Here is a 114220-nt window from a genome sequence, read left to right as displayed (position 1 = left end):
GCAGACCGAACAGGCCTGGCGGGCCGCGCGGATCGCGCTCGTCGCGCTCAAGACATCGACGCTCACCAACGCGGTAACCAGCTTCAAGGCGCTGGGCGGCGGATGGAATCCTGACCCAAGCAGCGGGAGCTGAAATCGTGCGCCATTATCTGATATATCTGGCCATGCCAGCCTTGCTCGCCGGGTGCTCCAAAAGTGATGAGGGGGATCAGGAGACCGCCCGCGCCGCATCCGCGCCACGCGCGGTGAGCACCGCCCCTGTCACGCTGAGATCGATGAGCAACGAACTGGCGCTTTCGGGCATATTGGTCTCGCGCGAGGAAGCCGCGGTGGCAAGCCAGCTTTCCGGTTATCCGGTCTCGCGCGTATTCGTGGATCAGGATGATCAGGTGAAAGCGGGGCAGCCGCTGGCGCAACTCGATGACACGTTGCTGCGCGCCGATATTGCGCAGCAGCAAGCCGTGTTGATGCAGCAGCGCATTGCCGCCGAAAAGGCGCGGACCGAGGCGGGGCGCGTCGCCGGATTGGAAAATAGCGGGGTCTTGTCTGCAGAGGCGATCGCCGAGCGTCGTCTGGCAGCGCGCACCGCCGACGCCACCGTGGCGCAGGCGCAGGCGGCGCTGCGATCCTTGCTGGTCAAGCAGGGGCTCATGACCATCCGTGCGCCGGTGGCAGGCCGCATATTGTCACGCGCGGTGCGTCCGGGCGATATTGCCGCACCGGGAACCATCATGTTCCGCATCGAACGCGACAATCTGGTCGAGGTCGATGCCGAGGTGCCCGAACAGTCGATCAACCTGGTCAGGGCGGGTCAACAGGCAAAAGTCATCCTGCCTTCCGGGGCGGAGATGAGCGGCACGGTGCGGCTGGTGAGCGCGGAGATCGATGCGCAGACCAAACTCGGGCGCGCGCGCGTTTTGATGGCGCCCAATCGGGATCTGCGTCCCGGCGGATTTGCCACTGTGCGGCTTTCGGTGTCGCTGCGTGATGCGTTGGCCGTGCCTGAATCGGCGGTGCGCAATGACGCATCGGGGAGCAGCGTGATGGCGCTCGACAAAGCCAATCGCATCCGCGTTACACCCGTGAAGACCGGCGCGCGCGCCGGCGGATGGGTGGTGCTGGCGAGCGGCCCGCCTGCGGGCACGCGTGTTCTGACCGGAGGTCAGGGATTCGTGCTGGATGGTGACACGGTCAAGCCGCAGGTGGCGCGATGACCATTCGGGTCTCTGCCTGGGCGATCCGGACGCCGACGCCGGTCGTGCTCCTTGTGATCGCGCTGACGCTGGCCGGCCTGATTTCCTATATCAATCTGCCGGTCAAGCAGCTCCCCAATGTTGAATTTCCGATCGTGGTCGTGTCGGTCACGCAAAGCGGCGCTGCGCCGTCCGAAGTGGAATCGCAGATCACGCGTCCGGTCGAAGATGCGCTCGCGGGGATTGCCGGATTGCGGCATGTGTCGTCCACGGTCTCCCTCGGATCATCGAACACGACGGCCGAATTCGAACTCGGCAGCGATATGCAGAAGGCCACGGACGATGTCCGTACCGCCGTGGAGCAGGCGCGGGTTCTCCTGCCGCAGGGGATCGACCCGCCCTCGACGCGCCGCGTGGATATCGCCAGTCTTCCGATCATCACTTATGCGGTCGCGGCACCAAAGATGTCGCCCGCCGAATTGTCGTGGTTCGTGGACAATACGATCGCCCGCACGCTCCAGGCTCAATCCGGCGTGTCGCAGGTGGCGCGGGTGGGCGGCGTCAGCCGCGAGATCAACATCACGCTCGATCCGGAGCGACTTGCGGCCTTCGGGGTCACGGCGGCGCAGGTGAATGCGGCGCTGTTCGCCACGAATCTCAATGAAACCGGCGGCCGCGCCAATCTTACCGGCGCGGAACAGACCGTGCGTGTTCTGGGCGAAGCCAGGGATGTCGCGGCGATCGGCGCGACCACGATCCCACTGGCCTCGGGTGCCTATATCCGGCTGAACGATATTGCGTTGGTGGATGACGGGGCAGGGGAACAGCGCGCTTTCGCCCGGCTTGATGGCCGGCCGGTGGTCGCCTTCCAGGTTAGCAAGACCAAGGAAGCGAGCGATGTCAGCACCGAAGACAAGGTGAAGGCTGCGATCGCCGGGCTTGAAAAGGCGAACCCGGGCGTTTCCTTCACTCAGGTGGTATCCACGGTGGACAACACCCGCCGCAGTTTCACCGCCACGATGCACGTATTGATCGAGGGCATGGTGCTCGCCGCTCTGGTCGTGTTCCTGTTCCTGCGAAGCTGGCGCGCCACCGTGATCGCGGCGCTCGCCATGCCGCTGTCGCTTATCCCCACCTTTGCGGTGATGGCCATCTGGGGGTTCAGCCTCAACAGCATCAGTCTGCTCGGCCTGACGCTTGTGATCGGCATTTTGGTCGACGATGCGATCGTTGAGATCGAAAATATCGAAAAGCGGATCGAAGCGGGTGCCACGCCGTATCGTGCGGCCTTGCTCGGTGCCGACGCCATCGGCCTTGCGGTTATCGCGACCACCGCCACCATCGTCGCTGTGTTCGCGCCGGTATCCTTCATGGGGGGGCAGGTCGGGCAATTCTTTCGCGAGTTCGGATTGACCGTCTCCGTTGCGGTCGTCTTCTCGCTGCTGATCGCACGGTTTTTCACCCCGGTGCTTGCCGCCTATTTCCTCAAGCCCAAGGCGGCCCAACCGCATCGTCCATTGCCGGCATTTTACGCCAAGGCGCTCGAATGGAATTTCGTCCATCCCTGGCTCGCGCTGGCGAGCGGTACGATTTTGCTGATCGGCTCCCTCGCGCTGGCCTCCACGCTGCCCACCGGCTTCAATCCCGTCCCTGATACGGGCATTGCCTATCTCTCGATCGAGGGACCGCAGGGTGCCACGCTCGCGCTGATGGAAGAGGCCGTTGAAGGGGTGAGCCACGCGATCCAGGAGATGCCGGACGTGGAGCGCGTCTTTGCCCAGGTCGGCGGTGAAGGGTCACTGAATTCAGGGCATATGACGGTGGTGCTCAAACGGCATCGCACGATGAAGACCGATGCGTTTCAGCGCTCGCTCACGGGCATCTTGCGCGATGTCCCCGATGTGCGCATCGCCACGGAAAGCGGTTTTGGCCAGGCGGGATTGGAAGTGGTTCTCACCGGCGACGACAGCGTGGTGCTTGAACGGGCGCAGATGGAATTGCTGCGCCAGATGCGCTCGCTGCCGGAGATACTGGAGCCCCGGCCCGCGCCGCCGCCAGCCGCGCCGGAATTGGTGATCCGGCCCAAGACTGATGAAGCCGCACGGCTGCAGGTGTCGTCGCGAACAATCGCGCAAGCGGTCCGCGTCGCCACGATCGGCGACATCGATGCCAATGTTTCCAAATTTTCGACGCAGGAGCGGCGGATACCGATCCGCGTTCGCCTGTCGCAGCCTGATCGCCAGAGCCTGGACGTCATTTCCAATCTGCGCCTGCCCACCCTGGCCGGCAAGACCACCACGCTGGGGAGCGTCGCCGATCTGTCGCTTGACGAAGGGCCGGGGCAGATCATCCGCTACGATCGCGCGCGCCGCGTTTCGGTCAAGGCGGATCTGAACGACGTCACGCTCGGCCAGGCGCTGGAGAAGATCAATGCGCTCCCGATCATGCGCAATCTGCCGCCCGGCGTGAAATTGGCGCAGACCGGCGACACCGAAGCCATGACCGATCTTTTCGGCAGTATCGTGATCGCCATGCTCGCGGGGATCGGCTTGATCTATGCGGTGCTGGTTTTGCTGTTCCACAGTTTTTTCAAGCCCGTGACGATCATCTCCGCATTGCCGCTCACGTTGATCGGCGCGTTCGTTGCGCTCAAGATCGCCGGACTGGCCATCACACTGCCGGTGCTGATCGGCATGTTGATGCTGCTGGGGCTGGCGGCCAAAAATTCGATCCTGCTGGTGGAATTCGCGATCGAGGATGAAGATGCGGGGCAATCCCAGCGCGAGGCGATCCTCAATGCCTGTCGCGAGCGCGCGCGCCCGATCATCATGACCTCAGTGGCGATGGCGGCCGGCATGGTGCCTACGGCGCTGGGTCTGGGCGAGGGGGCGAGTTTCAGGCAGCCGATGGCGGTCGCCGTGATCGGCGGATTGATCAGCTCGACCATCCTCGCGCTGCTTCTCGTGCCCGTGGTCTACGAACTGGTCGAGCGGATCGAGTGGCGGCTTCGTCCTCATTTCGGGCGGTTCATTACGCCCAAGACGCCCGGCGATGATGATCCGATTGACGAGCCGGCCCGGCCGGTGAAAATGCAGCCGAGGAATGCGCCGCAATAAAAAAGCCGGCGGCTTGGCGATCAGGGTGGCGTCATCGGCGCTGGAAAGAGGATGATATGCGCGACCTATCCCGCAGGCTGGCGATCACGGGCGGGCTGGCCGCGCTGATCGGCGGTGCGCCGTCGCTGCGCGCCGCGAAGCCGTTTTTTGCGCAGGGTACCATGCCCCTGGGCCTTAATCTCTACGTTCTCGCGGCGATGTTCCGCCAGGATCCGGGCCAGACGCTACGCGCCGTGGCGGATATCGGCTATCGCGAGGTGGAAGCCACGTTGGAAACGCATTCCGCCGAAACGCTCCGGCCGCTGCTGGCGAATGCGGGGCTTCGCTGCGCCAGCCTCAATATCTTGCCCCGTCCGCTGCGCGGCGGCGTGAGCCTGTTGACCGACAGCCATATCATCGCCGCCGGCGCGCGTCTGATGCAGGCCGCGTATGTCACGCTCACGCTTTTCCCGTTTCCGGAAGGCGGCACCGCCCGGATCGCCGAGGGCCTGAGCGTCGATGGCTGGCACCGCACCGCGGATCAGCTCAACGCCAAGGGCCGCGAGTTCAAGCGCCATGGATTGCGCTTCGCCTATCACAATCACAATGTGGAGCTTGCGCCGCGCGGAGAGACCAACGGGCTTGCGATCCTTCTGGAAAATACCGATCCGGCATTGGTGCATTTTCATATGGATGCGGGCTGGGTGGTCGCCGCCGGGCATGATCCCGTCACCTTCCTCAAGGCCTATCCCGGCCGCTTTCGCCTAATGCACGTCAAGGATATCCGCGCGAGCCACCAGGTGAATACTGCGCTCAAGGCGGACACGACCGAGATTGGGTCTGGCATCATAGACTGGCGGCGCGTGCTCGATGCCGCGCGGCGGGCGGGCGTGCGCCATTTCGCGGTTGAGCAGGAGCCGCCCTATGCCGGGGCGCCAATCGATTCCGCCCGCAAGAGCTTCATGTATCTTTCAAACCTCAGCCGGTGATACTCAGCGTTTCCGGCGTTTGCGCACCGCTTTGACCGCTGGCAATCCCAGGGCAGTGCGCAATTCGGGTTTCAGCGCGAGAACGTAAAAACCGCTCTGGCCGCAGCTCAGCCAGATATGGCCGGTCTTCGCCACATAGCGGACATGGCCGCCACAGGCATCGCCCGGCTTGAAATAGGCCACCTCGGTCGGCTTGGCGGGATCCTTGAGATCGGCGATCCGCAGCCCGGCCCATAGGAAGTTGAACAGGCCCAGCCGCGTATCGGTCGCGCTATCCACATCGTTATAATGCAGTGTCGCCGCGCCCAGATCGGGGACCATTCCCCCGGTGGCTTTTTCGGTCGGCCCCATCGACGTGCAATTTTCGCTGTAATTCATGGCAAGCCGGAATTCGCCCGCGATGAACGGCTTTTTCTCGTCGGCGATATTGCTGATCCGGGGCCAGGTGCCTGGGCACGCCGTCAGTTCGGATCCGGCGACGAGATAAGGCACGCCGTTGATGTTCGCCGGCATCACGGAATGCCAGCCGCCATGCGGCACCGTGCCGATCAGGCGAAGTTTCGGATCGGCGCGGCCGTCGACGATATCGCTATTGTCGAAAATATAGATGCCGCCGCCCTCGGTGCCCAGTTGATCGCGGCTTGGCGGCATCAGGGGCTTGCCCACATTCAGATCGCCGCCTGTCGATGCGATCACGCCCGCATAGATGCGCCGCTCATCGGCGCTGAAGGAAATCTCGTGCGAGGCGAATTCGAAGCTCGTCCCGTCCGGCCGGGTCGCCGTGAATTTTCCGATGAAGCGCGGATGCTTCATATCGGAAATATCCATCACCTGAAGGCCTCCTTTGCCCGTGAAGGGTGAAATCACGGTGCCATAGACGCGGCGTCCATTGGGCGAGATGCGCACGCTATGCGCATTTTGCGGCCATTTCACTTCGGCCGTCAGCTTAGGATTGGCGCAATCCGAGGCATCGTAAATATCGAGCCAGGCCGGTTTGTCATTGGGCTGCGCGCCGCCTTGGCCATTGCCATAGGCACCCGCGGCGAGCACTTTGCGGCCTGGCGCCGAGATGGCGTGCATCGTTTCGAGCGCGGCGATGGAGCCTTGGTCGCGCAGCAATTTCACGGTCTTGGGATGTGCGGGATCGCTGACGTCGATCACCGCGACGCCGGTGAGCAGAGGATCGCCCTTGGCAGTGCCCAGAAGCGGAAACGGGCCGCCGGTGCTCGAGACATAGGCGCAATGATCGACCCAGCTCAATTGCACGTTGGAATCACGGCCGCGGATGCCATCGTGACCTATGACGTGCACGCCTTTGGAATAAGGCTGGGCCAGAATACTGCCCGGCTTGTCCTGCGGTAGGGATTGACCCTGCAGCCCGGTTTCCAGACGGTCCTCCTGCGTCGTTTGCGCGACCGCAGCGCTTGTGGAGATGGCCAGCAGCAGCGCCGCCGCCGTCCTGGGTGCGCGCGATTTCAGGCCTGCGTTCACGATGCGTGCGGATATGGAGATCATTCGCATTCCTGATTCCTATGATTCACGACGAATACTCTGCGTCAGACGAGTGCTTCAGGGCACGGCACCGACGCATGGGCTGTAAGAATCCGGCGGCCATCCTCGATGACGAACCGCCGGCCAATCGTTACTTCTTGGGGAGCTTGTTCAGCTCCGTCTGGATATCCGTCAGCGCCTTGTCGGTGAAAGTGTCGGGGGCATATTGCTGGAGCATCTTGAGCGTCATGGAACGTGCCATGGCCACCTGATCATTGCCGCTGAAGCCCGGAAGATATTTGTCGAGCACGGCCTTTGCGGCGGGATCGTCGATCAGCGTGCCGACATCGGTTTCCTCGACGCTGTAGCCGCCCGCCACAGCCGCAACGGCAGCCGGCGCAGCCTGCGCCAATGCCAGAGAGGGGAGTGTGGAGATGGCGATGGTCGCCGCCAGGATAAGAATGCGCATGGATGTGCCTTTCAGTTGGATTCTCTCGGACTGTATTCATTGCCTGCGGTTGGCGCAGTGCGGATCAGTTTTGCGGATCGGCCGATCAGATGGCCGCGGCCACGGGTTTGGTTTGGGACAGAGCACTGCCGAAGCTGTGTAGCCCCAATGCGTGGAGACCGCCAAGCCCGCCGCATACGAACAGGATCATGTCCTTCGGCTCGGGCGTGCAATAGATGCGCCCGTCGCTGCGCACACGGCCCTGCGCCTCGAGCTGGCCGAGATGATGCTTTTCGAGCCAGTCGGCGGGAACACTGGAGAATTTCCACACCGCTTCCTGAACATCTTCGATGCGGGGCAGTTCTGCCGCGATGATCTCTGCGCAGATCGGGTTCAGCCCGATCATCATCTCACTATATTCCATCGACGGCGAAAAGCAGTTAGCACCAGGATAGGCGACCGATTTGCCGATCATCTCGAGAAACGCCATCGCGCCCTGCGATGTCGTGTCGAGGATGTTCATCGTGCCCATCGTGCCGAACGATGTGATGGCATTGCCGGCGATGCCGGCGCGGCGCTCGGCGAGCGGCGCCCAGGGTGATTTCTCCTCCCATTCGCCGATCAACAGGCCGGCGAGGCGACCTGGCGAACCGAAAGTGGTCTGCGTGGTGACCCCGGCAACCTGGCCGGCGACATTGCGCATGATCAGCCGGATCGCGCGGCCGATCGCCACCGCCTGGGTCGCGACCCCGCCGGTGCAGCCATAGCTATAGGGGATGTTGAGCGCGTCGCGGATCGGGCCATTGACCACAAATGCGGGATAGACTGATGCGGTCGTTGCATTGACGCCATACAGTTCGAAATCGGGCTCGGTGATCGACTGGATCGCTGCGATGATCAGTTCCAGCGATTCCGGTGCCGCGCCGGCCATGACCGCATTGATGACGATCTTTTCGACGGTGCATTCGGACTGATCGGGCATGTGCGCGATCAATTCATCGGGATAGCGGTCATTTTCCGAAAGGAACGCCCGCACGCGCGCGTCGGTTGGTGGAATGAGCGGCAGTCCGTCGCCCCAGCCCAGTTCCAACGAGGCCTGAGTGAAGGCTTCGATGCTGTCTTCCGTTTCGACACGCTTGCTGGTGAGCCAATCGATCTCGCAGCCTGACGGGCCGCAATCACGGCTGACGAGCGGCTTGGGCACGGGATTGCGGCGGCTGGAGGGCTTGATCGTGTGAATCGTCATGCCGCTTTCTCCTGCGCGGTCAGGCTGGCGCCCATCGCCGCCAGCGCGCCTTCGAAATAGGCTTCGCCGATCGCTTCCACCTCGTCGCGTTTCAATTCATTGAGCGGGTAGGGCAGGACATGCACCCGCAGCCCCGAACGGCCGCCGCGCGCGGCGAGTTCATGCGCGAAATCCTCGAAATTCTTGGTGGCGATCGCGGTGGTCGGCACGCCGGCATTGGCGGACGCAATTGCATCGCGAATGGTCCAGCCGGTGCAGGAGCCGCAATTGGCGAGGCCGACGACCGATACGTCGATCGTCTTCAGGAAATCCTGATATTCCGCGTTCATCCGCTCGCCCTCGTCACCCGAACGGCCCGCCGAGCGCCAGAACACCACTTCGGCACCAGCCTCGCGAAACTTGGCGGCCCAGACTTCGCTGATCCAATCCCACGAACGCCAGATCTGGTCGAGCCGGAAGCCGACGCGCTTGCCCACAAGCGAACCTGCATCGGGGCCGGCGCTGGCGTTATCGTCAGCGCGTCGCGCGGTTGGATCGAGAACCTTGATCAATGCCATCGCTTCCACTCCTGTCTTATGCCGGCGCGCGTTTATCGCGAAAACCGTTCATGCTTGTCATGGATGAAATTGACAGAGCAAGGGGGCTGCGTCAAATTCATAGAATTGCCTATTTTAATGAGGTTCGCGCATCATGATTGAAATGCGAAGTCTGCGATATCTGCTCGCTTTGTCCGAACGCCTGCATTTTGCGCGGGCTGCCGAGGATCTGGGCATCTCGCAATCTGCGCTGAGCCGGTCGTTGCAAGCGCTTGAAAAGCAGCTCGGCATGAGGCTTTTCGATCGCGATCGTGCGGGCGTCAGCGTGACGCCACAGGGACGACGGGTCATCGAACGCGCGAGTCACCTGATTGCGGAGGTCAGCGATCTCGAGCGCCATTTCGTCCTGAGCGCCAAGGGGGAGGCCGGTCATATCTGCTTCGGCATGGGCCCGATGCCCAGCCGCGCGCTGCTTTCAGGTGTGCTGTCGGAGCGGCTGAAAACCGCGCCGGAGGTGACGAACGAAGTCGTGGTGCGCGATGTGGAGGCGCTCTGGTCGCTGCTTTTGGCCAATGAGATAGAGTTTTTCGTCAGCCAGGATGGACTGCTGCCGGATGCGTCTCAGGCACGGGTTGAGTTGCTCGGGAATTTCCCGCTGAGCCTGATCGTGCGCGAGGATCATCCGCTGCTGCGCGGCCCGTGCGAAGGCCAGACATTTCCGATCGTGCGTTCGAGCTGGGCCGGGCTTCCGCTTCCGCCTGAAATCGAGCGTTATGCCCGTGGGCCGTCGCACGTTATCGAAGATTACGGCTCTCTTGCGGCGATCACCAAGTCGACCGACGCGATCTGGTTCTCATCGCGCTATGCGGTCACTGACGAACTGTGGGCGGGAAGCCTGCGGGAATTGCCGCGCGCCAGCGATACCGTGCAACGCGAAATCCGCATGGTTGTCTATTCGCTGGCGAGAAGGTCGCAGTCGCCGCTGGCGCGTGCGCTGAAACAGGCGCTGCGGCAAAGGGTGACCGCACTGACGTCGTTCGCCTAGTCTTTGCAGTCACCCGGCGACGATCAGACTGCCAGCATCATCAGGTGCGCGGTCAGCGCCTGCTGGTCCTGCGGTGAGGCTGTCCAACTGGCGGCGAATACGCCGTCTGTTCCAAAAAGTGCGGCGACGATGCCTTCAAGGCCATGGCGCGCCCACAAACCCGCAAGCTCGCCCGCCATGGGATCATCCACCGGGCGGGCGTCGCCGCGGATATGCAGCAACCAGGCCGCCAGCGCCGTGAATGTCGCGGAGCAATCGCGTCCGCAATTCCGGTTGATGACCAGCGGCTGTAGCCAGCGCTGGGGAATCTTCTGCGATCCGTCCATCGCGATCTGGATCAGGCGATGGGGCAATGCACTGTTGGAGAAGCGGGCGAACAGGGCGTCGGCATAGGCATTGGTGTCCATGTCCGCCAATGGATCAAGCGTCGCGGCCGCTTCCTGGCGCATCAGCGTTTCGATCAGCGGGCGGATGGTGGAATCGGCGACCGCTTGATGCACATAGTCATGACCGGCGCGCAGCCCCAGATAGGCGATGGCGGAATGCGCGCCATTCAGCATCCTGAGCTTTGCGATCTCGTAAGGCCGCACGTCAGCAACGATCTGGGCGCCTACATTTTCCCAAAGCGGGCGCGGGCCGGCGAATTTATCCTCGATCACCCATTGGCGAAAGGCTTCGGTCAGGACCAGCGCCTCATCGCGCAGCCCGATCTCTGCGGTCAGCGTATCGCGGTCTCCTGGCGTGGTGGCCGGCACGATGCGATCGACCATGGTGGACGGACAGGTGCAGTGCATCCGAAACCATGATGCGGATTCGGGATCTGCGCGATCCAGAAAATCGCCAAGCAGACCAGCCAGGATTTCGCCGTTTTCCGCCAGATTGTCGCAGGTAAGCAAGGTCAGGCCGGGCAGGCCGTTGGCACGGCGCTGGACAAAGGCCTTGGCCAGAAAGCCATAGATGGTGCGCGGTGCGCCTGCGCCGGACAGATCATGCGCCACATCCGCCGCCGCGATATCCAGCCCGCCATCGGCGCGGCGCCAATATCCTTTCTCTGTGATGGTGAAGCTGACGATATGCGTATCGGCAGACCCCAATGCGTCGATCACCGCCTGAGGCGTTTCGGGCGCGACCAAAACCGCGGTCACCGCGCCGATCAGGCGGAGCGCACTGCCCGCCGAACTGCGCTCGACGATCGTATAGAGGCCGTCCTGCGGCATCATCTGGTCCCGGATCGAGCCCGAGCGGAGCGACACCCCGGTAATCGCCCAGTCGCGCTCGCCCGCAGCCATAGCGTCGTCGGTATAGGCCGCCTGGTGCGCGCGGTGAAACGCCCCGATCCCGAAATGGACGATGCCCACGCGCTGCGCTGCGCGGTCATAGCCGGGCAGGGCGACATGCGGCGACAGCGCGGACAGGTTCGCCTCTGAAAGTCTCATGATCAGTTTGTATCCCAAGCTTGAATGGAGGCGGCGCACGCCTTTCGACAGGCACCCTATGAAGCATGGGCAAGAGCGTGTTGCCCGGCGCGCTTTTTGCCAGGCGCCCTATCCATGAATTTATAATGCCACGAAAGCCTGCCGGATTTCTGGCGGACGTGTCAACTTGGAAAGCGGGCGCTATCAAGAGCGTCGGGATGCGGATACGCGTTTGAAATAGGACGCGACGGGTGCCGGATTGAAAACAGGTAGCGACGGAGATTTATCGGTGCGCATCAAGGGGATTTACAAGGCTTCGGATTATCCTGTCGGGGCGGATGGGCTGCCGCCTGCGGATGGCGTGGCATTGTTCGCGCATCTCTTTCCGGGGGTGGAGAATGCCGCGATTGACGATAGTCATGCCGGAACGGCCATCCTCGCGCACAATCCGAAGCTGGCGCTGCATTTCGCCCAGCTAAGCCGCTTCATGGCGCTGGATCTCGGCTGGAGCGCGCGGGCGGATTTGCGGGAACTGGCCTTCGCCGCGCTCAATCTGAAGCTGAAATCCGCTTATTCGTTCGAATCCCGGCTGGCGGCGGCCAAGGCGTGCGGGATCGGTCCGGAATTGCTGGCGGCGCTGCCCTATTGGGAAAAGACCACGCTGTTCGATGATGAGCAGCGGCTGGTGGTGGAATATACCAACGCCGTGGTCTCGGGCGATGTGCCCGCGGCATTGTTCGCCCGCGTGGTCGCGCAATATGGAGACAAGGGCGCGGTGGAATTCACAGCGATCATCGGCTTTTGGTCGTGCTGGGCGATGATCCTGAACGCCATCCGTCCCTAGCCCGATCCTCTTCCAAGGCTCACTTTCCGGATCGCCGAGGGGATATCCTCATTCCGCACTTCCCGGCCCCAGCAGGCGCACCGGACCGATCAGGCCGGAGGGACTGAGCTGCGCGTCCGGCCTGTAGGATGGGAGCGAGGTGTAGGTGATCTTCGCCGCGCCCGGTTGGGCATCGCCGATCAGGCGATTGACCCACAGGTTCGCGACGCGGATATCGATCCGGTTGCGGCCGGGCCTGACGGCGGTGCCGATGTCGAGGCGGTAGGGCGCGTGCCATGTTGCGCCGACATCATTGCCATTGACCGACACCTCCGCCAGCTCGTGCACTGTGCCGAGATCGATCCAGAGCGGCTGTCCCGCCTTCCAGCCGGCCGGCGTGTTGAAAGTGTTGGTATAAGTGGTGATGCCGGAGAAATATTTGATCCCCGGATCGCTGCTTTCGTTCAGCGGGGAGAGGCTGGCCATGGTGGCCGTGGCAGGCGCGCCGCGTCCCGGCTGAAATCGCAACGTCCACGCGCCCTCGATCCGGCCGCGCTCGACGGGCGCGAACTTCCTGATATCCAGCGCATCGGCCTGGGCGGGTGAGCGGAACACCACATGGAGCGACTCCTCGGGCGCCAGGGTGAGCGGCACGATGGTCTCGCCATCTTCGATCCGATAGCTCACCCGTTCCGAGGTTCCGGTTTCCGCGCGCCACAGCGCGGGCGCTTTGCCGGTAACGCGGAAATGCGCCTCCACTGTTTCGGCGCGATCCTTGCGGTTGACGAGGAAATAGCTGTCGCCATCGGCCAGCTTGCGATGGACAAAGGGAATTTCGCTGTCGCTCTGCCCGCCGGTAAAGCGGAAGTCCGGTGCGCTTCCGATGGTGCGCAACGCCGCTTCCACATCTGTGGAGGCGATGACGCGGCCCTTGCCAACAGCGGTTTCTGCCTGGCCGGACCACAGCCGCCTGACGAGCGCGGCATAAAGCGCTGGATCGTCGGCAAGGCTGGGATTGCTCTCGGGCGCCATGCCGACCACGGTCGCGCCGCCTTCGGCCAGCGCAGCGATGCGCTTGAGTGTCGTCAGCGTCATCATGTGGGATGATCCGCCGAGATACAGCAGCCGGTAGCGCGCGCCGCCGGGCGCAACCAGCTCTGTCCCGTCATTCTTCAGCGCCGCGGTCAATACGTCTGCATTGACGAAATCATAGGCGCTGGTGCGCGGCGCATCGCCGACGACCTTATCGCCATACAGGGCGGTGAGCGGTGCTTCCTCGCCATAGAAATAGGCGACGTCGGCGACGTTGCGGCCCTGCTGGAGCATCAGGCTGTTGCGCGCAAGATAGTCCACCCAGGGCTTTGCCATCTCGCCCCAGGTCTCATGCCGATTGAAATATTGGCCGAAGATGAAAAGCGACACGCCCGGCACCTTGTCATCCACCGGCTGGTGGACGCTGGTGTGGATCACCGGGCGGTTGACCCCGGTGACGAACTCGAGATCGATCACCGGCTTGAGGCTGGACGGCGCATGTCGCCAATAGCTGAGCGAGGAGGTCAGCGATTCCGCCGCGACCAGATTTTGCCCATAGATGTGTGCGACCGACGCCGCACCCTTGATATCGGCCAGATAGGTGAGCTTTGGCCCGTCCTTTTTGGCGTAGGTCCACATCGCCGCCATCGGCACGTCGGCATGGCGGCGCATGGCCATATCGTCGCCCAGCGAGGGGCGATGATCCTCCAGCGCTTCGCCATAGACCTTGAGGCCGCTTTCATGGGCTACGGTCGCTACGGTGCCATAATGCTCCGAGGCCATCAGATCGGCCAGCGTGCGGCGATAATCGTAGAGGAAGCGGTCGCTTTCCGCGCGTGATCCGATCACCACGCCGGTCAGCGCGGGCATCCAAGGCGTGGCATCATAGCCGCGCAGCCGCTTGAATTGGTCGATCATGCGCGGCGTCCAATTGGCCGCGCCCACCTCGATGCTGTCGGTCAGGATCGCCTGCACGCCCTTGGCACCCACCATGTCCTGGCCTGCCGCATCGCGGTACATGCCGAGATAATGATCGAGATAGCGGCGCACGGCGCTGCCGTCGAACTTGTCCACCTCGAGGCCGGTCGCTTCCGGCGGGGCAGGGTGGTTCTCGGTGCCGAGCAGCGAATAGCCCAGCCGCAGCACGCGCCAGCGGCCCTTGGGCACCACCCAGTCCAGCGTACCGTCCGGCCGCACCTTCGCGGTCAGGTCGATCACCTTGGACGGGGCCACGCCCGCTGCTTCCGGCACGTCCGTGCTGAGGGCATAATAATCCTGCTCGATATGATTGCCCGCCTTGGCTTCATAGCGGTCGATGCGCACCTCGGGGGACAGACGGAGATCGCCGATCTTCAACGCTGAGGATCCGGCCGCCCCCATGCCCTTGGCCATCGCCGCGGTGTCTATGCCGACGGAGGAATCGAAAAAGGATGCCAATGGCCCCGGTCCGGCCGGGGCAAACAGCACACGGAAATGTTGCGCAGTGACGGGTGCAAAGCTGATCGTGGTTGGCACCATGGTCGCAGGCATGTCCGCAATGGCGCGCCACGCCTTGCCATCATCGCTCGCCTCGAGACGGGGGTTAACATTGGCACCGAAAAACAGCATCGCCGCGCCGGGCATGAACAGGCTGGCCGAGCGCATCGTCTGCGGCTTGCCATAATCAAGCGTGACTGCAGCGGGATGTTCACTCGTGCCCTTGTTGATCTCCACGGCGCTCGACAGATCGCCATCGGTGAGCAGTCCCATGTCCAGCGCATGGCCATCCTGCGACATTGCTCTGGCTTGCGGTGGCGCAGACGTGGTGTCGATCGGATAGGCCAGAACGGCGACATCGGCATAATGGCCAGGTACCGGTTTGGGCGTGCCACCGTCGCTCATCATGCCGGCGATCCCCGCCGCCTTGGCGATGGACTGGAATGGGCCGGTGACGGCCGGCGGCGCGGCGAGTTTTCCGCCAAAGCGTTTCCCGCCCATCACCTCGGTTTCGCTCCATACCAGTTTTTTCAGGCCGTCCTCTGCAGGCACCCATGGGCCGCCGGTTTCCGACCAGCCGGGAGAAGCCGCGATGGCGAGTTCAAGTCCCTGCCGGTCCGCCTCCGTAGCGGCGAAGCGAAAGGCGTCCTTCCACTCCGGCGTCATATAGACGAGCCGCTTGTCGACCACTGTCGGCGTAGTGAGATTGGCGTCGAAATTCTGCAGGCCGGCGATGCCCACGCGCTTCATCCACGCCATGTCCTTGGCGATGCCATCCTTGGTGATATTGCCGTTCATCCAGTGCCACCAGACGCGCGGGCGGGCGCTGGCAGGGGGATCGCGAAACTGATCCTCAAGTGTGGGAGCCGGTGCGGAGGCCTTTGGCGCGTCTTCGGCAAGCACGGGAACGGCGACAAGCGCGGTTCCCGCGATGAGCATGGCGCGCAAAATCTGTCCAACCATTCCTATCTCCCAATCTGGCATCATTATAATTATGAATTGAAACGCCGCCCCGGCCCGGCGCGCGCGCCGAATTGACTTACGCCAGGCTCCGGCGCTTTCGAAAGCGCCGGCATTCTAACCCTTCCTGAATTGCATCATGTATCCGCTTCCGGCGCAAGCGCCGGTCACGGATCAGAAGCGATTGATCAGATTTTCCAGCATTTCCTGCCGGCCGGAGCGCGCTTTCGGCGTGAACGCTTTGGCAATGGCGTAATCGGCTGCGGATTCCAGCGTCGCCGCCGGGCCGGCGACGGACTGCCCCACGGGGCCATTCCATCCCGCATAGCGGTCCGCGACGAACGCATCCAGGCGTCCGTCCTCGATGATCGCCGCCGCCCGCAGCAAGCCGCGCGCCACCACATCGATCGCGCCGACATGACCGTGAAACAGATCGATCGGCTCCATGCTCTGGCGGCGGACCTTGGCGTCGAAATTGAAACCGCCCGTCGTAAAGCCGCCGGCGCGCAGGATCTCGATCATGGCCAGCGTCAATTCCTCGACCGAATTGGGGAATTGATCGGTATCCCAGCCATTTTGCGGATCACCGCGATTGGCATCGATCGATCCGAACACGCCAAGCGCGCGCGACATCGCGATCTCATGCTCGAACGTATGGCCCGATAGCGTGGCGTGGTTGGCCTCGATATTGACGCGCACCTCGTCTTCCAGGCCATAACGCTTCAGGAAACCATAGACGGTGGCCGTATCGAAATCATATTGATGCTTGGTCGGCTCATGCGGCTTGGGTTCGATCAGGATCGCGCCGGTGAAGCCGATCTTATGCTTGTGTTCGACCACCATGGACAGAAACCGACCGAAATGATCGAGTTCCTGGCCAAGATCGGTGTTGAGGATCGTGTCATAGCCTTCGCGCCCGCCCCACAATACATAATTGGCACCGCCCAGCCGGTGCGTGGCCTCGATCGCGTCGCGCACCTGCATCGCGGCCCAGGCGAACACTTCGGGATCGGGGCTGGTGGCGGCACCCGCGGCGTAGCGCGGATGGCTGAACAGATTGGCGGTTCCCCACAGGAGCTTGCGGCCATGGGCGGACTGCAGGCGTTCGAGATCGTCTACGGCCTCCGCAAACAGACGCCGGTGGTCCGCCACGTCATTGGCCTCGGCCATCACGTCGATATCGTGGAAGGTATAGAAGGGCACATCGAGCTTTTCGAACAGGCTGAACGCCGCCGCCCGCTTGGCCGCCGCCGCCGCACTGTCATTCGCGCCCGCGTGCCAGGGGCGGTTGAATGTTCCGCCGCCAAAGACGTCGCTGCCGGGCCAGCAGAAGCTGTGCCAAAAGCATATGGCGAAGCGCAGATGATCCTCCATCCGCTTGCCGAGCACCATCCGGTTCTTGTCATAATAGCGATAGGCCAGTTCGTCCGTGGCGTCCGTGCCCTGAAACTGGATGGTGGGAATGTCTGCAAAAAAGTCGGCGCTCATGTGATGTTGTCCTTGTTGATGATCCGTCCGTAAGCATCGCGGAAACGCTGTTGCTTGCCGGCGAGGCGATCGGTGATGTCGGCTTCGGGTTCGATGACGTGCGATATCGGCGGCGGCACGCAGAGCGCCGCGGCGTCGGTGCCGAGAAAGGCGGCGCGCGCGAGCTGCGCCGCACCCAGCGCCGGGCCGACCTCGCCGCCGTCGAGATAGACCAGCGGCACGGCGAGCGTGGAGGCGATGATCCGCCCCCAATAAGCAGACCGCGCGCCGCCTCCGATCACCGAGAGCTTTTCGATGCGCGTGCCCGCCGCCTGCAACGCCGTCATCCCGTCCACAAGCGCGAAGGCGACGCCCTCGATCACGGCCTGGGCGATGCGCCCGGCGTCGGTTTCATTGTCGAGCTGGAGAAACGCACCCCGCACATGCGGATCATTGTGCGGCGTGCGCTCTCCCGAGAGATAAGGAAGGAAGAGTTCGGGGCCGGCACCAATGCCGCTCGCTTCCGCCCGCGTGAATATCTCGGCTGGATCGGCCGCCCCCGTGATTCGGCACGCCCAGTCGATGCAGGATGCGGCGCTCAGATGCACCGACATCTGATGCCACATCCCCGGCAGGCAATGGCAGAAGGCGTGAACCGCGCCGGCCGGATTGGGCCGGAACTGATCGGTCGCGGCGAAGATCACGCCGGAAGTGCCCAGCGACAACAAGGCGTCACCATCGCGCACGACCCCGACGCCGGCAGCGCCTGCCGCATTGTCACCGCCGCCGGCAACGACCGCGACTTCGCCCATGCCCCAAAGCTGCGCAATTTCTCGTCGCAATTGTCCCGTGATCTGAGTGCCTTCGAACAGCGCCGGCATGTGATCCGCATCAAGCCCGCACGCGTTCAGTATCGCGTCGCTCCAGCGCCGGGCTGCGACATCGAGCCAGAGCGTCCCGGCGCTGTCCGACATGTCCGACGCGAAGTCGCCAGTCATGCGCAGACGGACATAATCCTTGGGCAACAGCACATGGCGGACCCGATCGAATATCTCCGGCTCATGCTCGCGGACCCACAGCAGCTTCGGCGCGGTGAAGCCGGGCATGGCGAGGTTTCCCGTGATGCCGTGCAGGGCGGGGACGGCGCGCTCCAGCGCCTCGCATTCGGCAAAGCTGCGGCCGTCATTCCACAGGATCGCCGGACGCAGGGGCGTGTCATCCTCGCCCAGCAACGTCGCCCCGTGCATCTGCCCTGCAAGGCCGATGGACCGGACGGACGCGCGCACATCGGCATCGATCGCCTGGACGGCCGTGCAGGTGGCGCTCCACCAATCCTCGGGATTCTGTTCGGACCAGAGCTGCGTGGGCCGCGAAACGGACAGCGGCGCGGTACCCTGTCCGACGACCACGCCGTCATCGTCCAGGACGATCGCCTTCACGCTGGAGGTGCCGATGTCGATGCCGAGAAACATGGTCAGCCGCGCATCGAAGTCAGTCGGGGGGCGGTGCGACGAGCAATGATCATCCTTCATCTCTCCTGCAAACGGCTGGTGCGTTTGACGGTAGCGCTACCATAAATCGCGCCAGAGGCAAGTGGGCTGTTGTTCGGTGGCCTCGCGCGGCCTAAGTCTCCGCGCACGGCTTTGGGAGGGAGCAGCCATTGAAACTGACGACTTCGCGCAGATCTGGCGCGGCCCCGACGCTCAGCGATGTCGCCCGGGCCGCCGGCGTTTCGCCGATGACGGTATCGCGCGTCATCAACAGGGATGGCAATGTCCGCGCTGCAACGCAGCACAAGGTCGAGGCAGCCATCGCGGCTTTGAAATATGCCCCGAACACCGCTGCGCGCTCTCTCGCCAGCGGCGCGCAGACGCGGATCGCGCTTATCTATGGCAATCCCAGCAGCGCCTATCTGAGCGAGGTGCTGGTGGGCTGCCTGACCGAGGCGAGCCGCAGCGATGTCCAATTGGTGCTGGAGCGATGCGATACCAGCCAGGATCATGCCGACATCATCCGCCGCATCGTCGAATGGAAAGTGGATGGCGTGATCCTGCCTCCGCCTTTTTGCGATGCCGGAGATATCGTTGCCGCCTTGCTGCAGGCGGATATGCCGACGGCCGTGCTGGCGACGGGCGTGCCGGCACCCGGAACCTTTGCACTCAGCATCGACGACAGCGCCGCGGCCAGGGCGATGACGGACTATCTGATTGCCCTTGGACACAAACGGATCGGATTCATCGTGGGCCATCCCAATCAAACCGCAAGCGCAAAGCGTCTTGCGGGCTATCGCCAGGCGATCGCGGCTGCCGGCTTGCCCGACGATCCGATGCTGATCGCGGCGGGCGATTTCAGCTATCGATCAGGCCTGGCCGCGGCTGACCGCCTGCTGGCCTTGCCCGAACGACCATCGGCCATATTCGCCAGCAATGATGATATGGCCGCGGCCGTGATCGCCGCCGCGCACAGGCTTCATCTCGATATTCCCGCGCAGCTCACAGTATGCGGCTTTGACGATACGGCGCTTGCGACCACCATCTCCCCCGAACTGACAACGGTCCGCCAGCCGATCGCTCAGATGGCGCAGGCGGCTGTCGCCATGCTGGCCGACTTCGCGCGTGCGCGCCGTGCCGGGCGAGATGTTCGCCCCGAAACGCGGCTGTTCGACCATCAGGTCATCCGGCGAGAGACCGATGCCAAGCCTACCGGCGTCAGTCGCGCTTGACTTCCGGTATCGACGATTGATGGATGCGCTCACAATATAATTTAAGGGAACACAATGGAGCTGGAAAAACCGCGGACACGGACTGATCTGGGGTTCATCGCGGCGATCGTGGCCGTCGCCAGCATTGGCGGGTTCATGTTCGGCTATGATTCGGGCGTGATCAACGGCACGCAAAAGGGATTGGAGGCCGCATTCGATCTCGGGCGACTGGGAATCGGCATCAATGTCGGCGCAATCCTCCTCGGTTCCGCGGTCGGCGCTTTCGGCGCTGGACGTCTCTCCGATCTGTTCGGTCGGCGCGGCGTCATGATGATGGCCGCCATCCTGTTCCTGATCAGCGCAGTGCTGGCGGGCGCGGCGGACGGATCGGCGGTCTTCATCGTGGCGCGGATCATCGGCGGTCTCGGCGTCGGCGCGGCCAGCGTCATTTCCCCGGTCTATATTTCGGAAGTCGCGCCGGCAGAGGTGCGCGGGAGACTTTCCAGCGTGCAGCAGGTGATGATCATAACCGGCCTGACGGGTGCGTTCGTCGCCAATTTCCTGATCGCCCATTATGCCGGTGGTTCAACGGCGTCCTGGTGGTTCGATCTCCCGGCGTGGCGCTGGATGTTCTGGCTGCAGGCGCTGCCCGCGGCCATTTACTTCGCGGCCTTGCTCGTCATTCCTGAATCGCCGCGCTATCTGATCATGCGCGGCCGCGACGCGGAGGGTTTGAACGTGCTCACGCGCCTGTTCGGGCCGGAAGAAGCGCAGCGCAAGTCGAACGAGATACGCGCCAGCTTGGCGGGGGATCACCACAAGCCCAAACTGTCCGATCTGGTCGATAAGACCAGCGGCAAGATCCGCCCGATCCTCTGGGCCGCCATTGGCCTGGCCGTGTTCCAGCAATTGGTGGGCATCAACGTGGTCTTTTATTATGGCGCGGCACTCTGGGAAGCGGTCGGCTTTTCGGAAAGCGATGCGCTGATGACCAATATCCTGTCGGGCGTTCTTTCCATCGGCGCGTGCCTCGTCACGATCACGCAGGTCGATCGCATCGGCCGCAAACCGCTTCTGCTGATAGGGTCGGCGGGCATGGCGGTCACGCTCGCCACGGTGGGATACGCGTTTTCGACGGCTGTCACGGCCGCGGACGGAGCCGTGTCGCTGCCCGGCCATAATGGCGTGATCGCGCTCGTTGCCGCCAATCTCTACGTGATCTTCTTCAACCTGAGCTGGGGGCCGATCATGTGGGTGATGCTGGGGGAGATGTTTCCGACCCAGATACGGGGATCCGGACTTGCCGTGGCCGGTTTTGCACAATGGATGGCCAATGCCGCGGTGTCCGTCAGCTTCCCGACATTGGCTGTTTCGCCGGGGCTGGCACCGACCTATTTCGGCTATGCCTTTTTCGCCGCCATCTCCTTCTTCTTCGTTCGCGCCATGGTCAACGAAACGCGCGGCCGCGAGCTGGAAGATATGCCCGGCTGACCGCAAGCGCGGGCAATGCGGGCCTCATGCGCGTTCATTCCGCATGAGTTCATTCGACGCTTGCGGAACCGATCTCTTCGGGCGGCCGGAGTTCTTCGAGCTGCGCATTCCAGTCATCATGCCATTTTTGGACCAATATCTCGTTCGCGCCAACCAAGGAGCGGAAGTTGGCAGGCGCATGAACGAGATTGCCGTATCCCTCTTCGGAGACGCTGTAATCTTCGGTCACGACCACCCCCTCGATGAAATCATGAAGGTCCGACCAGTCTGAAATCGGTTGCGGACCGTTGGCATGAGCCGGGCGGTAGGTTGCCATGCGCGTGACGGTCTGGCCGGTCTCCTCACCCGGATAGAGATGATAGAAGCCATAGAACATCTCGCCATTCGGGCCTGCCGACACGTTCAGATTGATATTGGGAAAAATGAAATAATTGCCGCCGTAATCATTGGCCGGCCAGTCCTGCTCGCGCTGCGCAGACAGTGCCTGCCAATTCTTGCGGGGAAAGCCCATGCGCGCATGGCGACCGAAGGGCGTAAGCGCCATCACGTTGGACATCAGCAGCGGCGCCACCGTGGTCGCGTGGAGCGTGGCGAAGTGATAGCTTTCGCAATAGGTATCCCAGGCATATTTCCAGTTGGTGCGCGTTTCCACCTTGCTATGCTTGGCCGGCAGCGCAGACCCCAGTTCGAGATGCTGGAGTTCGTCGGCAAAGGCCCCGAGATGCGCACGCACGTCGATCGGTGCGCCATCGGGATCGGCGCGGACGAAGATCATGCCCGCCCATTCTGCAACCGGCACTGGGATCAGTCCGCGACCGGCGCGGTCGAGATCGGGAAACCCTTCCTTGCCCGGCAGGCCGATCAGCCGGCCTTTCAGATCGAAGGTCCAGCCGTGGAACCGGCACGTCATGCGTTTGCGACTGTCGCAGTTGGTGACGACGCGGGCGGCGCGGTGGGGGCAGATGTTGAGAAAGGCGCGGACGATATTGTCCTCGTCACGCAGGATCAGTATTTCCGGCCCGAGCGCGTCGAACAGCAATTTGTCGCCAGGCGCAGGAATGTCGCCGCTCAGGCAGGCCAGGATCGGGATGCGGCGAAAGGCGTCGCGCTCCCGCAAATGGCGTGCGGGGTCGATATATTCGGCCGGGTCGATCTCCATCGTGGCGCTCGCAAGATCGGTCCGGCTGTCGCGGATCCGCCCGATCAAAGCGCGACGCAGATCGTCATGCGAGGCGCGGCGGCGTTCGCCCCAGTCTTCGTCGCTCGCAGCAGAGGGCGAGTGGGAGTCGATCACAGTCGCTCCTTATAATGCCAGAAAATCAGCAAGCTGGCGAGCTTGATGACCGCCGGATAGATGCAGAAGCACAGGATCAATGTGGTGATCGCCGCAGCGCTCTGCGGCGTGGCATCTCCGCTTTTGGTGCCGATAAAACCACCCGCGCTCAGCAGCAGCCCGCACACCGCCGGCCCGAGCGCGAAGGCGACCTTCTCCAACGCGCTGAACACGCCCGAGAACAAACCGCTGCGCGATATGCCTGACTGGTCTCGATCATAAGCGATCGTGTCGGTGAGCAGCGAGAGCGCCATCAGCAGATAGACCGAATTGAACATGCCCCACAGGAAACCGCGCAGCGCGAGCAATACGGTCTCGCTGACCGGAATGCCGGTATGCGCGTTGATCCACGCGGCTTCCTGCGGCCCGGCGAACGCCCAAGAGACACACAAAGCCGCCCAGCCGATGATCCCCACCGCGAACAGCGTCTTTTTGGACAGGTAGCGGTTGAGCCACACTGTCACTGGTTGGCCCACGAGGACCGAGAGCGCGGCGAAAATGTTCACCAATGCAAGCTGCGACGGGTCTTTCATCACATAGACGAAAAAGAGCCCGAACACGGTGTAGGTCATGCCTTGCGCGGTGAGCGCGATGAAATAGGCGGTGGCGAGCGTCACGAAGGGCTTGTTGGCCCATAACGCGCGCAGATCTTCCTTGCCCGATGCGCCCCTTGGCTCGTCGGAAGGCACCATCTTGGTGCGCCGGACGGTGAAGAAGGTGACGAGCATCGCGACCATGCAGACCGCGCCATATAATGTGCCCATACGGTTGAACCCGGTCCAGCCCGCGCCGAAATATTGAGCCACCGGCAGTGCATAGCCCGCGCCAACGGCGACGCCGACGGCAAGAAACATTACCCGTATCGCGAGAATGCGTGTCCGTTCTGCGGGATCGTCGCTCATCTCGGCAGCGACCGACAGATAGGGGACTGAAAACAGGCTGTATGCGGTGGAAGCGAGCGCAAAGCTGAATGTCATATATATGGCCGACGCCCAGGGAGACTCGAAGTCCGGCGCACTGAACATCAGCACGAACGTAAAGCCGGAGAGGATCCCGCCGGCGAGCAAAAAGGGCGCGCGGCCCCAGCTACGGCTGCGACGATCGGACCATGCGCCGACCAGGGGATCGCAGAAAATGATCCACGCCTTTGGAATGAGAATGGCGAGGCCCGCCATCCAGGCCGGGATGCCGAGCACGGTGATCATGTAGATCGGCAGGATCAGCGCGGGTGTGTCGCGAAATATCTGACCGCCGATCGCTCCGAAGCCGTAGCCGACCTTGGCCGGCACCGATACGCGGTGGGGAGCTGCCGTTGTGGCGGTCTGATCGTCCATATGGTCTCCGAGCCTTACAAAGGGGTGGGGTAGGAAGCGCCGCCGCCGGCCCGTGCTGCGGGCTGATGAAGTGACTGGACCACCGAATACTCCAGCAGCCCCTCGTCACCATATTCGCGCCCGAAGCCGCTTGCCCCGATCCCGCCGAAGGGGAGGTCGAAAGAAAAGCCGCTGCGATTGTGTGCGTTGACCATGCCGAAGCCCGCGCGGACATGGCCAAGTGTATCCCAGCCACGATCGGGATCGGCGGTCCATATTGATGCGCTCAGCCCGAGATCGCCTGCATTGGCTTGCGCGAGCATATCGGCCTCGTCGCGGTAGGTGACGATCGGTACGATCGGGCCGAACTGTTCCTCGGCCACCAGAGGCGCGGTGGGATCCAGTCCGGTGACGAGCCGTGGCGGCAGGAAATAGCCCGTGTCGGGCAGGGCTGTCCCATCGGGCAGCAGCGAGACGACGGTGCCACCGCCCTGCGCGGAATGCGTGGCCAGCCTGTCGATGTGCGCGGCCGATGCTGCGGTGATCAATGGCCCCATCGTGACATGGCCATCCAGAGGGTCGCCCAATCGAAACAGGCGGCGCGCGACATCGACATAGGCGTCGATGAACCGCGGGGCCATCACCTCGGGCACGAGCAAGCGCTTGGCGGCCATGCAGACCTGCCCGGCGTTGAGGAAGGTCGCCCAGACGATCGCCTGCAGCGCATCCGGCGTTGGATCGAAATCGTCGAGCAGGATCAGCGGATCGTTGCCGCCCAGCTCCATCACACAGGGGACGAGGCGCGCGGACGCCTGGCGCAAGACCGCGCCGCCGACCGCGGTGCCGCCGGTAAAGGCCACTTTCGCGACGCCGGGAGCACTGATCAGGGCTTCTCCCACCGCGCCGCCGCCGTTTACGACGTGCAGCACCGGCTCGGGCAGGTGATCCGCAATCGATTCTATCAGCGCGCTCAACGCGAGTGGGGACAGGGGAGAGGGTTTGACCACGATCGCATTGCCTGAGACGAGCGCGGGGACGATCTTGGTCATCGCGAGCACGATCGGCGCGTTCCATGGCACGATCGCGGCGATCACGCCGTAAGGCCTGCGGCGCACGACGCGGCGCCCCGGACCCTGACCGCGCGACTGGTCCGGCAGCAAACGCGGGGCGCGGGCAAGCAGGTCACGCGCGAGGGCGTAGCCGAAACGGATTTCGCCCAGGCAATCGGCGATCAACTTGCCCATTTCGCGTGACAGCAATTCCGCGTGCGCCGGGGCGTGCGTTGCGGCGGCCTCGAACGCCGCAGACAGGATCGCGATCCGCTGATCGAGCGAATATGCGACCCAGCGCGTCTGCGCCGTCGCCGCTTCGGTCACGCGTGCCGCTACCGAAGCGGCATCGTCTTCGCGAACCCGCCCGACCTGTTCATCCGGTCGGGCAGGATTTTCGCGTGCGATCCAGCCAGCTTCGGCCAATACGGGTGCGAAGCTGGCCATCGGTTCAGCCTTCCTTGATATAGCGCACGCAGGCGTCGGTCCATTCCTGCGGGAATTCCTCGATGGTATCGAGCGTGCCGCCTTCAATGCGATAGTCGGGCACCTTGCCTGCGAGCAGCGGCAGGCAGGCCATGATCCCCGGTGCCGACAGATCCTTGTCGCCCCATACGATATAGGCAGGGACCTTCACGTCGTTGAGCAACTGCTCCAGCGTGTTGAGCTTGCCGGCAGCATAATAGGCCGCCTGCGCCTTTTCGCCCGCCGAAAGCGCGGCGACGTACAGCTTCTCGAATGCTTCGATGTTGTTCACCGGCGAAACATTCTTCCAGCGCAGGTTCCACAGATCGGTCAGATGGCCGCCATCGGGGCGCGGGAAGGTGGCCGGCGCGCGCATCGGCGTGATCGGTTCTTTGGGATCGAGCAGCACGGGGCCGGACAGGACGATGCTCTTGACCCGCTCGGGTGCCTGCACGGCAAGCTGCGTCGCGAAATAGGCACCGGTGTGGACGCCGATGACGGAGATCGGATCGGTCAGACCCATATCATCGAGGAAGTCGATGATGGTCTGGCCATATTCCTCGGGCTCGACCATGCGGCCGGGGCGATCGGACATGCCGTAGCCGATCGTGTCCATGGCGATCGTGCGGAAATGCTCGCCGAGCATCGGCAGCACGGTGTCAAACATCCCGCTCGATTGCGGCGACTGGTGAAGGCAGAGAATGGGCTCGCCCTCGCCATATTCGCGATAATGCAATTGGCCGAGGAAACATTTGGAATAGCCGCGGCGGAAATTCAGAACTTCAGTGGTCATCAGGCTTCCTTTGGAGTTGGATCGATGGGCAGCTCGGCGAGACTGCGGAAAATGGTGGCAACGAAATCGGCGCGCTCGGTGCGCAGCGTGGCGGTCGCTTCGGGGGAGAGCTGGTGCTGCTCCACCGTATCGGCGGCGAGCGTGCCGGCCGCGGCCAGCGCTGATTCCAGCACCGTATTGCGGCGACGCAGCACCCAGAGCTGGGCCGCCATCTCAAGCATCACCTCGACCATCGCGTCGAGGCGGCGGTCGCCCAGAAACGGGCGGCCGTCGGCGATGCCGCCGCTTGCATCAAACCAGCGGCGCAGATCGGCTATCTCTTCGGTGTTCATGAGGCTTTCCTGCAAACGCGGATCTGCAGCGCACCCGTCGAGGTTGCGGCAGGCCGGTAATTGTCATCGACGTCGTCGAAATGCTGGCGCAACAGCGCGGTGAAGTCCGAATAGACGAAGCCGGGGGCAAAGGGCTCGCCATTATACCAGCTATCGAACAGCCTCATGCAGTGACGGCCGCTGAGTTCCTCGGGCGGGATGTGCGGGAAATCGATGATCGTCATCGTGGCACCCGGACGCAGGATCCGCGCCATTTCGCGCACCACGCCCTCGGCGGTTTCGCGCGGCAGTTCATGGAACAGGATCATCGACAGGACACCATCGACAGAATTGTCCGCAAAGTCCGTCTGTGCTGCGCTCTGTTGCGAGAAATGGACATCGAGGCCCATATCCTGTGCTCGACCGTGAGCGTAACGCAGCATGGGTTCGGCGACGTCGATGCCGTGCACCTCGGCGTTGGGGAAACGCTGCTTCATGGCGGTGGTCGATTGACCGATGCCGCAGCCGATATCGAGGATCAGCGTGGGCTCGCCTTCGATCGGGCACCATTCCGCCATCGCGCGATGGAGATGATCATCATCATTGCCGCCGGTGAAGAAGATCTTAGAGCCATAGTGATAGACGAAGCCGGCAAGCGCATCATCCTGATAGCTGCCGGGCTGAAGGTGGATGTCCTGCTGACGGATATAATCGGGATAAGCGAAATCGGGATCGATCCGCAGCAAGGCGGGCGCGGCCCGTTCGGTCGCATCCAGCCAGCCGCCGAGATCGTCCGCGATCTTGCGATAGGATTGACCCGCGCCGCGCCACATCATCATCTGCGTGCTGCGCATCATCCGCCGCGCCAATTGCGCCGCCGGGACGGTATCGAGCTTGTGGAATAAATCGGATGCGGTCGCGGGCGGGGTGTCCTGCGCCATCGCGCCGCCGAGTGCATCGGCCGAACGGACCAGCCGCGGGACCATGACGCCCAGATTGAAACCGCGCAGCCCCTCGACAAAGTCGAGATAGCTCTCGTCGTTGAGGCTCGCCGCGCCGCGCAACGTGCCGATATCGGGTCTGCTCATGCTGCTGCCTTTGCTTCTACCAGACGCCCGTAAAGCTGCGGCTGGCTATCGAGGATAAGGTCGGTGCTGCCCATCAGGCGCTTGTCGCGATTGGGCGCGAGGTCGATCTCGGCGCTCAACGTCGCGCCGCGACCGGCTGCGTCGAAGCGATCGGGATTGTTGACCTCCATCGTATCGGGGAAGCGATAGACGGGCGGGGTGGTGAGGATCGCGCTCGGTGCATCAAATGGTGAATCCGCGCGGTTGGCGGCGGCGATCGTCATATGGTTTTCGGCCGAGCGTTCTGCGAGCATCAGTGCCACCTGCCACTCGTCGCGCCACGTCGCCGGGCAGGCGACCAGATCGACGCCCTTGCGCGCGAGCATCCGGGCCGCTTCGGGATAGATCAGTTCCGAGCCGAGCAGCAGACCGACGCGCCCGAACGGCAGATCGAATATCGGGAAGTCGTCGCCGCTCAAACCCCAGCCGAGCGCGGGGTCTGCATGGACCTGACGATATTGGCCGATCGCGCCGTCCGGCCCGATCAGGACGACACGGTTCACCAGGCGGCCTTCGACGATCTCGGGGATGCCCGCAGCGATGTAAGTCGCGCGCTCGGCTGCCAGACTCTCAATCGCGGCGATCGCCTGTTGGATTTGGGCCTGGAGCGCAGATCCTGCAACGAGCGTGGCGATATCCCAGGCGAACAGTTCCGGCAGTACCGCGAAACCGGCCGGGACAGTACCCAGTTCGGCGATCGCCGATGCGAGCCGCGTCTCGAAATCGGCTCCCGCTGGCGAAACCGTCGTCACCGTCACCGTGCCGGCGTCCGCACGACCCGCGGTCAGGGCGGTGAGCGTCTCGTTGGGCTGGGTCAGCAGCGCATAGCATTCGGGCCGGCGCCCCGCGAGGCGCGTATCGCGGACGACGCTGGCAAGATCGATATCGGCAAAGGTCAGCCCATAGGTGTCGCGCCCGGCGCGGGCGAGCACCTCGCCTTGCGGGCCGACGATCTGGCTTTCGCCGGCACCCATCACCTTTTCCCGCGTCATGCCGGACTCGCGAATCAGGCGTTCGAGATCTGCGCCCTTCACCATGTCGCCGATGCGGTTGGCGGCGATCATGAACACGCCGTTTTCGGCGGCGCGTGCGGGGATATGGAGATGGGCTTCGTCGAGCCCGTTCGAGCAGAGCGAATTGAGGATGATGTCGGCACCCTGGAGCGCGAGCGTGCGCGCGGTCTCCGGAATAAGGCCGTCCATGCACGACAGCAGCCCGATCCGCCCGAGCGCGGTATCATAGACCGCATTGGGCGCGTCAGCCGGCACGAACGCCAGCCGCTCGATCCACATCAGAATCTGCTTGGCGTTGCTGCCGATATATTCGCCTTTGGGGCCGATCAGGTGATTGACCATATAAGCGTTGGGAAATTCGCCGCGAACGGCGGCGTTGAACGACACATGGATGCCATGGGCGGCCGCACGTTCGGAAATGGCATTGACCATCGGGCCTGGGATCGTAATCGCCTCATTCCACGCATGTTCGCGATTGTCGTAAGAGGTTGGGTAATTCAGATTTTCCTGGAAATGGACGAGGTCTGCGCCGCCTTGCGCAGCCTCGTCGATCAGTTCCAGTATCTGGCGCAGAACACGATCGGTGTCCTTGCCGGTTTCCATCTGCGCTGTCGCAACCCGGATCATGCAGATGCTCCCAAGCTCTGGGGCCGCGTAAAAAGGGCGGTGTGACAGCGCAGTTTCATCAGAAGTCGAACTCCATCTCGTCGCCGAAGTGCGTCACATCGCAAGAGGCGAGCTCATAGGTCACACCCTTGGCATGACCGACAACCTTGGCGCAGATTCGGTCCTGGCCGGTCGTCCACACTTCGATATCGGCGTCGATCGCGCCGGTGTGCCAAAGATAATGGTCGCACAGGAAGGTGCCAGCCGGAACCGTGATTTCCTCTTCACCGATATATTCGATGGCGAGCGTCACTTCCTTGCCGTGCGTCATCTGTCCACCGTTCCAGGTGGCCGATGTCGTCAGGATGCGAACATGCTGGGTGCCGGCGACGGTGCGGTCGCACTGGGTGAATTTCCAGCCTTCGACCGTGGTCGGGTGGTAGCCGAGCACGAGATCGGCCCCGCCGGGAAGCGTCGCTTCCTCGATCGGGCTGCCATCGGGGGCGAGCAGCAGCGACGTCACCGAATCGCCGACGACGCGGCGGATCAGCGTGCCCTGATGCTCAGGCCCGACAAAGAAGCGGAGAACGCCGTCCATCGGCATGAATTCGGCATTGACCGTCTGCGTGACGTGGCGGACGATCGAGCCGCCCGGAAAGCGCGTCATTGTCTGCGCCGTATGGCTGCCGTCCGGGTTGGTCGTGACGATGAAATTTTCCCACGTCAGCCATTTCGAGCGGTCATCGGTCGGCCCCATAACGTAGGAACCAATTGTGCGAGTCAGTGTCATGGTAGGGCATGTCCTCTTGCCAGATGATCCCCGGAAGCCGCGATCCTGATTGGGCAGGTGTACGCGAGTTCGGTTCGTCTTTCGATGCAAGAAAGCTATCATTTTGCAAAAAGCTCGCTTCACTCTTTGCAACTATGTCCGCACAGTGGAGAAATCGGGACGGTCTTTGTCAACCCTTTGTGGCGATTGGGCCTTGAGCTGTTGAATCGGTGACCAGAAATTCAATAATAAATTCAATGGACTGCTATTCAAAAGCAGATAGTTTTATTTTGCGGTGCGCGCAAAGCCGGCCGGAAGGCGAGGGTGCGAAATGACCTCTGGGCCGTTTTAGACACTGAAATATCAAGTCATATTAAATCAAAAAACTGTAATAATATTTTGCAATGATGTTCTCACTGCTCGAATAATATCCATTTTTATCCGGTTTATTGCAAATTTTGCAATATGTCGCATAGTGTATGAACAGATATGTCATTGGCATAACGGATCTCTGCGGCGGCGGTCAGCCGGACGGCGCATGGCCTTGCATTGTTGCGGGGCTGTGCGCTGTCGTTGCGACGCTGGAAGGCGTTGGTTCGGCTGCCGGAAGCGAGGTCTGGAAATGCCGAAATTGGCGGGATTGAAAATGGCGAAACCCTTCTCCAACCGGCGGATCAATGCAGGCGATGTCGCGAAGCTGGCGCAGGTTTCCCGGTCCGCTGTGTCTCGCACATTTACGCCAGGAGCCAGTGTGGCACCGGCGACGCGTTCGCTGGTATTGGCTGCTGCAAAGTCGCTGGGCTATCAACCCAGCCGCATTCCATTGCCTGAAGGTAGATCGAAGGCGCGGCCTGTCGGCGTGATCATCGCCAATATGCACAGCCATTTCCGCGAGATGAGTGATCGGCTGGATGACGAACTCACGAGCAAGGGCTTGCACGCCATATTTTTCCTCTGTTCGGACGTGACCCGCATCGACGGCGTCTTCAAGGATGTCTTGGCGAGCCATATCCAGGGCATGATCATTTTCTCCGCCGCGCCATCGGCGCAATCGATGGCGGCAGCTCAGGCCGCTCACGTCCCCGTGGTGATATTGAACCGCGGCGAGCAGCTGAAGGGCGCGAGCCTAGTGTGGATCGACGGCCCCGAACTCGGGCGATCGGTTGCGAAATTGATGCTCGACGAGGGCCGCCGACGGCCGCTCGCCATCGCGGCGAATCCCGGCCGTTCGCGCGAACTCGAATGCTTTGCAGACGCCATGGAAGCGGCTGGCAGTGCGGCATGTCGGTGGATCGATGAGGACTGGCAATATGAAGGCGGCGTGCGCGCGGCGGCTGCGGTATTGAACGAAGGCGATCGGCCAGATGCGATCTTCGCCGCCACAGACAGCTTGGCCATAGGGTTTCTCGACGCGGCCCGGACCCTTCATGGCATGGATGTTCCCAGAGATATGTCCATCATTGGATTTGGCAACACGGCGGCCTCGCACTGGATCTCACACAGGGTTTCGACGGTCCATGTTCCCATGGCCGCGCTCGTCCAAACCGCCGTTTCAACGCTGATGGCGCGCATAGGATCGGTGGGCGACCCAGCGCCACGCATTTGGCTGGGTTGCGATATCATCGAACGGGATACCAGCCGGGGTCTTGGCACCGGCTGATCTGCATAGAAGCCGGCCCATCGCGGCTACAGTCAATCTCAAACACCGTAAGTCATTGAAAATATTGGTGCACCCGACTGGATTCGAACCAGTGACCCCTGCCTTCGGAGGGCAGTACTCTATCCAGCTGAGCTACGGGTGCATCCGTGCTGCGTGTTGGAGCGATGCCCGCCTAGCAAAGTGAATTGGGCTTGGCGAGGGTTTTCATTTCTTCCTGGCGAGCTTCACCGGCTGGAACTTGCCAAGGCCGCAGCTTGGTCCCTGGGTTAAGGGCGGATTGCGCAGCACGGTGATGACGTCCACCGAGCAGAGCCGGTTGATCGAGGTTTGATAGCTGAACCGCTCCTCGAAGCCGAGCGAACTGCATTGATAGGGCAATTCGTTCCGATACACCTTGCCGCCGCGCATGTGGAAATCGATCACCTTGTCGCCATGGACGCGGGTGTCGCGGATGGCGCTGATTTGCACGCAATCTATTGCGGGGCCGTCCGGCGTGGCGGCGGGAACGGCATTGCGGTCGGTCTTGGCGGCAAGCGCGCTCGCGCTGGTCATCAGGGCAAGCGCGGCGAGGGGGAGGATGGCGCGCATCATGGGTCTCCTGGCTGTTGTCTGGCGACCTTTTGCGCCGGCATGGCTGTCTTGGGCCTGAACGCGCAAAGATCGACGACGTTGCAGCGCCAGCATTCGGGCGTGCGCGCTTTGCACGTATAGCGGCCGTGCAGGATCAGCCAGTGATGTGCGTGGAGGCGGAAGGGCTGGGGTGTGCTCTTGTCCAGGATTTTTTCCACCGCCAGCGGGGTCTTGCCCGGTGCCAGCCCGGTGCGATTGCCGACGCGGAAGATATGCGTGTCCACCGCGAAGGTTTCCGCCCCGAAGGCGCAGTTCATCACGACATTGGCGGTTTTGCGGCCGACGCCGGGCAGCGTCTCCAGCGCGTCGCGATCTGCGGGGACTTCACTGTGATAGGCGGCGATCAGCCGCTGCGAGAGGGCGATGACGTTCTTGGCCTTGGCATTGAACAGGCCGATCGTCTTGATATGCTGCTTGAGGCCCGCTTCGCCCAATGCGACCATCTGCTCGGGGGTCTTCACCTCCTGAAACAGCCGCCGCGTCGCCTTGTTGACGCCGACATCGGTCGATTGCGCGGAGAGCGTGACCGCGACGAGCAATTGGAAATGATTGCCATAGGCCAGCTCGGTTTCGGGGGCGGGATTGTCTGCCGCGAGCCGGGCATAGAATTCGAAGATGTCAGCCTTTTTCATCTTCCTCGTCACGTGGATCCATCCATCCCGTTTGTCCCGAGCGCAGTCGAGGGACGTTGGTGCCGCGACAGACGTCCCTCGACTGCGCTCGGGACAAACGGGAAGGGGGAAGGGTGTGCGTTCACCCTAAAGCCCCAGCACATCTTCCATACGATAGCGCCCGGCCGGTTTGTCCGCCAGCCACAGCGCAGCCTTGACCGCGCCTCTTGCGAAAATCTCGCGGCTCTCGGCGCGGTGGCCCAGTTCGATCCGCTCGCCTTCGCCCGCGAAGATCACCATATGATCGCCCGCCACCGAACCACCGCGGAGTGCCGCAAAGCCGATATGGCCGGGTTCGCGCTTGCCCGTGATCCCGTCACGCCCGCTATCGCTGACGCTGGCGAGATCGACGCCACGTCCGGCGGCCGCCGCCTGGCCGAGCAATAATGCGGTGCCCGAAGGTGCATCGACCTTGTGGCGGTGGTGCATCTCGACCAGTTCGATATCCCAGTCCGCCCCCAGTCGCTCCGCCGCCTGCCGCACGAGGGCTGCGAGCAGCGTGACGCCGAGCGAGGTATTGCCGGTCTGCAGCACCGCGACATGCCGCGCGGCATCGTCGATAGTCTGATGATCGTCCGGGCCTAGTCCCGTGGCGCCGATCACGATCGGCTTGCCCGCCGCGACCGCCGCGCCGAGATTGCCGACAAGGGCGGACGGCACGGAGAAGTCGACCAGCACGTCCGCCGTTTTTGCCAGCGCGGAAGGATCGCCCCCGGCATCCACGCCGCCCGCGACGGATGCGCCGGCTTCTTCGATCGCCCGCGCAATCGCCTGCCCCATGCGCCCCGCGCTGCCGTAAATCCCGATTTGCGTCATGTTCTCGCCCTTGAATGGATGGCCGCTTCATGATCGAGAGCGGCGGACATGTCTATTGTCTCTGCGAAATGCTCCCTTAAACCGTTTGTCCCGAGCGCAGTCGAGGGACGCGGTCACCTGCACTCACGTCCCTCGACTGCGCTCGGGACAAACGGGAATATAGTAAAATGACCTCAACCCTCTCCATCCGCTTCGCCACGCCCGACGATATTGCAGCGCTCCATCCCGTCATCGAGCGCGCCTATCGCGGCGACAGCGCGCGGCAGGGCTGGACGCATGAGGCCGATCTGCTCGATGACCAGCGCACCGATGAGGCCGCACTCGCCGCGATCATCGCCGATCCGCAGCAGCGCCTGCTGATCGCCGAGCAGGCCGGCACCACGATTGGCTGCGTGCAGATTTCGGACAAGGGGCAGGGGACGAGCTATCTCGGGCTGCTGTGTGTCGATCCGCTGCTGCAGGCGGGGGGGCTGGGCAAGCAATTGATCGAGGCCGCCGAACGGGGTGCGGTCGATGTGTTCGGGGCGCGGCAGATGGAAATGACGGTCATCGACCGCCGCGTCGAGCTGATCCGATATTACGAACGGCGCGGCTATTGCGTGACCGGCGAGAAACGCGATTTCCCGGTGCCAGTCAATCCGCCGTTGTTTTTCGATGTGCTGGTGAAGCCGCTTTAGCAAATGGTGACAAGAGCCTAATGACCTTCAGATCATGACCCACATCCGCAACATCGTGATCCTCACAGGCGCGGGCATTTCGGCCGAATCCGGGCTTGCCACCTTTCGGGGGCCGGACGGGCTGTGGGAGGGGCACCGCGTCGAGGATGTCTGCACGCCCGAGGCGCTCGCGCGGGATCCGGAGATGGTGCACCGTTTCTATGACGCGCGGCGCGCGGCGTTGGCCGGGGTCGTGCCCAATGCGGCGCATGAGGCTTTGGCGGCGCTGGACGCGGCTTGGCCGGGCGAATTGCTGATCGTGACGCAGAATGTGGATGATCTGCATGAGCGCGCGGGGGCGAGGCGGGTGCTGCATATGCACGGTGAATTGCTGTCGGCGCTGTGCGCGGCGTGCGGGATGGCGGTGCGCTGGGCGGGGGATATGATGGCTGCCACACAACCGTTTGTCCCGAGCGAAGTCGAGGGACGTCTGTCCCCCGCACCACGTCCCTCGACTTCGCTCGGGACAAACGGGGAGGGTGTGACCCCCGCAAAGAGTTTCCAGCCCCCTAAATGCTCCGGCTGCGGTGCTCACGCCCTGCGTCCCGATATCGTCTTCTTCGGCGAAATGCCTTATGAGATGGACCGGATCGACCGCGCGATCGCGTCTGCCGACCTGTTCGTTTCGATCGGGACCTCCGGCGCGGTCTATCCTGCGGCCGGGTTCGTACGGACCGCGCGGCATCATGGTGCAAAAACTCTTGAACTGAACCTCGACCCGTCCGCCGGAAGCGTCTATTTCGATGATGCCCGGATGGGGCCGGCAAGCGTGCTGGTGCCGACATGGGTGCGTGAGGTGTTGGGCGGTTGACTGTATTATCAGACTATAACACTATGGCCGCACGATGAGTTTCTGGCGTTCCAAATCCGCTCCCGAACCCGCCTTGCCCGGCGGCGTGCCCGCGCCCGAGCAATGGGCGTTCGATCCCGTCACCGGCGAACCGATCGCGCCCCCAGCGCCGCCGCGCTGGCGGATATGGGCAAGGCGCGCGAAGTGGGCGTCGCTGGCGATGTTCGTTGTGTTCATGCTGCTGGTGGCGTGGCTGGCGGTCACCGCGCCGCTCTCCAAATCCCTCAAACCCATCGCCCCGCCCAGCATCACGCTCCTCTCCGAACAGGGCAAGCCGATCGCGCGCAAGGGAGCGATCATCGCTGCGCCAGTGGAAGTCTCCAAGCTGCCCGAACATGTGCCGCAGGCGTTCATGGCGATCGAAGACCGGCGCTTCTATAGCCATTGGGGGCTTGATCCCCGTGGCCTCGCGCGTGCGATGTGGACCAATGCGCGCGCCGGCGGGATGCGGCAGGGCGGCAGTACGATCACGCAGCAGCTCGCCAAGGTGGCCTTCCTCAATTCGGACCGGACGGCGGCGCGGAAATTGCGCGAAGTGTTCATCGCTTTCTGGCTGGAGGCCTGGCTGTCCAAAGACGAGATCATGGCGCGCTATCTGTCCAACGTCTATTTCGGCGACAACGTCTATGGCCTGCGCGCGGCCTCGGTTCATTATTTCAACCGTCAGCCCGAGAAACTGACGATCGCGCAGGCGGCGATGCTGGCGGGCTTGCTGAAAGCGCCGTCGAGATTGGCACCCACGGTCAATCTGAAGGGTGCGCAGGAACGTGCCGAGCTGGTCACCGCGGCGATGGTGGAGGCCGGGTTCATCACCGAGGCCGAACATCGCGCGCTGCGGCCCGCCAGGCTCGATATCCGCGGGATCAGTGACGTGAAGAGCGGCACCTATTTCGCCGACTGGGTGTTGCCCGAGGCGCGCGACAAGGCGGGCGCGGTCTATGCCGAGCAGGAGGTGACGACCACGCTGGACGACCGTCTGCAGAAAATGGCGGAGAATGCGGCCAAGCGCGGCGGCGTTGGCAAGGCGCAGGTGGCGATCGTCGTCATGAAGCCCAATGGCCAGGTGGTCGCGATGGTCGGCGGCAAGAGCTATGCAGACAGCACGTTCAACCGCGCCACCCAGGCGAAGCGCCAGCCGGGATCGACCTTCAAGCTGTTCGTCTATCTGGCAGCGCTGCGCTCCGGCATGACACCCGATTCGATGATCGATGATTCCCCGGTGGTGTTCGACACTTGGGAGCCGAAGAATTATGGCGGACGCTATCGCGGCAATATCACGCTGAAAGAGGCCTTCGCGCAATCGAGCAATGTCGCTGCCGTGCGGCTGGCCCATCAGGTGGGGATCGCCAAGGTGATCCGCGCCGCGCGCGATCTGGGGATCACCAGCCCGCTCGAGGATAACCTCAGCGTCGCGCTGGGCACATCGGGCGTGACCTTGCTGGAGCTGACCTCGGCTTATGCGAGCGTGGCGAACGAAGCCTATCCGGTGAAGGCGCATGGTCTGCCCGCGGGCAATTCGAGCTGGTATGACAGCCTGTGGGATCGACAGAGCGGCTATGGTTCGCGCACGCTCGATGATCTGCGCACATTGCTGGCGGCATCGGTCAACGGCACAGGCCGGGCGGCGGCGCTGAACAGCAAGACCTATGGCAAGACCGGCACCACGCAGGACAGCCGCGATGGCCTGTTCGTGGGCTATGCGGGCGATCTGGTGACAGGCGTGTGGGTCGGCAATGATGACAACAGCCCGATTCCGGGGCTCACCGGCGGCGGCATCCCGGCCAAGATCTGGCGCGATTTCATGTCCAATGCGCTGGACGAACCCGCCGAGGCGATCGCGGTGGAAGAGGATAATGCCAGCGACGAGGCGCTGGATGCGGAGAATGCTGCGCTCAATATGTCGATCGAAGGCGAGATCGGCGGGATGAACGTGGGCGTGCAGATCGGGCCGGAGGGCGTCCGGATCAACGCCGATCCCGCGCCCGCGCCAGTTCCCGCACCAAGGCCCGGCGATCGTGTGACCCCGCCGCCGGTCGTGCCGCGGCTGGAGGACGATGGGCCGGGGGCGGATTGAGGGGTAGCAAGAGGGCGTGCAAATAACGCTGTCATCCTCGCGAAGGCGGGGATCCAGCTTCTTCGTTGGGATGCTTCAAGGAAAAGCTGGATTCCCGCTTTCGCGAGAAGGGCCGGGAATGACAGGAAAGTGCCAGGAATGACGGGAAAGGTGAGGGTGCGCTACTCCACCCACTCCAACCCGATATCGCGATAAACCCCGCGATCCTCTTCCCAATCGGGCTTCACCTTCACATGCAGATACAGATGCACCTTCACGCCGAGCAGGTTTGACAGTTCCGCGCGCGCGCGTGAGCCGATTTCCTTCAACCGCTGGCCGCCCTTGCCCAGGATGATCGCGCGCTGGCTGGTGCGGCCGATCAGTATCTGCTGGTGGATTTCCACCGAACCATCGGGCCGCTCGTCATATTTCTCGGTCTCGACTGCAGCGGCATAAGGGAGTTCGGCGTGAAGCTGGAGATAGAGCTGCTCGCGCGTCACTTCGGCGGCGAGCATCCGGTCGGTCGCGTCGGACACCTGATCGGCGGGGAAATGCCACGGGCTCTCGGGCATCGCCTTGGCCAGCGCGCCTTTCAGATCCATCAGGCCATCGCCGGTGGTGGCGCTGATCATGAAGATCTCCTGGAAATCGAGCCGTTCGCTCAATTTCTGCGCGTGGATCAGGAGCTTGCCCTTGTCCGCAATATCCACCTTGTTCAGGATCAAGATCTTGGGTTCGCTGCGGCCCTTCAGCGCATCGGCGATCTTCTCCACCTTGGCGCCGAGCCCGGTCTTGGAATCGACGACCAATGCAATCAGGTCAGCATCCTGCGCCCCGCCCCAGGCTGCGGCGATCATCGCGCGGTCCAGTCGGCGGCGCGGCTCGAAAATGCCCGGCGTATCGACCAGCATGATCTGCGCCTGATCATGGATGGCGACGCCCATCAGGCGCACGCGCGTGGTCTGCGCCTTGGGGCTGACGATCGCGACCTTCTGGCCGACGAGCGCATTGACGAGCGTCGACTTGCCCGCATTGGGCGCGCCGACGATGGCGACAAGGCCGCATTGCTGCGCGGGGAGGGGGGCTTGATCGGCGAGTGGGGTGATATCCATTGCGACAGCCTTTGCGCGGGTTGGCCGCGGAAGGCAAGGTTTTGGGCGTTGCGATGTGAAGGGATGTCAATGAAGATGTGTCATCGTCGGGGTTGTTTTGAGTGGATGCTGGACGTATCTTAAACTCAATCCAATCCAATCTGGAGCTGAAGATGACGAAGAAGGGGCAACATGTAGTTCCGAATCAAGGAAAGTGGAGTGTTCGCAAAGAGGGAGCCTCAAGGGCTAGCGGAACCTATAAAACTCAAGCTGAAGCGATTGCTGCTGGTGCAAACATTGCTAAAAATCAAAGGTCAGAGCTTTACATTCACGGCAAGGATGGCAGGATCAGGGAACGAAACTCTTATGGTAATGACCCGCATTCATCAAAGGGATAAAATTGCCGACGTCATTTGATCGTTCTGTCTTCATCAATTGCCCATTTGATGAAGGATTTGAGCCTATTCTTCAAGCAATGGCGTTTTGCATTACCTACCTAGGATTTTCTCCTAGATTAGCGCCCGAGAATAGTGACGGCGCTGAGCCTCGATTAGCTCGGATTTTAGATTTGATCCGAGGATCGAAATACGGAATTCATGATCTCAGCAGGTCGCGGTCGGCAGCCGCGAATGAATATTCTCGTTTGAACATGCCGTTTGAATTGGGTGTTGATTTCGGTTTCAGAATGGCAGGGGGCGGGCCGCTCGCCGAAAAGAAAATTCTTGTATTGGAGCATAGTCGTTTCGATTACCGGATAGCCCTTTCGGATATCGCTGGTTGGGACATTGAGGCGCATGACGGTTCGTTTGAAAAAGCGGTTCGGAAGGTGCGCAATTGGTTGGCTGCTCAAGCAGTGCCTGATGCAGAGGGGCCAGCCCGCATATTGGGAAAATATGCCGATTTCCAAGGTTGGTATTACGAACGGCAATTGGCTGCGGGTTTTTCGGATGATGACATTCAAGATTACCCTACGAGCGAATTGGTCGCTGCGATGGAGGACTGGATGAAACTCGGTCAACCAATTTAACTGAAACTTCAGTCGACAGAAGATTTTTAGCCCAATTTCCCCAGCAGCGCTTTCGCCGCGGCGGTTTCCGCTTCCTGCCGCGATGTTCCGGTCCCCGTCGCCTCCGCCAGCGTCCCGATCGACACCTTGATCGTGAACCGCGGCGCATGGTGCGGTCCAGAGCGATCGGTGATTTCATAGACCGGCGGTTTGCGGTTATGGGCTGCGGCCCATTCCTGCAGCCCGGATTTGGGATGTTTGGGGGCGTTGATCTGGGTTTCCACGATATCGCCCCAGGCACGGCGAATGAAGGCGCGCGCCGCGTCCAGTCCGGATTCCAGCCAGAGCGCACCGATCAGCGCCTCCACGACATCACCCAGCACATTATCGGATTGCGACGCGCCATCGTCGCGCGCCTGCTTGCCCAGCCGCAGATGAGGGATCACGCCTATCTCGCGCGCGATGCGGGCGCAGGTTTCGCCCGTGACGAGCGCATTGAGGCGGCTGGAGAGCTTGCCCTCCGGCTCGGCGGGAAACAATGTGAACAGCCATTCGGCCATGACGAGGCCGAGCACCCGATCGCCTAGAAACTCCAGTCGCTCATAGGTGTTGACGCTATGGCTGCCATGCGTGACCGCGCGGGTGAACAGCGCCAGATCCTTCGGCGTATGATCGAATTGTTCCTCGATCCAGGCCGAGAGATCGGGATGGCTCAAAACGTCTCGCCGATGCGCTCCGGCCGGGCAGCGGTGAACCAGGTCCAGGGCAGCAGCCAATTGGCCGTGCCATCGGTGGAAAAGACGCTGAACCACGCCTTGCCCACCACATTATCGACCGGGACCATGCCGATCGCGCCGCCGGGGGAGGCGGGGAAGCGGCTGTCCGCGCTGTGATTGCGATTGTCGCCCATCATGAAGAGATGGCCCTGCGGCACTACGAAGGTGCCGGTGTTCTCGCCCTGCAGACTGTCCGTATCCAGCGTGAAGAAGCTCTTGCCGTTGGGCAGGGTCTCGCGGAAGCGGCGATAATGGCAGTTGATCGCGCCGTCCGGCGTGCGTTCGGCGGCGGAATCGGTCAAGCAGGCGCTGCTCGGCGTTTCGGGCAGAACGATATCGGCCACGCGCACCCGCGGCACGGGTGTGCCGTTCAATATCACCTGACCGTCGCGCATCTGGATGATGTCCCCGGGCAGGCCGATCACGCGCTTGATATAATCCTGTTCCTGCGTCGGGGGTGCCTTGAACACCACCACATCGCCGCGATCGGGCACGCTCGCGAAGATGCGGCCAGAGATCAGCGGCAGGCTGAACGGCAGAGAATATTTGGAATAGCCATAATTCCATTTGGACACGAGAAGGTAATCCCCGACCAGCAGACGGGGCATCATCGATTCCGAGGGAATGTTGAAGGGCGCGGCAAAAAAGCTGCGGAAGATGAAGACGAAGATGCCCAATTTGAGCAGAAACGCCATGAAATCGAGCGTTTCGGACTTCTTCTTAGGCGGCGCTGAAGGGGCAGGCGTAGGTTCGGCCAGCGCCTCGGGGGCGGCTTCGGGTGTGGCTTCGGTCATGTTTGCGCTTTGCTGCGCCAGTGGCCGGGCGTCAAGCGTTGGCCCCGCCTGTCATTCCCGCGCACGCGGGAATCCCGCTTTTCCTTGAAGCATCCGAAGAAAGAAGAAGCGTGATCCCCGCGTTCGCGAGGATGACACAAGTCTAAAAGCACGCCGCCACAATCCCGCTCATCCACACCAACGCTCCCTGATCGCGCCAGAGCCACAGGCCCGCCGCTGCGATTGCCACACCGATGCCCAAAATCAGGAGCGGATGGGGCCGCTTCATGCCGCCGCCGGGCGCAGGCGCGCGACGGGCCGGTCGTTGATCGGCAGATTGATCAGCGCTGCCATCAGCCCGAGTATGATCGACGTGGCCCAGACGGCATCATAGGATCCGAGCATGTCATAGGCATAGCCCGCGGCCCAGGCGCCGAAGAAGCTGCCCACCTGATGGCTGAGAAAGACCACGCCGCCCAGCAGAGACAGATGCCGCGTGCCGAAAATCTGGCTGACCAGCCCGCTAGTGAGCGGCACCGTGCCCAGCCAGAGGAAGCCCATGGCCGATGCGAAAGCCAGCGCCGTTAAAGGGGTGAGCGGCAAGATCAGGAACAGGGCGATAACCGCAGAGCGCGCGGCATACAGCCCTGCCAGAACGCGATGCTTGGGCAAGCGGTCTCCCGCCAGGCCAAAGGCATAGGATCCGAATATGTTGAACAGGCCGATCAGCGCCAGCGCGCTGGCACCGATCCCGATGCCCAGGCCGCGATCGCTGAGGTAAGCAGGGAAATGCGTGGCGATAAAGGTGATATGAAAGCCGCAGACGAAAAAGCCGGCGTTGAGCAGCCAGAAGCTGCGCCGGTCCAGCGCTTCCTTCAGCGCTTCGCCCGCGCTTTGCTGCGGTTCAAGCCCGCTTGCCTTTTCGGGCCGGCCGGCCACGCCGATCGCCAGCAGAATGGATAAGGCCATCAAACCAGCCAGCAGGATGAAGGAGGTGCGATATCCAAAGATTGCGAGCATCGCCTGCGCGGCGGGCACGACCAGAAACTGGCCGATCGATCCACCCGCGGTCACAACGCCAAAGGCCATGCTACGCTTGTCTTCGGGCACGACGCGCCCGACCGCACCCAGCACCACCGTGAAGGTGCAGCCCGCCATGGCGAGGCCGACCATCAGCCCCAGCGAGATATGAATGCCGAGCGCATCGGCGGCGAAGGACGCCGCGATCAACCCGGCGACATAGAGGATCGCGCCCCCGGCGACCACGCGACCCGCGCCATGCTTGTCTGCCAGCGCACCGACAAAGGGTTGCGCCAGCCCGAAGGCGATATTCTGGATCGCCACCGCCAGGCCGAAGCTGGAGCGACTGATATCCAGCGCCACGCCCATTTGCGGCATGAACAGCCCGAACGACTGGCGCACGCCCATGGAAAGCGTGACAATGGCAGCCGCGCACAGGATCACGGTCCAGGGTGATTTCATCCGGGATGCAGAGAATAAATTCATACGGGCAACGCCTCGATCCGATCCAATATTGCGAAAAGCCGCGCGCGATCCGGCCCCAGCAACGCCTCTATGCGATCCTCCGCTTGCGACCAACAGGGCAGTGCGCGCGCGATCGCGGCGCTGCCTTGTTCGGTGAGCGAAACGGCGCGGCTGCGTTTATCGGCTCCCGCTTCGAAGCGCACATGTCCCTGCGCTTCCAGCGCGCCGATCGTGCGGCTGAGCGTGGTGCGATCATGGCCGGTGCGTTCGGCAAAGGCGGTGAGCGAGCAGGGGCCAGCGCGATCGAGCGTGCGTAGCAGCGCGAATTGCGGCGTGGTGAGGCCGGATGGTGCCAGCGCTTCATCATAAAGCGCGGTGAGCGTGCGCGCCGAGCGGCGGAGCTTTGTGCAGGTGCAGGGTGCGGACGTCATCAGTGCGTGCATATACACGTATATCGGGAAGGGTCAATTGCTGCGATCTCATCCCACAATGCCGTTTGGGCTGAGCCTGTCGAAGCCTTACCTTCCTTCTCCCCTCCACGAAGACGAGGAGGAGAGTTAGGAGAAAGGGGCTTCGGCAGGCTCGGCCCGAACAGTGGAGGAACCTTGGGCTCGTGCCCATGAGCAGTGCCCGCCATCAGCCGATCCGCACCAAGACGGCTTACGCGCCCGCGGCGTTCCGATAAAGGGAATGTCTGACCGCAGCCGGAGATTCGCATGACTGACGCCAAGAACGCCTGGGAACGGATCGAAGCGCTGGAGAGCGATACGCTCACCGCATTGTTCAAGGCAGAGCCGGACCGGCTGTCGCGCCTCACGCTGGACGTGGCGGGGATGCACTTCGATTGGTCGAAAACGCATCTGACTTCCGATCTGGTCGCCGGCTTCGAGGCGCTGGCCGGCGCGATGGGGCTGGCCGCGGCGCGCGAGGCGCTGTTTTCAGGCAAGGAAATCAATGTCACCGAAGGCCGCGCGGTGGAGCACACCGCCGAGCGCGGCGAGGGCGCGCCCGAGAGCGTGGCGCGGGCGGGGCATTTTCATGCGCGGATGCGCGGGCTGATCGACGCGATCGAAGCCGAAGCCTTGGGGCCGATCCGCCAGGTGCTGCATATCGGCATCGGTGGGTCCGCGCTTGGCCCCGATCTGCTGGTGGATGCACTGGGCCGCGATTCAAACCGCTATGAGGTCGCGATCGTCTCCAACGTGGATGGCGCGGCGCTGGAGGAGGTGTTCAACCGCTTCGATCCGGGCGCGACCCTGATCGCCATCGCGTCGAAAACCTTCACGACGACCGAAACCTTGCTCAATGCGCAGAGCGCGCTGGAATGGATGACGGAGGCGGGCGTGGAAGACCCCTATGGCCGTGTCGTCGCGCTGACCGCAGCGCCCGAAAAGGCGGTCGAGTGGGGCGTGGATGAGACCCGCGTCCTGCCGTTCGCTGAAAGTGTCGGCGGGCGTTATTCTCTCTGGTCGTCCATCGGCTTTCCTGCAGCGCTTGCGCTCGGCTGGGATGCGTTCGAGCAATTGCTGGAGGGCGCGGCCGAGATGGACCGGCATTTCCGCCTGGCACCGCTCGGCAAGAATGCACCGGCGATGGCGGCTTTCGCCGATCTCTATTATGCGCAGATGCGCGGATGCCAGACACGCGCCGCCTTCGCCTATGACGAGCGCTTGCGCCTGCTGCCAAGCTATCTCCAGCAGCTCGAGATGGAATCCAATGGCAAGAGCGTGACTGCCGAGGGCGTGCCGCTCGATCGCCCGAGCGCGCCCGTCACCTGGGGCGGCGTCGGCACGGACGCGCAACATGCGGTGTTCCAGTTGCTGCATCAGGGCACGCATCTGATCCCGGTGGAGTTCATCGCCGCGATCGAGCCGGGTCATCCGCTGGACGAGGCGCATCACCGGCAATTGCTGGTGAATTGCTTTGCGCAGGGCGCGGCTTTGATGGCGGGCCAGGAAAGCGACGACAAGGCGCGTGCGTATGCGGGCGACCGTCCTTCGAGCACGATCCTGCTGGAGCAGGTCGATCCGCGGACATTGGGCGCGCTGATCGCATTCTATGAACAGCGCACGTTCGTGAATGCGGTTCTGCTCGGGATCAATCCGTTCGACCAGTTCGGCGTGGAGCTGGGCAAGGCGATCGCGAAATCGATCGAGAGCGAAGGGACCGACCGGTTCGACGCCTCGACGCGGGCACTGATCGCGCGGGCGCTGGGATGATGTTCCACTCACCGTTCGGGCTGAGCCTGTCGAAGCCTCTTCCTTCTTGCTGATCGTAAAGAAGGAAGAGGCTTCGACAGGCTCGGCCCGAACGATGCGTCGGTTGACGAAGTGACCGATCCGATCAGACTGATCGCACCAATCACGTTGCGGCCATGCGCCATCATGCCTAGATCACGAGCAAATATCGCGCGATCGACCAGGGACTTGCCATGACCAGCTATGATTATGACCTCTTCACCATCGGCGCTGGCTCGGGCGGGGTGCGGGCGTCGCGCGTCTCGTCGGCTTATGGTGCCAAGGTCGCGGTGGCAGAGGAATATCGCGTCGGTGGCACCTGCGTCATCCGCGGCTGCGTGCCCAAAAAACTGCTCGTTTATGGCGCGCATTTCGCCGAGGATCTGCAGGATGCCAAGCGTTTTGGCTGGGATGTCGGCACGCCCAAGTTCGATTGGGTCACGCTGCGTGACAATGTGATGGCGGACGTGGACCGCATCAACAAGGCCTATACCGAGACGCTGGAGAACCATAAGGTCGAGGTGATCCTCGATCGCGCGGTGGTGAAGGGGCCGCATGAGCTGGAGCTGGCTTCGGGCAGGACGGTGACTGCAGGCAAGATCCTCGTCGCCCCCGGTGCCTGGCCCATCGTCCCCGATGTGCCCGGCGCTGAATATGGCATCACCTCGAACGAGGTGTTTCATCTGGATGCGCTGCCCCGCCGTGTGGTGATCGCGGGCGGCGGCTATATCGCCAATGAATTTGCCGGCATTTTCCACGGCTTCGGCAGCCATGTGACGATCGTCAACCGCTCGGACACGATCCTGCGCGGTTACGATGAGCAGATCCGCGATCGGTTGCTCCAGATTTCCATGACCAAGGGCATCGAATTCCGCTTTAACGCGCCGTTCGAGAAGATCGAGAAACTGGACGATGGCTCGCTTAAGATCTTCATGGCGGGCTGCGAACCGATCATCGCCGATTGTCTGCTCTTCGCCACGGGTCGCAAGCCCAAGACCGAGGGGCTGGGGCTGGAGAATGCGGGCGTCGCGCTGGACAAGCAGGGCGCGGTGATCGTGGACGAGGACAATCGCTCGAACGTGGAGAGCATCTATGCCGTGGGCGATGTGACCAACCGCGTCCAGCTCACCCCGATCGCGATCCGCGAGGGCCAGGCCTTTGCCGACAGCGTGTTCGGCAAAAAGCCGACCCGCGTGGATTACACCAACATCCCGAGCGCGGTCTTCAGCACGCCGCCGATCGCGGGCGTGGGCATGACCGAGGGGCAGGCGCGCAACAAATTGGGCTCGATCAAGGTCTATCAGTCCGATTTCCGGCCGATGAAGAATGTGCTCGCTGGCCGTAACGAACGCTCGCTCTACAAGATGATCGTGGACGCCGTGACCGAGAAGGTTGTCGGCCTCCACATGATCGGCCCCGATGCGCCGGAGATCTTGCAGGCCGCGGCCGTGGCGGTGAAGGCCGGTCTCACGAAACAGGCGTTTGACGATACGGTTGCGCTGCATCCAAGCATGGCGGAGGAATTGGTGCTGCTGCGCTGATCTGGATAATCTTAGCGCAATAGTGTAGGGAATCGCGCATGGCGCAGATGAACATCTCTATACCCGAAGGTCTGAAGGCTTGGGCTGAGCAACGTGTCGCTGAGGGCCGTTATGCGAGCACGAGCGACTATGTTCGCGATCTTATAAGACGGGATGAAGCGGATGCGATCAATGCTTTGCGCGATGTCAGGCAAAACTATCGCGTTGAAAGCTTGAGCGAAACCGAACGCGCGTGGATTGATGAAGCGATCGAAGAAGGATTGGCATCGTCGCCCAGCAAGCGCAGCGTTGCCGAGATCATGGCGAGGCAGCGAAGAGCGCTTGGCTGAAATTCGTTTTCGAACAAAAGCCGAGGCTGACCTCGACGACATCAGGATTTACAGTCTCGAGCATTTCGGCCTGCAGGTAACGCACGCGTACCTTGATGATTTCGATGAAGCCTGGAATTACTGGCCCTGTATCCGCATATCGGGACTGTCTATCGCGACGGCCGCAGACCAATATTATCGCGTGCGTGCGGCTCACATCGCATCTATTATACCGCGAGCCGCAACATCATCTGGATTCTTCGTATTCTGCACCACTCCGTCGATCAGGATCATGCTATCCGCGGAACTTCAGGCAGCAGATAGCTCAGGCTAGTCAATCTGCCTTCACCCCACCCTATTCGCCACCAGATCCTCCACCACCGCCGGATCCGCCAGCGTGCTCGTGTCGCCCAGCGCCGCGGGTGATACATCACCTTCAGCGATCTTCCTCAAAATCCGGCGCATGATCTTGCCGCTGCGGGTCTTGGGCAGGCCGGGGGCGAACTGGATGGCGTCGGGGGTGGCGATCGGGCCGATTTCGGTGCGGACCCATTGGCGCAATTCCGAGCGCAACTCCTCGCTCGCGGCACAATTGGCGTTCAATGTGACATAGGCATAGATGCCCTGTCCCTTGATGTCGTGCGGATATCCGACCACCGCGGCCTCGGCCACCTTGGCGTGCAGCACGAGTGCGCTTTCGACCTCGGCGGTGCCCATACGATGCCCCGAGACGTTGATCACATCGTCCACGCGGCCGGTGATCCAATAATAGCCGTCATCGTCGCGTCGCGCGCCGTCACCGGTGAAATATTTGCCGGGGAAGGTGCTGAAATAGGTCTGGAAGAAGCGATCGTGATCGCCCCAAACAGTGCGCATCTGGCCGGGCCAGCTTCGGGCGATGACGAGATTGCCCTCCACCGCGCCATCCTGCACTACGCCCTCGCCATCCACGATCTGCGGGTCCACGCCGAACATCGGTTTGGTCGCGCTGCCGGGTTTAAGCGCAGTCGCGCCGGGGAGGGGGGAGATGAGCGTGCCGCCGGTCTCGGTCTGCCACCAGGTGTCGACGATCGGGCAGCGGCCTTCGCCCACCACCTCATGATACCAGCGCCAGGCTTCGGGATTGATCGGTTCGCCGACCGTGCCGAGCAGTTTCAACGACTTGCGGCTGGTTTTTGTAACGAATTCATCGCCCTCCTTCATCAGCGCGCGCAGCGCCGTGGGGGCGGTGTAGAGGATCTCCACCTGATGCCGGTCCACCACCTCCCAGATGCGCGAGGGCGTCGGCCAGTTTGGCAGGCCTTCATACATGAGCGTGGTCGCGCCGTTCGCGAGCGGGCCATAGACGATATAGCTATGCCCCGTGACCCAGCCGATATCGGCGGCGCACCAATAGATCTGGCCAGGGCGATAATCGAACACCAGTTCGTGCGTCAGGCTCACCCAGAGCAGATAGCCGCCCGTGCTGTGCAGCACGCCCTTGGGCTTGCCCGTGCTGCCCGAGGTATAGAGCAGGAACAGCGGGTCTTCAGCGCCGATCGGCTCTGCGGGGCAATCGGCGGGGACAGCGGCTGCGGCTTCGTGTAGCCAGATGTCGCGCCCTTCCTGCATCGCCACATCGCCGCCCGTGGCCTTTACCACGATGACGGCATCCAGGCAGCGGACATGCTTGGCGGCCGCGTCCACATTGGCCTTCAGCGGGACGCGCTTGCCGCCGCGACGGCCTTCGTCTGCGGTGATGACGATATTGCTATCACAATCGGTGATCCGTCCGGCCAGCGCTTCGGGCGAGAAGCCGCCGAACACGACCGAATGGATCGCGCCGATGCGCGCGCAGGCGAGCAGGGCGAAGGCGGCTTCGGGGATCATCGGCAGATAGACGGTGATCCGGTCGCCCTTCTTCGCACCCGCCGCTTTCAGTACATTGGCGAAACGGCAGACTTCGGCGTGTAATTGCTTATAGGTATAGGAACGCGGCGCTTCATCCGGGCTGTCGGGCTCCCACAGGATCGCGATCTGATCGCCGCGTTCTTTCAGATGGCGGTCGATGCAATTGGCGGAGACATTGAGCTTGCCGTCTGCAAACCAGTTGATGTGGAAATCCTGCTCGTTGAACGACCAATCGCCGGCGATCTCAGGCCGCTTGATCCAGTCCAGCCGCTTCGCCTGATCAAGCCAGAAGCTCCCCGGATCGGCGAGCGCATGGCCATACATTTGATCGTAGCGCTCCGCGTTGATCTTCGCCTTGGCGGCCCATTCGGCGGGGACGGGGTAGATCGACGGGTCGCTCATCGGCAATGGATCCTCTCGGGAATTTTCTTTGATGGCTGTGTGCCAAAGATCGTTACGCTGGGGAAGGTGATAGACTGCACTTGCACTTGCAATAACTGCAATCGCTAGATCACCTGATACGGCACCACATCGCGGCGGTCGGGATCGATCAGGATCGCGCGGTCTGCCGGGGGGAAGGCGCGCTGATCGCAATCAACGCGTGGACAGAGACGGCAGGAAATGCCGATCGGTGTCGCGCCTGTCTGGGAGGTCACGTCCAGTCCGTCAGCATAGATGAAATCGCGCGCATGTTCGATCTCGCAGCCCAGAGCGACCGCATAGCGGCGCGGCGCGCGGGCATAGCTGCCGGAGGGCTTTACCAGCCCCTTGGCCATCTGGACATAGCGCACGCCATCAGGAGTCTCGGCGAGCTGAACCAGAATGCGATCAGGAATCGCGACCGCTTCATGCACGATCCATAAGGGGCAGGCACCGCCGAAGCGCGCGAATTGCAGTCGCGTGGCCGAATGGCGCTTGGTTATATTGCCCGCCATATCGATGCGGCAGAAGAAAAAGGGGATGCCGCGTGCGCCGGGGCGCTGCAGCGTGGAGAGGCGGTGGCACGCCTGCTCGAAACTGACGCCGAACTGACGCCGCAGCCGGTCTATATCGTGCCGCAGATCGAGCGCGGCCGCGCGATAGCGGGCGTAGGGCATGAGCAGCGCCCCCGCGGCATAATTGGCGAGACCCACGGAGAGGAGGCGGCGCGCGGTGTCCGATTGCAGATCCGCGCCATCGGCTACGGCGGCGATCGGCGCGGCCAGCTCGATCGCGGCGAGCTGGTGCGCCAACAGGAATCGGCGGCTTTCGGGCGGCAGGGCAGGGTCGATCGCCAGCGTTCCGCCCGCGCGATCATAAGCGCGCAAGGCCGTGTCGTCGCCCGCCGCGATCAGGTGGATGCCGTGCAGCGACGCCAGCCGTGCGATCATGTCCGCCTCGCCATCGCCCATGGGAAGCGACAGCGCCTCGGCGGCGGTGTCGATCGGATCGATATAATTGCCCGCCTCGTGAAACCAGTCGCGCACCTCTTCCCAGGGCAGCCGGTCAGCCCCCGGCACACCGCTCGCCATGGCATCATCCGCGCTCAGCAGGCGTTCCTCGGCATGACGATAGGCGCTGTGCAACGTGACAAAGGCTTCGGCGAACAAGGGCTGCGTCTCGGCCAGCCGGGCAAGGGCGTCGGGCGCAAAGGCCCATTCGGAAAAGAGCGGATCGCCCATCGCACTCTCGACCGCGGCGAAGCGCTGGGTCACCACGTCCAGCTCGAACTGGCCGCGTTCGAGCGGAAACGCCTTGCCGATGGCGGAAAGAATCGTCGCGGTCAGCGGCCGATCGTCATTTTCGAGCTGGCTCAGATAGCTGACGGATATGCCCAGACGCGCGGCCATGGCGGCCTGATCGAGTGTGCCGCGTTTGCGCAGGGATCGCAGGCGGTCTCCGGCGAAGATGCGGCGTTTAGTAATGGTCATCATGGATCCCGCTTAGTCATTCCGCCCCGCCGTCATGCTGAACTTGTTTCAGCATCCATTCCGTCACGCGGAAGATCGTCGCGACTTCGGCATGGACCCTGAAACGAGTTCAGGGTGACGATATATTTGTGACCACAAACCCTATTTTGCAAAATCATGTTTTGCAACTTCGCAAATTCACATTTGCATGTCGCGCGAAATCTTGGAAGGGAGCATGATCGCTTTACGCCCGGAGAGAATGCCCCATGCTGCCCATCGTCGAACAGCTCGAAGCCAAGCGCGCCGCAGCGCGTCTCGGAGGCGGGCAGAAGCGCATCGATGCGCAGCACAGCAAGGGCAAATTGACCGCGCGTGAGCGGATCGACGTGCTCTGCGACGAAGGCTCGTTCGAAGAGCTGGACATGTATGTCGAGCATAATTGCGTCGATTTCGGGATGGAGAGCCAGAAGATCCCCGGTGACGGCGTGGTCACTGGTTCGGGCACGATCAACGGTCGTCTGGTCTATGTGTTCAGCCAGGATTTCACGGTGTTCGGCGGTTCGCTCTCTGAGCGCCATGCGCAAAAGATCTGCAAGATCATGGATATGGCGCTGAAGGTCGGCGCGCCTGTCATCGGCCTCAATGACAGCGGTGGCGCGCGCATTCAGGAGGGCGTGGCGTCTCTGGGTGGCTATGCCGAAGTGTTCCAGCGTAATGTGCTGGCGTCGGGCGTGGTGCCGCAGCTTTCGCTGATCATGGGTCCATGCGCGGGCGGCGCGGTCTACAGCCCTGCGATGACGGACTTCATCTTCATGGTGAAGGATTCGTCCTACATGTTCGTCACCGGCCCTGATGTGGTGAAGACCGTCACCAACGAAGTGGTCACACAAGAGGAACTCGGCGGAGCGGTGACGCATACCACCAAATCGGGCGTTGCCGATGTGGCGTTCGAAAATGACATCGAGGCTTTGTGGGCGGCGCGCACGCTGATCGACTTTCTGCCTTTGTCCAATCGCGAAGAGGTGCCCGAGCGGCCCACCGCCGATCCGTTCGACCGGATCGAGCCGAGCCTGGACATGCTGATCCCGGCCAATGCCAACCAGCCCTATGATATGCACGAACTGATCCGCAAGACCGTGGACGAGGGCGATTTCTTCGAGATGCAGCCGGCCCATGCGGGCAATATCATCATCGGCTTCGGCCGCGTGGAGGGGCGCACCGTGGGGATCGTGGCGAACCAGCCGATGGTGCTGGCGGGCTGCCTCGACATCAATTCATCGAAGAAAGCCGCGCGCTTCGTGCGCTTCTGCGATGCGTTTGAAATTCCGATCCTCACCTTCGTCGATGTGCCCGGCTTTCTGCCCGGCACCGCGCAGGAACTGAACGGCATCATCAAGCATGGCGCGAAATTGCTCTATGCCTATGCCGAGGCGACCGTGCCCAAGATCACCGTGATCACGCGCAAGGCCTATGGCGGCGCCTATGACGTGATGGCGAGCAAGCATCTGCGCGGCGATTTGAACTATGCCTGGCCCACCGCGGAAATCGCGGTGATGGGCGCCAAGGGCGCGGTGGAGATCATCTTCCGCGGCAAGACGCCCGAGGAAATCGCCGAGCGCACCGCAGAATATGAAGCCCGCTTCGCCAATCCGTTCGTAGCGGCGAGCAAGGGCTTCATCGACGAAGTGATCGCGCCGCATTCGACGCGGAAACGGATCGCGCTGGGGCTGCGCAAGCTGCGGGGCAAGCAGCTTGAGAATCCCTGGAAGAAGCATGACAATATTCCGCTGTAAGAAGAGGTATTCACTGTGACGATGACAGGCGGATCGAAGGCTTCGAACGGTCGCGCGTGGCGTATGATCGCTGCCGCGCTGCTCATTTTTGTTATGATCTTCTCCTTCAATAAAGTCATGGCACCTCAAATAGCCGCATGGTGGTTTGACGTGATCAATCCGTCACGCGGGCAGATTCAAGATGCTCGGGGGACACTCTCGGCGGTCATTTTATTGATTTTCCTCATTGTCCTTGGTTGGGCTCGATGGACCGAAAAAAAGCACTTGAAGGTTTACCTTCAGCGAAAAGCCAATCTGCCAAAATTCGAAGACCCGACGAAAGAGCGAGTGGTTTCCAATGCTCGCGGAAATCATACGGAGGTTTGAATGAAACTCGGCCGTCTCAATCATATCGGTATCGCCACGCCTTCGATTGCCGCCAGTATCGCTTATTATCGCGATGTGATGGGCGCGACCAAAATCCATGATCCGTTCGATCTGCCCGCGCAGGGCGTGAAAGTGTGCTTCGTCGATACGCCGGGTGAGAATGGGACCGCTGGAACCCAGATCGAGCTGATCGAGCCTTTGGGCGCAGATTCCCCGATCCATGGCTTCATCGCCAAGAACCCGGCGGGCGGGCAGCATCATATGTGCTATGAAGTGGCCGATATCCATACCGCGCGCGGCTGGTTCGAAGGGCAGGGCAAACGCATCCTCGGCCCCACGCGGATCGGGGCGCATGGCACGCCGATCTTTTTCCTGCACCCCAAGGATATGAATGGTGTGCTGACGGAGATCATGGAGGTGGCGGATGGGCATTGAGGCAACCTCGTTGGCTCCGCACCCGCGTCCGTTCATCCCGAGCATAGTCGAGGGACCAAACCGAGCGCAGCCGAGGTTCGTTTCCGCGCGTGCCAGGGTTCTCGGCTTCGCTCGAACGGGTCCCTCGACTGCGCTCGGGATAAACGGATTTTTGAGGGATATCGCATGACCTACGAAACCATCCTCTTCGACGTGACCGACAATGTGGCCACGATCACGCTCAACCGTCCGGACGAGCTGAACGCGATGACCGACGGGCTGTTCGCGGACCTGACCAAGGCGCTGCGCTCGCTCCCTGACCTCGGCGTGCGCGCCTTGCTGCTGACCGGCGCGGGACGTGGTTTCTGCAGCGGGGCGTCGCTGGCGAATGGCGATGGGCTGCGCGATGTAGAAAATGCCGTGCGCACCGGGCTCAATGTGCTGATCGAGGAATTGTATGCGCTCGATATTCCCTTCGTCACCGCGGTGAATGGCGCGGCGGCGGGGGCGGGCTGTCCGCTCGCGCTGGCGGGCGATGTGGTGATCGCTGGGCGGTCGGCCTATTTCCTCCAGGCCTTCGTCAATGTGGGGCTGATCCCCGATGGCGGATCGAGCTGGCTGCTGCCGCGCCTGATCGGCCGCGCGCGCACGATGAAGATGATGCTGCTGGCCGAGCGCATCCCCGCCGAACAGGCCGAGCAATGGGGCATGATCGCGCAGGTGGTAGACGATAAGGCGCTGATGGAAACCGCATTGGGCGTGGCCAGGCGCCTCGCGAGCGGCCCGACGCAGAGCTACCGGATGATCCGCCATGCGGTGCGCGCGGGAATGGAGAGCACGCTTTCCGAAACGCTCGCGATCGAGGCGGTCAATCAGGGCATCGCCAGCCGCAGCGCGGATTTCGTGGAGGGCGGGAACGCCTTTCGGGAGAAGCGCAAGCCGGTGTTTTCGGGGAAATGATGATCCGCGTTCAAACACCGCTCGGGCTGAGCCTGTCGAAGCCTCTTCCTTTGACAGGCACCGCAGAAGGGAGGGCTTCGACAGGCTCAGCCCAAACGGACTATGAGATCAGATATAATGACCGATAAACCCACCCTCGATACATGGTCCGCCGCCGCCGCCAAGGAGGTGAAGGGCCGCGATCTCACCTGGGCGACGCCCGAGGGGATTGACGTCAAGCCGCTCTACACCGCCGAAGATGTGGCCGATATCGACGCGGGCTTGCCAGGTTTTGCGCCGTTCACGCGCGGGGTGCGCGCGTCCATGTATGCCGGGCGGCCCTGGACGATCCGGCAATATGCGGGCTTTTCCACCGCCGAAGCCTCCAACGCCTTCTATCGCCGCAATCTGGCGGCGGGGCAGAAGGGGCTGTCGGTCGCTTTCGATCTGGCGACGCATCGTGGCTATGACAGCGATCATCCGCGCGTGACGGGCGATGTCGGCAAGGCCGGCGTCGCGATCGACACGATCGAGGACATGAAGATTCTGTTCGACGGCATTCCGCTCGATCAGATGAGCGTCTCCATGACGATGAACGGCGCGGTGATCCCGATCCTCGCTTTTTTCATCGTCGCGGGCGAGGAGCAGGGCGTCGATCGCAAATTGCTCGACGGAACCATTCAGAATGACATTCTGAAGGAGTTCATGGTCCGCAACACCTATATCTATCCGCCCGAACCGTCGATGCGGATCATCTCGGATATCTTCGGCTACACCAGCCGCGAGATGCCCAAGTTCAACAGCATCTCCATCTCCGGCTATCATATGCAGGAGGCCGGGGCGACGCAGGTGCAGGAGCTGGCCTTTACCATCGCCGACGGCGCGGAATATGTGAAATATGGCGTCGCATCCGGGCTGGATATCGACAAATTCGCAGGCCGCCTGAGCTTCTTCTTCGCGATCGGGATGAATTTCTTCATGGAGATCGCCAAGCTCCGCGCGGCACGGGTTCTCTGGCATCGGGTGATGACGCAGCTTGGCGCGCAGGACGAACGCAGCAAGATGCTGCGCACGCATTGCCAGACCAGCGGCGTCTCGCTCACCGAGCAGGATCCCTATAACAACGTCATGCGCACCACGATCGAGGCGATGGCCGCGATGCTGGGGGGAACGCAGAGCCTGCATACCAATGCGCTCGATGAAGCCATCGCGCTGCCCACCGATTTCTCCGCCCGCATCGCGCGCAATACGCAGATCGTGATCCAGGAAGAAACGGGGATGACCAAGGTGGTCGATCCGCTGGGTGGCAGCTATTATGTCGAGGCGCTGACTCAGGAGTTGGTCGACAAGGCCTGGGCGATCATCGAGAAGGTGCAGGCCGATGGCGGCATGGCGAAGGCCGTGGCGGCGGGCTGGCCCAAGGCGATGATTGAGGAAGCCGCGGCCGGGCGTCAGGCGCGAGTGGATCGCGGCGAGGACGTGATCGTGGGCGTCAATAAATACAAGCTCGCGAGCGAGGATGCGATCGACATTCTGGATGTCGATAACGTGGCGGTGCGCGAATCCCAGATCGAACGGATCAACCGGGTGAAGGCCGGGCGCGATGCTGCCAGATGCCAGGCCGCGCTCGATGCCTTGCGCGAAGGGGCACGCGGCACGGGCAATCTGCTCGCGCTGGCCGTGGATGCCGCCCGTGAACGCGCGACCCTGGGCGAGATTTCCGCTGCGATGGAGGATGTGTTCGGCCGCTATGGCACCGTGCCCACCCCCGTGAAAGGCGTCTATGGCGGCGCTTATGATGGCGACAGCCGCTGGGCGCGCGTGGTCGATGGTGTGGAGGCGGTCGAACGCCGCAAGGGGCGTAAACCCCGCATGATGGTCGCCAAAATGGGGCAGGATGGCCACGATCGCGGCGCAAACATCATCGCCTCCGCCTTTGCCGACATGGGTTTCGAGATCGTGAGCGGGCCTTTGTTCCAGACGCCAAAGGAAACGCTGGCGCTGGCGCTGGACAAGGATGTCGATGTGATCGGTGCGTCCAGCCTGGCCGCCGGGCACAAGACTTTGATCCCCGAACTGATCAATTTGCTGAAGGATGCGGGCCGCCCGGATATCAAGGTGGTGGCCGGCGGTGTGATCCCGGCGCAGGATTATGAATATCTGCGTGCAGCCGGGGTTGCGGGGATTTATGGTCCGGGTTCGAATGTGGTCGATTGCGCCGCCGATGTGCTGCGCCTGCTTGGCCACAATATGCCGCCCGAAGGTTTGGAGGACGCCGCAGAATGACTGGGAACGCACAGGTAAACTCCCCTCCAAGCCTTCTTGGAGGGGTTGGGGGTGGCTTTTCTTCCTTTGACAAGAAGGCCCACCCCCAGCCCCTCCCGGAAGGCCGGGAGGGGAGCAGAAATGACTGGACCCGCGCGGAAATCGCGGCGCTGTTCGATCTGCCCTTCAACGATCTGATGTTCGAAGCGCAGACCATCCACCGCGCGAATTTCCCGCGCAACGAGGTTCAGCTTTCCACTTTGCTGTCGATCAAGACCGGCGGGTGTCCGGAGGATTGCGGTTATTGCAACCAGTCTGCTTCGGCGGAGAGCGGTCTTAAGGCCGAGAAACTGATGAGCGTGCAATCGGTGATGCAGGCCGCCGCACAGGCCAAGGACGCGGGCAGCTCGCGTTTCTGCATGGGCGCGGCCTGGCGCAATCCCAAGGACCGGGACATGGGCGCGATCGTCTCCATGGTGAAGGGCGTGCGCCAGATGGGCATGGAAACCTGCATGACGCTGGGGATGCTGACTGAGGGGCAGGCGAAGACGCTCGCCGATGCCGGGCTGGATTATTACAATCACAATATCGATACCTCGCCCGAACATTATGAAAAGGTGATCACCACGCGGACCTTCGATGACCGGCTGGAGACGCTGGAGAATGTCCGCAATTCGGGGATCAACGTCTGCTCCGGCGGGATCGTCGGCATGGGCGAAACGCGCGCGGATCGCGTGGGCTTCCTCCATGCGCTCGCTACTTTGCCCGCCCATCCCGAGAGCGTGCCGATCAATGCGCTCGTGCCGGTGAAGGGCACGGTCTTGGGCGATATGCTCGCCGATACGCCGCTCGCCAAGATCGACGAGATCGAGTTCGTGCGCACCGTCGCGGTGGCGCGGATCGTGATGCCCGAAAGCATGGTCCGCCTGTCTGCGGGTCGCGAGAGCATGTCGGATTCGTGCCAGGCGCTCTGCTTCATGGCGGGCGCGAACAGCATCTTCACCGGCGACAAATTGCTGACAACCGCGAACGCCGGCGACAATGCCGACGCCGCGCTATTTGCCAAGCTGGGCGTGGTTCCGATGCAGGCCGCGCAGCAACGGGTGATGGAAGCGGCTGAGTGACCTCGAATTTATGATCAACCACTATCGTCATGCTGAACTTGTTTCAGCATCCATTTATCAACACGAGCCGATGGTGCAGGTGGCACCATGGACCCTGAAACAAGTTCAGGGTGACGGCTTGAGGGAGCCGTAATGTTCAAGAAAATTCTGATCGCCAATCGCGGCGAAATTGCGTGTCGTGTGATCCGCACGGCGAAGAAGATGGGGATCGCGACGGTCGCGGTCTATTCGGACGCCGATGCGCGTTCGCCGCATGTGGAGATGGCCGATGAGGCGGTGCGGATCGGTCCGCCCGCAGCATCCGAAAGCTATTTGCTGGCGGACGTCATCATCGCCGCGTGCAAGGCGACCGGGGCGGATGCGGTGCATCCGGGCTATGGTTTCCTGTCCGAACGCACCAGCTTTGCACAGGCGCTGAAGGACGCGGGGATCGCGTTCATCGGCCCGCCGGTCAATGCGATCGCCGCGATGGGCGACAAGATCGAGTCCAAGAAGCTGGCCAAGGCCGCGGGCGTCAATGTCGTTCCCGGCTTCCTTGGCGAAATCGCCGATACTGACGAAGCGGTGAAGATCGCGGGCGAGATCGGCTATCCGGTGATGATGAAGGCGTCTGCGGGCGGTGGCGGCAAGGGCATGCGGCTGGCCTATAGCGAGCAGGACGTGCGCGAAGGGTTTGAAGCTACCAAGCGCGAGGGTCTGGCGAGCTTCGGCGATGACCGTGTGTTCATCGAAAGCCCGCGCCATATCGAAATCCAGGTGCTGGGCGATCAGCATGGCAATATCGTTTACCTCAATGAGCGCGAATGCTCGATCCAGCGCCGCCATCAGAAGGTGGTGGAGGAAGCGCCGTCGCCCTTCGTTACGCCCAAGATGCGCAAGGCCATGGGCGAGCAGGCGGTCGCGCTGGCGCGTGCGGTGGGCTATTATTCGGCCGGCACGGTCGAACTGATCGTGAGCGGCGCGGACAAGACGGGGGAGGGCTTCTACTTCCTCGAAATGAACACGCGGCTTCAGGTGGAGCATCCCGTGACCGAGTGCATCACCGGACTCGATCTGGTGGAGCAGATGATCCGGGTGGCGGCGGGTGAAAAGCTGGATTTCGGCCAGGATGACGTGAAGATCAACGGCTGGTCGGTCGAGAACCGCGTCTATGCCGAAGATCCCTATCGCGGCTTCCTGCCCTCCACGGGGCGGTTGGTGCGCTATAATCCGCCTGCGACCAGCGATGGGAGCGTGCGCGTGGATGATGGCGTGGTCGAGGGCGGCGAGGTCAGCATGTTCTATGATCCGATGATCGCCAAATTGATCACGCATGGCGCCACGCGCGAAGAAGCGATCGACAAGCAGATCGCCGCGCTCGACCGCTTCGAGATCGAAGGGCCGGGCCACAATATCGATTTCCTCTCCGCGCTGATGCAGCATCCGCGCTTCCGTTCGGGCGAGATCACCACGGGGTTCATCGCCGAGGAATATCCCGACGGTTTCCACGGCGCGCCCGCCGATCCGGAATTGCTGCGCAGCATCGCCGCGATCGGCGCGTTTGCGGCCATGGCCGGGGCGGACCGTGCACGCCGGATTTCCGGGCAACTCGGCCAGCGGCTCGATCCGCCTTCGGGCTGGCAGGTGAAGATCGGCGACGCGCTGTATGACGTCATGATCCGGGGCGATGATGTGACCGTGAATGGCGAGGCCATCGAGCTTGAGCTGGAATATACGCCGGGTGACCGGCTGATCGAGGCGACCGTGAACGGCGCTGATCTGGACGTGCGCATCGCGCCCGCGCGCTCGGGCTTCAAGCTGACGACGCGCGGCGCAAGCCATGTGCTGCGCGTGCTCCCCGCGCATGTGGCGTCTCATGCGACGCACATGATTGCCAAGATCCCGCCCGATCTTTCGCGCTTCCTGCTTTGCCCCATGCCCGGCCTGCTGGTCGCGCTGCATGTGGAAGCGGGCGAAAAGGTGGAAGCGGGTCAGCCGCTCGCCGTAATCGAGGCGATGAAGATGGAGAATATCCTGCGTGCCGAGAAGGCGGGCGTGGTGAAGAGCCTGAGCGCCGTGGCGGGGGAGAGTCTCGCGGTGGACGCGGTGATTCTGGAGATGGAATAAGGCGAACTCTCGAACACACACACTGTCATGCTGAACTTGTTTCAGCATCCACTCCGTCACGCGGAAAATGGTCGTGACTTTGAAATGGATCCTGAAACAAGTTCAGGATGACGGATGAGTGGCCTACCCCATAACCCCGCGTGTCCTGGCCCAGGCCAGGAACAGCTCCGGCCACACCCCCGCGGGCTTGCCCATCGCGCGGCGCATGGCGAAGCCGTGTCCGCCCTGGGTGAAGAGGTGCGTCTCCACCGGGATATTCTTCTCCTTCAGCGCGGCGCGGAACAGCAAGGTGTTGTCCACCGGCACCGCATCGTCATCCTCGGCATGGACGAGGAAGCAGGGCGGGGTGTTGGTCGCCACGTTGAAGTTCGGCGAATGTGCGCGTTCCAGCGCAGCATCCGCATTCTCCCCGATCAAATTCTTGCGCGATCCGGCATGGGCGACGGGCGCTGTCATCGAGATCACCGGATAGATGGGTGCGGCGACCAAAGGACGCGCGGAGAGTGTGTCTGCCGCATCCACCGCAGTATAGGTCTTCGCGTCGAAGCGCGTGGCGAGATCGGCACAGAGATGCCCGCCCGCTGAAAATCCCATCGCGCAGACCCGCGCGGGATCAATCCCGAAATCCGCGGCGCGGTGCCGGATAAGCCGCATCGCGCGCTGGGCATCGGACAGGCTGACGTCCGGCCCCGCCGCCCAGCCCTCATGCGGCAGGCGATAGAAGAGCACGAAGGCGGTAAAGCCGCGCTCGGCAAACCATTGCGCCATTTCATAGCCTTCGCGGTCCACCACCACCCAATTATAGCCACCGCCCGGCGTGATCAGGATCGACGCGCCATTGGGCCGCCACGGCCGGAACACCGCCATGCGCGGCTTGCTGATCCCGAACACGGCGCGGTCGTTGATCGCGCTGTCCGTGCTGCGCTCCTTCACCGTCTCGGTGAGCGGCTTGGCGGGCATTCCCGGCGCACCCTTGGGCCAGAGATCGATCGTCTCGGTGGGCATCGGCCAGGCTGCGGCGACTGGCCCGATCGCGGGCGGCGGCGTCTGTGCGGCGGCGCGTGTGGCAAGGCCCGCGGCGGCGAGGCTGCCCATCAATGCAGTGCGGCGATCGATGATCATGATGGCAAGGCCCTGTAGGTGAAGTTGGCGAACCGCGCCTCGCCATTGCCCGAGGCATAGAGCGCGGGGCGCAGGCTGAGGAAATCATAGGCGACATTGTGATGATAGCCGGAGACTTCCATCTGCACATCGAATTTGCGCCATGTAGCGCCCTTGTCGGCGCTGGTGTGGATCGTCAGGATATTACGATCATTGGTCAGCCGGATGCGCATCGCGCGCACGGGTTCCGCCGCCGCATCGCGCTGGCCAGGGGAGGTGCCGCGCGGGCGCTGCAAGCCGTAGCGGTTCATCACCAGCCCCTTGGCGTTGAAGCCCAGCCCGGCATAGAGTCGACGATTGTAGAACAACAGCAGCCCGGCCTCCGCGCCCGCATCGATCTCGACATCAGCCTCCATTTGATAGGCCTGATCACCCGCGAGGCAGGTGATGGGCGCGCAATCGGCCGGGGAGTTGCCCTTGGCCTTCACATGCAGCACGCCGCCCTCACGCCGCACACGCGCCATCTCGTTCGCGCCCGGATCGTAGAAGCTCCACTGGATCCCGAATTTGTCCGTGGAGAAATCGTCGCTCAGCGCGATCCCGTGCGGCTGCGGCCCCAGATCGACCGGCTTGGCGAGGGGCTTTGAAAGATCGCCGCCCAGCGGCTTCACCCAACCATCCGCGGTCCATGTGATCGGCTCCAGCAGGGTCTGCCGCCCCAGCGTCCAATAGCCATTTTCATAGCCATGATAGATCATCCACCATTTCTGGTCCGGCCCCTCGAAGATCGTCGCATGGCCGCGCGACCACCATTTCTCGCGCGCGGATTGCGTTTTGACCACCGGATTGGCGGGATCATTCTCCCACGGTCCGTCGATCGATTTGGACCGCGCCATGATGACCATATGGCCGGTGGGCGGACCCGCGGTGCCGCCGACCGCGGTGATCATGTAAAACCACGCGCCACGCTTCATGATCTTCGGGCCTTCGGGCGAAAAACCCTCGACCACCCAATCCTCGGGATAATGCCAGGGATCATAGACATGCTCGACCGCGCCCACGGTAGACAGGCCATCGGGGGCGAGCTTCACCCGGTCTCCGCCGGAGAGGAACATCCAGCGCGTGCCGTCTGCGCCCACGGCATGGCCGGGATCGATGTGATCGGGCAGATGCAGGTCGATCGGTTCGGACCATGGCCCCTCGATCTTGTCGGCATGGATCACATAGATGGAGCGCTTGTCCGGAAAGCGCGCCGGAATGTAGCAATAATAGCGTCCCTTGTGCTTCGCCAGTTCGGGTGCCCAGACCGACCCGATCGGCGTCTTGAGTGCGGCGGTCACGGGCCGCCAGTTCACCAGATCGCGGCTGTGCCAGATCACGATGCCGGGATAAGCGTCGAAGCTGGAAAAGGTGAGGTAATAATCCTTGCCGTCCTTCAGGATCGTGGGATCGGGATGGTCACCCGCAAAGACGGGATTGAGGAATGTTCCGTCACCCAGATCGGCCTTGCGCTGCCCCTCGAAGCCCTTGCCCCATTGCATGGCGGCATAGGGATCAAGCGATGAACTGGCGGCGGACCCTTGCGCAAAGGCTTTCGCGCCCAGCGGGGCGAGGCCGATGCTGGCCAGGGCTTTCAAACTGTCTCTGCGATCGAACACGGGAAATTCCAAAAAAAATGGCCGGCCACCGCATTTGCGGGGCCGGCCTATGGGGGAGATCAGAGCAATGCGGTCATCATGCGATCACATCTTGAAGCGCGCACCGAACAGGATGGTGCGGCCGAAGTGATTGTTTTCATAGATGCGGTTCGCATCGATATCATTGTAGCGATCGCGATATTCATCGGTGAGATTCACGCCTTCCACCGAAACTTCGATGGCCTCGGTGATCTTGTAGCGCATCGAGGCATCCACGTTGATCGTGGAATTATAGCCTTCGAACACATTGCCGGTGGCGCTGCCCGCATCGACGAAGCCGCTGCGATAGCTGACCGAGGCGCGTGCGCTGAACTTACTGTCCTCATAATAGATCGTGCCGTTATAGGCGCGCTTGGACAGGCCATAGAGCGTTTCGGTGCGGGTGGTGTTTATGAGTGCGCCCCCCGGCACAACCGCGGGGCCGGCAACCACATAATCCGCATCGGATTTGATGAAGGTCGCGTTCACGATGCCGCCGAAGTGCGACAGAAAGCCCGGCAGGAAGGTGAAGGGCGCCTGTAGCGCGACTTCCATGCCCTTTAGGCTGGCACCCGCGCCATTGACGTTGCCGGTGATCTGCCAGAGCTGGCCTTCAGGTGCGCTGGCGGCTGGCGAACTCGGCGGAATGATCGAGAGCGGCAGGCCGGTCGAAGCATAAGTGCCGCTGGTCGTCCGCGATACCGGGAAGCTTTGGACGTCCTTTTGGAACAGTGCGACCGAGAAGATCGACTGCGGCGCGAAATACCATTCCACGGCCACGTCATAAGCGGTGGCGCGGAACGGATCGAGCAGCGGATTGCCGAACGTGACGCGATAGTTGAAGCCATCGACCGAACCGCCCGGCGTGAGATTGCCGAGGCTGGGGCGGGTGACGACATCGGCTACCGATGCGCGGATGACGATATCGTCATGCGGGAACAAGGCGAGGTTCACGGCGGGGAGCCAATCCTCATAGGAACGCTTCACCTGCACCACGGCACCATTGTTCAGGCCGGTGGAGGACTGGTCGGTCTTGGCATAGCGTACACCCGCATTCAGCGCATAGTTCAGGCCGAGGATGTCGCCCTTGGCGTCGATCTGAAAATAGCCGCCGGTGACCTTTTCCACCACGCCGCGGGTATTGCCCGCGTCAATGGCGGCGGTGCGCTCATAGAGATTGGTGTAATCGGTGCCCGTTTCCAGATTTGGGATGATCCAGCTTGTGGTGGTGCCATCGGGCTGGCCAGCCTTACCCAGATTGACGAGCTGCGACAGCGCGGCAGTGACGGGGAGGCCGTAAACGGCGGACGCACCGAACACCGACGAGGGCGTGCAGGTGACCGCGCCGAGCACGACATCGGGTGCCGCCGTGGTGCGGGTGGGGCAGACCACGGTATCACGCGTGAAGCCTGCCGTGTCGAACTGGAAGCGGCGATAGACCGCGCCAGCCTTGGCCGTAAAGCCGTCGGTCACGTCCCATTCGGTGCGCAGCGAAAGCGTGCGGAACTTGTTCACCGTTTCCGAAGGACGATCGCGGATTTCGGCAAGTTGGAAATTCGCGGGATCGGTCACGCTGGTGCCGAAGGTCAGCACCGGGCTGCGCGAATTGGTGTAATCATAGCTGTAGTTCTGCGCATCGCGATCATCGAACACGAGCGTGGTTTCGACCGGGATGCTGGCAGTCGATTTGGACATGCCGCCCAGAACAGTGAAACGGAACGTGTCCGTCACGTCCTGATCCCATGTACCGCCGACCTGATAGAATTCGGTCTGCGATTCACGGTGATAATTTTCGGTGCGGACCCAGGCGTCGTTGAACGTGCCCTTGATCAGATTGTTGTTGGAATCATAGACCGGGTTGATCACGTCGATCGAGCGCTCGTTGCTGCGGAACAGCACTTCGGCATATTGCTCGTTGCGGGTTTCGCGGAAGCGCGAATAGAGGCCGTCGATCGAAACCTTGGTGGCGTCGCTCGGCTCCCACTGGACCGAACCGGTGACGCCCAGGCGTTCACGATCGTGCTCGATGATGCCATAGCGCGGAATGCGCGGATGGAAGGCGAGGGCGGCCTGATCGCAGGCAGCAACGCGACCCGGCGTATAGACGCCTCCCGAATTGGGGACGCCGATGCCGCTGACAGCGGTCGTGGTGAAACATGGCGTGCCGTTCACGGAATCGAAGCGTGCTTGCGCCCAGCGGACCGTGTTATTGCCCAATTCCAGCGTATCGCTCTTGGAATAAGCGCCCGATACCGAAACGCCGAAGGTGCCGTCCGGAGATTTCCAGCCCAGCAGACCGGCGACGCGCGGCCCGAGATCCTTGCTCAACGTGTTATACGATCCCTGGACCGAACCGACGAAGCTGAAGCCATCCTTGCCACCGAGCGGATTGCCGGTGTTCAGATCGACCACGGCGCCGAGCGAACCTTCGTCGAGCGAGGCTTCCGCGGTCTTATGGACGACGATCGAATTGAACAGTTCGGATGCGAACACGTTGAAATCGAACGAGCGATCGCGGTTTGCGCTTGCGCCATCGGTGGAGGTGGCGACGGTTTCAAGCCCGTTGACGCGGACGCGCGTGAACTGCGCGCCGAGGCCGCGCACCGTGATCGCGCGGCCTTCGCCGCCGTCGCGCTGGATCGAGATGCCGGGAATGCGCTGCAGCGATTCCGCCAGATTCTGATCGGGGAATTTCGCAATGTCTTCGGCCACGATGGCGTCAACCGCGCTGATCGAGTCACGCTTTACGTCCAGCGCCTTGTCCAGCGAGGCGCGAAAGCCGGTGACGATGATTTCTTCGACGACTTCATCGTCCGCAGCCGGCGCTTCAGCGACCGCATCCTGAGCGAAAGCATTGCCGGTGGCCAGAACGGCGAAGGATGCCGCGCCCAGCAGGCGGGCGGTCAGCAGCGCGGTGCCGCGGAATTTATCGAGTGTGCGCATTCAGTTTCTCCCCTTTGCCGTCGCACTTGGCGCCGGTCCAGCGTTTCGTCACCGGCAATGACACCGGTATCTATTGGCGCTGCATCAAAGCCGAATCGGCTTCTCCACAGCTAAAATCAGATGGAAATGAGGCCTCCTTCGCAGGATCACGGCCCATTTCCTCTCCCTCGCCGCATTTCCTGCGATCGGTTTTCCGGCTATTTGCGTCTAAGTAACCGGTGTCATAAAGACATTGAGGCGAAGCTGCTTCTATGTCAAGACGCATTGTCTGGTGCCGCAAAGGCACGATGAGAGGATGAAGATATGCGCCCATCGTTGCTTTTCTGCGCCGCATTGCTTGGCTTGACCCCCATTGCGGCGGCAGCACAGCCCGCGGCGCAGGGCGTTCAGCCAACCAAGGCGTTTCCCGGGGCGGTGGGCTGGGCCGCGCAGACGCAGGGCGGGCGCGGCGGGCGGATCATCCGGGTGACCAATCTGAAGGCGGACGGGCCGGGCAGCTTTCGCGCCGCTGTTGAGGCCAAGGGGCCGCGCATCGTGGTGTTCGAAGTGGCGGGCGTGATCGATCTGGGGCGGACCTCGCTCAACATCACCGAACCCTATCTGACGATCGCGGGGCAGACCGCGCCCAGCCCCGGCATCACGATCATCCGCGGCGGCATCGATCTGCGTGCGCATGACGTGATCGTGCGGCACATCCGCATTCGTACCGGTGTGGACGGCCAGGCGAAATTGAGCGGATGGGAGGCGGACGCCTTTTCCACGATCGGCGCCTATAATGTGATTGTCGATCACTGCACGATGACCTGGGCGCTCGACGAGAATCTCTCCGCCTCCGGTCCGCGCTTCACCGGCAAGACGGTGGCGGAATGGCGCCAGGGCACATCGCACGACATCACCTTTTCCTACAACCTCCTGGCCGAAGGCATCGCCAATGGCAGCCATCCCAAGGGCGAACATAGCAAGGGGTCGTTGATCCACGACAATGCGACCGGCATTCTTATCTATCGCAATATCTATGCGCATAACGTGGAGCGCAGCCCGCTGCTGAAGGGCGGCGTCCAGGCGGCGCTGGTCAACAATGTGATCTATGATCCGGGCAAGCGCGCGGTGCATTATAATCTGATGGCGCTGGAATGGGCGGGCCAGCCCTATCAGACGGGTGAGCTATCTGCTGTAGGGAATGTGATGCGCGGCGGGCCTTCCACCGACGAAGGACTGCCCTTCCTGATGCTCGGCGGCGACGGCGATCTGCGCTATTTTGGCAAGGATAACATCGCGGTGGACCAGCATGGCAAGGCGCTGCCGATGTTCGGTCGCTATGGCGAGACGCGCGCAAAGCTGATCGAGGCGAAAAAGCCCGTGGTGTGGCCCGCCGGACTGGACGTGCTGCGGTCGCGCGATGTGGAAACGCATGTGCTGGGCCATGCCGGCGCGCGCCCATGGGACCGCGACGACAATGATATCCGCGTGCTCTTCTTCGTGGCCGAAGGGCGCGGCGAGATCATCGACGATGAAAAGACCGTGGGCGGCTATCCGGTGTTCAAGGAAGCGCGCGCGCCCTTTGTGGAGGCGGACTGGAACTTGGATACGATGGAGCCGAAATCGGGTCTCTATCCGGGGCAGAAGGGGCCGATCCAGGAGCATCTCTCCGATCGCGACAAGGCGATGCGGAAATGATCGCACTGGCTTTGATGCTGGCCGCCGCGCCGCCGATGGTATTGGTCGACGAGCGCGACACCGTGCGCGACGAACCGCCGCCGCATGGGCAGATCGGGATGAGCACGGCCTATCGCATCAGTGACGGTGTGCCTGGCCGCAAGATGGAATTCCGCAAGCGCGTGCTCCATGTGGGTGCGGCGATCGGCGAACATGTGATCGCGCATGACGAGGTCTATTATGTGCTGGCGGGCGAGGGGGAGGTGATCTCCGACGGCGTGAAAGCGACACTCAAGCCGGGTATGGCGGCCTATCTCTATGACGGTGCGAACGTGGGGATCCGGCAAATGGGGACGGAACCGTTGAGTCTTATCATTTCCTATCCGGTGGTGGAAAAGAAGTAACTTGAACCGTTTGTCCCGAGCGCAGTCGAGGGAGGCTGGGTTTTAGCCCCATGTGTCTCGACTGCGCTCGACACAAGCGGAATTGGTCTCACTGACCCAGGATCGGTCAATCAGCTTCCCGGCTGGATATAGGGCACTTTTGCGAACAATTCCCGCTCCCACTGCCGCGGATCGTTCACCGCGCGGGATGGCGCATCGAACACCATCGTCGCGCGCTCCGGCACGGTATAGGCCGGCCAATGCGGCAGGCCTGCATGATTGGGATTACCCGTGCGCGTGAAGGCCAGGAACGCGTCCATCATCTGGCGGCTGAGGCGCTGCGCATCGGGGCCGGTGCCGGTGAGCGACTCCGCGCCTTCCAGATTGCCGAACGCCAGGCGGATGTCAGCGCCGTGCGGGGCACCGCGCTCGGGCTTCACCGGGGATTGATAATCGAGCTGATAGACCCAGGTCGCGCCCGCTCCGGCGGCGGCGCGCGCATCGGCCTCAATCACTTGACCGGGCCAGCTTCGTCCCGCCGTGGTCGCGGCATAAAAGATGCGTTCGGGTGACCAGTCCGGAAAATGACCGCGATATTGATCCACGATCCACTCGGGCAAAAGGTCGGTGCGGAGTTCGGGCACCATGCGCGCGGCGAGATTGTCCCAGTTCAATCCCTGCAATTTCACGCCATTGGGATCGATGAAGGCGCGGGTCTCGTCGCGCGTATTGCCCAGCATCATCGGGATCGCATTGGATTGCGGATTGGGATCGGGCCAGAAGGGATGGCGGGTAAGCCATTTCATATCGAGCACAGGACCGAAATAGACGCCGCCGCCCAAGATCGGATCTTCAGCGGCAAGCGCCTCGGTCAGCTTTTCCGTCGGCAGGGTCAGCAATGGCGAGAGGTCGCTCGCGGAGACGCCGAGCTTTGCCAGATAGGCGGCCGTGCGCTTACTGGCGTTGACCGGGCCAGAGGCGGTGACCTGCTGCCCGCTCATCGTGATGCCCTTGTGGAACAGTCCTTTGGCGGCGGGCATCCCCATCATCGTCGCGATCTTCGCCCCGCCGCCCGATTGCCCGAACACCATCACGCAATCGGGATCACCGCCGAAGCTGCCGATATTGGCGCGGATCCACTGGAGGGCGAGAATCAGATCGAGCTGCCCCGCATTGCCGCTGTCGGCGAAACGCGGATCGAGCCGCGCGAGATAGAGATAGCCGAATGCGTTCAGCCGGTGATTGACCGTGACCACCACGACATCGCCATGCGCGGCCAGATTGCGCCCGTCATTGCGCGGATCGACCACGCTTCCGGTCGTATAAGCGCCGCCATGGATATAGACCATCACCGGGCGTTTCGCGCGTGCGCCCGCGCCGGGCGTCCAGATGTTGAGGAACAGGCAATCCTCGCTGGCGGGCAAATATTCGTCGCTATTCTGCGGGCAGGATGCGGCGAAGGCCGTGGCATCCTGCACGGTCCGCACCGGCCTGGGCGCGGTCGGTGCGCGGAAGCGGGCGGGGCGGGTATCCTCGCCATAGCGGATGCCGCGATAGACCTGCACACCGCCCTCGATCAGCCCGCGATAGCGCCCGGCGGGGGCGGAAACCTGTGCCGACACGGGTGCGGCATGAAGCAGCGCGGGCAGGGCGAGGGTGCCGGCCACGACCGCGCGGCGGGAGATAGTGAGCGGGATCATGTCAGATCGTCCGGCGCGATGTGACTCCCCTTCACGCCTTCGTGGATGGGCGGGGGGTGACACTTCTTCTTGGAGACAGAAAGGCCCACCCCCGGCCCCTCCCGGAAGGCCGGGAGGGGAGTTTGGATCGAGTCAGCGCCGCACATCGAGCGCGCCGCCAAGGAACGCCTCGATATCGGCGGGGCCGAACAGGCTGGCGTCGCCGGGGAGGCTGTGTTTCAGGCAGGTGAGCGCGAGCCCGGAGCGCACGGTCCAGTCGAGATCGGCGCCGATGTTTAGCCCGTGCAGCACGCCCGCGGCAAAGGCATCGCCCGCGCCGATCCGGTCGACGATGCCCGAGACGGCGACCTCGTCGGTCTGATGCTGGCTGGTCGGCGTATCGATCCGCGCGGCGATGCGGTGACGATCGGCATCCTCGGTATGGCGCGCGGTGGAGGCGATCAGCCTGAGATTGGGGAAATGCGCGAAGGCGGCCTCGGCGGCCTCGCGGCGGCGCTCTGGGCCGTCTCCGTGAAAGGTCTCGCCGAGCAGCAGCGACACATCCTGATGATTGCCGAACAGGATATCGGACAGGCCGACGAGCTGGGTCAGCACCGCCTTGGGATCACTGTCCCATGCTTCCCACAGGCGGGCGCGGTAATTGCCGTCGAACGAGACCGAGAGTCCCATGGATTTTGCGGTTTGCGCAGCGGCGATTGCGGCGGCGGCGGTGGCGGGGCCGAGTGCGGGGGTGATGCCCGAAAGATGGAGCCGGTCCATCCCGTCGAGCAGCGCTTCCCAGTCATAGGCATCCGCAGGCGCTTCGGCGAAGCTGGAGTAAGCGCGGTCATACACCACTTCGGAGGCGCGCAGGCCCGCGCCGGGCGTGAGGAAATAGAGTCCCATGCGACCGGGACGCACCTGCACCGCGTTGCAATCGACACCGTGGCCGCGCAAGGCAGAGAATGCCGCATTGCCCAGCGCATTGTCCGGCACGGCGCTGATCATCTTCGTGACATGGCCGAGACTGGCAAGCCCGACCGCGACATTGGCCTCCGCCCCGCCGACATGCACGTCGAGCTTGCCGGTCTGGAGCAGCAATTCGCGGCCCGGCGCGGTGAGCCGCAGCAACAGTTCGCCGAAGAAAGCGGTGCGCGTCATCAGCGCGCGAGCCAGCCGCCGTCCACCGCCAGGATATGCCCATGGACATAATCGGCGGCGGAAGAAGCGAGGAATACCGCGGCACCCCCCATATCCTCCGCACGCCCCCAGCGACCCGCCGGGATGCGATCGAGGATGGATTTGTTGCGCGCTTCATCGGCCTGAAGCGCAGCCGTGTTGTTGGTGGCGACATAGCCCGGCGCGATCGCGTTCACATTGACTCCCTTGGCCCCCCATTCGTTGGCCAGCAGCTTGGTGATGCCGCCCACGCCCGATTTGGAGGCGGTGTAGCTCGGGACGCGGATGCCGCCCTGGAAGGTGAGCATCGAGGCGATGTTGATGATCTTGCCGCTGCCCCCGCCCTGCGCATAATTCGCGATCATGTGCCGGCCCGCGGCCTGACACATGAAGAAGAGCGATTTGAGATTGGTGTCGATCACGGCGTCCCAATCCTCCTCGGTGAAATCCACGCTGTCATTGCGGCGGATGATGCCCGCATTGTTGACGAGGATATCGAGGCGACCCAGCTTGTCCAGCGTCTCTGCAATCACGCGATCGATTGGCTCTATGGAGGAGAGATCGGCGCTGATGATCTCCGCCTTGCGGCCCATCGAGCGGATCTTGGCGACAGTTTCATCCGCGGGCGACCGGCTGACCACCGCCACATCCGCACCGGCGGCGGCGAGCGAGAGCGCAATGCCCTGGCCGATGCCGGTGTTCGCGCCGGTGACGATGGCGACCTTGCCGGTGAGATCGAAGGGGGTGGTCATAAAATCTCCGTTTGTCCCCAGCGAAGTCGAGGGATCTGGTGTGCGTGACATGCGTCCCTCGACTACGCTCGGGACAAACGGTGTCTTTTACCGATTACTGCAACTGGCAGATATCCAGCACGTTCATATCGGTATAATCCTGATTTTCGCCCGCCATCGCCCAGATGAATGCATAGGCCTTGGTGCCCGAGCCCATGTGGACCGACCAGGGCGGGGAGATCACGGCTTCCTCATTCGCCATCACGATATGCCGCATCGCTTCGCCTTCACCCATATAATGGAACACGCGATCGTTCGGGCCATCGAGCTCGAAGTAGAAATAGATTTCCGAGCGGCGCTCATGGATGTGCGGGGGCATCGTGTTCCACACCGAACCGGGCTTGAGAACGGTGAGGCCCATGACGAGCTGTGCGCTGTCGCAAATGCCGGGGATGACCATCTGATAGATGGTGCGCTCGTTGGATTCCTCGAGGCTGCCGCGCTCAAGCGCAGTGGCGTCGGCGACCGAGACCAGCCTTGTGGTGAACGCCTTGTGCGCGGGGCAGGAGGCCAGATAAAAACGCGCGCCCGCACCAGCGAACTGCACATCCTTGGCACCCATCGTCACATAGAGGCAATCCTTATTGCCCATCGTGAAGACTTCGCCATCGACGGTCACGGTGCCTTCGACAGCGCCGACATTGACGACGGCCAGTTCGCGGCGTTCGAGGAAGGGATGGCCGGCCGCCGAGGGGGGCTCGCTTTGCGCGGGCAGCGTCACGGGGGCGCTGTCCACAGCGACGCCGCCGATCACGAAGCGATCGGCATGGGTGTAGTTGAGCACGCACTCACCGGAGCGGAAAAGGCCGCCGATCAGATAGCGGTCACGCAGTTCGTCATTGGAGACGACCTCCATCATGTCCGGGTGGGTGGCGTAATAGGTGCGATCGAACATGGGATACTCCGTTTGGAAAATGGATCAGGCGGCCAGTGCGGCGGGCGAAAAAGCGGGATCGTCGAGCTTATAGGCTTTCTTGACGAGGCCGTAGGTAAGTTGGTGGGCGAGTTCGGCGGCTTCCCAATCGGCCAAGCGGTGTTCCGCGACCAAACGGGCGAGGAAACCGCAATCGATCCGCCGCGCGACATCGTGGCGCGCGGGAATGGAGAGAAAGGCGCGGGTGTCGTCATTGAAGCCCACGGTGTTGTAGAAGCCCGCCGTCTCGGTGGTCATTTCGCGGAAGCGGCGCATCCCTTCGGGGCTGTCATGAAACCACCAGGAGGGGCCGAGCTTGAGGCAGGGATAATGGCCCGCCAGCGGCGCGAGTTCGCGCGCATAGCTGCTCTCGTCCAGCGTGAAGAGAATGATCGACAGGCGCGGCTCATTGCCGAACTTGTCGAGCAGGGGCTTGAGCGCATGGACATAATCGGTGCGGGTCGGGATATCCGCGCCCTTGTCGCGCCCGTGGCTCGCGTGCAGCGCCTCATTATGATTGCGGCAGGATCCGGGATGGATCTGCATCACCATGCCATCTTCGACGCTCATCGCCGCCAGTTCGGTCAGCATCTGCGCGCGGAACAGTTCGGCGTCGGCGGGGGACCAGTTTCCGGTCACGATCTGGCGGAACAGCCGCTCGCTTTCACCGGCGGAGAGGTTTGCTGTGGCGGCGGTGGGATGGCCGTGATCGGTGGCGGTGGCGCCCGCGGCGCGGAAATCGGCGCGACGCTTGCGATGCGCGGCCAGATAGCCGCGCCAGTCATAGACATCCTCTCCGGTCAATGCGGCGAAACGCGCCATGGCGGTGGCGAAATCCTGATGCTCGGGATCAATCACCGCATCGGGACGGTATGTGGTGACCACACGCCGGTTCCAGCCGGACGCGCGGATCGCGGCGTGATGATCGAGATCTTCATGCGCGCCTTCCGTGGTGGCGAGCAATTCGATGTTGAACCGGTCAAACAAGGCGCGCGGCCGGAAGGCGGGGGTCGCGAGCTTTTCGCCGATCGCGTCGAAAATCGTGTCCGCGCTGTCCGCATCAAGCGCGACATCGAGTCCGAACACCACCGACAGCACATGATCGAGCCAGATGCGCGACGGGGTGCCGCGGAACAGATGCTGGTTCGCCGCGAACAGCTTCCAGGCCGCGCGGGGATCGGTCGCGGGTGGTCCATTCCGATCGGGCACACCCAGCGCATCGAGCGGGATGCCCTGGCTGAAGAGCATACGATAGAGATAGTGATCGGGCGCGAGCAGCAGATCGGTCGCATTGTCCCACGGCGCATCATAAGCGAACCATGTCGGATCGGTATGGCCATGCGGGCTGACGATCGGCAGTGCGGCGATATCGGCGTAAAGCGCACGCGCAATGGCGCGCGTGCCCGGGTCTGCCGGGAAAAGCCTGTCCGGATCAAGAATTAATGGCCTTGTCATCGCTCCCCTTGTCCTGTGCGCGGACTCGTTAGTGGCTTGGTAACCGGTGTCAGCCCAAGATTCAACCCGCGTCCGGACATATGACCGGAGGACTGGCGAGCCGATATCACCCCTGCTATCAAAATCCGCGTATTTTGAGGAGCAAGAAAAATGACGGCATTGCAGGATATTCCAGTCCGCACGATCGCGGGCGATGATGCGGCGTTGCGCGATTATGACGGGCAGGTGCGGCTGGTCGTCAATGTCGCGTCGAAATGCGGTCTGACCCCGCAATATGAAGGGCTTGAAAAGCTGTATCGCAGCTATCGTGACCGGGGCTTTTCGGTGCTGGGGTTTCCGGCGAACAATTTCATGGGGCAGGAGCCTGGCAGCGACGCGGAAATCGCCGATTTTTGCCAGCTCACTTATGATGTGGATTTCCCCATGTTCGCCAAGATCAGCGTGGCCGGCGCGGACAAGCATCCGCTTTACGCGGCATTGATCGAAGCGCAGCCCGATGCCGTGAGCGCGGCCGAAGGCGGGATGCGCGAAAAGCTCAAGGGCTATGGCATCACGCCCAATCCGGAGCCGGAAGTGCTGTGGAATTTCGAAAAATTCCTGATCGGGCGGGATGGCGACGTAGTGGCGCGCTTCGCTCCGGATATCGCGCCGGAGGATCCGGCGCTGGTGCGCGCAATCGAGCAGGCGCTGGGGGAATAGGTGAGACTTTTTGAACCGTTTGTCCCGAGCGTAGTCGAGGGACGTCTGTCGCTTCACCCACCTCCCTCGACTACGCTCGGGACAAACGGTTGATGGTGCGTCGGATAAAGTTGTGGGTGCGCTAATCCATCGGTCGCGCCACCGATGCGCGACGAATCAGTGTGGACAGGAACATGCTCGGCTCGGTTACGGCTTCCCCGCCGTCGCCGACACCGGCAAGCAATTTCATCGCGGCGGCGCGGGCCATCGAGACGATCGGCCAGCGCACCGTGGTCAGTGGCGGCCAGATATGCCCCGCGGTGGGCGTGTCATCGAAGCCCAGGATCGAGAGATCGCGCGGCACATCCAGTCCGCGCTGCCGCGCCGCGTAGAGCACACCCGTCGCCATCTCGTCATTGGCGGCGAAGATCGCGGTGGGGCGGGGGGATAGATCGAGCAGGCGTTCAGCGGCGAGCACGCCGGTGTCGAACGTATAATTGCCATCGGCGACCATCGAGCGGTGCAGCGGAATTTTCGCCGCGCCCAGCGCGTCTTCGAATCCCAGGCGGCGTTCCCGCGCCGAGCGGAAGCCATGCGGGCCGGAGATCCACGCGATCCTCTTATGCCCCTCGTCGATCAGATATTGCGTTGCTTCGCGCACCGCCTCGCGATCGTTGGAAGCGACCATATGCTCGTCGTCGTCCAGCTTGGCCGATCCCATGCGCACATAACGGCAGCCAATTTCGTCGCAAAGCTGCGCCAGCGAATCATTCTCGGACACGGGCGGCAGCAGCACGACGCCGAACAGCCGCTGCCGCTCAAGAAAATGGCGGACATCCTCCAGCATACTGGGTGCCCCGCGATTGACCGGGCGCACCACCAGTTCGAATTCGGTGTCGCGGATCGCCTCCAATATGCCCTGCTGCACATTGAGCACCATCTGCGCATTGGGATTGTCATGCACCAGCCCGATCAGGAAATTGCGGCGCAGCGCGAGCGCGCGCGCCTGCGGATTGGGTACGAAACCCAAGTCCTTGATTACCCCCAGAACACGCTGGCGCGTATCGTCATTCAGCAGCGGCGAATTGTTGATGACGCGGCTGACGGTCTTTTTGGAGACGCCCGATACATGGGCGACATCGTTGATCGTCGGCTGGCTGGTTTTCTTCATTGATGCGTGCATAGCGCGGATCGGGGGCTGCGCCAATCCGGCGCGCTCCTGCGATGCCAAGGCGATCTGGAGAAACGGCCATTGCACTCGCGTCTTGTTTATGACACCGGTTTCCACTAAGCATCGCGAAACGCGGAAATGCGCAGCAAAATTGGAGAGACCCGGGGTGGAAGGTTCGCAAGATCAGCGGGAGCATGAACGGATCGCAGAGGCTTTCGTGTCTGCGCGGCGGGATGCGCAAGGGTTGCCGAGTTATCCAGGCACCATCCCGGAAGCGCTTGAATCCGCCTATCTGGTGCAGGATTGCGCCATTGCCATGACATCGGACGGGATCGGCGGATGGAAAGTCGGCCGGATCATGCCGCCGCTCGATGCCCATTATGGCAGCAATCGGCTGGCCGGGCCGATCTTTAACGCGAGCATCGTTTCGGCCGATCCGCAGACACCGGTATCAATGCCGATTTTCCGGGACGGATTTGGTGCGGCCGAGGCGGAATTGCTGCTGCGTATTGCGCGTGATCCCGATCCGGCGAAGCTCAGCTACACGCTGGAGGAAGCGGCGGCGATGATCGACGCGGTGCATGTCGGCATAGAAATCGCCAGTTCTCCCTTTCCGGGGATCAATGATCATGGCCCCGCGGTCACCATCTCGGATTTCGGCAATAACAATGGACTGGTCATCGGTGCCCCAGTGCCTTCCGAAGAGGTCGCGGATTGCGAAGGCTGGCCGGTGTCATTGCTGATCGACGGCGTCGTCGCGGGCACGGGCACGGCGGCGGGCCTGCCCGATGGCCCTTTCGGGGCGGTGCGCTTTTTGCTGGAAATGATGGCGTCGCGGGGTAATGCCCTGCAGGCCGGTCAATGGGTGTCGACGGGGGCGATCACCGGGGTTCATCCGGTGAACGTGGGTGCGGCGGTGGAAGCACGCTTCGGAAGCAGCTATGCGGTGCATTGCACGATCTCTGCCGCCGCTGGGGCCAATAGATCATAAAGACGATGGGAGACGCGGGATGGCTGGAGAGAAGGCTGCGGGCATAGACGCAGCGGCGTCGCGCGCCGGGCGCTATCGCTGGGTAATCGTGGGGCTTTTGTTTGCCGCCACGGTGATCAATTATATCGATCGGCAGATGATCGGCGTTTTGAAGCCGACGCTTTCGGCCGAACTCGGCTGGACCGAGACCGATTTCGCCAATGTGATCTTCTGGTTTCAGGCGGCCTATGCCATCGGCTATATCGGCTTTGGCCGGATCGTGGACGTGTTGGGCGCGCGGATCGGCTATTCTGTGGCTTTCGTCATCTGGCAGCTTGCTCATATCGCGCATGGCGGCGCTTATTCCGTCACGCAATTCGCGATGGCGCGCTTCGGCCTGGGCATTGGTGAATCGGGCAATTTTCCCGCCGGCATCAAGGCGGTGACGGACTGGTTTCCTGCCAAGGAGCGCGCCTTCGCCATCGGCCTGTTCAATGCGGGTGCGAATGTGGGCGCGATCATCACGCCGCTGCTGATCCCCGTGCTGGTGGTCCATTATGGCTGGCGCATGGCCTTTGTCATCACGGGCGTCGGCGCGTTCGCCTGGCTCATCGCCTGGTGGGTGATGTATCGCAGCCCGCGTGAGCATAAGAAGGTCACGGCCGGCGAACTGGCCTGGATCGAGCAGGATCCGGTGGATTCGATCGTGCCCATCCCCTGGAAGAAATTGCTTACGATCAAGGAAACCTGGGCTTATGCGCTGGGCAAATTCTTCATCGATCCGATCTGGTGGTTCTTTCTCTTCTGGCTGCCGGGCTATCTCGGCACGCGCTATGGCCTGGATCTGCTGAGTTTCGGCCCGCCGCTGGTGGCGATCTATCTGCTGTCGGACGTGGGCAGCGTGGCGGGCGGCTGGATGTCTTCAAAGCTAATGAAGGCCGGCCGTTCGGTCAATTACGCGCGCAAGATGACGATGCTGGTCTGCGCCTTTGCAGTGACGCCGATCTTCTTTGCACAGACTATCGATAATCTGTGGCTGGCCGTATTGGTGATCGGCATTGCGACCGCAGCGCATCAGGCGTTTTCGGCCAATCTCTACACTTTGCCATCTGATATCTTCCCGCGCGCGGCGGTGGGTTCGGTGATCGGCATCGGCGGCACGATCGGCGCGGTCGGCGGGATGATGATGGCGAAATATGCCGGCTTCATTCTCGACAGCTTCGGCACCTATACGCCGCTCTTCGCGGTCGCCGGAAGCGCCTATTTCCTGGCGCTGCTGGCGGTGCATCTGCTGTCTCCGCGTTATGAGCGGGTTGAGGGGGCTTAGGTTTTAGAAGAAGGCCCACCCCCAGCCCCTCCCGAAAGGCCGGGAGGGGAGTTTGATCAAGCCTTTCTTCACCCCTCCCGGCCTTTCGGGAGGGGCCGGGGGTGGCACTGTTTCCCTGTTAAAGCGCCGCACCCTCGACCGGCGGGCGCTTCGATCCATCGGCACCCAGCGCTTTATAGACCAGCCCGCCCAATATCCCGCCGGCGATGGGTGCGATCCAGAACAGCCAGAGCTGACCGATCGCCCAACCGCCGACGATGAGCGCAGGGCCGGTGGAGCGCGCCGGATTGACCGAGGTGTTGGTCACCGGGATGCTGATCAGGTGAATGAGCGTGAGGCACAGGCCGATCGCGATCGGCGCGAAGCCCGCAGGCGCACGCGTGTCCGTCGATCCCATGATGACCAGCAGAAAGAAAAAGGTCAGCACGAGTTCGATCAGAAAGGCGGATTGAAGGCCGTATTGGCCGGGCGAATGATCGCCATAGCCATTGGAGGCCAGGCCGCCCGCCAGATCGAAGCCCGGCCCGCCGCTGGCGATCACATAGAGCATGAGGGCGGCGGCGATCGCGCCCACCGTCTGTGCGATCACATAGGCCGGAATATCCTTGCCCGAAAAGCGGCCGCCCGCCCACAGCCCGAAGGTGACGGCGGGATTGAGGTGACAGCCCGAGATATGGCCGATGCTATAGGCCATGGTGAGCACGGTCAGGCCGAAGGCGAGCGATACGCCTGCGAAACCGATGCCGAGTTCGGGAAAGGCGGCGGCCAGAACCGCGCTGCCGCACCCGCCGAAAACAAGCCAGAATGTGCCGAGAAATTCGGCGAGCCCCCGTTGAACGATCGTCATGTCATCCTCCCCTTGGCGTTGCCGGATTTCGCCCGGCAGGCGAGAGTGTGCGCTTCTGGCCGGGTCGAGCCAAGTCCGAAATTGTCAAATAAGGTTGTCGTGATCGGGCCTGGGCGAGGGGAAGAAGCAGTTGTCACGGCAGCCCCTCCAACGAGGCATGGAGGAAAGTCGGATCGGGCCTTTCTTCACCCCTCCCGCCTTCCGGGAGGGGCCGGGGGTGGGGCGTTTTTCGTCGGCCCTTAAGCCGCAGCTCGCATCAGCCGGTCATTGATCGCGATGCCGAGGCCGTTATCGGGCACGGGGGCCACGGCGATCGACGCCGTCCCACCGGCATCGGCCCGGTGCAGCAGATCGAACAGATTGGCCGCAGCCTCCGCCAGATCGCTGGAGACCGACAGCGAAACATCCCCCGCGACATTGCCGAAGCCGATCAGCCATTCGCCGGGACGGGCGTCGGTGGCGTTCAGCCGCAGGGGCTTGGAGGGTGCATAATGACTGGTCATCTGCCCCGGCGCTTCGATGGCGCCGCCGATCACGGTCTCCACGGGGAGGCCGGTGGCGGCGGTCAATTGCTCCGGCGTTATGGGGCCGGGGCGGAGCAGGCGTATGACGGAGCCGGATGGCGCGGCGATAGTTGATTCCACGCCTTGACCGGTCGGCCCGCCATCGATGACCAGCGGAATACGGCCGTCGAGGCTGGCCAGCACATGTTCAGCGCGGGTGGGGCTGATCCGGCCGCTGGCGTTGGCGGATGGCGCCGCCAAGGGGCGTCCGCTTGCGATCAGCAATGCGCGCATCGCTTCGTGTGCGGGGCAGCGGATCGCGATCGTGTCGAGTCCCGCCGTCGCCAGAGATGCGATCGGACTGTGCTCGGTGCGCGGCAGGACCAGGGTCAGCGGGCCGGGCCAGAAGGCGGCCGCCAGCGCCAGCGCCGTATCGTCGAAGCGCGCGTAAAGCCGGGCGGTGGCTAGATCGGGAACGTGCACGATCAGAGGATTGAAGCTCGGCCGTCCCTTGGCCTCGTAGATACGCGCGACCGCTGCCGAATCGGTCGCATCTGCGGCCAGACCATAAACCGTCTCGGTGGGGATCGCGACCGTCTGACCCGCGCGGATCAACGCCGCGGCGTGCTGTATGGCCGCAGTGCCGTAACGGCATGTCCGTGTCGAAAAAGGCGGGTTGGAGCGGGTCATGCTGTGGCGCTATAGCGCGCGCCAGCCACACGCAAGAACGGGATGCCGCCATGACCTATACGCCTCCGATCAACGAACAGCGCTTCGTGCTGGATCATGTCGTGAAGATCGGCGAACTGGCGGAAAACGATGCCTATGTCGCGGCCTCGCCGGATATGGTGGATGCGATATTGGAGGGGGCGGGCGCTTTCGCCGCGGGCGAATATGCGCCGCTCAACCGGATCGGCGATCAGGTCGGCGCGTGCTGGGACGATGGCGTGGTGACGATGCCCGCGGGTTATCGCGAAGCCTATGCCGCCTTTGTCGAAAGCGGCTGGGGCAGCATCAACGGGCCGGAAGCCTTTGGCGGTCAGGGGCTGCCCTATGCGCTGGCGACCGTGGTGATGGAGGATCTGGGCAGCGCGAACATGGGCTTTTCGCTGGTCAACATGCTCACCCCCGGCGCGATCGAATCACTGGTGGCGCATGGCAGCGAGGCGCAGCAGGCGCTGTATCTGCCCAAATTGATCACCGGCGAATGGACCGGCACGATGAACCTCACAGAGCCGCAGGCGGGATCGGACGTGGGCGCGCTGCGCACCACCGCGACGCCGGTGGGCGACGGGACGTTCAGGATCAAGGGCATCAAGATCTTCATCACCTTCGGCGAGCATGATCTGACCGACAATATCATCCATCTCGTATTGGCCCGCACCCCCGGCGCGCCGGCTGGCACGCGCGGCATTTCGCTCTTCCTCGTGCCGAAATTCCGCCTGGACGCGGACGGCAGGCCGGATGCCGCCAATGACGTGCGCTGCGTTTCGATCGAGCATAAGATGGGCATCCATGCCTCGCCCACCTGCGTGCTGAGCTTTGGCGATCATGACGATTGCATCGGCGAATTGATCGGTGGCGAATTCGGCGGGATCAAGGCGATGTTCACGATGATGAACAACGCGCGGCTGAACGTGGGGCTTCAGGGCGTGCAGATCGCCGAGCGCGCGACGCAGCAGGCGGTGCGCTATGCGATGGACCGCGTGCAATCCGCGCGGGCGGGCGGGGCGAGCCGCGATCCCGTCGCGATCATCCAGCATCCCGATGTGCGCCGGATGCTGCTGCGTATGAAGGCGCTGACGCAGGGCGCGCGCGCCTTGGTCTATTATGCCGCGGGGCAACTCGATCGCGCCCATCTGGGCGACGATGCCGCCAATGACCGGCTGGAATTGCTGACCCCGCTCGCCAAAGCCTGGGGCACCGATGTCGGCTGCGAGGTCGCATCGCTTGGCGTGCAGGTTCATGGCGGGATGGGGTTCATCGAGGAAACCGGCGCGGCGCAGCATTATCGCGATATCCGCATTGCGCCGATCTATGAGGGCACCAACGGCATTCAGGCGGCAGATCTGGTCGGACGCAAGCTGGGCTTGAGCGGCGGCGCGGCCTTCGCCCGTCTGATCGCCGACATGCGCGCGGAAGCCCAGGATGCGGGGCTGCGCAGCCTGATCGACGCCAGCGAAGCGGTGGGCACACATCTGGCCGCGGCGAGCGCAGATGACCGACTGGCGGGGAGCTATCCCTTTCTCACCATGTTGTCTGTCGCAGTGGCGGGATGGCTGATGGAGCGTCAGGCGCGGATCGCCGCGAATGCTGAGGGCGACAGGGATTTCCTGGCCATGAAGCAGGCTGCTGCGCGTTATTTCATCGCGCAGATCGTGCCGGAGGCTGAAGGGCTCAAGGCGTCGGCGGTGGCCGGGGCGGAGATGTTTTTTGCGGTGGAAGATGAGGCGTTTGCGGCCTGATCAGGAAATAACCAAACGGTGCTGGGGGCGGCTTCAGCGGCGCAGAATTAAACCTCTTCGCGCTCCAGAAGATCCGCGGGTTTGAGGCCGAGGCGGATGATATGCCGCTGCAATTTCGGCCAGAAGCTGGTGAGGAACAATTCGCGTTCCTCATCGCGCAATCGGCCCATCGCGCCCTCGGCCACGAACATGCCCACGCCGCGCTTGACGGAGACGAAGCCGCGTTCCTGCAGGCTCTGATAGGCTTTGGCAACGGTGAGCGGATTGGCACCATGTTCGGCGGCGAAGGCGCGCACGGAGGGAAGCTGGTCCCCTTCGGCATAATCCCCGTCGAGAATCATCGCTGAAATCGTGCCCCGGAGCTTGAGATAGACCGGGCTGTCTTCGCCGTTCATCACTGTCATATGTGCATAATACACATAATCCCTTAAAGTGCAAAGCGGTTAGCCCGCCGGCGGAGTCCAGAGGCTCGTAACGCTTGCGATATCGGGCCGCGGCCGCTCTTCCAGATCGCGCGCGGGCGTGCCGATGAAGACGAACCCGGCGATTCGTTCGGGTGCGGCACCGAATCCGTCGCGCACGGCATCGCTATAGGCCGGCCAGCCGGTGAGCCAGCCCCCGGCAAAGCCATAAGCGTGAACCGCGTGAAGCAGGTTCATGCAGGCCGCGCCGGCGGACAATTCCTGCTCCCATTGCGGGATCTTGCTGGCTTCCTTGGGCGCATAGAGAACGACCACCAAAGAGGGCGCCTGATGCGCGAATTGCTCCATCGCCTCGATCTCCAGCCGCCCGGCCTCCGGCTTTTCAGCGCGATAGGCCGATGTGAGCAGGCGTGCGAGCGCGTCACGCTGATCCGCCGCGACGATCACGAAGCGCCACGGCGCGAGCTTGCCATGATCGGGTGTCCGTGCGGCGATTTCGATCATCGCACGAAGCTGGGCCTCATCGGGGCCGGGCGCGATCAGATCGCGCGGCTTGCCGGAGCGGCGGGTTTGCAAATGGGTGAGGAGCGAGGTGCGGTCGTTGAACATCGGGGCGATTTAGAGGGTGTAGAGCGGAAATAGAAGTGGGTTTGTCCGCGAGCGTCTTTGCGAGCGAAGCGAAGCAATCGAGCGGTGTTGGTGACACTGGATTGCCGCATGGCCTCGCTCCTCGCGATGACGGCGGTGCGAAGCCGCGGCGACCCGCGCCGCGCAACAATCTTCTTCACACGCGCAATTTTCGCGTTAGTCTCCTCGGCAATCGCGCCGGCAATGTACCGGCCTGTCGCATATATTCAGGGAGCGGCTTGCTCAAATGACACCATCCATTCCAGCCAGCGGTGCCGAAGGAAAAACCTTCCTCGGCCATCCGCGCGGGCTTTTCGTCTTGTTTTTCGCAGAGATGTGGGAGCGCTTTTCCTATTACGGTATGCGCGCGCTGCTGATCTTCTATCTGGTCCAGCATTGGCTCTATTCCGACGAAAAGGCGTCGGTCATTTACGGTGCCTATACGGCGCTGGTCTATATCACGCCGGTGGTGGGCGGCTATCTCGCGGATCGCTATCTCGGGCAGCGCAAGGCGGTTTTGTTCGGTGCCGCGATGCTCACCTTCGGCCATTTCCTGATGGCGTTCGAAGGCGAGGGCGGTCAGGATAGCGCTGCGATCAACGTCTTCTGGCTGGCGCTGTCGTTCATCATTCTGGGCGTCGGCTTTCTGAAGGCCAATATCTCCGTGATCGTGGGGCAGCTTTATCCGCGCACCGATCCGCGGCGCGATCCGGCGTATACGATCTTCTATATCGGCATCAATGTGGGCGGCGCTCTCGGCCCGATCATCGCGGGCTATCTGGGGCAGGTCTATGGCTGGGCCTGGGGCTTCGGCGCGGCGGGGGTCGGCATGTTGCTCGGCCTGATCGTCTTCGCATGGGGAAAACCCTATCTTCTGGGCAAGGGGGAGTCCCCCGATCCCGCACGGCTGGCGTCCCGCGTGGCGGGCATTCCCTTTGAATGGCTGATCTATATCCTGAGCATCTGCTCCACGGTCGTGATCTGGTGGCTGATCCAGAATCAGGCGATGGTCGGCACATTGCTGGGCGTAGCCGGTGCGGCGCTTGTCGCTTATGTGCTCTACACGGCGGTGTTCAAGCTGCCCGCCGAGGATCGCGATCGCATCTTCGCCGCGATGTTTCTGATCATCGGCTCGATCCTGTTCTGGGCCTTGTTCGAACAGGCGGGATCGTCGCTCAATCTCTATACCGATCGATCGGTGGATCGCCATATCCTGGGCTGGGAAGTCCCGTCTTCGATGTTCCAGTCGATCAATTCGATCTACATCGTCACGCTGGGGCCGCTGTTCGCAATCCTGTGGCTGTTTCTCGCGCGGCGCGGCTGGGAGCCTTCGGCCCCCGCCAAATTCGGCTTGGCACTGATCCAGCTTGGCGCGGGGTTCCTCGTGCTGGTCGCGGGTGCGGCGGCTGCGGGACCGGGCAATCTGACCCCGGTGATCTTCATCTTCCTCATCTATCTGCTCCACACCACCGGCGAGCTTTGCCTTTCGCCTGTCGGTCTTTCCGCAATGAACAGGTTGTCGCCCGCGCATATGGCGAGCCTGATCATGGGGACGTGGTTCTTCGCATCAGCCACGGGCAATTTCAGCGCCGGGCTGATAGCCGCGGCCACCGGCGCGGAAGGTGCCGGGCCTGAACGCGTGACCGAGGTTTATACCACGGTCGGCTGGGTCGGCATCGCAGTGGGCGTTGGGGTTCTGTTCATTGCGCCATTGATCAAGAAGCTGATGCACCTCGATACGCTGGCCGATGATCAACTGGCGGGTGCAGGCGAGATTGGCGAGCCGCAGGCGGCGGGCATCAACACCAAAGGGGAGACGATCTGATGCGGATGATCGCAACAGCCGCACTGGCGGCGGCGCTGGTGCTGATGCCCGGCGCACCGGGACTGGCCAAGAAGAAGGATAAGGACGCGGCGGAGGCGTCAGCCGCCAAAGTGCCAGTCGCTGATCCTTATCCGTCCACCTACAAAGGCTATCCGGCCGCCCCCGCGGCGATCCGCGGCGCGACCATCTATGATGGCGAAGGCGGGCGGATCGAGAATGGCGTGATCTTCCTCTCGGGCGGCAAGATCACGGCGATCGGCGGGCCGGATACCCCGATCCCCGCCGATATCGCGGTCTATGACGGGCGCGGCAAATGGGTGAGGCCCGGCATCATCGACGTTCACAGCCATCTGGGCGATTATCCCTCACCGGGGGTGGCTGCCAATTCGGATGGTAATGAGGCGACCAGCGCTGTCACGCCGCAAGTGTGGGCGGAGCATAGCGTGTGGCCGCAAGATCCCGGTTTCTCGCGCGCATTGGTGAATGGCGGGGTCACCGCGCTCCAGATCCTGCCGGGTTCGGCCAATCTGTTCGGCGGTCGATCGGTGGTGCTGAAGAACGTGCCCGCGCGCACCGTGCAGGGGATGAAATTCCCCGGCGCGCCGCAGGGGCTGAAAATGGCGTGCGGCGAAAATCCCAAGCGCGTCTATGGCAGCCGCAACCAGATCCCGTCCACGCGCATGGGCAATATGGCGGTCAACCGCCACACCTGGATGAAGGCGGCGGAATATCAGCGCAAGCGCGCCAAGGGCGAAGCGCAGGCGCGCGATCCGGCTTATGATACGCTGGCCGATGTGCTGGACGGCAAGATCATGGTGCACAACCATTGCTACCGTGCCGACGAAATGGCCTTCGTGATCGATATGTCCAAGGAGTTCGGATACAAGGTCGCGGCATTCCACCATGCGGTCGAATCCTACAAGATCGTCGATCTTCTGCGCGAGAATAACATCTGCTCGGCCATGTGGTCCGATTGGTATGGTTTCAAGATGGAAAGCTATGACGGTATCAAGGAGAATATTCCCCTGGTCCACAATGCAGGGGCGTGCGCGATCGTTCATTCGGACGACGCGAACGGCATCCAGCGGCTGAACCAGGAAGCCGCCAAGGCGCTGGCTGACGGGCGGCGCATGGGCATCCAGATTACCGACGAAGTGGCCTGGGAATGGCTGAGCTTCAACCCGGCCAAGGCGCTGGGCGTGAGCGATGTGACCGGCAGCCTGAAAGCCGGCAAGAATGCTGATGTCGTGCTATGGAATGGCGATCCGCTGAGCGTCTACACCCGTCCCGAGCGCGTGTGGATCGATGGCGCGATGCTGTATGATGCCAATGATCCGAAACGGCGGCCGGTAAGCGATTTCGAGCTGGGCCAGCCGGGCGAGGGAGATGTGAAATGAGCTGGCTCTCATCACCAAAAAATGGCCGTTTGTCCCGAGCGAAGTCGAGGGACGTGAGTCATGGGAACAAAGTGTCTCGACTACGCTCGACACAAACGGTTTTTGGGGTGTTGGCATTGCTAATCACCACCCCCGCCACCGCGCAGACCATCGCCATCACCGGCGGCACGGTCGCGATCGGGGACGGCAGCGCGCCGATCGAGCGCGGGACGGTGATCGTGCGCGATGGCCGGATCGTCTCGGCCGGCGCAGGCGTCGCCGTGCCCGCAGGCGCGCAGGTGGTGGATGCGACCGGCAAATGGGTCAGCACAGGGATCGTTGCGGGATTCACGCGGCTCGGTATCGTCGAAGTAGACGGGGTTTCGCAGACCGATGACACCGGCGCGAACAACAGCATCTGGTCCGCCGCGATCGATATCGTGCCCGCCATCAACCCGCGCAGCACGCCGATCGCGATCAACCGGGTGGAGGGCGTCACGCGCGCCATCGTGTCGCCAAGTGCGGCTGCGACGATGTTCGCGGGGCAGGGCGCGGTGATCGATCTGGGTGCGGATATGAATGCGGTGACCAAGCCGCGCGCCTTCCAGTTTGTCGAATTCGGCGAGACCGGCGCGCGCGAGGCCGGCGGCAGCCGTCCGGCGCTGTTCCTGCAATTCCGGTCTGCGCTGCAAGCGGCACAGGCCTATGCGCGGGCACCCACGGCCTATGACGGCGGCAATAGCAAGAACGCGATCCTGACAAAGGCGGATGCCGCGGCGCTGGTTCCGGTGGTGAATGGTGCGACGCCGTTGCTGGTTCATGTGGAACGGGGCAGCGACATCTTGGCGGTGCTGGATCTGAAAAAAGAGTTTCCGGCGTTGAAGCTTGTGCTCGTCGGCGCGGTCGAGGGCTGGACCGTGGCGAAGGAGATTGCGGCGTCGGGCGTGCCGGTGATCGCCTCCGCGCTGGCGGATCTGCCGGACAGTTTCGAGACTCTGGCGGCGACGCAATCCAACATCGGCCGGATGAAAGCGGCAGGGGTGAAGGTGTCGATCGGCATGATCAATGATGACGAGGTGCGCATGGCGTTCCGCTCCAGTCAATATGCCGGCAATCTCGTGGCGCTGACCAAGGTGCCGGGTGCGACCGGACTTGACTGGGCTGCGGCCTTTGCGGCGATCACGTCCGGCCCCGCCGAAGCGTTGGGGCTTGGCAGCGAGATCGGGTCGCTCCGTGCCGGGCGGCGCGCGGACGTGGTGCTGTGGAATGGCGATCCGCTGGAAATCACCAGCGCGCCCGAACGGGTTTGGATCGACGGGGTGGAACAGCCAATGGAGACGCGGCAGACGAAATTGCGCGATCGTTATCGCACGCCGGTGGAGGGGAATCTGCCTAAGGCTTATGAGCGGTAAAGTCTGGCGCTGAACTCCCAAACCGTTCGGCTGAGGCTGTCGAAGCTTTTTCCTTCTTCAATGTTGGAAAAGAAAGGGCTTCGACAGGCGCAGCCGGAACGATGTTCGGGGAGAAGGAAATGCCGTGTGCCCCCTCGCGCCCGTTCCCGCATCGCGCTATCAGCGGATCGACTTGCCAAGCGGAGCCACAATCGAATGACGCGCAGATTTTTCGGGACGGACGGGATCAGAGGCCGGACCAACCAGCCGCCGATGACCGCGGAGATCGCGATGAAGGTGGGCATGGCGGCGGGCGCGCATTTCCTGCGCGGGGATCACAAGCATCGCGTGGTGATCGGCAAGGATACGCGCGTTTCGGGCTATATGATGGAATCGGCGCTGGTGGCGGGCTTCACGAGCGTGGGCATGGATGTAATTATGGTCGGCCCGATGCCGACCCCGGCGGTGGCGATGCTCACCCAATCGATGCGCGCCGATCTGGGCGTGATGATCTCCGCCAGCCATAATCCCTTCGCTGACAATGGCATCAAGCTCTTCGGTCCCGATGGTTTCAAACTCTCGGACAGCGACGAACTGGCGATCGAGGCACTGATCGACGTGCCCGCCAAACTTGCGAATGCCGCCGAGATCGGCCGCGCCCGCCGCGTGGAGGATGCTCGTGGCCGCTATATCCATTTCGCCAAATCCACCTTTCCGGATCATCTGCGGCTCGACGGGCTGAAGGTGGTGGTCGATTGTGCCAATGGCGCGGCTTACAACACCGCGCCGCTCGCGCTGTGGGAATTGGGTGCCGAGGTGATCTCGTTGGGCGTGGAGCCCAACGGCCTCAACATCAATCACGAATGCGGATCGACCGCGCCGCAATTGCTGCAGGAAACCGTGGTCGCTTCGGGGGCACAGATCGGCATCGCGCTGGACGGCGATGCGGACCGGCTGATCGTGGTAGATGAACAGGGCAAGGTGGTGGATGGCGATCAGCTCATGGCGCTGATCGGGACGACCTTCGCGCGCGCGGGAAAGCTGCGCGGCGACGGGATTGTGGCCACGGTGATGTCGAACCTGGGGTTGGAGCGCTATCTGAACGGGCAGGGGCTGTCGCTGGAGCGTACCAGCGTCGGCGATCGCTATGTGCTGGAGCGGATGCGCGCAGGCGGCTTCAATGCCGGCGGCGAGCAATCGGGGCATATCATCCTGACCGATTACGCCACCACAGGCGACGGGCTGGTGGCCGCGCTGCAGATTTTGGCGGCGTTGGTGGAATCCGGCAAGCCCGCGAGCGAATTGCTGCATCTGTTCGATCCCGTGCCCCAATTGTTGAAGAATGTGCGCTTTGCGGGCGGCAAGCCGCTGGAGGATGCGCGGGTCAAGGCGATCATCGCCGACGCCGAAGCGGCGCTTCGGGGCAGTGGGCGTCTCGTGATCCGGCCGTCTGGCACCGAACCCGTGATCCGCGTGATGGCCGAAGGCGATGATGCGGGCGAAGTAGAGGCGGTGGTCGACCGGATCTGCGATGCGGTAAAAGAGGCGGCCGGCTGATGCTGGAAATGCGGCCCGATTGCGAACGCTGCGGCAAGAGCCTGCCGGCGGACGAGGGCGGTGCCGCCATCTGCTCGTTCGAATGCACCTTCTGCGCGCAATGCGCGGCGCACATGGACGGCATCTGCCCCAATTGCAGCGGCATATTGAGCTTCCGCCCGACGCGCGCGCCCGAACTTCTGGTGAAATTCCCGCAGTCGGTGGTGCGCCAGTATAAGCCATGACCGCACGCATCCTGATCATTGCCGGATCGGATTCGGGCGGCGGCGCGGGTATCCAGGCGGATATCAAGACGGTGACGATGCTGGGCGGCCATGCCATGACCGCGGTTACTGCGATCACCGCGCAGAACACGCTGGGCGTTACCGGGGTGTATCCGGTGCCGACCGCAATGGTGATCGCGCAGATGGATGCGGTGATCAGCGATATCGGCGTCGATGCGGTGAAGATCGGCATGATCGGCAGCGCGGAGACCGCCATTGCGGTGGCGCAACGGCTTGAAGCCTTGACCGTGCCGATCGTGCTCGATCCGGTGATGGTCGCCACCAGCGGGTCGGTGCTGGCGGATGCGGCGACGATCGCAGCCTTCGGCCGGCTGATGGAAGTCGCTTCGCTGGTGACGCCCAATCTGCCTGAATGCGAGGCGCTGGGCGGGATGGAAGCGATCCTGCATTATGGGGGGCATGTGCTGCTCAAGGGCGGTCATGCCGAAGGGCCGATCGTCATCGACCGGCTGTATTGGCCGCATGGCGAAAACCGCCATTGGGAAGGCAAGAGGATCGAGACGACCAGCACGCATGGCACGGGCTGCACGCTGGCGAGCGCCATTGCCGCCGGCCTGGGGCAGGGCATGGGGATAGAGGATGCGATCGCACGCGCGATCTCCTTTGTTCGTATCGCGCTGATCGAGGCACCGGGGCTGGGGCAGGGGCATGGCCCGATGGGGCATCAGAATGTGACGGATTTTTTCGCATGATCGCAGGCGTTGACGAAGCGGGGCGGGGGCCATTGGCCGGGCCGGTGGTGGCCGCCGCGGTGGTGCTGTGCCCCGACGGGATTTTGGGGCTGGATGACAGCAAGAAATTGAGCGCGAAAAAGCGTGACGACCTCTATGCGCTGATCGCCGAACGCTGCACCTTTGGCGTGGGCATGGCGAGCGTCGAGGAGATCGACGAACTCAATATCCTGTGGGCGACGATGCTGGCGATGACCCGCGCGGTCGAGGCGCTGTGTGAAAGCAGGGGGGGGATGGAGCCGCGCGAGGTGCTGGTGGATGGCAATCGCTGCCCGAAATGGCGCTACCGTTCGCGCGCGATCATCGGCGGCGATGCGATCGAGCCGTGCATCTCGGCCGCCTCGATCATTGCGAAAGTGACGCGCGACCGGATCATGATCGAGGCCGATGCGCGTTTTCCGGGCTATGGCTGGGCCTCGAACAAGGGCTATGGTGCGAAGGTGCATCTGGAGGGGCTGGAGAGGCTGGGGGCAACGCCTTGGCACCGGCGATCGTTTGGGCCGGTGCAGCGGACGCTGTTTGATTTTCAGGGCGGCTGATCGCAATCCGTTTGTCCCGAGCGAAGTCGAGGGACCTCGGTCGTGCCACCATGTCTCTCGACTTCGCTCGAGACAAACGGGTTTTTGGTTTGCGATTTATCTCGATCGCACTTTTTTCCTTTTGTCATAATCCCCGAGTCTTTTGCGCCACACCACAAGGGGTTGAGTCACGCCTTTGACGGGAATCCCAACATGTCGTGGGGACTCGTTTCGTTCTCACCGGTCACGCGGACTCCTCGCACACTTTGTTAACTATAACTTCCTTGACGCGGACTCTCCGAGGATTCAGGGTCGCGCTCGATCTTACGGGGGCGTCGCAAATGGGTGTTATGGAACGGGTTTCTACGCGGGCGAAGAAGGCGGTCGAGCTCCGTCCGGAGCTTCCGCTCGACCGGATCCTGAAGGGCGATTGCATCGAGACGATGCGCGGCCTGCCCGATAAATCGGTGGATATGATCTTCGCCGATCCCCCCTATAACCTCCAGCTTGGCGGCGATCTTTTTCGTCCCGACGGCAGTCAGGTCGATGCGGTGGACGACGAATGGGACAAGTTCGACACCTTCGCCATCTATGACAAATTCACCAAGGCGTGGTTGAAGGAAGCGCGCCGCATCCTGAAGGACGATGGCACGATCTGGGTGATCGGCAGCTATCACAATATTTTCCGCGTGGGCACGGCGATCCAGGACGAGGGCTATTGGATCCTGAACGACATCATCTGGCGCAAGGCCAATCCGATGCCGAATTTCAAGGGCACGCGCTTCACCAATGCCCATGAGACTTTGATCTGGGCGTCGAAGAGCGAGAAGGCGCGCTACACGTTCAACTATCGCGCGATGAAAACGCTGAATGATGAATTGCAGATGCGCTCTGATTGGGTGATGCCGATCTGCGGAGGCCAGGAGCGCCTCAAGCGCAACGGCACCAAGGCGCATCCGACGCAGAAGCCGGAAGCCCTGCTGTATCGCATTCTGCTGGCGTGCACCAAGCCGGGAGATGTGGTGCTTGATCCGTTCTTCGGCACGGGCACGACCGGCGCGGTGGCCAAGCGGCTCAACCGCCACTGGATCGGGATCGAGCGCGAGGATAATTATATCGAAGTCGCCGAGGAACGCATTGCAATGGCGCTGCCGCTGGATGAATCCGCGGTGGTCACCATGCAATCCCCCCGGGGCGCGCCCAAGGTGCCGTTCGGCACGCTGATCGAAAATGGTCTGCTCAAGCCCGGCGCGATCCTGACCGACGCCAAGCGTCGCTGGCAGGCGCGGGTCCGCGTCGATGGATCGCTGGAAACCGGTAGCGACAATGGTTCGATCCACAAATTGGGCGCGACGCTGCAAAAGGCACCATCGTGCAACGGCTGGACTTTTTGGCATTATGAGGATGAAGGCGGACTGCGGCCGATCGATACTCTGCGGCAGAATTATCTGCTGGCGACGCAGCCTTAATCCGTTTCCACACTTCCGTTCGGGCTGAGCCTGTCGAAGCCTTTTCTTTCTTTGTGCGCTGAGCCAGAAGAAGGAAGAGGCTTCGACAGGCTCAGCCTGAACGGTGTTTGGGGCTCAATTCGGAGCCGATGCGAGGACCAAGACCATGACGATCGCCATCCCGCCTTCCGCCAAAATTCACCTGCGGCCCGTGCAATTCGTGGATTCGCCCGTCGATCTGGACGGACAAGTCGCGCGGCTGGGTGGCGGGATGGTGTGGTTCGGGGCTTATGAGATCATCGCGTCCGAAAAAGGCAAAAGGGTCGCGCGGCATATGGTGCCGATCGAGCGGCTGGACGATGCGCTGGCGGGGGTATCCGACGAACACCGGATGGCGGTGAAAGCCCTGCGCGGCCGGATCGAAAGCGCACGCACGCCGCTGAAACTGGGTGAGCGCGTGCTGCGGTTCGAACAGCCGCAGATCATGGGCATATTGAACGTGACGCCGGACAGCTTCTCCGATGGCGGTGGACATCAGGATGATCCGCAAAGCGCAGCGGATGCGGGCTTTGCGATGACCGCGGCAGGCGCTGCGCTGATCGATGTGGGCGGGGAGTCGACGCGACCGGGTGCCGAGACCGTGTGGGAGCGTGACGAGATTGCCCGCGTGGTGCCGGTGATCGAAAAGCTCGCCGCGACGGGGGCCGCAATCTCGATCGACACGCGCAAGGCCGAGGTGATGCAGGCGGCGCTGGCTGCCGGTGCGCATTTGGTCAACGATGTCGGTGCGTTGCTGTGGGACGATCGTGCATTGGACGTGGTGGTGAATGCCGGATGCCCGGTGGTGCTGATGCACTCGCCCGATCCCAAGAGCGGACCGCATGGCGAACCCGGCTATGCCGATCCGCTGATCGAGGTGTTCGACTGGCTGGAAGCGCGGATCGACGCGGTGGTGGCCGCGGGCGTGCCACGCGACAAGATTATTGCTGATCCCGGCATCGGCTTTGGCAAGGGGATCCAGCACAATCTGCATCTGCTGAACGGGCTTTCGATCTTTCAGGGGCTGGGCTGCCCGATATTGCTGGGCGCGAGCCGGAAACGGCTGATCGGCGCGCTGTCCAATGAAGTGACCGCTGACAAACGGCTGGGCGGATCGATCGCGCTGGCGTGTCGCGGGGCGGATCAGGGCGTTCAGATGCTGCGCGTGCATGACGTGCGCGAGACCGCACAGGCGGTGCACGTATGGCGTGGGCTGCGGGATGCGGCGTTGATGCCGGTAGCGTGTACCAAAACACCGTTTGTCCCGAGCGAAGTCGAGGGACGCTGGTGACATGACAGACGTCCCTCGACTTCGCTCGGGACAAACGGGCTAAAGGGTTGCCATCATATTCACCTTTTGACCACCAAGGAATCCAACACCGCCTTGGCCACCGGCATCAACGCGGCGGCATGGCGCGCAGGATAGCGGAGGCGGGCGATGGTCGTGCCCTGCGCGGTCTTGATCGCGCGATAGGCGGTCTGGTGATCATCGGCGTCGGCACGGATGCCGCGATATTCGGTTTTGCTCATCGTGCCGCCGGGCAGGTCTTCCTGCACATTTTCGAGAGTGTTTCCGGCGTCGCCCTGGACGCGCAGCACGGATCCGAATGCCGGATTGGTGAAGCTCGCGCCGTCCGCGGTCACATCGGTGCGGTAATCGCCCCAGCCGGGCGGCACCATGATGGTGAAGCCGTATTTGTCATTGGTGTAACCAGTCAGCGGCTGGTCGCCGGCGCCTTCCAGCTTCACCGCATCGCGCTCGGCCATGGTCGCCAGCGGGATGGGCGGCTGATCCTCGGGCGTGCCGCCTTTGGAGCAGCCCGACAAAAGGGCCGCGACGCCCAGAAAGATGATGCCCCGACGCCCCATGCGCGGGCCATCGCATGACGGCGCGCGCGCGGTCAATCAGGCCGCGCTGTCGATGCCGAGTTCGCCCAATTTGCGGTAGAGGGTGGAGCGGCCGATGCCGAGACGGCGGGCCACTTCGGTCATGCGGCCGCGGTAGTGGCCGATGGCGAGCCGGATCACATCCGCTTCGATATCCTCAAGCGCACGCAGATGTCCATCCGGGCGATAAAGCGTGACGCCCGCGCCACTGGCGATGCCGCTGGGGCCATTGGCCTGGCCGGGATAAGAAGGGATCCGTGCTGGCATTTCGGATTGCGCCGCGATCTGCGGAAAATCCTCCCGCGTGAGCGCATGATCGTCACACAGCACGGCGGCGCGGAACAAGGCGTTCTGAAGCTGGCGGACGTTGCCGGGCCAGTCATAGGTCATCAGCAGGCGCAGCGCCTCATCAGTGATGCCAAGCCCGCGCATCCCGGGCTGTTGCGCGATGCGGGCGAGCAGATGGCGCGCGAGTTCAGGAATATCGGCCTTGCGCGCGCGCAGCGGCGGGATGGTGACCTGCACCACGTTCAGGCGATAATAGAGATCCTCGCGGAAGCGGCCGGCGGCGACCTCTTCGATCAGGCGCTTGTTGGTGGCGGCGATCACGCGGACATCGACATCGCGTGTGGCGCGGCCGCCGACTAGCTGGATTTCGCCCGATTGCAGCACGCGGAGCAATTTCACCTGCGCGTCCAGCGGCAGTTCGCCGACTTCATCGAGAAACAGCGTGCCGCCATCGGCATCCTGGAATTTGCCGATATGCCGTTCGAATGCGCCGGTGAACGCGCCTTTTTCATGACCGAACAATTCGGATTCGACGAGATTGGCGGGAATCGCGCCGCAATTGACCGCGATCATCTTTTTCTTGGCGCGCGGCGAGGCGGCGTGGATGGCCTCGGCCACCACTTCCTTGCCGGCCCCGCTTTCGCCTTCGATCAGCACGGGCACGCGCGCGCGCGCGGCCTTGGCGGCGATGGCGAGCGCGGCGCGAAAATCGGGCGCGGAGCCGACGATTTCGCCAAAGCCCAGCACCTGGGAGATCTTTTCCGTAAGCGGGCGGAGTTCGCCCGCGCCGGCGGCGCTGGAGACGGCGGCGTCGAGCGCTGCGAGCAGGCGATCAGGCGCGATCGGCTTGACCAGGAAATCGGTGGCCCCGGCACGCATCGATTCGACCGCGGTGTTCACGGTGGTGACGGCCGTCAGCATCAGGATCGGCAGCGCGGGGCGACGCACGCGGATTTCGGCGATCAGCGCGCTGGCGTCGGTGCCCGGCACCCAATGATCGAGGATGATCGCATCGAGCATCATGCCGTCCTGCGTGCCCAATGTGGCGATCGCGGTTTCAGAGTCGGACGCAAAGATGGTGCGCCAGCCCGCACGGGTGGCGAGTGCAGAGATCAGCCGACGCTGCGCCGGTTCATCGTCGATCAACATCAGAATGCGTGTGCCGTTCGGTGTCATGCCTGCCCCGATTCTGTCCCGAAGAGGCACGCTTTAGATGCCCGACGGTAAAGACAGACTTAAAGGCCCGGCAGAAAGTTGCGGTGACACAGATCACACCCGCGATGATGGACACTTGAGCAGCCCGCCAATGCTGGCTAAGGCAGCGGCTGAACGGGTCCAATATTCAGGGGATGAACCATGGCCGAAAACGGCGACATGACTGCGCATAGCGGCACTTATGAAGGCTTTATCGGCCTGATGAAATGGGGTTCCGTGGCGACCGCCGTGGTCGTGGCCATCGTTATCGCTCTCCTCGCGAGCTGATCCGGCCATGAAAATCGCGGTCCTCAAGGAAACCGCAGCGGGCGAGACGCGAGTCTCGGCCTCCCCCGAAACGGTGAAGAAGTTCATCGCGCTGGGCGCAGACGTATCCGTGGAAGCGGGGGCCGGCATCGGCGCGTCCGTGGACGACGCGGCTTATGCGGCGGCAGGCGCCACGGTCTGCGCGCGCGCCGCGGTGCTGAAGGATGCCGATATCCTGCTCGGCGTATCGGGGCCGGATCCCAAGAGTTTGGCGGGCGTGAAGCCCGGCGCATGGCTGGCGGCGGGGCTCAACCCCTTTGGCGAACGCGCGCGCGTGGACGACTATGCCGCGCTTGGCATCGAAGCGCTGGCGATGGAATTCATGCCGCGCATCACTCGCGCGCAATCGATGGATATCCTGTCATCCCAGTCCAATCTGAGCGGTTATAAGGCCGTGCTGGATGCGGCGGGCGAATATGGCCGCGCGTTTCCGATGATGATGACCGCGGCGGGCACGGTTTCGGCCGCGCGTGCCTTCATCATGGGTGTCGGCGTCGCCGGGCTGCAGGCAATCGCGACCGCGCGGCGTCTGGGTGCGCAGGTCTCCGCGACCGACGTGCGCTCCGCCACCAAGGAGCAGATCGAGTCGCTCGGTGCCAAGGCGATCTTCGTGGAAGACGTGAAGGGCATCGAGGGCGAAGGCTCGGGCGGCTATGCCACCGAAATGTCCGATGAATATAAGGCGGCGCAGGCGGCTCTGGTCTCCGCGCACATCGCCAAGCAGGATATCGTGATCACCACCGCGCTCATTCCGGGGCGTCCCGCGCCGCGATTGATCAGCGACGCGCAAATCGCCAGCATGAGGCCGGGATCGGTGATCGTCGATCTCGCGGTGGAGCAGGGCGGCAATGTCGAGGGGTCGGTCGCGGGCGAAGTCGTGGTGAAGCACGGCGTGAAGATCGTCGGTCATCGCAACGTGCCGGGCCGTCTGGCGGCGGATACGTCGGCGCTATTCTCACGCAATCTGTTCAATTTCCTCAGCGCCTTCTGGGACAAGGAAACGGGCAAGCCCGTGCTGGACGAGGAGATTGGCGACGCGATCCGGCTGACGAAAGACGGCAAGGTCGTGAACGCACGGCTGCTGGGGTGATCAATAACAGCCGTCCGCCTCGCGTTTCAGCGATGTGCGGACGGTACAACGTCCCTCGACTGCGCTTGGGACGAACGGGGTAGGAACATCATGGATTTCATCTCAATTCTATCCATCTTCGCATTGGCCTGTTTCGTGGGTTATTATGTGGTGTGGTCGGTCACGCCCGCGCTGCATACGCCGCTGATGGCCGTCACCAATGCGATTTCGTCCGTGATCATCGTGGGCGCGCTGATCGCGTCTGCGGCGGGCGGGTCCGTTTCCTCCAAATGGCTGGGGCTGATCGCCGTGGTGTTCGCCAGCGTGAACATCTTCGGCGGCTTCGCGGTCACCGCGCGCATGTTGGCGATGTATAAGAAGAAGGATCGCTGAGATGCACGAGGTCACCCCTATCAATCCCTGGTTTGCGCTCGCCTATCTGATCTCGGGCGTCTGCTTCATCATTGCGCTGCGCGGGCTTTCCAGCCCGTCGACCAGCCGCAAGGGCAATCGTTATGGCATGGCGGGGATGCTCATCGCGGTGGTCACCACCTTGCTGATGCACCACACCGCCGGGATCGTGGAAATCGTGATCGCCATCGCAATCGGCGGGGCGATCGGCCTCGTCACCGCGCGCAAGATCGCGATGACGGATATGCCGCAGCTCGTGGCGGCGTTTCACTCGCTCGTCGGCATGGCCGCCGTGCTCGTGGCGGCCGCGGCGTTCCTCAATCCTACAGCGTTCGGCATCGCGGATGGGGCGGGGCAGATCTTCGCGGTCAGCCGGATCGAAATGGGGCTTGGCATCGCGATCGGCGCGATCACCTTCTCCGGATCGGTCATCGCCTTCCTGAAACTGAACGGGAATATGAGCGGCGCGCCGATCATGCTGCCGGGTCGGCATGTGATCAACCTCGGCACGCTGGCCGCGATCCTGGGCCTGATCGCCTATTTCCTGACCGACCAGAGCCCCTGGGTATTCTGGACGATCACGGGCCTCGCTTTCCTGATCGGCTTCCTGCTGATCATCCCGATCGGCGGCGCGGACATGCCCGTGGTCGTCTCCATGCTGAACAGCTATTCGGGCTGGGCCGCGGCGGCGATGGGCTTCACGCTGGGCAATAGCGCGATGATCATCACCGGCGCTTTGGTGGGTTCGTCGGGCGCGATCCTGTCGTATATCATGTGCAAGGCGATGAACCGCAGCTTCATCAGCGTGATCGCGGGCGGTTTCGGCGCGGCCCCCGAAGCCGGCGGCGGCGCGGCCAAGAGCGATCGTCCGTGGAAGCGCGGATCGGCCGAGGATGCGGCCTTCCTGATGGCGCAGGCCGAACAGGTGATCATCGTGCCCGGTTACGGCATGGCGGTTGCCCAGGCGCAGCACGCGTTGCGCGAAATGGGCGACATACTGAAGGCCCAGGGCGTGAAGGTGAAATACGCCATCCATCCGGTCGCAGGGCGTATGCCGGGGCATATGAACGTGCTGCTGGCCGAGGCGAACGTGCCTTATGACGAGGTGTTCGAGCTGGAAGACATCAATGGCGAATTCGCGCAGACCGATGTGGCCTTTGTGATCGGCGCGAATGACGTGACCAATCCCGCGGCCAAGACCGACAAGACATCGCCGATTTACGGGATGCCGATTCTCGACGTGGAAAAGGCCAAGACCGTGCTGTTCGTCAAGCGCAGCATGGGCGGCGTGGGCTATGCGGGCGTCGATAACGACGTGTTCTACATGGACCAGACGATGATGCTGCTGGCGGACGCAAAGAAGATGGTCGAGGATATCGTGAAGTCTCTGAATCATTGATGGAGGTGGGGATGAGCGGGTCTTAACGCCTGCTCATCCCCTGATCCGTTTGTTCCGAGCGTCGTCGAGGGACGTGTGCTTGATGCCACGTCCCTCGACGACGCTCGGGACAAACGGCTATAGGCGGGAAGCGCACGCCGTCCCAAAACGCGCCATATCGGACCAATCATCACTCTTCCCTCGCGCCGGTTTCGTATTAGAAGATGCGGAACATATCACGAACGGAGGGCCGGGTGAGCACAGGGGATTTCAGGGAACAGCCGGTGGTGCTGGTGTTTGGCGATACGCCGGGATCCCGCGCGCGGGGCGAGATGGCGGCGGCCGCGGCGGGATGGCGGCTGGGGTGCAGCCTCGATCTGGCGGGCGCGCCGGACCGGCTTGATCTGCAGGCCGGGATGGACGCCGTGCTGGTCGAACTGGACGGAGAAGGCAATGGCGTGCTGGATGCCTTGCTAGACCGGATCGAGCGCGATGCGCGGGCGAGCCTTTACCGCGCGATTATCGTCTTTCCGCCCGAGGCGATCGATGCGGTGACCGCGCGGATCGCGCATCCCGATATCGCCTTGCTGTGCGATCCCGATCCGGTGGAGCGCGCCGCAGCGCTGGCGATGGCGCTTTCGAAGCGCGGGCCGTGGTTCAGTGACAGCGCGAAGGATGGGGACGACCGGCTCCAGCATCTGGGCGAGGAGGTGGCGCGGATCGCGGCAGCGCTGGCGAGCCTGTCGTCAGAGGCGCTGGGCCGGGATAGCGGGCAGGTGCATGACCGCACGCGCGACTATGCTGCCGAACCCGCGCTGCCCTTGTCTGCGGAAACGCTGCGCACCGCCCTGCGCGCGCGGCGGATGCGCGAGCGATTTTTCGACGCCCATTTGTTCGCCGACCCGGCCTGGGACATGTTGCTCGATCTGATGGCGGCGCGGATCGAGGGGGAGGGGGTCGCGGTTTCCAGCCTGTGCATCGCCGCCGTTGTGCCGCCCACCACGGCTTTGCGCTGGATCCGCACCATGACCGAAGCCGGGCTGTTTATCCGCCGCGCCGACCCGCTGGATGGCCGGCGCATCTTCATCGAATTGTCGGATCCCGCGGCAGACGGCGTGACTCGCTATTTCGCCGCGGTCAGAGGCATGGGCGCGATGATGGTGTGAAAGATCGGCAGTCTTTCCATCCGCCTGCCGGCGAGCGTTGCGCATCACATGTTAAAATTATCATCAGTTGCGACCGAGCGCCGATTTGATCAGCCCCATCTGCTTGCGGTAAAGATTGGTCATCGCCGCGAAATCGGACTGGACACCGCCCATCTTCAAAAGCTGATCTTCGAGCGTGACGTTATTGCCGTCCGGCTTGGTCTCGCTGGTGTCCTTGTCCAGAATGATCCCGCCGGTGCCGCGCGGCGGGCTGGCACCCATGGCTGCCATGCCGGCGGTCAGGCTGATCCGCGGGCGCGTGACATGGGGTGCGCCGCGGCCGCCGCCATGGGCTTCGAGCAACGCTGAGAAATCGGGTTTCTCCACCTCGCGCGCCTTGAACTTCGGTGTCTCGCCATTCGCGATATTCTCTGCGATCACGCGCTGGCGTTCGGACAGATGCTTCATCGATCGGGTGATGCCCGCGATCAGCGGCGGCGTGGAGGTCATCGGATTACCCATCTTATTGCGACACGCCGGTGAGGCGGCTGAGCGCGGCCTTATATTGCGCCAATTGTGCCTGCTGATAGGCGGATCCCCGGCCGGATATGCTGCCGTCCACCAAAGCCGCCTTGCTCTCGTCCCAATAAAGCGAGCGGTAGGCGGTCTGCGTCATGGAAATGGCGCTGTTGATCTTCTTCGCCGCGATCCCTGCGCTTTCGGTGGACATGAGCGAGAATGTCGCGCCCAGCCCCAGCCCATAGCTGCCGCCTGGGAGCACTTTGGGATCCTTCGGTCCCGGGCTTTTCGGGATCGCAATCTTGCCGGGTTTGAGATTGAGCTTTTCGAGCGCGTCCACGCTGGTGCTCCCGGCGATCAGCTCCAGCGTATAGACGCCCTTTGCCTCGATCTTGAGCGTGGTCAGGCCGTTCAATTTGGGTGTGGTGATCACGGCCTTGGCTCCGGTGATCCGGCGGATCTTGTCGGCGAGGGTCTCCAGCGTTTCCCCGGCCTCGATCGTGACGGTGCGCGGCAGCCCGCCATCCATGCGGATGCTGAAACTGTCACCGGCGCGCATGTTGGTGCGCGCCGTGAGACTGCTCGAATCCGGCGCGTTCATGGTGCCGCGGTGCAGCCCCAGAGCGCCCGTGATGCCGCCGCCGCCGATCGAGACGGCCATGCGGACGGGTTCGGTTTCCACGCCGCTGATGCCGAATTGCGATGTGGCACCAAGCGCACCCGTCAGCCCGTCGATCCGGCTGACGAAGCCATCGACGATGCCGCGCAGAGCCCCGTTCAACGCGCCCGTGGTACGGCCGCCGACATAGAGCATATCCCCGGTGAAGCCGATGCTGTCGACCTGATCGTCCGCGGCAGAGCCGATATAGGTGGTGCTGGCGCTGGTCAGCCCGGCATCGATCCGGGTGACGAAGCCGTCACGCCCGCCGTTGATCGCATTCACCTGCGCGCCCGTCACCGTCATGCTTGTCGATCCGGCGACGGCGATCTGGCCGCTGGCTGAAACGGCGATGGCGCGGGCATCCACGGTGCCTAGATCGAAGCTGCCAAGGTCGATCGACAGCGCAGCGGCGTCGAGGCTGCGGATCTTCGCATTCGTGCCTTCGCGGGTCAGCATGAGCAGATTGCCGGACGCATCGATCGCCAGCGCGGAGATCGTGTCGGCCCCGCCACTGTCGATCACGCGCCGCTCCTGCACCTTGCCAGCGGCGTCAAGCCGGGCGACATAGCCGTCGCTGCCGCCCGTGGAGGTCTTGCCCGCCACATAAATGGAGCCATCGGCTCCCACGGTGACGGCATTGGCGGAATCGTCGCCCAAACCGCCCAGTGAGGTCGCGAATTGCTCGTCGCCATTGGCGCTGAACCGCACGACCAGCATATCGGTGTCGTCGCTGGTGCTGCCGTTAAATGGTCCCTTTACGGTGCCAGCCACGATCACATCGCCATTGGCGGCCAGGCTGATCGCGGCGCCCTTGGCTTCGCCCGCGGCTCCCAGGGTCCGCTGCCACACGATCTTGCCTTCGCTGTCCAGCTTGGTGAGAAACAGGTCATCCTCGCCATCGGAGCGGCTATAGCCCAGATCGCCCGCCGTGGTGCCGACGACATAGCTGAAGCCCTGGGCATCGGTCGCGATCGCCCGCGCCTCGGTTTGCGCATAGACATCGCCCTGAACCGGGGCGTCCTTGTCGGTGCTGGCCTTTGTTCCTGCAACGGCGGCAGCGGTGGCGGCGCGGTCGATCCCGCCGATGGTGGCGACCGTCTGATGCACTGGCGTTCCCAAGAGATCATCGAAGCGCATCACTTTGACCGTGCCCGGCACATCGTCATAGGTCTGGCCGCTGACGACGATCAGCCGATCGGGCGCGCCTATCTGATCGATCGCCACATTCTCCACGCCTGCGGCCTGGAAATTGAGACCCCATTGGCCGTCCGTCTTGCCGACCGTGAAGCTCGAATTCCAGCGCGGGCGCACATTGCCATCGCCATCGAGCACGGGATTGCCGCCTGCATCAAGCATCGGCAGCGAGGCGATGGCGGCATTGAGCGCTGAGGCCACGGAATCAAGCGTGGGCGGCTGCGGCGTCTGAGAGAGATCGACGGTGACGCTGGCGCTCAGATTGTATTTGGAAAGGTCGATCCGCAGGATTTCATTGCCGGTGAGGCCGGCCAATGGGGCATCCCGCGCCGCGGAGACGCCCGTGCCCGCCACTTCGCCACTGCTATTGTCGGCAGCAACGCCGATGCTCTGCACGGCGCGCGACGGCTGATCGAAATGCAGGCTCAGCAAATTGCCCGGTGCTTTGCTCAGAAAGGCCTGCAAATCGGCCATACCCTTGGCGAAAGCGGTTTGAAGTGTCTTTCGATCGCTTTCGGGGGTTCCCGGCTTGGCGGCGGTTTCGGCAAGCAGACGCAATTTTTCGAGCGCCTTGAAGGCGGTAAAGCTGGTTTGGACATCCGGCAGACCGGCCAATTTGGGATTGGTGCTCGTCTCGATGATCGTGCGCATACGCTTGATCGCTTCGATCTGAGACGAGACCGAGGCCTTGGGCGCGGGTTCTTTCCAGGGGGGCGTGGTCGCGGGTGTGGTGAAGCGCGCCCTGGCGAGCCGCACGGCGGATGATTCAATCGCCGCAAATGTTCCGGGTGCCAGCGTGTTGCTTCCCGAAAGGATGCTCAGCCCGATCAGGCTGCCGGAGATATTTACCATTTGCGCGCTCCCTCATCGGCCGATCGGCCTGCCTTCTCCTATAAGATAGACGGACGGCGGCCGCTTCAGGCACGCTTTCGCGGATTTATTTGGGGAAATGGCATGAGTTTGATGGCGCCGATCGGCGAACCGCCGGAGATGAAGAAGTTTTCCGGGCTCCAGCGCGCCGCGGCCCTGATGCTGGCGCTTGGCCAGGATCATGGCGCGCCGATCTGGGAACAGCTCACCAATGATGAGATCAAGGAACTGTCGTCGACGATCGCGCAGCTTGGCCGCGTGCCCGCCGTTGTGGTCGAACATCTTCTCGTCCAATTTTCCGGCGAAGTCGCCAGCATGGCCACCTTGCATGGCTCGTTCGAAACGACCGAACGTCTGCTCGAAGGCATTTTGCCGCTCGAGCGCGTGAAGGAGATCATGGAGGATATCCGCGGACCTTCCGGTCGCACGATGTGGGACAAGCTGTCCAACGTCAGCGAAACCGTCCTCGCCTCCTATCTCAAGAATGAATATCCCCAGACGGTGGCGGTGATCCTGCACAAGCTGAAGCCCGATCATGCGGCGCGCGTGCTGTCCGAACTGCCCAAGGATCTGGCGACCGATGTCGTGCTGCGCATGTTGCGGATGGATACGGTGCAAAAGGATGTGATCTACCAGGTAGAGCAGACGCTCAAGAGCGAATTCATGAGCAACCTCTCCCGCGCGCAACGCCGTGATCCGCATGAGGCGATGGCCGAAGTGTTCAACGCGCTCGATCGATCGACCGAGGAAGCGATGCTATCCGCGCTGGAAGAACGCGCGCCGGAATCCGCCGAACGCATCCGCGCGCTCATGTTCACGTTCGAGGATTTGAGCAAGTTGCTGCCTGCCGCGATCCAGACGATCGTGCGCAATTGCAACAAGCGCGAGCTGGCGCTGGCGCTGAAGGGAACCCCCGAGGAAACCAAGCAGCTCTTCATGTCTGGCATGACCCAGCGCGCCGCCAAGCTGATGCGCGACGATATGGCGGCGATGGGGCCGGTGCGCGCGCGCGATTGCGAAGACGCACAAGCCAATCTGGTCATCCTCGCCAAATCCCTGGGCGATCGCGGCGAAATCATGCTGGTCGATCCGCGCAGCGATGAATCCGTGATCTACTGATGGAGCGGGTGATCCAGGTGAGGCCGTTCGGCTTCGATCGCGTGTTTCACTTCGCCACGGCGGACCTCGCCGCCAAGGCCGAAGATGCCGAAGCCGCGGCAGAAATTGCAGGGCTGCAGCGCGAAATCGCGCGGCTCATGGACCTGCATGAGGTGGAACTGTCACAAGCCCGCGCCGATGGCTTCGAAGCCGGGCTTCATCAGGCGCGCACCGAGCGCAACGCCGCGTTGCTGGCGGCGGTCGATGCCTTGCATGGCGCGCTGGATGATATCGAAGAGCATCTGATCGACGCGGCGGATGCGATGAAGGAAGATGCTGCCGATGTGGCGCTGATCGCCGCGGAGGCGCTGGCTGGTCATGCCGTGGCCACCGCGCCCGCGCTGGCGATCAGCGATGCGCTTGGCCGCGTTCTGCGTCAGGTGGCGCGAGGGACGCGGCTGGATATCCGTGTGAATCCCACGCTGGTCGATGAGGTGGAGCGGTGCGTGGAGGCGCGCAAGGGTCAGGAGCGCCGTAAGCTTTCGATCACCGTCCTCCCCGATGAGACGATCGCGGCGGGGGACGCCCGGATCAACTGGGATGAAGGTGGCCTGGCGATCGATGCGGCAGCCCGTCGCCAGGCGGTAATCGATGAAATCGCGCCGCTTCTGGGGCAAAATTCGGCCGATTGAAAAGAAATCGCCCCGGCAAGAATTGCCTAGCCGCAACCCTCCTATAATGGAATTGCAAGGTCACTGAAGTCCTTGCTTTTTCAAGTTGCGAGGCTTCCTTTGAACGGATTGCGGAATTTGATCGCTGCGCTCGGACCGCGGCGGCTGATGATCATGGGTGGGGTCGCATTGGCGCTGCTGCTTGGTATCGGTGCGCTCGCGATGCAGGCATCGTCTTCATCGTCGGAAATGGGCTTCCTCTATACGGATCTCGATCCGGATTCAGCCAAGACCATTACCGAGAAGCTGAAGGGGCAGGGCGTTCCTTTCGAGCTGTCATCCGATGGCACGGCGATCACGGCCCCGGTGGACAAGCTCCCCGAATTGCGCATGGCCTTGGCGTCGGAGCGGCTGGGCGGCAAGATCGGCTATGGCGTGCTGGATGCCGAGGAGCCTTTCGGGGTCTCCTCATCCCGCGCGCGAATGAACGAAACCCGCGCGATCGAAGGCGAATTGTCCCGCTCGATCGAAAGCCTGGAACGGGTCAACAAGGCGCGCGTCCATATCGTGATGCCCGAACGCGCGATGTTCGCCGCCGAAGCCCGCAAAGCGACGGCTTCCATCACATTGAATACCCGAGGCAAGCTGCCGCGCGAAGCGATCCAGTCGATCCGCTATCTGGTGGCGGCGGCGGTTCCAGAGCTCTCCCCGGAAAGCGTCTCCATCGTCGATCAGGCGGGCAATCTTCTGGCCCGCGCCGGTGATGAAGGCAGCGCCGGCGCATCCGACGTGGAAGAGCGCCAGGCGGCATCCGAAGCGCGGCTGCGCTCGCAGATCGAAGCGATGATCGAACCGATCGTCGGCCAGGGCAAGGTGCGCGCCGAAGTCGCCGTCGTGCTCGATCGCGAGCAGACCCGCAAGGAAGCCGAGGTGTTCGATCCTGATACGCAGGTGATCGCGCATCAGGTCACCGTGGAATCGAGCGACCAGAATGATGAGAATGGCGCTGGTGCCGAGGGCGTCACCGTGGGCGCGCAATTGCCCGACAATGAAGGCGATATCGCCGGCACCGGCGGCGAAACGCGGCGCTCCGCCCGCAATGAATCCTCGGAAGACACCACCTTCCAGAACAGCCGGACGCACACTGTCAGCGTCAGCGCGCCGGGCAAGATCGATCGGGTGACGGTTGCTGTGATGGTGGACGGCGGGGCCAAAGGCCTTCCCCCGCCCCAGATCCAGCGACTGACCCGCCTGGTCGAGAATGCAGTCGGCTTCGATGCGGAGCGGGGCGATAGCGTGGTGGTCGAAACTATGCCCTTCGCAGCACCGGGCGATGTCGATGGCGAAAGCGACGGCCTGCCTCTCGGCCTGACTCCGGGCAATATCCTGAACCTGGTCGAATTGCTCGTGCTGATCGGTGCTGCGCTGTTTGCGGTCCGCATGTTCAGGCCCAAGGCGATCGTGCCCGATGTCGCGCCAGCGCTTCTGGCCGAAGAGATTGATCCCGAACAGGCCGCGCTGGAAGATCGCGCTGCAGAGGGCGATCCCGAAGCCATCCAGATGCTCGAGACGATGCGGGACGAAATTCCGCTGCTCGATCAGGAGATCGCGCTGGCGCAGGTCGATGGCCGCATCCGTCTCTCCGCGCTCAAGCGCATTGGCGACACCATCGCCGCTAGCCCCGCCGAGTCCGTCTCGGTGATCCGTCAATGGATGAACGCATGAAAGAAAAGATCATGAACGACGAAGTCGAACCCCGTCAGCTCGCCCCCGTCCATTTCGATGCCGAAGAACAGTCGGCTGAACCCGCCCAGGCAGAAGAGCAACCCGCTGCCGACATTCCTCATGTGCCGCCATCGGCCGCCGATCTGCAGGCCGTATTCGATGTGCCCGTGAAGGTGCAGGCGGTGCTGGGCCGCTCGCGGATGGATATCGGGCATCTCATGCGCCTGAAGACGGGCGATGTGGTCGAACTGGATCGCCGCGTCGGCGAGCCTGTGGATATTTTTGTCAATAACCGGCTGATCGCACGCGGCGAAGTGGTGCTGATCGACAGCGCGCTGGGCGTGACCCTCACCGAGATCGTGCGGCAGGACCGTTGATGGATATGGCCTCTTCAAGCCGGCTCACGGCGGCGGATGCAACGCCGCTCATGCTGCTCGGCGATCTGCGCAATACCCGCGACCTGGCACGCGAACTGGCGCGCATCTCACGACGGGAACTCGCCATCCGCTTGCCGAATGCCGAGACGATCGATTGGATGCGGGAAGCGACTGAAGCGATGGTGATGATCGAAATCTCGGTCGATGTGCCTGATCTGCTTGCGCGGCTGCGCGGGCAGAATGGCGGATGGCCGTCATCGGGATTGCCCGTGGATGCTCTGGTCGGTCGCACCGTCGCCGAGGTAGAGCGGGCGCTGATCCTGGGGACGCTGGCGCATTGTCGCGGCAACCGCACCTCGGCCGCGCATATGCTGGGCATTTCCGTACGCACGATGCGCAACAAGCTGCGCAGCTTCATCGAGGACGGCATCGCCGTTTCCCCGGCGCACTGATGTCCATGTCCCAGGTCCGGAACCAGATCATGCCATCCAGCTTCATACCTGCGCAGATAACGCGCGTTTTGCAGAGCTTCGGCCCCGGACGGGATCTGGCGCTGGCGGGCGGCGTGATCGCGATCATCGCGATGCTGATCCTGCCGATGCCGGCATGGATGCTGGATTTCGGCCTGGCGCTCTCGATCACCGCCTCCGTGCTGATCCTGATGACGTCACTCTTCATCGACAAGCCACTCCAGCTTTCGAGCTTTCCGACGATTCTCCTGATCACGACCATGCTGCGGCTGGGCCTCAACCTGGCGTCCACGCGGCTGATCCTGGGCCATGGCCATGAGGGGCATCAGGCAGCAGGCGGCGTGATCGCGGCTTTCGGCGAATTCCTGATGGGCGGGCAGACCGTGATCGGCCTCACCATCTTCATGATCCTGGTGGTAATCAATTTCGTCGTCATCACCAAGGGCGCGGGGCGCATCGCCGAAGTGGCCGCGCGCTTCAGCCTCGATGCCATGCCCGGCAAGCAGATGGCGATCGACGCGGATATGTCTGCGGGTATGATCAGCGAAATCCAGGCGCGGGAGCGCCGCGCGGAGATCGAAGCGGAGAGCGGCTTTTACGGCGCAATGGATGGTGCCTCCAAATTCGTGAAGGGCGACGCCGTCGCCTGTCTGATCATCACGGCCATCAACGTCATCGTCGGCCTGATCATTGGTGTGGCGATCCATGGCGTGCCCTTTGGCGAGGCTTTTCACAGCTATACGATCCTCACGGTCGGCGATGGTCTGGTCAGCCAGATCCCCGCGCTGATCGTCTCGATCGCGGCGGGCCTGCTGGTGTCCAAGGGCGGCGTGACGGGCAAGACCGGTGCGGCGTTGGGTGAGCAGCTCGGGCGCTATCCCAAGGCCTTTGGCATGGTGGCGGTGCTGATGCTGGCGCTGGCGCTGATGCCCGGACTGCCATTTCTGCCCTTCGTCTCGCTTGGCGGCCTTTGCGGCTATTTCGCCTGGCAGATGGGCCGCAAGGCCGAGGCCGAGGCCGTCAAGGAACGGCTCGAAAAGGCGATGGCGCAGCAGCAGGCCGAGCAGGTGGACGAGCCGATCGCGCGCACGCTGGCGATCGATACCGTGCGGATCGAACTGGGTTATGCGCTGCTGCCGTTGATCAACGACAGCAATGCCGAACCGCGGCTTGACGATCAGGTGCGCGCGCTGCGGCGGCAGATGGCGATGGATTACGGCTTCGTGCTGCCCTCGGTTCGCATCCTCGACAATATGTCGCTTCACGCGAATGAATATGTGGTGTTCGTGAAGGAAACGGAGGCCGCGCGCGGCGAAATCCGGATCGACAAGCTGATGGTGATAAACCCCGGCGGCGGCAACATCGGCATTGCCGGAGAGGAAACGCGGGAGCCGGTGTTCGATCTGCCGGCACTGTGGATCGATCGCAGCCTGCGTGACGAGGCCGGACTGCGCGGGCTGACCGTGGTCAATAGCGGCACGATCATCACCACGCATCTGACCGAAATCGTGAAGGACAATATCGCCGATCTGCTTTCCTATAGCGAAACGCAAAAGCTGCTGACCGATGTGCACAAGGATTCCGACAAGCTGATCGCGGATATCATCCCATCCAAGATTTCGGTCTCGGGCGTGCAGCGCATCTTGCAGAATTTGCTCGCCGAAAGCGTTTCGATCCGGGATATCCCCACCATATTGGAGGGTGTCGCAGAAGCCGCGGGCTTCACCCAGAATCTGACGCAAATGACCGAACATGTCCGCAGTCGCCTCGCGCGGCAGATTTCGGCGCAGCAGACGCGCGACGGTGCCATTCCGATCGTGACGATGTCGGCTTATTGGGATGATGCGTTTGCCGAGAGCATCGTAGGGCAGGGCGATGACCGACATCTGGCGATGGCACCGTCCAGCCTCCAGGGCTTCATCGCTGCGGTGCGCGAGACGTTCGATGCGCTGGCGGCGCAGGGCGAAATCCCGTGCCTGATGACCAGCCCGTCGATCCGTCCCTTCGTCCGTTCGATCATCGAGCGGGTGCGCCCTGCGACCGTCATCCTGTCTCAGAATGAAATCCACGCGCGATCGCGGATCAGGACGCTCGGTGTGATCTGCGCGCCGGATATCCTGGATTCATCCTATAATGAATATGATCGGGCTAATGCCTCAAGGGAAGCAGCATGAACATTGCGAACATCGCCGGTGCCGTGACGCCACTCAGCTTCGCCGGAGCGTCGCCCGAAGCGTCGAGCGGCTTTGGCGCGCTGCTCGCGATCGGCGCACCGTCCTTGTCTGAACCAACTGGGCCGCAATTCTCCGCAACTGCTGTCACGACGGCGGCCATAGTGACAGTCACGCCCGTAATTCCGGCCTCGCCGCCGACCGACGTTCTCTCGGAAGACGGGCAGAATCCGCCGGTGGCCGAGAATGTCGCAAAACCCGTGCCTGATGAGGTCACATCGCCCGATGCGCAAGGCGAACTGGCAACCGTTCCAAAGGCCGATCTTCCGCATCCCACGCCAGGTCGGACAAAGTCCGAGTTGCAGTTGACGGCGGCCAAGCCCCCGGTCGACATGCCGATGATGGTCCCCACCGGCGCACTGCCGCTTGAAGGGCAAAAGATCGCACTGGTATCGGTGCCGAACAATCTCGCGCTTCCCGCTGCACCGCCGCCGGAAATTCAGAACGATGCGCCCGACACGGACGTTCCGGTCGAAGCTGCGTCAGCGACCGATACGCCAGATCTTTCGTTGTCCGCTATCGCTCCGGTGGCGCAGGGCGTAATCATCACCAAGCCGGTCGACGCCGCACCGGGGGAGTCCAAAAGCGCTATAGATGTCACGGCGCAGGCGGGTCACGCCCTGGCGATCAACGGGCACGCGCCCAAGGCGCTTCCCGACGTCCCCATGCAGATCGATGGCGCTGTGCAAGCGGAAGGCGCATCCGCACTGCCCAGCGCGCTGGCCGGCGCGGTCACGCCGCGTTCACAGAGTTTCAGCGAAATCTATGGCGCTCATCGCCCCGCTCATGCGGCGGCCGAGCCGGTGATAGCGGCGCAGCCGGGCAGGATCGGACGCGAGATGGGCGTGGAAATCGCCCGTCATGTGGCTGCTGGGCGCGATGAAATCACGGTGCGGCTCGATCCGCCCGAAATGGGCCGGGTGGATATCCGCCTCTCCTTCGATCGCGACGGTGCCGTGCGCGGCGTGATCGCGGCCGACAGCGCCGGTGCGCTGGATATGCTGCGTAAGGAAACCAGCGACCTCACACGCGCGCTCGCCGATGCAGGCGTTCGATCCGATGCGCAGTCCTTCCGCTTTGACAGCCGAGGCCGCGATTCCGGGCATCAGACACCACAGCGGCAGCCTGGCGAGAGTGAACGCAGCGCGGCTGCCCTCACGGGCGATCCTGCGCTGGACCAACCCGTATATCAGGCGTTGCGCGTTAGCGGCCGCGTTGATTTGATGGCATAAGGAGCAAGATCATGACTTTGATTTCTGGCGATATAAGCGCAAAGACTGCGACGGCCACGACAACCGCAACAACCGGGATCAGCGCCGATTTCAACATGTTTCTGACTTTGCTGACGACGCAGATGCAGAATCAGGATCCGCTCGATCCAATGGATTCTTCGGAATATACCCAGCAGCTCGTGCAATTTTCGCAGGTGGAGCAATCGCTGCAACAGACCAATGCGCTCAAGGATATTCTGGGACGGCTCGACGCGCAGGATATGGCGCAGGCCTCCAACTATATCGGCCGCGAAGCGCGGTTCGACACGCCCATTGCCGGCCTGGGCGATGCGCCAGCCACCTGGACCTATGTGGCCGGGGTTGAACCGGCCTCGCTCAAAGTGAGCGTATTGGATGCAAGCGGCGCTGTCGTGCGCACGCAGACCCTGGATCCCGAGACGCAGGGGCGCTATTCCTGGGATGGAACCAAGGACGATGGCACGCAGGCGGCCAAGGGCGCTTACACGTTGAAAATCGACGCGTTGGATAGCAGCGGCAAGGCGGTTTCGGTCGCCATCAACTCGGTGGGCATCGTCAAGGAAGTCGTGACGGACGGCAGCAATGTCGTGCTCAATATCAATGGCGTGCGGTTTGCCATCGAAGGCCTGGTGGCGGTAGCGAACAACACCGCAGCCTGACCGATCGTAGAGTTCAGCAATGATCCAGCGTCCGGACCCTTGGCCCGGACGCTGGATTTTTCATATCGACGTCGCTGATGCCGATACGCTTCACGGTTCAAAGCGTTACCGCGGCGATGCGCTGAAGCCGCCTCCTTGGTCGCTCGCAATATGCGGTGCTGTCCGAACGGTCGGCTCGCTGCCGAGCGGGCTGATCTGATAATGATGACTGGCGCGATCGAACGCGGGTGGCAGCGCGGGCAGCGCTATCGGCATGTGGATCTGCTCGGGCTTGAGGATCATCACCTCGCTCGAATGCACCTTGATATCATTCACTAGGCAGCCATCGAACGCAGTGGATAGGGCGATCGTGGTGAGACAATCCTCGATCACTGGGTCTTCGCGCGGGCCGATGGACTCCGCGATGTCATCAAGCGTCAGTTCTTCCGCCATCTGATGATGGCGACGAAGCGCTGCACACCACAACGCATCTGCATTTTCGACCGAGACTGTCAGGACAATCTGAAAATCGGTAATATCATGTCTGGGTTCGTCCCCCGTAGCGGATCCAATGCTAGAAACCATTGAGCACCTCGTAAATAAAATATGGGGGTTGAACCCCTATTATCCTCTCTCACTGCAAGATGGCCCCCACTACCGAAATGCTTTTCAAATCATCGATCAATGGTAAATTTTTACCAACTAAGGGTTTTCCCTTAGGCTCAATAATATGACGCCGCTGTATGAACAATTTCCGCCAAAAAAAAGAACCGGAATGAACAATCATTCCGGTTCTTCTCTTTTGACACCCGTGCGTCGAGGTGGGGACACGTAACACGGGTGTCATCCATCAGACTTATGCCACCAGGGAAGGGGCATGTTTCGCCGTTATTAACGGAACAGCGAAAGCAGCGTCTGAGGAGCCTGGTTGGCGATCGACAGCGCCTGCACGCCAAGCTGCTGCTTGACCTGAAGCGACTGAAGGTTCGCCGATTCCTTGGCAAGATCAGCGTCGACCAGATTGCCGATGCCGCTCGTGATCGAGTCAGACAGCTTGCTGGTGAAGATGATCTGATCGTCGATCCGGCGCGAAGCCGAGCCCAGATCGGACAGGGCCGTTCCGACGGTGATCGTGTCGGCTTCCAGCTCGGCCAGTGCCGTCAGCGAGGTCGCAGCGTCGGTCAGCGTGGCACCGCCGATCACCGTCAACGCGTCCAGCGCCTGGTTGGCGACGACCAAAGTAGCCGCTTCCCAAGTCGTGGAATCGGTGTCGGTGCCGTCCTGCAGCGACATCAGCGCCGAAACGCTGCCGCCGCCGGTGTTCAACAGATTGACGCCGTTGAAGTTGGATGAGATCACGATGTTCTCGACCTGAGCCTGATACGCCACGTAATCCTTGTCGATCTTGGCGCGCGCTGCAGCATCGACGCCGACATCGCTGGCTTCCAGAGCCTTGGTCTTCATCTTGTTGATGATGTCCGAGATCTGCTCGACGCCCGACACAGCAACGTCCGTGGCGCTTTTTGCGTTGTTGAGCGAAGATGTCACTGCCGAAAGACCGCCGAGATCGCCGCGGAGCTGCTGAGCGATCGTGTATTTTGCGGAATCATCCTTGGTGGACGCCACGTTGAGGCCAGTGTTGATGCGGTTCTGCGTCGTCTCGAGGCTACGGTTGGTGCCGCCGAGCGTCTGCAGCGCCATCATTGCGCCAACATTGGTGTTTACTGAAAGTGCCATGGTATTTTCCTTCTAGGATAAAGGTCAATTCTTCGACCTGAACCAGAAACGCTGGTTCTCGACGGTCCAGATATTTCAGCCCGCCCCTTATTCTGGGAAGAAATATTGGGCCTCCAAACACACGCGGCGGATTTATTTATCCCTAATCCCGCATTAACTATATCAGACGCTAAAACGGGAAAAGCGCATCATAGATTTGCTGCCCCCAACGCGCTTGCTGCGCATCGGTAAGCTGCCCGCGGCCGCCATAGCTGATATGCGCTTCGGCGATCTGGCTGTGCTGTATGCTGTTGTCCCGCGCGATATCCTCGGGGCGGATGACGCCTGAAACGACGAGCTCGCGCAGCTCGAAGTTCACCCGCGTCTCTTGCCGCCCGCGGATCATCAGATTGCCATTGGGCAGCACGTCGGTCACCACAGCGGCGATCGTCAGATTGATCTGTTCGCTGCGCGCGATATTGCCTGCCCCGCTCGTCTGGGAGGAGGAGTTGGTATCCACCAGGTTGGATGGATCTGGTTTGCCGGGAAGGATCTTGTCGATAACACTCTCGATTCCGAGCAGCGCGGAAAGGCCGGCCTTCTCGTCGCCCGATCGTGAGCGCGTCGTCGAATTGCCGACGACCGCGCGATCGGAGATGTTGATCCGTATGGTCACGATATCACCTATGCGCGCGGCGCGTTGGCCGCGCAGGAAAGCGCCCGCACCTGTCCGGAAAAGCGATGCGGTGACCGGCCCTGGATCGGCTATCTGGCCCGAACGATGCGCCGCCGCCTGGGAGCCGAGTGATGGCTCGAGAAGAGGGGAGTCCGGTCGTTCTACCGCGCTCATCTTGGGCGCCTTGCCGACATTGGAAAGGCGGCCGACCGCACCGCACCCAGAGAGCATGGCCCCAAGGGCGAGCGCCGATCCCATCTGTTTCAACATCATTTGTCCTCCCAAAGCGCTGCGATGCGCACGCGCCCCTTGTGTTCGATGATTCCGTTGAGCGTGCGGTTTGACTGGAGATTGACGACGCGCACCGCCTCACCGACGCCGCCGCCCGAAAGCGCGCGCCCTGCCGTGGTGATGGACAGGCCGTCCGAACGGACCGTCAACAAGATGGCATCGCCCCGACGCACGACCTGGGGACGGACCAGATCGCCCTGGCGCACCACGGATCCGGGCAGCAACCGTCGCGCGGCTTCCTTGCCTGCGGCGTCTGGCGGCGTCAGCGCGCCGCGCGCGATCGCGCGCGATGCCGGTTTCATCTCGAAATCGGAGGCGGCGAGCGGCTCGCCGCGCTCGATGGCGCGGATAAGCACGGGCGTCTCGACCAGCGCCGAACCCGATGGTTCCGCATAGGCTGGTGACGCCGCCAGGAGCGCCGTGGCGATGAGGCAGCGCATGGACATCAGCGCAATTGTGAACTGGTGGCGAGCATTTCGTCCGCCGTCTTCACGACGCGGCTGTTCATCTCATAGGCGCGCTGTGCGCTGATGAGTGCCGTGATTTCGGATACGGGGTTGACGTTCGACGCTTCCAGGAAGCCCTGGTTCAGC

102 protein-coding genes and 1 tRNA gene (2 of these 103 only partly in view) are annotated in these 114220 nt (G+C 62.8%); 53 read left to right on the top strand and 50 right to left on the bottom strand.

From position 1 onward, the window contains the following. The 4 genes in view from FHS49_RS06770 to FHS49_RS06755 are tightly spaced (at most 56 nt apart) and all read left to right on the top strand, a layout consistent with a single transcriptional unit that may run on beyond the window. Positions 1-133, top strand: partial view of an efflux transporter outer membrane subunit gene (locus FHS49_RS06770; RefSeq protein ID WP_184016642.1) — the final stretch only. Its footprint begins 1286 nt before the window's first position; only the last 133 of its 1419 coding nucleotides appear in the window; its start codon lies beyond the left edge, outside the window; it ends in the stop codon at positions 131-133. Positions 134-137: 4 nt separating this feature from the next. Further along, positions 138-1214, top strand: a complete 1077-nt coding sequence (locus FHS49_RS06765; protein WP_184016640.1) for an efflux RND transporter periplasmic adaptor subunit — start codon at positions 138-140, stop codon at positions 1212-1214. Beyond that, entirely contained in the window at positions 1211-4309 is a 3099-nt protein-coding gene (locus FHS49_RS06760; protein WP_184016638.1) for an efflux RND transporter permease subunit, read from the top strand. The genes FHS49_RS06765 and FHS49_RS06760 overlap by 4 nt, the downstream gene beginning before the upstream one ends. Before the next feature lie 56 nt (positions 4310-4365). Continuing rightward, on the top strand, positions 4366-5277 hold the full coding sequence (locus FHS49_RS06755) for a sugar phosphate isomerase/epimerase family protein (RefSeq protein WP_184016635.1): 912 nt from the start codon (positions 4366-4368) through the stop codon (positions 5275-5277). Between the two features lie 3 nt (positions 5278-5280). Here the strand turns inward: FHS49_RS06755 and FHS49_RS06750 are convergent, their stop codons facing one another. The 4 genes from FHS49_RS06750 to FHS49_RS06735 all read right to left on the bottom strand — a co-directional run bounded on the left by FHS49_RS06750 (position 5281) and on the right by FHS49_RS06735 (position 9019). Next, positions 5281-6792, bottom strand: coding sequence for an LVIVD repeat-containing protein (locus tag FHS49_RS06750; protein WP_184016633.1), 1512 nt, complete (start codon positions 6790-6792; stop codon positions 5281-5283). A 127-nt stretch (positions 6793-6919) separates the two neighbouring features. Next, positions 6920-7237 carry a hypothetical protein gene (locus FHS49_RS06745; protein ID WP_184016631.1) on the bottom strand — a complete coding sequence of 106 codons (318 nt, stop codon included), beginning with the start codon at positions 7235-7237 and terminating at the stop codon, positions 6920-6922. Positions 7238-7322: 85 nt separating this feature from the next. Further along, positions 7323-8462: a hypothetical protein gene (locus FHS49_RS06740; RefSeq protein WP_184016629.1), complete on the bottom strand. Its 1140-nt coding sequence runs from the start codon at positions 8460-8462 to the stop codon at positions 7323-7325. Next, positions 8459-9019, bottom strand: a complete 561-nt coding sequence (locus FHS49_RS06735; protein ID WP_184016627.1) for a UGSC family (seleno)protein — start codon at positions 9017-9019, stop codon at positions 8459-8461. The genes FHS49_RS06740 and FHS49_RS06735 overlap by 4 nt, the downstream gene beginning before the upstream one ends. Before the next feature lie 142 nt (positions 9020-9161). Between FHS49_RS06735 and FHS49_RS06730 the strand changes: the two genes are divergently transcribed. Continuing rightward, the gene (locus FHS49_RS06730; RefSeq protein WP_184016625.1) at positions 9162-10043 is read left to right on the top strand and encodes a LysR family transcriptional regulator; all 882 of its coding nucleotides are present in this window, start codon (positions 9162-9164) and stop codon (positions 10041-10043) included. A 23-nt stretch (positions 10044-10066) separates the two neighbouring features. On the opposite strand, the gene FHS49_RS06725 is transcribed toward FHS49_RS06730, so the two are convergent. Continuing rightward, positions 10067-11479: a mannitol dehydrogenase family protein gene (locus tag FHS49_RS06725; protein WP_184016623.1), complete on the bottom strand. Its 1413-nt coding sequence runs from the start codon at positions 11477-11479 to the stop codon at positions 10067-10069. A gap of 268 nt (positions 11480-11747) precedes the next feature. Between FHS49_RS06725 and FHS49_RS06720 the strand changes: the two genes are divergently transcribed. Next, positions 11748-12302, top strand: a complete 555-nt coding sequence (locus tag FHS49_RS06720) for a carboxymuconolactone decarboxylase family protein (RefSeq protein ID WP_184016621.1) — start codon at positions 11748-11750, stop codon at positions 12300-12302. Positions 12303-12350: 48 nt separating this feature from the next. Here FHS49_RS06720 and FHS49_RS06715 read toward each other — a convergent pair whose 3' ends face one another. The 3 genes from FHS49_RS06715 to xylB all read right to left on the bottom strand — a co-directional run bounded on the left by FHS49_RS06715 (position 12351) and on the right by xylB (position 18688). After that, positions 12351-15752, bottom strand: a complete 3402-nt coding sequence (locus FHS49_RS06715; protein WP_184016619.1) for a glycosyl hydrolase — start codon at positions 15750-15752, stop codon at positions 12351-12353. Positions 15753-15923: 171 nt separating this feature from the next. After that, positions 15924-17237, bottom strand: a complete 1314-nt coding sequence (xylA, locus tag FHS49_RS06710; protein ID WP_184016617.1) for a xylose isomerase — start codon at positions 17235-17237, stop codon at positions 15924-15926. Beyond that, positions 17234-18688 carry a xylulokinase gene (gene xylB, locus FHS49_RS06705; RefSeq protein WP_184017380.1) on the bottom strand — a complete coding sequence of 485 codons (1455 nt, stop codon included), beginning with the start codon at positions 18686-18688 and terminating at the stop codon, positions 17234-17236. Before xylB ends, xylA begins: the two co-directional genes overlap by 4 nt. Positions 18689-18876: 188 nt before the next feature. On the opposite strand from xylB, the gene FHS49_RS06700 reads away from it, so the two are divergent. Both FHS49_RS06700 and FHS49_RS06695 read left to right on the top strand, forming a co-directional pair. Further along, positions 18877-19938 carry a LacI family DNA-binding transcriptional regulator gene (locus tag FHS49_RS06700; protein WP_184016615.1) on the top strand — a complete coding sequence of 354 codons (1062 nt, stop codon included), beginning with the start codon at positions 18877-18879 and terminating at the stop codon, positions 19936-19938. A 54-nt stretch (positions 19939-19992) separates the two neighbouring features. Next, positions 19993-21408: a sugar porter family MFS transporter gene (locus tag FHS49_RS06695; RefSeq protein WP_184016613.1), complete on the top strand. Its 1416-nt coding sequence runs from the start codon at positions 19993-19995 to the stop codon at positions 21406-21408. Between the two features lie 49 nt (positions 21409-21457). Here FHS49_RS06695 and FHS49_RS06690 read toward each other — a convergent pair whose 3' ends face one another. From FHS49_RS06690 to FHS49_RS06655, 8 genes are read right to left on the bottom strand one after another with little or no spacing between them, the layout of a single operon-like run. Further along, the gene (locus tag FHS49_RS06690; protein WP_184016611.1) at positions 21458-22702 is read right to left on the bottom strand and encodes an SRPBCC family protein; all 1245 of its coding nucleotides are present in this window, start codon (positions 22700-22702) and stop codon (positions 21458-21460) included. Next, positions 22699-24075 carry an MFS transporter gene (locus tag FHS49_RS06685; protein ID WP_184016609.1) on the bottom strand — a complete coding sequence of 459 codons (1377 nt, stop codon included), beginning with the start codon at positions 24073-24075 and terminating at the stop codon, positions 22699-22701. The genes FHS49_RS06690 and FHS49_RS06685 overlap by 4 nt, the downstream gene beginning before the upstream one ends. Positions 24076-24089: 14 nt before the next feature. After that, a complete protein-coding gene (locus FHS49_RS06680) occupies positions 24090-25550 on the bottom strand; it encodes an aldehyde dehydrogenase family protein (protein ID WP_184016607.1) in 1461 nt (486 codons plus the stop codon). Between the two features lie 4 nt (positions 25551-25554). Beyond that, positions 25555-26361, bottom strand: coding sequence for an alpha/beta fold hydrolase (locus tag FHS49_RS06675; RefSeq protein WP_184016605.1), 807 nt, complete (start codon positions 26359-26361; stop codon positions 25555-25557). Next, positions 26361-26693, bottom strand: coding sequence for a hypothetical protein (locus FHS49_RS06670; protein WP_184016603.1), 333 nt, complete (start codon positions 26691-26693; stop codon positions 26361-26363). The genes FHS49_RS06675 and FHS49_RS06670 overlap by 1 nt, the downstream gene beginning before the upstream one ends. Continuing rightward, complete coding sequence (locus FHS49_RS06665) at positions 26690-27760, bottom strand: class I SAM-dependent methyltransferase (protein ID WP_184016601.1); 1071 nt, start codon at positions 27758-27760, stop codon at positions 26690-26692. Before FHS49_RS06665 ends, FHS49_RS06670 begins: the two co-directional genes overlap by 4 nt. Further along, positions 27757-29439, bottom strand: a complete 1683-nt coding sequence (locus FHS49_RS06660) for a carbon-nitrogen hydrolase family protein (RefSeq protein ID WP_184016599.1) — start codon at positions 29437-29439, stop codon at positions 27757-27759. Before FHS49_RS06660 ends, FHS49_RS06665 begins: the two co-directional genes overlap by 4 nt. 58 nt (positions 29440-29497) lie before the next feature. Then, a complete protein-coding gene (locus FHS49_RS06655; protein ID WP_184016597.1) occupies positions 29498-30208 on the bottom strand; it encodes a hypothetical protein in 711 nt (236 codons plus the stop codon). 625 nt (positions 30209-30833) lie between these two features. Between FHS49_RS06655 and FHS49_RS06650 the strand changes: the two genes are divergently transcribed. Continuing rightward, entirely contained in the window at positions 30834-31847 is a 1014-nt protein-coding gene (locus FHS49_RS06650) for a LacI family DNA-binding transcriptional regulator (RefSeq protein WP_184016595.1), read from the top strand. Positions 31848-31912: 65 nt separating this feature from the next. On the opposite strand, the gene FHS49_RS06645 is transcribed toward FHS49_RS06650, so the two are convergent. From FHS49_RS06645 to dapB, 4 genes are all read right to left on the bottom strand, one after another. Further along, a tRNA-Arg gene (locus tag FHS49_RS06645) sits at positions 31913-31989 on the bottom strand. Between the two features lie 62 nt (positions 31990-32051). Next, entirely contained in the window at positions 32052-32438 is a 387-nt protein-coding gene (locus FHS49_RS06640; RefSeq protein WP_425502674.1) for a hypothetical protein, read from the bottom strand. Continuing rightward, entirely contained in the window at positions 32435-33109 is a 675-nt protein-coding gene (gene nth / locus FHS49_RS06635) for an endonuclease III (RefSeq protein WP_184016593.1), read from the bottom strand. The genes FHS49_RS06640 and nth overlap by 4 nt, the downstream gene beginning before the upstream one ends. 126 nt (positions 33110-33235) lie before the next feature. Then, a complete protein-coding gene (gene dapB / locus FHS49_RS06630) occupies positions 33236-33964 on the bottom strand; it encodes a 4-hydroxy-tetrahydrodipicolinate reductase (RefSeq protein ID WP_184016591.1) in 729 nt (242 codons plus the stop codon). A gap of 167 nt (positions 33965-34131) precedes the next feature. Here dapB and FHS49_RS06625 point away from each other — a divergent pair, with 167 nt between their 5' ends. From FHS49_RS06625 to FHS49_RS06615, 3 genes are read left to right on the top strand one after another with little or no spacing between them, the layout of a single operon-like run. After that, positions 34132-34641 carry a GNAT family N-acetyltransferase gene (locus FHS49_RS06625; RefSeq protein ID WP_184016589.1) on the top strand — a complete coding sequence of 170 codons (510 nt, stop codon included), beginning with the start codon at positions 34132-34134 and terminating at the stop codon, positions 34639-34641. 34 nt (positions 34642-34675) lie between these two features. Next, positions 34676-35491 carry an NAD-dependent deacylase gene (locus tag FHS49_RS06620; protein ID WP_184016587.1) on the top strand — a complete coding sequence of 272 codons (816 nt, stop codon included), beginning with the start codon at positions 34676-34678 and terminating at the stop codon, positions 35489-35491. Positions 35492-35525: 34 nt separating this feature from the next. Beyond that, positions 35526-37604, top strand: a complete 2079-nt coding sequence (locus FHS49_RS06615) for a PBP1A family penicillin-binding protein (protein ID WP_184016585.1) — start codon at positions 35526-35528, stop codon at positions 37602-37604. A 161-nt stretch (positions 37605-37765) separates the two neighbouring features. On the opposite strand, the gene era is transcribed toward FHS49_RS06615, so the two are convergent. After that, entirely contained in the window at positions 37766-38695 is a 930-nt protein-coding gene (gene era, locus FHS49_RS06610) for a GTPase Era (RefSeq protein WP_184016583.1), read from the bottom strand. 152 nt (positions 38696-38847) lie between these two features. Here era and FHS49_RS06605 point away from each other — a divergent pair, with 152 nt between their 5' ends. Beyond that, entirely contained in the window at positions 38848-39072 is a 225-nt protein-coding gene (locus FHS49_RS06605) for a DUF2188 domain-containing protein (RefSeq protein ID WP_184016581.1), read from the top strand. Between the two features lie 2 nt (positions 39073-39074). Next, positions 39075-39701 carry a hypothetical protein gene (locus FHS49_RS19490; protein ID WP_221240411.1) on the top strand — a complete coding sequence of 209 codons (627 nt, stop codon included), beginning with the start codon at positions 39075-39077 and terminating at the stop codon, positions 39699-39701. Between the two features lie 26 nt (positions 39702-39727). Here FHS49_RS19490 and rnc read toward each other — a convergent pair whose 3' ends face one another. The 5 genes from rnc to FHS49_RS06580 all read right to left on the bottom strand — a co-directional run bounded on the left by rnc (position 39728) and on the right by FHS49_RS06580 (position 43145). Further along, complete coding sequence (gene rnc / locus FHS49_RS06595; protein WP_184016579.1) at positions 39728-40396, bottom strand: ribonuclease III; 669 nt, start codon at positions 40394-40396, stop codon at positions 39728-39730. Further along, positions 40393-41151 (bottom strand): signal peptidase I, encoded by a 759-nt coding sequence (lepB, locus tag FHS49_RS06590; protein WP_246350470.1) that lies wholly within the window; start codon positions 41149-41151, stop codon positions 40393-40395. The genes rnc and lepB overlap by 4 nt, the downstream gene beginning before the upstream one ends. Positions 41152-41392: 241 nt before the next feature. Then, positions 41393-41518 carry a hypothetical protein gene (locus FHS49_RS19825; RefSeq protein ID WP_281397044.1) on the bottom strand — a complete coding sequence of 42 codons (126 nt, stop codon included), beginning with the start codon at positions 41516-41518 and terminating at the stop codon, positions 41393-41395. Beyond that, positions 41515-42735, bottom strand: coding sequence for an MFS transporter (locus tag FHS49_RS06585; RefSeq protein WP_184016575.1), 1221 nt, complete (start codon positions 42733-42735; stop codon positions 41515-41517). The genes FHS49_RS19825 and FHS49_RS06585 overlap by 4 nt, the downstream gene beginning before the upstream one ends. Next, a complete protein-coding gene (locus FHS49_RS06580) occupies positions 42732-43145 on the bottom strand; it encodes a MarR family winged helix-turn-helix transcriptional regulator (protein ID WP_184016572.1) in 414 nt (137 codons plus the stop codon). Before FHS49_RS06580 ends, FHS49_RS06585 begins: the two co-directional genes overlap by 4 nt. A 285-nt stretch (positions 43146-43430) precedes the next feature. Here FHS49_RS06580 and pgi point away from each other — a divergent pair, with 285 nt between their 5' ends. The 4 genes from pgi (at position 43431) to FHS49_RS19595 (ending at position 47134) form a co-directional block, all read left to right on the top strand. Next, on the top strand, positions 43431-44933 hold the full coding sequence (gene pgi, locus FHS49_RS06575) for a glucose-6-phosphate isomerase (RefSeq protein ID WP_184016570.1): 1503 nt from the start codon (positions 43431-43433) through the stop codon (positions 44931-44933). Between the two features lie 212 nt (positions 44934-45145). Further along, positions 45146-46492 carry a glutathione-disulfide reductase gene (gorA, locus tag FHS49_RS06570; protein WP_184016569.1) on the top strand — a complete coding sequence of 449 codons (1347 nt, stop codon included), beginning with the start codon at positions 45146-45148 and terminating at the stop codon, positions 46490-46492. Between the two features lie 38 nt (positions 46493-46530). Then, the gene (locus tag FHS49_RS06565) at positions 46531-46821 is read left to right on the top strand and encodes a ribbon-helix-helix domain-containing protein (RefSeq protein WP_246350414.1); all 291 of its coding nucleotides are present in this window, start codon (positions 46531-46533) and stop codon (positions 46819-46821) included. After that, positions 46814-47134, top strand: coding sequence for a hypothetical protein (locus tag FHS49_RS19595; protein WP_246350412.1), 321 nt, complete (start codon positions 46814-46816; stop codon positions 47132-47134). The genes FHS49_RS06565 and FHS49_RS19595 overlap by 8 nt, the downstream gene beginning before the upstream one ends. Positions 47135-47145: 11 nt before the next feature. On the opposite strand, the gene acs is transcribed toward FHS49_RS19595, so the two are convergent. After that, entirely contained in the window at positions 47146-49092 is a 1947-nt protein-coding gene (acs, locus tag FHS49_RS06555; protein ID WP_184016567.1) for an acetate--CoA ligase, read from the bottom strand. Between the two features lie 104 nt (positions 49093-49196). Next, the gene (locus FHS49_RS06550; protein WP_246350411.1) at positions 49197-50603 is read right to left on the bottom strand and encodes a helix-turn-helix domain-containing protein; all 1407 of its coding nucleotides are present in this window, start codon (positions 50601-50603) and stop codon (positions 49197-49199) included. Positions 50604-50845: 242 nt separating this feature from the next. On the opposite strand from FHS49_RS06550, the gene FHS49_RS06545 reads away from it, so the two are divergent. From FHS49_RS06545 to FHS49_RS06515, 7 genes are all read left to right on the top strand, one after another. After that, a complete protein-coding gene (locus FHS49_RS06545) occupies positions 50846-52372 on the top strand; it encodes an acyl-CoA carboxylase subunit beta (RefSeq protein ID WP_184016565.1) in 1527 nt (508 codons plus the stop codon). A 15-nt stretch (positions 52373-52387) separates the two neighbouring features. Further along, complete coding sequence (locus tag FHS49_RS06540; protein ID WP_184016563.1) at positions 52388-52738, top strand: hypothetical protein; 351 nt, start codon at positions 52388-52390, stop codon at positions 52736-52738. Then, on the top strand, positions 52739-53173 hold the full coding sequence (mce, locus tag FHS49_RS06535) for a methylmalonyl-CoA epimerase (RefSeq protein ID WP_184016561.1): 435 nt from the start codon (positions 52739-52741) through the stop codon (positions 53171-53173). Positions 53174-53338: 165 nt separating this feature from the next. Next, positions 53339-54112 (top strand): enoyl-CoA hydratase-related protein, encoded by a 774-nt coding sequence (locus tag FHS49_RS06530; protein WP_184016559.1) that lies wholly within the window; start codon positions 53339-53341, stop codon positions 54110-54112. Positions 54113-54229: 117 nt separating this feature from the next. After that, the gene (scpA, locus tag FHS49_RS06525; protein WP_184016557.1) at positions 54230-56377 is read left to right on the top strand and encodes a methylmalonyl-CoA mutase; all 2148 of its coding nucleotides are present in this window, start codon (positions 54230-54232) and stop codon (positions 56375-56377) included. Continuing rightward, positions 56374-57480, top strand: a complete 1107-nt coding sequence (bioB, locus tag FHS49_RS06520) for a biotin synthase BioB (protein WP_281397043.1) — start codon at positions 56374-56376, stop codon at positions 57478-57480. Before scpA ends, bioB begins: the two co-directional genes overlap by 4 nt. Positions 57481-57612: 132 nt before the next feature. Further along, positions 57613-59586 carry an acetyl-CoA carboxylase biotin carboxylase subunit gene (locus FHS49_RS06515; RefSeq protein WP_184016555.1) on the top strand — a complete coding sequence of 658 codons (1974 nt, stop codon included), beginning with the start codon at positions 57613-57615 and terminating at the stop codon, positions 59584-59586. Positions 59587-59709: 123 nt separating this feature from the next. Here FHS49_RS06515 and FHS49_RS06510 read toward each other — a convergent pair whose 3' ends face one another. The 3 genes from FHS49_RS06510 to FHS49_RS06500 all read right to left on the bottom strand — a co-directional run bounded on the left by FHS49_RS06510 (position 59710) and on the right by FHS49_RS06500 (position 65306). Then, positions 59710-60708 (bottom strand): alpha/beta hydrolase, encoded by a 999-nt coding sequence (locus FHS49_RS06510; protein WP_184016553.1) that lies wholly within the window; start codon positions 60706-60708, stop codon positions 59710-59712. After that, the gene (locus FHS49_RS06505) at positions 60705-62345 is read right to left on the bottom strand and encodes a family 43 glycosylhydrolase (protein ID WP_425502673.1); all 1641 of its coding nucleotides are present in this window, start codon (positions 62343-62345) and stop codon (positions 60705-60707) included. Before FHS49_RS06505 ends, FHS49_RS06510 begins: the two co-directional genes overlap by 4 nt. An 84-nt stretch (positions 62346-62429) precedes the next feature. Beyond that, a complete protein-coding gene (locus FHS49_RS06500; RefSeq protein WP_184016551.1) occupies positions 62430-65306 on the bottom strand; it encodes a TonB-dependent receptor in 2877 nt (958 codons plus the stop codon). Between the two features lie 303 nt (positions 65307-65609). Here FHS49_RS06500 and FHS49_RS06495 point away from each other — a divergent pair, with 303 nt between their 5' ends. Together FHS49_RS06495 and FHS49_RS06490 are read left to right on the top strand one after the other, a co-directional pair. Then, positions 65610-66983: a pectate lyase family protein gene (locus FHS49_RS06495; protein ID WP_246350410.1), complete on the top strand. Its 1374-nt coding sequence runs from the start codon at positions 65610-65612 to the stop codon at positions 66981-66983. Continuing rightward, positions 66980-67366 (top strand): cupin domain-containing protein, encoded by a 387-nt coding sequence (locus FHS49_RS06490; protein WP_184016549.1) that lies wholly within the window; start codon positions 66980-66982, stop codon positions 67364-67366. Before FHS49_RS06495 ends, FHS49_RS06490 begins: the two co-directional genes overlap by 4 nt. Before the next feature lie 110 nt (positions 67367-67476). On the opposite strand, the gene FHS49_RS06485 is transcribed toward FHS49_RS06490, so the two are convergent. From FHS49_RS06485 to uxaC, 5 genes are all read right to left on the bottom strand, one after another. Next, the gene (locus FHS49_RS06485; RefSeq protein ID WP_184016547.1) at positions 67477-69045 is read right to left on the bottom strand and encodes a carboxylesterase/lipase family protein; all 1569 of its coding nucleotides are present in this window, start codon (positions 69043-69045) and stop codon (positions 67477-67479) included. Positions 69046-69177: 132 nt separating this feature from the next. Further along, positions 69178-70185, bottom strand: coding sequence for a sugar kinase (locus FHS49_RS06480; protein WP_184016545.1), 1008 nt, complete (start codon positions 70183-70185; stop codon positions 69178-69180). Further along, positions 70185-70955: a 2-dehydro-3-deoxy-D-gluconate 5-dehydrogenase KduD gene (kduD, locus tag FHS49_RS06475; RefSeq protein WP_184016543.1), complete on the bottom strand. Its 771-nt coding sequence runs from the start codon at positions 70953-70955 to the stop codon at positions 70185-70187. The genes FHS49_RS06480 and kduD overlap by 1 nt, the downstream gene beginning before the upstream one ends. A 94-nt stretch (positions 70956-71049) precedes the next feature. Beyond that, on the bottom strand, positions 71050-71889 hold the full coding sequence (gene kduI / locus FHS49_RS06470; RefSeq protein ID WP_184016541.1) for a 5-dehydro-4-deoxy-D-glucuronate isomerase: 840 nt from the start codon (positions 71887-71889) through the stop codon (positions 71050-71052). A gap of 24 nt (positions 71890-71913) precedes the next feature. Beyond that, a complete protein-coding gene (gene uxaC, locus FHS49_RS06465) occupies positions 71914-73362 on the bottom strand; it encodes a glucuronate isomerase (protein WP_184016539.1) in 1449 nt (482 codons plus the stop codon). 150 nt (positions 73363-73512) lie between these two features. On the opposite strand from uxaC, the gene FHS49_RS06460 reads away from it, so the two are divergent. Next, positions 73513-74061 (top strand): glutathione peroxidase, encoded by a 549-nt coding sequence (locus FHS49_RS06460; protein WP_184016537.1) that lies wholly within the window; start codon positions 73513-73515, stop codon positions 74059-74061. A gap of 121 nt (positions 74062-74182) precedes the next feature. On the opposite strand, the gene FHS49_RS06455 is transcribed toward FHS49_RS06460, so the two are convergent. Next, on the bottom strand, positions 74183-75211 hold the full coding sequence (locus tag FHS49_RS06455; RefSeq protein ID WP_184016535.1) for a LacI family DNA-binding transcriptional regulator: 1029 nt from the start codon (positions 75209-75211) through the stop codon (positions 74183-74185). A gap of 166 nt (positions 75212-75377) precedes the next feature. Between FHS49_RS06455 and FHS49_RS06450 the strand changes: the two genes are divergently transcribed. Both FHS49_RS06450 and FHS49_RS06445 read left to right on the top strand, forming a co-directional pair. Further along, the gene (locus FHS49_RS06450; protein WP_184016533.1) at positions 75378-76202 is read left to right on the top strand and encodes a 2-keto-4-pentenoate hydratase; all 825 of its coding nucleotides are present in this window, start codon (positions 75378-75380) and stop codon (positions 76200-76202) included. Positions 76203-76221: 19 nt separating this feature from the next. After that, a complete protein-coding gene (locus FHS49_RS06445) occupies positions 76222-77508 on the top strand; it encodes an MFS transporter (RefSeq protein WP_184016531.1) in 1287 nt (428 codons plus the stop codon). A 118-nt stretch (positions 77509-77626) separates the two neighbouring features. Here FHS49_RS06445 and aqpZ read toward each other — a convergent pair whose 3' ends face one another. Both aqpZ and FHS49_RS06435 read right to left on the bottom strand, forming a co-directional pair. Then, on the bottom strand, positions 77627-78355 hold the full coding sequence (aqpZ, locus tag FHS49_RS06440; protein ID WP_184016529.1) for an aquaporin Z: 729 nt from the start codon (positions 78353-78355) through the stop codon (positions 77627-77629). Between the two features lie 239 nt (positions 78356-78594). Further along, a complete protein-coding gene (locus FHS49_RS06435; protein WP_184016527.1) occupies positions 78595-79548 on the bottom strand; it encodes an L-threonylcarbamoyladenylate synthase in 954 nt (317 codons plus the stop codon). Between the two features lie 50 nt (positions 79549-79598). Here FHS49_RS06435 and FHS49_RS06430 point away from each other — a divergent pair, with 50 nt between their 5' ends. After that, the gene (locus FHS49_RS06430) at positions 79599-81323 is read left to right on the top strand and encodes an acyl-CoA dehydrogenase family protein (RefSeq protein WP_184016525.1); all 1725 of its coding nucleotides are present in this window, start codon (positions 79599-79601) and stop codon (positions 81321-81323) included. 47 nt (positions 81324-81370) lie between these two features. Here the strand turns inward: FHS49_RS06430 and FHS49_RS06425 are convergent, their stop codons facing one another. Beyond that, complete coding sequence (locus tag FHS49_RS06425; RefSeq protein ID WP_184016523.1) at positions 81371-81727, bottom strand: GntR family transcriptional regulator; 357 nt, start codon at positions 81725-81727, stop codon at positions 81371-81373. A 39-nt stretch (positions 81728-81766) separates the two neighbouring features. Next, positions 81767-82354, bottom strand: coding sequence for a nitroreductase family protein (locus FHS49_RS06420; protein ID WP_184016521.1), 588 nt, complete (start codon positions 82352-82354; stop codon positions 81767-81769). Between the two features lie 265 nt (positions 82355-82619). Between FHS49_RS06420 and FHS49_RS06415 the strand changes: the two genes are divergently transcribed. The 9 genes from FHS49_RS06415 (at position 82620) to folP (ending at position 92832) form a co-directional block, all read left to right on the top strand. Further along, positions 82620-84197: a peptide MFS transporter gene (locus FHS49_RS06415; RefSeq protein ID WP_184016519.1), complete on the top strand. Its 1578-nt coding sequence runs from the start codon at positions 82620-82622 to the stop codon at positions 84195-84197. Beyond that, on the top strand, positions 84197-85594 hold the full coding sequence (locus FHS49_RS06410) for an amidohydrolase (RefSeq protein ID WP_184016517.1): 1398 nt from the start codon (positions 84197-84199) through the stop codon (positions 85592-85594). Before FHS49_RS06415 ends, FHS49_RS06410 begins: the two co-directional genes overlap by 1 nt. A gap of 107 nt (positions 85595-85701) precedes the next feature. Beyond that, the gene (locus FHS49_RS06405; RefSeq protein ID WP_343052911.1) at positions 85702-86985 is read left to right on the top strand and encodes an amidohydrolase family protein; all 1284 of its coding nucleotides are present in this window, start codon (positions 85702-85704) and stop codon (positions 86983-86985) included. Between the two features lie 195 nt (positions 86986-87180). Beyond that, on the top strand, positions 87181-88521 hold the full coding sequence (gene glmM, locus FHS49_RS06400) for a phosphoglucosamine mutase (protein WP_184016513.1): 1341 nt from the start codon (positions 87181-87183) through the stop codon (positions 88519-88521). Next, positions 88521-88745, top strand: coding sequence for a DUF1272 domain-containing protein (locus FHS49_RS06395; RefSeq protein ID WP_184016511.1), 225 nt, complete (start codon positions 88521-88523; stop codon positions 88743-88745). Before glmM ends, FHS49_RS06395 begins: the two co-directional genes overlap by 1 nt. Continuing rightward, complete coding sequence (gene thiD, locus FHS49_RS06390) at positions 88742-89497, top strand: bifunctional hydroxymethylpyrimidine kinase/phosphomethylpyrimidine kinase (protein ID WP_184016509.1); 756 nt, start codon at positions 88742-88744, stop codon at positions 89495-89497. The genes FHS49_RS06395 and thiD overlap by 4 nt, the downstream gene beginning before the upstream one ends. Then, the gene (locus FHS49_RS06385; RefSeq protein ID WP_184016507.1) at positions 89494-90075 is read left to right on the top strand and encodes a ribonuclease HII; all 582 of its coding nucleotides are present in this window, start codon (positions 89494-89496) and stop codon (positions 90073-90075) included. Before thiD ends, FHS49_RS06385 begins: the two co-directional genes overlap by 4 nt. Before the next feature lie 320 nt (positions 90076-90395). Further along, a complete protein-coding gene (locus FHS49_RS06380) occupies positions 90396-91523 on the top strand; it encodes a site-specific DNA-methyltransferase (protein ID WP_184016505.1) in 1128 nt (375 codons plus the stop codon). A 145-nt stretch (positions 91524-91668) separates the two neighbouring features. After that, positions 91669-92832 (top strand): dihydropteroate synthase, encoded by a 1164-nt coding sequence (gene folP, locus FHS49_RS06375; protein WP_184016503.1) that lies wholly within the window; start codon positions 91669-91671, stop codon positions 92830-92832. 59 nt (positions 92833-92891) lie between these two features. Here the strand turns inward: folP and FHS49_RS06370 are convergent, their stop codons facing one another. Further along, positions 92892-93410: a PQQ-binding-like beta-propeller repeat protein gene (locus tag FHS49_RS06370; RefSeq protein WP_184016501.1), complete on the bottom strand. Its 519-nt coding sequence runs from the start codon at positions 93408-93410 to the stop codon at positions 92892-92894. Between the two features lie 36 nt (positions 93411-93446). Next, positions 93447-94892 carry a sigma-54-dependent transcriptional regulator gene (locus tag FHS49_RS06365; RefSeq protein ID WP_184016499.1) on the bottom strand — a complete coding sequence of 482 codons (1446 nt, stop codon included), beginning with the start codon at positions 94890-94892 and terminating at the stop codon, positions 93447-93449. Positions 94893-95072: 180 nt separating this feature from the next. On the opposite strand from FHS49_RS06365, the gene FHS49_RS06360 reads away from it, so the two are divergent. The 5 genes from FHS49_RS06360 to FHS49_RS06340 all read left to right on the top strand — a co-directional run bounded on the left by FHS49_RS06360 (position 95073) and on the right by FHS49_RS06340 (position 99261). Beyond that, the gene (locus tag FHS49_RS06360; RefSeq protein ID WP_184016496.1) at positions 95073-95198 is read left to right on the top strand and encodes an aa3-type cytochrome c oxidase subunit IV; all 126 of its coding nucleotides are present in this window, start codon (positions 95073-95075) and stop codon (positions 95196-95198) included. A gap of 7 nt (positions 95199-95205) precedes the next feature. Then, positions 95206-96327, top strand: coding sequence for an NAD(P) transhydrogenase subunit alpha (locus FHS49_RS06355; protein ID WP_184016494.1), 1122 nt, complete (start codon positions 95206-95208; stop codon positions 96325-96327). A 90-nt stretch (positions 96328-96417) separates the two neighbouring features. Beyond that, the gene (locus tag FHS49_RS06350) at positions 96418-96699 is read left to right on the top strand and encodes an NAD(P) transhydrogenase subunit alpha part 2 (RefSeq protein ID WP_184016492.1); all 282 of its coding nucleotides are present in this window, start codon (positions 96418-96420) and stop codon (positions 96697-96699) included. Position 96700: 1 nt separating this feature from the next. Beyond that, positions 96701-98116 carry an NAD(P)(+) transhydrogenase (Re/Si-specific) subunit beta gene (locus FHS49_RS06345; RefSeq protein ID WP_184016490.1) on the top strand — a complete coding sequence of 472 codons (1416 nt, stop codon included), beginning with the start codon at positions 96701-96703 and terminating at the stop codon, positions 98114-98116. A gap of 233 nt (positions 98117-98349) precedes the next feature. Beyond that, on the top strand, positions 98350-99261 hold the full coding sequence (locus FHS49_RS06340) for a helix-turn-helix domain-containing protein (RefSeq protein WP_184016488.1): 912 nt from the start codon (positions 98350-98352) through the stop codon (positions 99259-99261). 63 nt (positions 99262-99324) lie between these two features. Here the strand turns inward: FHS49_RS06340 and FHS49_RS06335 are convergent, their stop codons facing one another. Continuing rightward, positions 99325-99750: a flagellar biosynthesis protein FlgB gene (locus FHS49_RS06335; RefSeq protein WP_184016486.1), complete on the bottom strand. Its 426-nt coding sequence runs from the start codon at positions 99748-99750 to the stop codon at positions 99325-99327. 13 nt (positions 99751-99763) lie between these two features. After that, positions 99764-102466: an SBBP repeat-containing protein gene (locus FHS49_RS06330; RefSeq protein WP_184016484.1), complete on the bottom strand. Its 2703-nt coding sequence runs from the start codon at positions 102464-102466 to the stop codon at positions 99764-99766. Positions 102467-102568: 102 nt separating this feature from the next. On the opposite strand from FHS49_RS06330, the gene fliG reads away from it, so the two are divergent. From fliG to FHS49_RS06290, 8 genes are all read left to right on the top strand, one after another. After that, positions 102569-103603 carry a flagellar motor switch protein FliG gene (fliG, locus tag FHS49_RS06325; protein ID WP_184016482.1) on the top strand — a complete coding sequence of 345 codons (1035 nt, stop codon included), beginning with the start codon at positions 102569-102571 and terminating at the stop codon, positions 103601-103603. Beyond that, on the top strand, positions 103603-104274 hold the full coding sequence (locus FHS49_RS06320; protein ID WP_184016480.1) for a FliH/SctL family protein: 672 nt from the start codon (positions 103603-103605) through the stop codon (positions 104272-104274). The genes fliG and FHS49_RS06320 overlap by 1 nt, the downstream gene beginning before the upstream one ends. Before the next feature lie 147 nt (positions 104275-104421). Next, a complete protein-coding gene (gene fliF, locus FHS49_RS06315; protein WP_184017364.1) occupies positions 104422-105978 on the top strand; it encodes a flagellar basal-body MS-ring/collar protein FliF in 1557 nt (518 codons plus the stop codon). Then, on the top strand, positions 105975-106355 hold the full coding sequence (gene fliN / locus FHS49_RS06310) for a flagellar motor switch protein FliN (RefSeq protein ID WP_184016478.1): 381 nt from the start codon (positions 105975-105977) through the stop codon (positions 106353-106355). The genes fliF and fliN overlap by 4 nt, the downstream gene beginning before the upstream one ends. Beyond that, positions 106355-106807, top strand: a complete 453-nt coding sequence (locus FHS49_RS19820) for a helix-turn-helix domain-containing protein (RefSeq protein ID WP_184016476.1) — start codon at positions 106355-106357, stop codon at positions 106805-106807. Before fliN ends, FHS49_RS19820 begins: the two co-directional genes overlap by 1 nt. Before the next feature lie 29 nt (positions 106808-106836). Next, positions 106837-108999, top strand: a complete 2163-nt coding sequence (flhA, locus tag FHS49_RS06300) for a flagellar biosynthesis protein FlhA (RefSeq protein WP_184017362.1) — start codon at positions 106837-106839, stop codon at positions 108997-108999. Further along, the gene (locus FHS49_RS06295; protein WP_184016474.1) at positions 108996-110288 is read left to right on the top strand and encodes a flagellar hook-length control protein FliK; all 1293 of its coding nucleotides are present in this window, start codon (positions 108996-108998) and stop codon (positions 110286-110288) included. Before flhA ends, FHS49_RS06295 begins: the two co-directional genes overlap by 4 nt. 11 nt (positions 110289-110299) lie before the next feature. Then, positions 110300-110965 carry a flagellar hook assembly protein FlgD gene (locus FHS49_RS06290; RefSeq protein WP_184016472.1) on the top strand — a complete coding sequence of 222 codons (666 nt, stop codon included), beginning with the start codon at positions 110300-110302 and terminating at the stop codon, positions 110963-110965. A 105-nt stretch (positions 110966-111070) separates the two neighbouring features. On the opposite strand, the gene FHS49_RS06285 is transcribed toward FHS49_RS06290, so the two are convergent. From FHS49_RS06285 to flgG, 5 genes are all read right to left on the bottom strand, one after another. Continuing rightward, the gene (locus FHS49_RS06285) at positions 111071-111397 is read right to left on the bottom strand and encodes a hypothetical protein (RefSeq protein WP_184016470.1); all 327 of its coding nucleotides are present in this window, start codon (positions 111395-111397) and stop codon (positions 111071-111073) included. A 438-nt stretch (positions 111398-111835) separates the two neighbouring features. After that, on the bottom strand, positions 111836-112681 hold the full coding sequence (locus FHS49_RS06280; protein WP_184016468.1) for a flagellin: 846 nt from the start codon (positions 112679-112681) through the stop codon (positions 111836-111838). A 169-nt stretch (positions 112682-112850) separates the two neighbouring features. Then, on the bottom strand, positions 112851-113609 hold the full coding sequence (flgH, locus tag FHS49_RS06275; protein WP_425502672.1) for a flagellar basal body L-ring protein FlgH: 759 nt from the start codon (positions 113607-113609) through the stop codon (positions 112851-112853). After that, positions 113606-114067 (bottom strand): flagellar basal body P-ring formation chaperone FlgA, encoded by a 462-nt coding sequence (flgA, locus tag FHS49_RS06270; RefSeq protein ID WP_184016466.1) that lies wholly within the window; start codon positions 114065-114067, stop codon positions 113606-113608. The genes flgH and flgA overlap by 4 nt, the downstream gene beginning before the upstream one ends. 5 nt (positions 114068-114072) lie before the next feature. Continuing rightward, a protein-coding gene (gene flgG / locus FHS49_RS06265; RefSeq protein ID WP_184016464.1) for a flagellar basal-body rod protein FlgG crosses the window boundary here: on the bottom strand, positions 114073-114220 show its 3' end. 638 nt of this gene lie beyond the right edge of the window; 148 of the gene's 786 nt are visible here — the last part of the coding sequence; its start codon lies off the right edge, out of view; the stop codon is at positions 114073-114075.

It is taken from the genome of Sphingobium boeckii (assembly GCF_014199215.1).
In the GTDB taxonomy this organism is placed as follows: Bacteria; Pseudomonadota; Alphaproteobacteria; order Sphingomonadales; family Sphingomonadaceae; genus Sphingobium_A; species Sphingobium_A boeckii.
The sequence above is the reverse complement of the archived record's forward strand: the minus strand, read 5'-3'. Positions and strand labels throughout refer to the sequence as shown.

What these genes read in the sequence shown, in the direction of transcription:
- FHS49_RS06435 (WP_184016527.1), bottom strand. Translation starts at nt 79,548, where the DNA reads ATGACCCGCTCCAACCCGCCTTTTTCGACACGGACATGCCGTTACGGC.
- FHS49_RS06640 (WP_425502674.1), bottom strand. Translation starts at nt 32,438, where the DNA reads ATGATGCGCGCCATCCTCCCCCTCGCCGCGCTTGCCCTGATGACCAGC.
- kduI (WP_184016541.1), bottom strand. Translation starts at nt 71,889, where the DNA reads ATGTTCGATCGCACCTATTACGCCACCCACCCGGACATGATGGAGGTC.
- bioB (WP_281397043.1), top strand. Translation starts at nt 56,374, where the DNA reads ATGACTGGGAACGCACAGGTAAACTCCCCTCCAAGCCTTCTTGGAGGG.
- FHS49_RS06585 (WP_184016575.1), bottom strand. Translation starts at nt 42,735, where the DNA reads ATGAATTTATTCTCTGCATCCCGGATGAAATCACCCTGGACCGTGATC.
- era (WP_184016583.1), bottom strand. Translation starts at nt 38,695, where the DNA reads ATGGATATCACCCCACTCGCCGATCAAGCCCCCCTCCCCGCGCAGCAA.
- FHS49_RS06695 (WP_184016613.1), top strand. Translation starts at nt 19,993, where the DNA reads ATGGAGCTGGAAAAACCGCGGACACGGACTGATCTGGGGTTCATCGCG.
- lepB (WP_246350470.1), bottom strand. Translation starts at nt 41,151, where the DNA reads ATGGCGTTTCTGCTCAAATTGGGCATCTTCGTCTTCATCTTCCGCAGC.
- acs (WP_184016567.1), bottom strand. Translation starts at nt 49,092, where the DNA reads ATGAGCGACCCGTCGATCTACCCCGTCCCCGCCGAATGGGCCGCCAAG.
- FHS49_RS06745 (WP_184016631.1), bottom strand. Translation starts at nt 7,237, where the DNA reads ATGCGCATTCTTATCCTGGCGGCGACCATCGCCATCTCCACACTCCCC.
- FHS49_RS06485 (WP_184016547.1), bottom strand. Translation starts at nt 69,045, where the DNA reads ATGATCCCGCTCACTATCTCCCGCCGCGCGGTCGTGGCCGGCACCCTC.
- FHS49_RS06510 (WP_184016553.1), bottom strand. Translation starts at nt 60,708, where the DNA reads ATGATCATCGATCGCCGCACTGCATTGATGGGCAGCCTCGCCGCCGCG.
- FHS49_RS06455 (WP_184016535.1), bottom strand. Translation starts at nt 75,211, where the DNA reads ATGAAGAAAACCAGCCAGCCGACGATCAACGATGTCGCCCATGTATCG.
- FHS49_RS06685 (WP_184016609.1), bottom strand. Translation starts at nt 24,075, where the DNA reads ATGGACGATCAGACCGCCACAACGGCAGCTCCCCACCGCGTATCGGTG.
- glmM (WP_184016513.1), top strand. Translation starts at nt 87,181, where the DNA reads ATGACGCGCAGATTTTTCGGGACGGACGGGATCAGAGGCCGGACCAAC.
- FHS49_RS06670 (WP_184016603.1), bottom strand. Translation starts at nt 26,693, where the DNA reads ATGAACACCGAAGAGATAGCCGATCTGCGCCGCTGGTTTGATGCAAGC.
- fliN (WP_184016478.1), top strand. Translation starts at nt 105,975, where the DNA reads ATGAAAGAAAAGATCATGAACGACGAAGTCGAACCCCGTCAGCTCGCC.
- FHS49_RS19825 (WP_281397044.1), bottom strand. Translation starts at nt 41,518, where the DNA reads ATGAAGCGGCCCCATCCGCTCCTGATTTTGGGCATCGGTGTGGCAATC.
- dapB (WP_184016591.1), bottom strand. Translation starts at nt 33,964, where the DNA reads ATGACGCAAATCGGGATTTACGGCAGCGCGGGGCGCATGGGGCAGGCG.
- FHS49_RS06345 (WP_184016490.1), top strand. Translation starts at nt 96,701, where the DNA reads ATGCACGAGGTCACCCCTATCAATCCCTGGTTTGCGCTCGCCTATCTG.
- FHS49_RS06290 (WP_184016472.1), top strand. Translation starts at nt 110,300, where the DNA reads ATGACTTTGATTTCTGGCGATATAAGCGCAAAGACTGCGACGGCCACG.
- FHS49_RS06655 (WP_184016597.1), bottom strand. Translation starts at nt 30,208, where the DNA reads ATGACACTGACTCGCACAATTGGTTCCTACGTTATGGGGCCGACCGAT.
- FHS49_RS06395 (WP_184016511.1), top strand. Translation starts at nt 88,521, where the DNA reads ATGCTGGAAATGCGGCCCGATTGCGAACGCTGCGGCAAGAGCCTGCCG.
- FHS49_RS06550 (WP_246350411.1), bottom strand. Translation starts at nt 50,603, where the DNA reads ATGATGACCATTACTAAACGCCGCATCTTCGCCGGAGACCGCCTGCGA.
- FHS49_RS06730 (WP_184016625.1), top strand. Translation starts at nt 9,162, where the DNA reads ATGCGAAGTCTGCGATATCTGCTCGCTTTGTCCGAACGCCTGCATTTT.
- FHS49_RS06650 (WP_184016595.1), top strand. Translation starts at nt 30,834, where the DNA reads ATGGCGAAACCCTTCTCCAACCGGCGGATCAATGCAGGCGATGTCGCG.
- FHS49_RS06285 (WP_184016470.1), bottom strand. Translation starts at nt 111,397, where the DNA reads ATGGCGGAAGAACTGACGCTTGATGACATCGCGGAGTCCATCGGCCCG.
- FHS49_RS06680 (WP_184016607.1), bottom strand. Translation starts at nt 25,550, where the DNA reads ATGGCCAGCTTCGCACCCGTATTGGCCGAAGCTGGCTGGATCGCACGC.
- mce (WP_184016561.1), top strand. Translation starts at nt 52,739, where the DNA reads ATGAAACTCGGCCGTCTCAATCATATCGGTATCGCCACGCCTTCGATT.
- folP (WP_184016503.1), top strand. Translation starts at nt 91,669, where the DNA reads ATGACGATCGCCATCCCGCCTTCCGCCAAAATTCACCTGCGGCCCGTG.
- FHS49_RS06445 (WP_184016531.1), top strand. Translation starts at nt 76,222, where the DNA reads ATGGCTGGAGAGAAGGCTGCGGGCATAGACGCAGCGGCGTCGCGCGCC.
- FHS49_RS06410 (WP_184016517.1), top strand. Translation starts at nt 84,197, where the DNA reads ATGCGGATGATCGCAACAGCCGCACTGGCGGCGGCGCTGGTGCTGATG.
- FHS49_RS06380 (WP_184016505.1), top strand. Translation starts at nt 90,396, where the DNA reads ATGGGTGTTATGGAACGGGTTTCTACGCGGGCGAAGAAGGCGGTCGAG.
- FHS49_RS06430 (WP_184016525.1), top strand. Translation starts at nt 79,599, where the DNA reads ATGACCTATACGCCTCCGATCAACGAACAGCGCTTCGTGCTGGATCAT.
- nth (WP_184016593.1), bottom strand. Translation starts at nt 33,109, where the DNA reads ATGAAAAAGGCTGACATCTTCGAATTCTATGCCCGGCTCGCGGCAGAC.
- FHS49_RS06565 (WP_246350414.1), top strand. Translation starts at nt 46,531, where the DNA reads ATGGCGCAGATGAACATCTCTATACCCGAAGGTCTGAAGGCTTGGGCT.
- aqpZ (WP_184016529.1), bottom strand. Translation starts at nt 78,355, where the DNA reads ATGACGATCGTTCAACGGGGGCTCGCCGAATTTCTCGGCACATTCTGG.
- FHS49_RS06605 (WP_184016581.1), top strand. Translation starts at nt 38,848, where the DNA reads ATGACGAAGAAGGGGCAACATGTAGTTCCGAATCAAGGAAAGTGGAGT.
- fliG (WP_184016482.1), top strand. Translation starts at nt 102,569, where the DNA reads ATGAGTTTGATGGCGCCGATCGGCGAACCGCCGGAGATGAAGAAGTTT.
- FHS49_RS06360 (WP_184016496.1), top strand. Translation starts at nt 95,073, where the DNA reads ATGGCCGAAAACGGCGACATGACTGCGCATAGCGGCACTTATGAAGGC.
- FHS49_RS06615 (WP_184016585.1), top strand. Translation starts at nt 35,526, where the DNA reads ATGAGTTTCTGGCGTTCCAAATCCGCTCCCGAACCCGCCTTGCCCGGC.
- uxaC (WP_184016539.1), bottom strand. Translation starts at nt 73,362, where the DNA reads ATGACAAGGCCATTAATTCTTGATCCGGACAGGCTTTTCCCGGCAGAC.
- xylA (WP_184016617.1), bottom strand. Translation starts at nt 17,237, where the DNA reads ATGAGCGCCGACTTTTTTGCAGACATTCCCACCATCCAGTTTCAGGGC.
- FHS49_RS06750 (WP_184016633.1), bottom strand. Translation starts at nt 6,792, where the DNA reads ATGATCTCCATATCCGCACGCATCGTGAACGCAGGCCTGAAATCGCGC.
- FHS49_RS06365 (WP_184016499.1), bottom strand. Translation starts at nt 94,892, where the DNA reads ATGACACCGAACGGCACACGCATTCTGATGTTGATCGACGATGAACCG.
- FHS49_RS06495 (WP_246350410.1), top strand. Translation starts at nt 65,610, where the DNA reads ATGCGCCCATCGTTGCTTTTCTGCGCCGCATTGCTTGGCTTGACCCCC.
- FHS49_RS06740 (WP_184016629.1), bottom strand. Translation starts at nt 8,462, where the DNA reads ATGACGATTCACACGATCAAGCCCTCCAGCCGCCGCAATCCCGTGCCC.
- FHS49_RS06755 (WP_184016635.1), top strand. Translation starts at nt 4,366, where the DNA reads ATGCGCGACCTATCCCGCAGGCTGGCGATCACGGGCGGGCTGGCCGCG.
- FHS49_RS06735 (WP_184016627.1), bottom strand. Translation starts at nt 9,019, where the DNA reads ATGGCATTGATCAAGGTTCTCGATCCAACCGCGCGACGCGCTGACGAT.
- FHS49_RS06295 (WP_184016474.1), top strand. Translation starts at nt 108,996, where the DNA reads ATGAACATTGCGAACATCGCCGGTGCCGTGACGCCACTCAGCTTCGCC.
- FHS49_RS06370 (WP_184016501.1), bottom strand. Translation starts at nt 93,410, where the DNA reads ATGGGGCGTCGGGGCATCATCTTTCTGGGCGTCGCGGCCCTTTTGTCG.
- FHS49_RS06350 (WP_184016492.1), top strand. Translation starts at nt 96,418, where the DNA reads ATGGATTTCATCTCAATTCTATCCATCTTCGCATTGGCCTGTTTCGTG.
- FHS49_RS06460 (WP_184016537.1), top strand. Translation starts at nt 73,513, where the DNA reads ATGACGGCATTGCAGGATATTCCAGTCCGCACGATCGCGGGCGATGAT.
- FHS49_RS06675 (WP_184016605.1), bottom strand. Translation starts at nt 26,361, where the DNA reads ATGACCACTGAAGTTCTGAATTTCCGCCGCGGCTATTCCAAATGTTTC.
- FHS49_RS06665 (WP_184016601.1), bottom strand. Translation starts at nt 27,760, where the DNA reads ATGAGCAGACCCGATATCGGCACGTTGCGCGGCGCGGCGAGCCTCAAC.
- FHS49_RS06515 (WP_184016555.1), top strand. Translation starts at nt 57,613, where the DNA reads ATGTTCAAGAAAATTCTGATCGCCAATCGCGGCGAAATTGCGTGTCGT.
- FHS49_RS06490 (WP_184016549.1), top strand. Translation starts at nt 66,980, where the DNA reads ATGATCGCACTGGCTTTGATGCTGGCCGCCGCGCCGCCGATGGTATTG.
- FHS49_RS06355 (WP_184016494.1), top strand. Translation starts at nt 95,206, where the DNA reads ATGAAAATCGCGGTCCTCAAGGAAACCGCAGCGGGCGAGACGCGAGTC.
- pgi (WP_184016570.1), top strand. Translation starts at nt 43,431, where the DNA reads ATGACTGACGCCAAGAACGCCTGGGAACGGATCGAAGCGCTGGAGAGC.
- FHS49_RS06480 (WP_184016545.1), bottom strand. Translation starts at nt 70,185, where the DNA reads ATGACGCGCACCGCTTTCTTCGGCGAACTGTTGCTGCGGCTCACCGCG.
- FHS49_RS06420 (WP_184016521.1), bottom strand. Translation starts at nt 82,354, where the DNA reads ATGTTCAACGACCGCACCTCGCTCCTCACCCATTTGCAAACCCGCCGC.
- FHS49_RS06385 (WP_184016507.1), top strand. Translation starts at nt 89,494, where the DNA reads ATGATCGCAGGCGTTGACGAAGCGGGGCGGGGGCCATTGGCCGGGCCG.
- FHS49_RS06425 (WP_184016523.1), bottom strand. Translation starts at nt 81,727, where the DNA reads ATGACAGTGATGAACGGCGAAGACAGCCCGGTCTATCTCAAGCTCCGG.
- FHS49_RS06625 (WP_184016589.1), top strand. Translation starts at nt 34,132, where the DNA reads ATGACCTCAACCCTCTCCATCCGCTTCGCCACGCCCGACGATATTGCA.
- flgA (WP_184016466.1), bottom strand. Translation starts at nt 114,067, where the DNA reads ATGCGCTGCCTCATCGCCACGGCGCTCCTGGCGGCGTCACCAGCCTAT.
- kduD (WP_184016543.1), bottom strand. Translation starts at nt 70,955, where the DNA reads ATGACCACCCCCTTCGATCTCACCGGCAAGGTCGCCATCGTCACCGGC.
- scpA (WP_184016557.1), top strand. Translation starts at nt 54,230, where the DNA reads ATGACCGATAAACCCACCCTCGATACATGGTCCGCCGCCGCCGCCAAG.
- FHS49_RS06500 (WP_184016551.1), bottom strand. Translation starts at nt 65,306, where the DNA reads ATGCGCACACTCGATAAATTCCGCGGCACCGCGCTGCTGACCGCCCGC.
- FHS49_RS06335 (WP_184016486.1), bottom strand. Translation starts at nt 99,750, where the DNA reads ATGACCTCCACGCCGCCGCTGATCGCGGGCATCACCCGATCGATGAAG.
- flhA (WP_184017362.1), top strand. Translation starts at nt 106,837, where the DNA reads ATGCCATCCAGCTTCATACCTGCGCAGATAACGCGCGTTTTGCAGAGC.
- fliF (WP_184017364.1), top strand. Translation starts at nt 104,422, where the DNA reads ATGATCATGGGTGGGGTCGCATTGGCGCTGCTGCTTGGTATCGGTGCG.
- flgH (WP_425502672.1), bottom strand. Translation starts at nt 113,609, where the DNA reads ATGATGTTGAAACAGATGGGATCGGCGCTCGCCCTTGGGGCCATGCTC.
- FHS49_RS06620 (WP_184016587.1), top strand. Translation starts at nt 34,676, where the DNA reads ATGACCCACATCCGCAACATCGTGATCCTCACAGGCGCGGGCATTTCG.
- FHS49_RS06580 (WP_184016572.1), bottom strand. Translation starts at nt 43,145, where the DNA reads ATGACGTCCGCACCCTGCACCTGCACAAAGCTCCGCCGCTCGGCGCGC.
- FHS49_RS06330 (WP_184016484.1), bottom strand. Translation starts at nt 102,466, where the DNA reads ATGGTAAATATCTCCGGCAGCCTGATCGGGCTGAGCATCCTTTCGGGA.
- FHS49_RS06530 (WP_184016559.1), top strand. Translation starts at nt 53,339, where the DNA reads ATGACCTACGAAACCATCCTCTTCGACGTGACCGACAATGTGGCCACG.
- FHS49_RS19820 (WP_184016476.1), top strand. Translation starts at nt 106,355, where the DNA reads ATGGATATGGCCTCTTCAAGCCGGCTCACGGCGGCGGATGCAACGCCG.
- FHS49_RS06725 (WP_184016623.1), bottom strand. Translation starts at nt 11,479, where the DNA reads ATGAGACTTTCAGAGGCGAACCTGTCCGCGCTGTCGCCGCATGTCGCC.
- FHS49_RS06320 (WP_184016480.1), top strand. Translation starts at nt 103,603, where the DNA reads ATGGAGCGGGTGATCCAGGTGAGGCCGTTCGGCTTCGATCGCGTGTTT.
- FHS49_RS06415 (WP_184016519.1), top strand. Translation starts at nt 82,620, where the DNA reads ATGACACCATCCATTCCAGCCAGCGGTGCCGAAGGAAAAACCTTCCTC.
- FHS49_RS06280 (WP_184016468.1), bottom strand. Translation starts at nt 112,681, where the DNA reads ATGGCACTTTCAGTAAACACCAATGTTGGCGCAATGATGGCGCTGCAG.
- FHS49_RS06760 (WP_184016638.1), top strand. Translation starts at nt 1,211, where the DNA reads ATGACCATTCGGGTCTCTGCCTGGGCGATCCGGACGCCGACGCCGGTC.
- gorA (WP_184016569.1), top strand. Translation starts at nt 45,146, where the DNA reads ATGACCAGCTATGATTATGACCTCTTCACCATCGGCGCTGGCTCGGGC.
- thiD (WP_184016509.1), top strand. Translation starts at nt 88,742, where the DNA reads ATGACCGCACGCATCCTGATCATTGCCGGATCGGATTCGGGCGGCGGC.
- FHS49_RS06660 (WP_184016599.1), bottom strand. Translation starts at nt 29,439, where the DNA reads ATGATCCGGGTTGCGACAGCGCAGATGGAAACCGGCAAGGACACCGAT.
- FHS49_RS06715 (WP_184016619.1), bottom strand. Translation starts at nt 15,752, where the DNA reads ATGGTTGGACAGATTTTGCGCGCCATGCTCATCGCGGGAACCGCGCTT.
- xylB (WP_184017380.1), bottom strand. Translation starts at nt 18,688, where the DNA reads ATGTTTCTCGGCATCGACATCGGCACCTCCAGCGTGAAGGCGATCGTC.
- FHS49_RS06545 (WP_184016565.1), top strand. Translation starts at nt 50,846, where the DNA reads ATGCTGCCCATCGTCGAACAGCTCGAAGCCAAGCGCGCCGCAGCGCGT.